General features: G+C 60.1%; 100 protein-coding genes and 1 riboswitch (2 of these 101 cut by a window edge). Of the genes, 31 read left to right on the top strand and 69 right to left on the bottom strand.

What is annotated here, in order from left to right; all coding sequences use genetic code 11:
• From JZX89_RS06400 to JZX89_RS06340, 13 genes are all read right to left on the bottom strand, one after another.
• Positions 1-637 carry the 5' end (the start) of an ABC transporter ATP-binding protein gene (locus JZX89_RS06400; protein ID WP_207133452.1) on the bottom strand. 998 nt of this gene lie to the left of the window's left edge, so the window shows 637 of its 1,635 coding nt (coding positions 1-637); it begins with the start codon at positions 635-637; its stop codon lies beyond the left edge, outside the window.
• Positions 634-1,452 (bottom strand): ABC transporter permease, encoded by an 819-nt coding sequence (locus JZX89_RS06395; RefSeq protein ID WP_153514746.1) that lies wholly within the window; start codon positions 1,450-1,452, stop codon positions 634-636. The genes JZX89_RS06400 and JZX89_RS06395 overlap by 4 nt, the downstream gene beginning before the upstream one ends.
• Positions 1,449-2,393: an ABC transporter permease gene (locus JZX89_RS06390; protein ID WP_153514744.1), complete on the bottom strand. Its 945-nt coding sequence runs from the start codon at positions 2,391-2,393 to the stop codon at positions 1,449-1,451. Before JZX89_RS06390 ends, JZX89_RS06395 begins: the two co-directional genes overlap by 4 nt.
• A gap of 180 nt (positions 2,394-2,573) precedes the next feature.
• Positions 2,574-3,479 (bottom strand): LysR family transcriptional regulator, encoded by a 906-nt coding sequence (locus tag JZX89_RS06385; RefSeq protein WP_153514743.1) that lies wholly within the window; start codon positions 3,477-3,479, stop codon positions 2,574-2,576.
• A 103-nt stretch (positions 3,480-3,582) separates the two neighbouring features.
• Positions 3,583-4,527 (bottom strand): isoaspartyl peptidase/L-asparaginase family protein, encoded by a 945-nt coding sequence (locus JZX89_RS06380; RefSeq protein ID WP_207133451.1) that lies wholly within the window; start codon positions 4,525-4,527, stop codon positions 3,583-3,585.
• Positions 4,528-4,571: 44 nt separating this feature from the next.
• On the bottom strand, positions 4,572-6,110 hold the full coding sequence (locus tag JZX89_RS06375) for a hydantoinase/oxoprolinase N-terminal domain-containing protein (protein ID WP_207133450.1): 1,539 nt from the start codon (positions 6,108-6,110) through the stop codon (positions 4,572-4,574).
• Positions 6,107-7,183, bottom strand: coding sequence for an S-methyl thiohydantoin desulfurase family protein (locus JZX89_RS06370; RefSeq protein WP_207133449.1), 1,077 nt, complete (start codon positions 7,181-7,183; stop codon positions 6,107-6,109). The genes JZX89_RS06375 and JZX89_RS06370 overlap by 4 nt, the downstream gene beginning before the upstream one ends.
• 117 nt (positions 7,184-7,300) lie before the next feature.
• Positions 7,301-8,896: an ABC transporter substrate-binding protein gene (locus tag JZX89_RS06365; RefSeq protein WP_207133448.1), complete on the bottom strand. Its 1,596-nt coding sequence runs from the start codon at positions 8,894-8,896 to the stop codon at positions 7,301-7,303.
• Positions 8,897-8,938: 42 nt separating this feature from the next.
• Positions 8,939-10,072: an S-methyl thiohydantoin desulfurase family protein gene (locus tag JZX89_RS06360; protein WP_153514735.1), complete on the bottom strand. Its 1,134-nt coding sequence runs from the start codon at positions 10,070-10,072 to the stop codon at positions 8,939-8,941.
• Positions 10,065-11,621 carry a hydantoinase/oxoprolinase N-terminal domain-containing protein gene (locus JZX89_RS06355; protein WP_207133447.1) on the bottom strand — a complete coding sequence of 519 codons (1,557 nt, stop codon included), beginning with the start codon at positions 11,619-11,621 and terminating at the stop codon, positions 10,065-10,067. The genes JZX89_RS06360 and JZX89_RS06355 overlap by 8 nt, the downstream gene beginning before the upstream one ends.
• Positions 11,622-11,638: 17 nt before the next feature.
• On the bottom strand, positions 11,639-13,285 hold the full coding sequence (nikE, locus tag JZX89_RS06350; protein WP_207133446.1) for a nickel ABC transporter ATP-binding protein NikE: 1,647 nt from the start codon (positions 13,283-13,285) through the stop codon (positions 11,639-11,641).
• A 4-nt stretch (positions 13,286-13,289) separates the two neighbouring features.
• On the bottom strand, positions 13,290-14,171 hold the full coding sequence (locus JZX89_RS06345) for an ABC transporter permease (protein WP_207133445.1): 882 nt from the start codon (positions 14,169-14,171) through the stop codon (positions 13,290-13,292).
• Entirely contained in the window at positions 14,171-15,199 is a 1,029-nt protein-coding gene (locus JZX89_RS06340; protein ID WP_006311992.1) for an ABC transporter permease, read from the bottom strand. Before JZX89_RS06340 ends, JZX89_RS06345 begins: the two co-directional genes overlap by 1 nt.
• Positions 15,200-15,335: 136 nt before the next feature.
• On the opposite strand from JZX89_RS06340, the gene JZX89_RS06335 reads away from it, so the two are divergent.
• Positions 15,336-17,687 (top strand): helix-turn-helix transcriptional regulator, encoded by a 2,352-nt coding sequence (locus tag JZX89_RS06335; protein ID WP_207133444.1) that lies wholly within the window; start codon positions 15,336-15,338, stop codon positions 17,685-17,687.
• Between the two features lie 3 nt (positions 17,688-17,690).
• Here JZX89_RS06335 and JZX89_RS06330 read toward each other — a convergent pair whose 3' ends face one another.
• From JZX89_RS06330 to JZX89_RS06285, 10 genes are read right to left on the bottom strand one after another with little or no spacing between them, the layout of a single operon-like run.
• Complete coding sequence (locus tag JZX89_RS06330) at positions 17,691-18,401, bottom strand: ribonuclease activity regulator RraA (RefSeq protein WP_207133443.1); 711 nt, start codon at positions 18,399-18,401, stop codon at positions 17,691-17,693.
• Positions 18,402-18,435: 34 nt separating this feature from the next.
• Entirely contained in the window at positions 18,436-19,233 is a 798-nt protein-coding gene (locus tag JZX89_RS06325) for an NAD-dependent epimerase/dehydratase family protein (RefSeq protein ID WP_207133442.1), read from the bottom strand.
• An 11-nt stretch (positions 19,234-19,244) separates the two neighbouring features.
• A complete protein-coding gene (gene araD, locus JZX89_RS06320; protein WP_153514726.1) occupies positions 19,245-20,969 on the bottom strand; it encodes an L-arabinonate dehydratase in 1,725 nt (574 codons plus the stop codon).
• Positions 20,970-21,006: 37 nt separating this feature from the next.
• Positions 21,007-22,086 (bottom strand): ABC transporter ATP-binding protein, encoded by a 1,080-nt coding sequence (locus JZX89_RS06315; protein ID WP_149899246.1) that lies wholly within the window; start codon positions 22,084-22,086, stop codon positions 21,007-21,009.
• 22 nt (positions 22,087-22,108) lie between these two features.
• Complete coding sequence (locus tag JZX89_RS06310; RefSeq protein ID WP_149899247.1) at positions 22,109-23,152, bottom strand: carbohydrate ABC transporter permease; 1,044 nt, start codon at positions 23,150-23,152, stop codon at positions 22,109-22,111.
• Positions 23,145-24,113 (bottom strand): carbohydrate ABC transporter permease, encoded by a 969-nt coding sequence (locus JZX89_RS06305; protein WP_004438359.1) that lies wholly within the window; start codon positions 24,111-24,113, stop codon positions 23,145-23,147. Before JZX89_RS06305 ends, JZX89_RS06310 begins: the two co-directional genes overlap by 8 nt.
• Before the next feature lie 58 nt (positions 24,114-24,171).
• A complete protein-coding gene (locus JZX89_RS06300; protein ID WP_149899248.1) occupies positions 24,172-25,443 on the bottom strand; it encodes an ABC transporter substrate-binding protein in 1,272 nt (423 codons plus the stop codon).
• A gap of 22 nt (positions 25,444-25,465) precedes the next feature.
• Positions 25,466-26,539: a Gfo/Idh/MocA family protein gene (locus JZX89_RS06295; RefSeq protein WP_153514720.1), complete on the bottom strand. Its 1,074-nt coding sequence runs from the start codon at positions 26,537-26,539 to the stop codon at positions 25,466-25,468.
• Positions 26,536-27,552 carry a Gfo/Idh/MocA family protein gene (locus tag JZX89_RS06290; protein WP_207133441.1) on the bottom strand — a complete coding sequence of 339 codons (1,017 nt, stop codon included), beginning with the start codon at positions 27,550-27,552 and terminating at the stop codon, positions 26,536-26,538. The genes JZX89_RS06295 and JZX89_RS06290 overlap by 4 nt, the downstream gene beginning before the upstream one ends.
• A complete protein-coding gene (locus JZX89_RS06285; RefSeq protein WP_207133440.1) occupies positions 27,545-28,597 on the bottom strand; it encodes a Gfo/Idh/MocA family protein in 1,053 nt (350 codons plus the stop codon). The genes JZX89_RS06290 and JZX89_RS06285 overlap by 8 nt, the downstream gene beginning before the upstream one ends.
• 103 nt (positions 28,598-28,700) lie before the next feature.
• Between JZX89_RS06285 and JZX89_RS06280 the strand changes: the two genes are divergently transcribed.
• Positions 28,701-29,408 (top strand): GntR family transcriptional regulator, encoded by a 708-nt coding sequence (locus JZX89_RS06280; RefSeq protein ID WP_174373667.1) that lies wholly within the window; start codon positions 28,701-28,703, stop codon positions 29,406-29,408.
• 33 nt (positions 29,409-29,441) lie between these two features.
• Complete coding sequence (locus tag JZX89_RS06275; protein WP_207133439.1) at positions 29,442-30,362, top strand: SMP-30/gluconolactonase/LRE family protein; 921 nt, start codon at positions 29,442-29,444, stop codon at positions 30,360-30,362.
• Positions 30,363-30,386: 24 nt separating this feature from the next.
• Here JZX89_RS06275 and JZX89_RS06270 read toward each other — a convergent pair whose 3' ends face one another.
• The 10 genes from JZX89_RS06270 to JZX89_RS06225 all read right to left on the bottom strand — a co-directional run bounded on the left by JZX89_RS06270 (position 30,387) and on the right by JZX89_RS06225 (position 43,356).
• Complete coding sequence (locus JZX89_RS06270; RefSeq protein WP_207133438.1) at positions 30,387-31,700, bottom strand: HlyD family type I secretion periplasmic adaptor subunit; 1,314 nt, start codon at positions 31,698-31,700, stop codon at positions 30,387-30,389.
• Positions 31,687-33,534, bottom strand: coding sequence for a type I secretion system permease/ATPase (locus tag JZX89_RS06265; protein ID WP_207133437.1), 1,848 nt, complete (start codon positions 33,532-33,534; stop codon positions 31,687-31,689). The genes JZX89_RS06270 and JZX89_RS06265 overlap by 14 nt, the downstream gene beginning before the upstream one ends.
• Positions 33,535-33,548: 14 nt before the next feature.
• Positions 33,549-34,304: a calcium-binding protein gene (locus tag JZX89_RS06260; RefSeq protein WP_153514709.1), complete on the bottom strand. Its 756-nt coding sequence runs from the start codon at positions 34,302-34,304 to the stop codon at positions 33,549-33,551.
• A 104-nt stretch (positions 34,305-34,408) separates the two neighbouring features.
• Positions 34,409-37,243, bottom strand: a complete 2,835-nt coding sequence (locus JZX89_RS06255; protein WP_207133436.1) for a TonB-dependent receptor — start codon at positions 37,241-37,243, stop codon at positions 34,409-34,411.
• Between the two features lie 148 nt (positions 37,244-37,391).
• A complete protein-coding gene (locus tag JZX89_RS06250) occupies positions 37,392-38,387 on the bottom strand; it encodes a FecR family protein (RefSeq protein ID WP_207133435.1) in 996 nt (331 codons plus the stop codon).
• A 112-nt stretch (positions 38,388-38,499) separates the two neighbouring features.
• Complete coding sequence (locus JZX89_RS06245; RefSeq protein WP_046801413.1) at positions 38,500-39,000, bottom strand: RNA polymerase sigma factor; 501 nt, start codon at positions 38,998-39,000, stop codon at positions 38,500-38,502.
• Positions 39,001-39,173: 173 nt separating this feature from the next.
• A complete protein-coding gene (locus JZX89_RS06240) occupies positions 39,174-39,929 on the bottom strand; it encodes an ABC transporter ATP-binding protein (protein WP_052818952.1) in 756 nt (251 codons plus the stop codon).
• Complete coding sequence (locus JZX89_RS06235) at positions 39,923-40,990, bottom strand: FecCD family ABC transporter permease (protein ID WP_149899261.1); 1,068 nt, start codon at positions 40,988-40,990, stop codon at positions 39,923-39,925. Before JZX89_RS06235 ends, JZX89_RS06240 begins: the two co-directional genes overlap by 7 nt.
• A complete protein-coding gene (locus JZX89_RS06230; RefSeq protein ID WP_207133434.1) occupies positions 40,987-42,126 on the bottom strand; it encodes an ABC transporter substrate-binding protein in 1,140 nt (379 codons plus the stop codon). Before JZX89_RS06230 ends, JZX89_RS06235 begins: the two co-directional genes overlap by 4 nt.
• 96 nt (positions 42,127-42,222) lie before the next feature.
• Complete coding sequence (locus JZX89_RS06225) at positions 42,223-43,356, bottom strand: ABC transporter substrate-binding protein (protein WP_207133433.1); 1,134 nt, start codon at positions 43,354-43,356, stop codon at positions 42,223-42,225.
• Between the two features lie 112 nt (positions 43,357-43,468).
• Between JZX89_RS06225 and JZX89_RS06220 the strand changes: the two genes are divergently transcribed.
• Complete coding sequence (locus tag JZX89_RS06220; protein ID WP_207133432.1) at positions 43,469-44,293, top strand: class I SAM-dependent methyltransferase; 825 nt, start codon at positions 43,469-43,471, stop codon at positions 44,291-44,293.
• Between the two features lie 17 nt (positions 44,294-44,310).
• Here the strand turns inward: JZX89_RS06220 and JZX89_RS06215 are convergent, their stop codons facing one another.
• From JZX89_RS06215 to JZX89_RS06195, 5 genes are all read right to left on the bottom strand, one after another.
• Positions 44,311-44,688 carry a pseudoazurin gene (locus JZX89_RS06215; RefSeq protein ID WP_369809535.1) on the bottom strand — a complete coding sequence of 126 codons (378 nt, stop codon included), beginning with the start codon at positions 44,686-44,688 and terminating at the stop codon, positions 44,311-44,313.
• Positions 44,689-44,780: 92 nt separating this feature from the next.
• A complete protein-coding gene (locus tag JZX89_RS06210; RefSeq protein WP_207133430.1) occupies positions 44,781-45,581 on the bottom strand; it encodes an ABC transporter ATP-binding protein in 801 nt (266 codons plus the stop codon).
• Positions 45,578-46,606, bottom strand: a complete 1,029-nt coding sequence (locus tag JZX89_RS06205; RefSeq protein ID WP_207133429.1) for a FecCD family ABC transporter permease — start codon at positions 46,604-46,606, stop codon at positions 45,578-45,580. The genes JZX89_RS06210 and JZX89_RS06205 overlap by 4 nt, the downstream gene beginning before the upstream one ends.
• Positions 46,603-47,634 carry an ABC transporter substrate-binding protein gene (locus tag JZX89_RS06200; RefSeq protein WP_207133428.1) on the bottom strand — a complete coding sequence of 344 codons (1,032 nt, stop codon included), beginning with the start codon at positions 47,632-47,634 and terminating at the stop codon, positions 46,603-46,605. The genes JZX89_RS06205 and JZX89_RS06200 overlap by 4 nt, the downstream gene beginning before the upstream one ends.
• A 160-nt stretch (positions 47,635-47,794) precedes the next feature.
• Positions 47,795-48,030: riboswitch (cobalamin riboswitch) on the bottom strand.
• A 39-nt stretch (positions 48,031-48,069) separates the two neighbouring features.
• Entirely contained in the window at positions 48,070-48,948 is an 879-nt protein-coding gene (locus JZX89_RS06195) for a GNAT family N-acetyltransferase (RefSeq protein WP_207133427.1), read from the bottom strand.
• Positions 48,949-49,176: 228 nt separating this feature from the next.
• Here JZX89_RS06195 and argE point away from each other — a divergent pair, with 228 nt between their 5' ends.
• The 6 genes from argE to JZX89_RS06165 all read left to right on the top strand — a co-directional run bounded on the left by argE (position 49,177) and on the right by JZX89_RS06165 (position 55,821).
• Entirely contained in the window at positions 49,177-50,301 is a 1,125-nt protein-coding gene (gene argE, locus JZX89_RS06190) for an acetylornithine deacetylase (protein WP_207133426.1), read from the top strand.
• Between the two features lie 24 nt (positions 50,302-50,325).
• Positions 50,326-51,249: a 2-hydroxyacid dehydrogenase gene (locus tag JZX89_RS06185; RefSeq protein WP_207133425.1), complete on the top strand. Its 924-nt coding sequence runs from the start codon at positions 50,326-50,328 to the stop codon at positions 51,247-51,249.
• 29 nt (positions 51,250-51,278) lie between these two features.
• Positions 51,279-51,635, top strand: coding sequence for a cupin domain-containing protein (locus tag JZX89_RS06180; protein WP_004438300.1), 357 nt, complete (start codon positions 51,279-51,281; stop codon positions 51,633-51,635).
• Between the two features lie 192 nt (positions 51,636-51,827).
• The gene (locus JZX89_RS06175) at positions 51,828-53,291 is read left to right on the top strand and encodes an aldehyde dehydrogenase family protein (protein ID WP_207133424.1); all 1,464 of its coding nucleotides are present in this window, start codon (positions 51,828-51,830) and stop codon (positions 53,289-53,291) included.
• 13 nt (positions 53,292-53,304) lie between these two features.
• Positions 53,305-54,348, top strand: coding sequence for a tartrate dehydrogenase (locus tag JZX89_RS06170; protein ID WP_207133423.1), 1,044 nt, complete (start codon positions 53,305-53,307; stop codon positions 54,346-54,348).
• 15 nt (positions 54,349-54,363) lie between these two features.
• Positions 54,364-55,821: an NAD-dependent succinate-semialdehyde dehydrogenase gene (locus JZX89_RS06165; RefSeq protein WP_207133422.1), complete on the top strand. Its 1,458-nt coding sequence runs from the start codon at positions 54,364-54,366 to the stop codon at positions 55,819-55,821.
• 94 nt (positions 55,822-55,915) lie between these two features.
• On the opposite strand, the gene JZX89_RS06160 is transcribed toward JZX89_RS06165, so the two are convergent.
• Positions 55,916-57,190: an NAD(P)/FAD-dependent oxidoreductase gene (locus JZX89_RS06160; protein ID WP_207133421.1), complete on the bottom strand. Its 1,275-nt coding sequence runs from the start codon at positions 57,188-57,190 to the stop codon at positions 55,916-55,918.
• A 14-nt stretch (positions 57,191-57,204) separates the two neighbouring features.
• On the bottom strand, positions 57,205-57,873 hold the full coding sequence (locus tag JZX89_RS06155; RefSeq protein WP_207133420.1) for a haloacid dehalogenase type II: 669 nt from the start codon (positions 57,871-57,873) through the stop codon (positions 57,205-57,207).
• 323 nt (positions 57,874-58,196) lie between these two features.
• Here JZX89_RS06155 and JZX89_RS06150 point away from each other — a divergent pair, with 323 nt between their 5' ends.
• From JZX89_RS06150 to JZX89_RS06120, 7 genes are all read left to right on the top strand, one after another.
• Positions 58,197-59,033: a GNAT family N-acetyltransferase gene (locus JZX89_RS06150; RefSeq protein WP_207133419.1), complete on the top strand. Its 837-nt coding sequence runs from the start codon at positions 58,197-58,199 to the stop codon at positions 59,031-59,033.
• Between the two features lie 14 nt (positions 59,034-59,047).
• Positions 59,048-60,421 (top strand): aspartate aminotransferase family protein, encoded by a 1,374-nt coding sequence (locus JZX89_RS06145; protein WP_207133418.1) that lies wholly within the window; start codon positions 59,048-59,050, stop codon positions 60,419-60,421.
• Positions 60,422-60,708: 287 nt separating this feature from the next.
• On the top strand, positions 60,709-61,392 hold the full coding sequence (locus tag JZX89_RS06140; protein WP_369809534.1) for an HAD-IA family hydrolase: 684 nt from the start codon (positions 60,709-60,711) through the stop codon (positions 61,390-61,392).
• A 95-nt stretch (positions 61,393-61,487) separates the two neighbouring features.
• Positions 61,488-63,098, top strand: a complete 1,611-nt coding sequence (locus JZX89_RS06135) for an ABC transporter substrate-binding protein (RefSeq protein WP_153514674.1) — start codon at positions 61,488-61,490, stop codon at positions 63,096-63,098.
• Positions 63,099-63,183: 85 nt separating this feature from the next.
• Positions 63,184-64,134, top strand: a complete 951-nt coding sequence (locus JZX89_RS06130) for an ABC transporter permease (protein ID WP_153514672.1) — start codon at positions 63,184-63,186, stop codon at positions 64,132-64,134.
• Positions 64,134-64,985 carry an ABC transporter permease gene (locus tag JZX89_RS06125; RefSeq protein ID WP_153514670.1) on the top strand — a complete coding sequence of 284 codons (852 nt, stop codon included), beginning with the start codon at positions 64,134-64,136 and terminating at the stop codon, positions 64,983-64,985. The genes JZX89_RS06130 and JZX89_RS06125 overlap by 1 nt, the downstream gene beginning before the upstream one ends.
• Positions 64,985-66,640, top strand: a complete 1,656-nt coding sequence (locus JZX89_RS06120) for an ABC transporter ATP-binding protein (protein ID WP_207133416.1) — start codon at positions 64,985-64,987, stop codon at positions 66,638-66,640. The genes JZX89_RS06125 and JZX89_RS06120 overlap by 1 nt, the downstream gene beginning before the upstream one ends.
• A 189-nt stretch (positions 66,641-66,829) precedes the next feature.
• On the opposite strand, the gene JZX89_RS06115 is transcribed toward JZX89_RS06120, so the two are convergent.
• Positions 66,830-67,306 (bottom strand): Lrp/AsnC family transcriptional regulator, encoded by a 477-nt coding sequence (locus JZX89_RS06115; RefSeq protein ID WP_046801438.1) that lies wholly within the window; start codon positions 67,304-67,306, stop codon positions 66,830-66,832.
• A gap of 230 nt (positions 67,307-67,536) precedes the next feature.
• Here JZX89_RS06115 and JZX89_RS06110 point away from each other — a divergent pair, with 230 nt between their 5' ends.
• A complete protein-coding gene (locus JZX89_RS06110) occupies positions 67,537-68,862 on the top strand; it encodes an NAD(P)/FAD-dependent oxidoreductase (protein WP_153514666.1) in 1,326 nt (441 codons plus the stop codon).
• A 71-nt stretch (positions 68,863-68,933) separates the two neighbouring features.
• On the opposite strand, the gene JZX89_RS06105 is transcribed toward JZX89_RS06110, so the two are convergent.
• The 7 genes from JZX89_RS06105 to JZX89_RS06075 all read right to left on the bottom strand — a co-directional run bounded on the left by JZX89_RS06105 (position 68,934) and on the right by JZX89_RS06075 (position 76,983).
• Positions 68,934-69,869: an ABC transporter substrate-binding protein gene (locus JZX89_RS06105; RefSeq protein WP_153514664.1), complete on the bottom strand. Its 936-nt coding sequence runs from the start codon at positions 69,867-69,869 to the stop codon at positions 68,934-68,936.
• 118 nt (positions 69,870-69,987) lie between these two features.
• Positions 69,988-70,926, bottom strand: a complete 939-nt coding sequence (locus JZX89_RS06100) for an ABC transporter substrate-binding protein (RefSeq protein WP_207133415.1) — start codon at positions 70,924-70,926, stop codon at positions 69,988-69,990.
• Between the two features lie 21 nt (positions 70,927-70,947).
• The gene (locus JZX89_RS28825) at positions 70,948-72,750 is read right to left on the bottom strand and encodes an amino acid ABC transporter permease/ATP-binding protein (protein WP_149899287.1); all 1,803 of its coding nucleotides are present in this window, start codon (positions 72,748-72,750) and stop codon (positions 70,948-70,950) included.
• Positions 72,751-72,763: 13 nt separating this feature from the next.
• Positions 72,764-73,321 (bottom strand): GNAT family N-acetyltransferase, encoded by a 558-nt coding sequence (locus JZX89_RS06090; RefSeq protein ID WP_207133414.1) that lies wholly within the window; start codon positions 73,319-73,321, stop codon positions 72,764-72,766.
• A gap of 26 nt (positions 73,322-73,347) precedes the next feature.
• On the bottom strand, positions 73,348-74,535 hold the full coding sequence (locus JZX89_RS06085; protein ID WP_207133413.1) for a M20 aminoacylase family protein: 1,188 nt from the start codon (positions 74,533-74,535) through the stop codon (positions 73,348-73,350).
• 80 nt (positions 74,536-74,615) lie between these two features.
• Positions 74,616-75,956 (bottom strand): LLM class flavin-dependent oxidoreductase, encoded by a 1,341-nt coding sequence (locus JZX89_RS06080; RefSeq protein ID WP_207133412.1) that lies wholly within the window; start codon positions 75,954-75,956, stop codon positions 74,616-74,618.
• A gap of 22 nt (positions 75,957-75,978) precedes the next feature.
• Positions 75,979-76,983: an LLM class flavin-dependent oxidoreductase gene (locus JZX89_RS06075; RefSeq protein ID WP_207133411.1), complete on the bottom strand. Its 1,005-nt coding sequence runs from the start codon at positions 76,981-76,983 to the stop codon at positions 75,979-75,981.
• Between the two features lie 304 nt (positions 76,984-77,287).
• On the opposite strand from JZX89_RS06075, the gene JZX89_RS06070 reads away from it, so the two are divergent.
• Positions 77,288-77,737, top strand: a complete 450-nt coding sequence (locus tag JZX89_RS06070; RefSeq protein WP_046801485.1) for an RrF2 family transcriptional regulator — start codon at positions 77,288-77,290, stop codon at positions 77,735-77,737.
• Positions 77,738-77,744: 7 nt separating this feature from the next.
• Here the strand turns inward: JZX89_RS06070 and JZX89_RS06065 are convergent, their stop codons facing one another.
• From JZX89_RS06065 to JZX89_RS06040, 6 genes are all read right to left on the bottom strand, one after another.
• The gene (locus JZX89_RS06065) at positions 77,745-78,689 is read right to left on the bottom strand and encodes an acyl-CoA dehydrogenase family protein (RefSeq protein WP_207133410.1); all 945 of its coding nucleotides are present in this window, start codon (positions 78,687-78,689) and stop codon (positions 77,745-77,747) included.
• Positions 78,690-78,729: 40 nt separating this feature from the next.
• Positions 78,730-79,275, bottom strand: coding sequence for a flavin reductase family protein (locus JZX89_RS06060; RefSeq protein ID WP_142843630.1), 546 nt, complete (start codon positions 79,273-79,275; stop codon positions 78,730-78,732).
• Positions 79,276-79,542: 267 nt separating this feature from the next.
• On the bottom strand, positions 79,543-79,740 hold the full coding sequence (locus JZX89_RS06055) for a hypothetical protein (RefSeq protein ID WP_153514649.1): 198 nt from the start codon (positions 79,738-79,740) through the stop codon (positions 79,543-79,545).
• A gap of 178 nt (positions 79,741-79,918) precedes the next feature.
• The gene (locus tag JZX89_RS06050) at positions 79,919-81,097 is read right to left on the bottom strand and encodes a YeeE/YedE family protein (protein ID WP_207133409.1); all 1,179 of its coding nucleotides are present in this window, start codon (positions 81,095-81,097) and stop codon (positions 79,919-79,921) included.
• A gap of 74 nt (positions 81,098-81,171) precedes the next feature.
• Positions 81,172-82,101, bottom strand: coding sequence for a sulfurtransferase (locus tag JZX89_RS06045; protein ID WP_207133408.1), 930 nt, complete (start codon positions 82,099-82,101; stop codon positions 81,172-81,174).
• A 233-nt stretch (positions 82,102-82,334) separates the two neighbouring features.
• Entirely contained in the window at positions 82,335-82,958 is a 624-nt protein-coding gene (locus JZX89_RS06040; protein ID WP_207133407.1) for an alpha/beta hydrolase, read from the bottom strand.
• 398 nt (positions 82,959-83,356) lie between these two features.
• On the opposite strand from JZX89_RS06040, the gene JZX89_RS06035 reads away from it, so the two are divergent.
• Positions 83,357-84,427 (top strand): LLM class flavin-dependent oxidoreductase, encoded by a 1,071-nt coding sequence (locus tag JZX89_RS06035; RefSeq protein ID WP_207133406.1) that lies wholly within the window; start codon positions 83,357-83,359, stop codon positions 84,425-84,427.
• Between the two features lie 46 nt (positions 84,428-84,473).
• Here the strand turns inward: JZX89_RS06035 and JZX89_RS06030 are convergent, their stop codons facing one another.
• The 3 genes from JZX89_RS06030 to JZX89_RS06020 all read right to left on the bottom strand — a co-directional run bounded on the left by JZX89_RS06030 (position 84,474) and on the right by JZX89_RS06020 (position 88,350).
• Positions 84,474-85,646, bottom strand: a complete 1,173-nt coding sequence (locus tag JZX89_RS06030; RefSeq protein WP_207133405.1) for an acyl-CoA dehydrogenase family protein — start codon at positions 85,644-85,646, stop codon at positions 84,474-84,476.
• On the bottom strand, positions 85,643-86,674 hold the full coding sequence (locus tag JZX89_RS06025; protein ID WP_207133404.1) for an ABC transporter substrate-binding protein: 1,032 nt from the start codon (positions 86,672-86,674) through the stop codon (positions 85,643-85,645). The genes JZX89_RS06030 and JZX89_RS06025 overlap by 4 nt, the downstream gene beginning before the upstream one ends.
• Before the next feature lie 68 nt (positions 86,675-86,742).
• Entirely contained in the window at positions 86,743-88,350 is a 1,608-nt protein-coding gene (locus JZX89_RS06020; RefSeq protein ID WP_153514640.1) for an ABC transporter substrate-binding protein, read from the bottom strand.
• Between the two features lie 270 nt (positions 88,351-88,620).
• On the opposite strand from JZX89_RS06020, the gene JZX89_RS06015 reads away from it, so the two are divergent.
• From JZX89_RS06015 to JZX89_RS05985, 7 genes are all read left to right on the top strand, one after another.
• Entirely contained in the window at positions 88,621-89,610 is a 990-nt protein-coding gene (locus JZX89_RS06015) for an ABC transporter permease (RefSeq protein WP_207133403.1), read from the top strand.
• Positions 89,607-90,602, top strand: a complete 996-nt coding sequence (locus JZX89_RS06010) for an ABC transporter permease (protein WP_149899303.1) — start codon at positions 89,607-89,609, stop codon at positions 90,600-90,602. Before JZX89_RS06015 ends, JZX89_RS06010 begins: the two co-directional genes overlap by 4 nt.
• Entirely contained in the window at positions 90,599-91,597 is a 999-nt protein-coding gene (locus tag JZX89_RS06005; protein ID WP_207133402.1) for an ABC transporter ATP-binding protein, read from the top strand. Before JZX89_RS06010 ends, JZX89_RS06005 begins: the two co-directional genes overlap by 4 nt.
• On the top strand, positions 91,575-92,510 hold the full coding sequence (locus JZX89_RS06000; protein WP_207133401.1) for an ABC transporter ATP-binding protein: 936 nt from the start codon (positions 91,575-91,577) through the stop codon (positions 92,508-92,510). Before JZX89_RS06005 ends, JZX89_RS06000 begins: the two co-directional genes overlap by 23 nt.
• Positions 92,511-92,529: 19 nt before the next feature.
• On the top strand, positions 92,530-93,585 hold the full coding sequence (locus tag JZX89_RS05995) for an aldo/keto reductase (protein ID WP_207133400.1): 1,056 nt from the start codon (positions 92,530-92,532) through the stop codon (positions 93,583-93,585).
• A gap of 70 nt (positions 93,586-93,655) precedes the next feature.
• The gene (locus JZX89_RS05990) at positions 93,656-94,894 is read left to right on the top strand and encodes an acyl-CoA dehydrogenase family protein (protein ID WP_174373707.1); all 1,239 of its coding nucleotides are present in this window, start codon (positions 93,656-93,658) and stop codon (positions 94,892-94,894) included.
• Positions 94,895-94,932: 38 nt separating this feature from the next.
• Entirely contained in the window at positions 94,933-95,904 is a 972-nt protein-coding gene (locus tag JZX89_RS05985) for a LysR substrate-binding domain-containing protein (protein ID WP_174373708.1), read from the top strand.
• Between the two features lie 16 nt (positions 95,905-95,920).
• Here the strand turns inward: JZX89_RS05985 and JZX89_RS05980 are convergent, their stop codons facing one another.
• The 8 genes from JZX89_RS05980 to JZX89_RS05945 all read right to left on the bottom strand — a co-directional run bounded on the left by JZX89_RS05980 (position 95,921) and on the right by JZX89_RS05945 (position 105,790).
• A complete protein-coding gene (locus JZX89_RS05980; RefSeq protein ID WP_207133399.1) occupies positions 95,921-97,273 on the bottom strand; it encodes an LLM class flavin-dependent oxidoreductase in 1,353 nt (450 codons plus the stop codon).
• A gap of 48 nt (positions 97,274-97,321) precedes the next feature.
• Positions 97,322-98,917, bottom strand: a complete 1,596-nt coding sequence (locus JZX89_RS05975; RefSeq protein ID WP_207133398.1) for an ABC transporter substrate-binding protein — start codon at positions 98,915-98,917, stop codon at positions 97,322-97,324.
• A 39-nt stretch (positions 98,918-98,956) separates the two neighbouring features.
• Complete coding sequence (locus tag JZX89_RS05970; protein ID WP_207133397.1) at positions 98,957-99,307, bottom strand: DUF3088 domain-containing protein; 351 nt, start codon at positions 99,305-99,307, stop codon at positions 98,957-98,959.
• A gap of 438 nt (positions 99,308-99,745) precedes the next feature.
• Positions 99,746-101,335 (bottom strand): ABC transporter substrate-binding protein, encoded by a 1,590-nt coding sequence (locus tag JZX89_RS05965; RefSeq protein WP_207133396.1) that lies wholly within the window; start codon positions 101,333-101,335, stop codon positions 99,746-99,748.
• Between the two features lie 34 nt (positions 101,336-101,369).
• Entirely contained in the window at positions 101,370-102,569 is a 1,200-nt protein-coding gene (locus JZX89_RS05960; protein WP_207133395.1) for a M20 aminoacylase family protein, read from the bottom strand.
• 92 nt (positions 102,570-102,661) lie between these two features.
• Positions 102,662-103,831 (bottom strand): LLM class flavin-dependent oxidoreductase, encoded by a 1,170-nt coding sequence (locus tag JZX89_RS05955; protein ID WP_207133394.1) that lies wholly within the window; start codon positions 103,829-103,831, stop codon positions 102,662-102,664.
• Positions 103,822-104,715 (bottom strand): NmrA family NAD(P)-binding protein, encoded by an 894-nt coding sequence (locus JZX89_RS05950; RefSeq protein ID WP_207133393.1) that lies wholly within the window; start codon positions 104,713-104,715, stop codon positions 103,822-103,824. The genes JZX89_RS05955 and JZX89_RS05950 overlap by 10 nt, the downstream gene beginning before the upstream one ends.
• Before the next feature lie 7 nt (positions 104,716-104,722).
• A complete protein-coding gene (locus JZX89_RS05945) occupies positions 104,723-105,790 on the bottom strand; it encodes an ABC transporter substrate-binding protein (protein ID WP_207133392.1) in 1,068 nt (355 codons plus the stop codon).
• 359 nt (positions 105,791-106,149) lie between these two features.
• Here JZX89_RS05945 and JZX89_RS05940 point away from each other — a divergent pair, with 359 nt between their 5' ends.
• Positions 106,150-107,457, top strand: a complete 1,308-nt coding sequence (locus JZX89_RS05940; protein ID WP_207133391.1) for an NtaA/DmoA family FMN-dependent monooxygenase — start codon at positions 106,150-106,152, stop codon at positions 107,455-107,457.
• 87 nt (positions 107,458-107,544) lie between these two features.
• On the opposite strand, the gene JZX89_RS05935 is transcribed toward JZX89_RS05940, so the two are convergent.
• Complete coding sequence (locus JZX89_RS05935; RefSeq protein ID WP_207133390.1) at positions 107,545-108,573, bottom strand: LLM class flavin-dependent oxidoreductase; 1,029 nt, start codon at positions 108,571-108,573, stop codon at positions 107,545-107,547.
• A gap of 408 nt (positions 108,574-108,981) precedes the next feature.
• Between JZX89_RS05935 and JZX89_RS05930 the strand changes: the two genes are divergently transcribed.
• From JZX89_RS05930 to JZX89_RS05920, 3 genes are all read left to right on the top strand, one after another.
• On the top strand, positions 108,982-110,130 hold the full coding sequence (locus tag JZX89_RS05930; RefSeq protein ID WP_207133389.1) for a mandelate racemase family protein: 1,149 nt from the start codon (positions 108,982-108,984) through the stop codon (positions 110,128-110,130).
• A gap of 6 nt (positions 110,131-110,136) precedes the next feature.
• Positions 110,137-110,766: an SGNH/GDSL hydrolase family protein gene (locus JZX89_RS05925; RefSeq protein ID WP_207133388.1), complete on the top strand. Its 630-nt coding sequence runs from the start codon at positions 110,137-110,139 to the stop codon at positions 110,764-110,766.
• Between the two features lie 82 nt (positions 110,767-110,848).
• Positions 110,849-112,447, top strand: a complete 1,599-nt coding sequence (locus JZX89_RS05920; protein ID WP_207133387.1) for an ABC transporter substrate-binding protein — start codon at positions 110,849-110,851, stop codon at positions 112,445-112,447.
• A gap of 426 nt (positions 112,448-112,873) precedes the next feature.
• Here the strand turns inward: JZX89_RS05920 and JZX89_RS05915 are convergent, their stop codons facing one another.
• The 3 genes in view from JZX89_RS05915 to JZX89_RS05905 are tightly spaced (at most 4 nt apart) and all read right to left on the bottom strand, a layout consistent with a single transcriptional unit that may run on beyond the window.
• On the bottom strand, positions 112,874-113,632 hold the full coding sequence (locus JZX89_RS05915; RefSeq protein ID WP_207133386.1) for an ABC transporter ATP-binding protein: 759 nt from the start codon (positions 113,630-113,632) through the stop codon (positions 112,874-112,876).
• Positions 113,632-114,468: an ABC transporter ATP-binding protein gene (locus JZX89_RS05910; protein WP_207133385.1), complete on the bottom strand. Its 837-nt coding sequence runs from the start codon at positions 114,466-114,468 to the stop codon at positions 113,632-113,634. The genes JZX89_RS05915 and JZX89_RS05910 overlap by 1 nt, the downstream gene beginning before the upstream one ends.
• A 4-nt stretch (positions 114,469-114,472) precedes the next feature.
• Positions 114,473-115,343 carry the 3' portion of an ABC transporter permease gene (locus tag JZX89_RS05905; RefSeq protein ID WP_207133384.1) on the bottom strand. 17 nt of this gene lie beyond the right edge of the window, so only the last 871 of its 888 coding nucleotides appear in the window; its start codon lies beyond the right edge, outside the window; the stop codon is at positions 114,473-114,475.

The raw sequence follows: 115,343 nt of genomic DNA, 5'->3' as shown, positions 1-115,343 counted from the left end.
GGCTGATGAGCAGCACGGCGGTGCCTTCAGCCCGCGTCAGTTCCACCATCAGTTCCATGACGTCGCGCTGGATGACCGCATCGAGCGCCGTCGTCGGCTCATCCGCAATCAGCAAGGCCGGTTTCAGGAGCATGACCGAGGCCAGCATGATGCGCTGGCGCATGCCGCCTGAAAACTCATGCGGATAGGCTGCCAGTGCGCCTTCGGGGTCGCGGATGCCGACCCGCCGCAACATGCCGAGAATTTTCTCGCGGCGCTCTTCCGGCGACAGCTTCGTGTGAAGGACCAACCCCTCTTCCAGCTGTCGGCCGATCGTCATCGACGGATTGAGGGAGGTCATCGGCTCCTGAAACACGACGCCGATCTCTGCGCCGCGCAGGCGGCGAAGCGCGCTCGCCGGCAGGGACATCACGTCCTGCCCCTTGTAGATGACCGATCCGCCGGTAACGGCAATCGCAGGCGGCAGAAGCGAAATGAGCGAGCGTGTGGCAAGCGTTTTTCCCGATCCGCTTTCGCCGACGATGCCGAAGATTTCGCCAGCGGCAATATCGAAGGAGACATCCTTCACCACCCGGTGGCCACTTCCTTTGACCTCCAGCGAAAGGCCGCGCACGGTAAGAAGAGTATTGTCCGTCATTTGAGACCTCTCATGCGCGGGTCAAGCCTGTCGCGCAGGGCATCGCCCAGAAGATTGATGCCGAGCAGCGTCAGCGCGATGCAGAGACCGGGGAACAGCCCGAGCCAGACGGCCTGCTGGATGAAGGGCCGGCCGGCGGCCAGCATGTTGCCCCAAGTAGGGGCCGGCGGCGGCACACCGAGACCGAGGAAGGAGAGCGCGCTTTCCGACAGGATGGCCCAGCCGAACATGGAGGTGGCAAGAACCGTGATCGGCGCGATGCAATTGGGCAGGATATGGCGGAACATGGTGTAGATCTCGCCATTGCCCATCACCAGCGACGCCTCGATGAATTCCCGCTCACGCAGAGAAAGCACCGCACCGCGCACCACGCGGGCCATGGATGGCGTATAGGCGATGCCGAGCGCGAAGATGATGCCATACTGGTTTGCGCCGAACACCGCGAGCAAACCGAGTGCCAGAAGAATACCCGGAAAGGCCAAGAGTGCATTGTTGATGGCCATGATGACGCCATCCACCCAGCCGCGCGCATAACCGCTGACAAGGCCGATCAGGGTACCGAAGATCGTCGCGAAGCTGACCGTCAGGAAGCCGATCCAGACGCTCGCGCGCGCGCCGACCATCAGGCGGCTCAAAACATCGCGCCCGAATTCGTCGGTGCCGAGCAGATGACTGGCGCTTGGGCCGGCCAGACGCGAGGCGAAACCGAGCTTCATCGGATCATACGGCGTCCAGAGCAGGCCTGTCATGGCTGTGATGAGCAGGATGGCGATGAGAAAGCCGCCGATAAGCCCGTTGAGTGTGAACTTTTTCATTCGGCAACCACCCGCGGATCGAAGAGGGGATAAAGAAGGTCGACGAAGAGGTTGACCAGCACATAGGACAGCGAGACGAACAGCAGGCAGCCCTGGATCACGGGGTAGTCGCGGGCGAAGATACTATCGACCATCAGCCGTCCGAGACCCGGAATGGTGAACACCGTCTCGATGACGGCGATGCCGCCGAGAAGATTGCCGAGGATAAGGCCGATCATCGTCCAGGTCGGGCCAAACGCATTCTTGAAGGCGTGCCGCCAGAGTACAGCGCTTTCCGAAAGCCCCTTGGCGCGGGCATGGGTGATGTAATCCAGCCGCAGCACTTCCAGCGTGGAGGCGCGCGCCATGCGGATCAGAACACCCATTTCGTGGATGACAAGCGTCATGACAGGCAGGACGAGATAAAGCATGCCGCCGACGAGATTGTCGCCGATCGACACATATCCCAGCACCGGCAACCAGCCGAGCTTGAGACCGAAGAACAGCAGAAGCAGAAGGCCCAGCCAGAATGTCGGGATGGACAAGAGCAGGGTTGCTGTGCCCACCAGCGCCAAATCGGTCAGGCTGTTCTGTTTCCAGGCGGCGATAACACCCGCCGGAACCGCAATCAGGCTGGCGAGCAGCACGGCGACCACGACGATCTCTGCACTGACAAGAAAGCGCGACACGACCAGCGGCAACACCGCCTCGTCATTGACGATGGAGCGGCCGAAATCGCCCTGCACCACATTGCCGGCCCAGATGACGAATTGTTGCGGCATGGACTTGTCGAGGCCGAGTTCGGTCCTCATCGCCTCGATCTGCTCGGGTTGCGCCATATCGCCCAGCATCAGGGCGGCCGGATCGCCCGGAATGAAGCGGATGAGCGCAAAAACCGTGATCGACACAAATGCGATCGTCGGCAGCGCCATCAAAAGACGGCTCAGTATAAATCTTATCATCGGTTCCCCACGATTGATGGCCGGGAATGAAATCCCGCCTCTATCGGTTTCGTTGCCGATGACTATGACGGAATGATAAATAAGGCGCAATATTATGCGTAAACGTCATACGTCTATGCAGAATGGCCGCATGTTCTGCCCTGACAGAGACAATGAGATTTCTTGCGTAAAACCCCGTTCTCAGTCGATTTTTTGCGATAGCTGGATTTCCCGCTTCAGGGCGTCGCTGAGCGCCTGCGCGGCGATGGAGAGCGGCGCGCCGGAGGCGCGGGCAAGGCCGAACTCCTGCGTCGACTGGGGAATAAACGGCCGGGCGACGACGGGAAGGTGCCGGTAAAGATTCGCGTAAAAACTGCTGATGATCGTCACCCCCAGCCCGTGCGCGACATAGGCGCAGGCGGAACTGTTGGTATGGGTCTCGATCTTCACCATCGGTTTGACGCCCGCCTTCTTGAAGACCTGATCGAGCGCCATGCGGTTCGGCCGCTGCCGGCCGATCAGGATCAGCGGAATGTTGCGCAGGTCCTTGACGGTGATTTCGGCAAGCCCGGCAAGCGGATGGTCCTGCCGGACCACGCAGACGCTTTTACCAGTCGCAACACGCTCGACATCGATGCCCGGCCCGATCTCGCCTTCCATTCGCAGGAAACCGAGATCAATTACCCGCTCGCCGACCAGCTTGTTGATGGCGGTGGTCGTTTCGAAAAAAGTCTCGATACGCACCCCCGGAAAATCCCTGACATAGTCGATCAGCATCGCGGGCGCAAAATTTTCCCACATGCTGCTCGGCAGGCCGATGCGGACGATTTCCGGACCGGCCGCACCATTACGCAGATCTTCAGCGTGGCCGGACATACGATCAACGGCAAGCAGCACATTTTCCGCATCGCTGGCAAGAAGTGCGGCCTCCGGCGTCGGTATCAGCCGCCCCTTGTCACGGGCAAACAGCGTCAGCGACAGGTCCGCCTCCAGCTGCGCCAGAAGCCGGCTGACACCGGACTGGCTGAGGCCCATGGCCTTGGCTGTAGCGATGGTGGAGCCGGTGGAGAGAAGCGTGCGCAGGACTTCGAGTTGCTTGATGTTCATGAGGCCAGCACCATGGATGAAAAACGCGCCTGTATCGGTTCAAACCTTTTGCCGCCGATAGTGCTTCATGTCACCGGTTTTTTATTCCGAACGAGATAGCGGCCTACAATTTCACCTCATAGACCGTGTCATGGGTGGCAACGCGTGCCTCGCCCGATGGCGTCACCCAGCCACGAAACATGCCGGGCGTGTTATAGGGTGCGGCAATGCCGCCTTCGGCGTCGATCGCCACAAGTCCGGCACCGATATCATAGGGGGCCAGATCCTTGTGGACCAGATTGCCGGCAGCGGTTTCCAGATCCTGTCCGAGGTAGGCGACGCGGGACGCGATCTCATGGCCGACGACATAACGGATGAAAAACTCGCCCTTGCCGGTGCCTGATACAGCGCAGGCGCCATCACGCGCATAGGTGCCGGCACCGATTACCGGGCTGTCGCCCACCCGGCCGTCCGGTTTGTTGGTGTAACCACCCGTCGAAGTGGCCGCGGCAAGGTGCCCCGCCGCATCGAGCGCCACCGCACCAACGGTTCCGTGTTTTTCGTTTTCGGTCGCTTCCGTGCCTGTGGCGGCATGGTGCTTCATCGCCGCCAGCGCCTCCACGCGCTTTTGCGTGGTGAAATAGGATTGAGGCTCGGTGGCAAGCCCTTTTTCCTTTGCGAAGCGGTCGGCCGCCTCACCCGTCAGATAGACGGCACGTTCATCCACCATCAGCGCGCGAGCCGCCTTCACCGGATTGCGAATGGCACGGGATGCGCTGATCGCACCTGCCGCCAGCGTTTCACCATCCATGATCGAGGCGTCGAGTTCGTGAATGCCGTTTTCGTTGAGTGCGGCACCATGCCCGGCATTAAAATGCGGGCTATCCTCCATGACGACGACAGCCGCCTCGACGGCTTCGAGCGCGGTTCCGCCAGCCTTCAGCACACCGTAACCGGCACGCAGCGCTGCCGCCAGATCATCACGCGCGGCAGCCCACTCCTCGGCCGTCATGCTGTCTTCCGGCATCACGCCACAACCACCATGAATGGCCAGTGCGATCTTCGTCATGTGCTCACTCCCTCGTAGCCCTGTCCCGGCAGGGCCTCTTACCATCAATGAAAGGAGATATCGCCGATGACCCGCACGCGGACACGGCGCGCGCCCCCAGGCAGATAGGCGATCGGGATATCCTCGACTTCAAGCGTCTTGAGACTTTCGCGCTCCGCACCTGAAGCAACCGCCGCGTTCTGTGCTTCGGTCTCGGCTTTCGCAAGGGCTTCGTCGCGGCTCAGGCCGGAAAAGACCTGATCCACCTCGCCGGAAACCTGCGCCATGGCCGCGCCGAGCGCATTGGCAACGCCGGCATTTTCCACACGCAGCACTTCCGATGCGCCCGGAACCGTTTCGGGAATGAGGAAAGCTCCGCCGCCGACTGCAACCAGCGGCACGTCTTCCGCAGAAGTCTTCATCTGGTCGAAACTGTCGGCCACCATGTCACGGATGCGTTGAAGCGAGGCCTGCACGAAAGCCGGGTCCAGACCCTTCACGCGATCTCTGTCACCCATCTCGATCAGGCCTGCGGCCACGGCAATATCCGATGTCGTCAGCGTTTCGCCGCCGAAAACGCGGGCTTCCGTGAGAATGCGATACCCCACCGAGCGCGGACCGATCTTGCCTGTCTGCGGATCGACGATGGTGCCACCGCCGAGCGCAATCGGTAGAAGATCGGGCATGCGGAAAAGCGTGCGCACCCCGCCAATATGGACGATATTGTTCGCCTCCCGCGGAAAACCGCCGACAAGGCAACCAATATCGGAGGTGGTGCCGCCGACATCCACCACCATGGCATCGGAAAGTCCGGTGAGGAACGCCGCACCGCGCATCGAATTGGTCGGGCCGGAGGCGAAGCTGTGCACGGGGTTTGCGGCAGCCACATCCGCCAGCGCCACCGTGCCATCGTTCTGAGTCAGATAGAACGGTGCTTTCACACCGGCTTCGCGCAGCGCATCCGAAAATGCCTGAACGGTGGTCTTGCCAAGCGTCTGCAAGGCAGCATTCAGGAGGGCGACATTCTCACGCTCCAGAAGCCCGATGCGGCCAAGCGTATGGGAAAGCGTGATGCGCGCATCAGGGATCACCGAACGCACAATCTCCGCCGCCCTCACCTCGCACTCCGTCGTCAGCGGCGAGAAGGTCGCCGAAATGGCGATGGAGGTAATGCCCGCATCGCGAATTTTCATCGCCGCCTCGCGGATTTCGTCGGGGATCATCGGCACCAGCGGGCTGCCGTCATACTCATGGCCGCCATGCACCATGAAGATCAGCGGATCGACGGCCTCACGGAGATCCTTCGGCCAATCACACATCGGCGGCAGCGAAGAACCTGTCGGCAGCGCGATGCGGATGGCGGCGACCCGCTCCAGCCTGGCGCGCTCCACCACTGCGTTGGTGAAATGGGTGGTGCCGATCATCACGGCATCGATCGGCCGGTCCGCCGCGCCGACATGGCCTGCCACATGAGCGAGCGCCGCCTTTACGCCGGAGAGGACATCCTGCGTGGTCGGGACCTTGATGGAGGCGACGATAGTGTCTCCATCGATCAGAACGGCATCCGTATTGGTGCCGCCAACGTCAATACCGATGCGTTTCATGGGAATACCGATCTGAAATCAATGTCATAACCGAAGGCGCGCGGGCCGACGGCAGCGATGCCGGCAGGTGTCGTCAAAAGCTCCGGCGCGGGTAAGGCGACAACCGTGACGCGCTGGCCGTAACGCACCGATTCCGTGCCGATGGCGCCGCCGGAAACAGTGTCGAGAAGGCAAAGCAGGTCCGGCGTCATGGCAACCGGCTGGCCATCGCGGAAGGCGACCGCCCATTCGTTCTGGAAGGCCAGTTCCATGCGCGAACCGCGGTCGGCATCGATGCCTTCGATGGTCGTGCTGCCGCGCAGGAAACCACCGGTGGTCTCGCGGGCCACATCCACCACCTTGCCGCGGAACAGCTGCTTGCCGCCCTCATGATCGAGAACCGCCTGAACCGGATCGTCATGGCGCGCACGCGCCTCCATCACCGCGCGCCCGAGTTCGGTCGCCTTGGTGACGGTGTAGTGAATGCCCCATTCCTTCACTTCCCTGCCGGTGCGCGGTGCCTTGCAGGTGGCGGCGGTGGAGCCGACTTCGGTGCAGACCTTGCGCGAGATGCGCTCCATCCACTTCCAGGAGGCCGCCCGCGTGACGATCACCTCATTGTCGCGCACATCGACCAGCGACAGCGGAAACATCGGCAGGTTGCCGATGGCGAAGGATGTCATCTGCGCTTCCGGATAGGCGCGTCCCATGGCGTCGGCATTCACGACCGGTCGGTCAAGCATGGCGGCGGCGAGGAAGGACGACAGTGCGTTCGAACCGCCGATTTCGACGCTCATGATCGCCCGGAACGGCTTGCCGAGATAATCCTCCATCACCTCGACAGCGCGAGCGAGATGGGCAGGGTCTCCCAACCGCTCCTGACCAACAAGCGGCGCACCCATCTTGGAGACGACCGCAACCATGTCGTCATCGGCGAGCGCCATGGGATCCATGACCTTCACCCGTTTGCCTTCGTCATAAAGACGGCGCAGATTGAGCGTCGAGATATAGGGGTTGCCGCCGCCGCCCGTTCCCAGAATCCAGGCGCCGGTGGCCAGAGGTTCGATATCGTCTTCGGAAAATTCCTGGATCATGCGTCATCCTCGGGCATGCCACAGCCTTTCCGGCTGCAAGCGATGCTCCTTCCCTTTGAAGTTCCAAGTCTGGCCAACCCCGCCTTTGTGGCGGGGCCGGTTTTCATGAAGCGAAGATCACTCCGCTTTGCAGTCCCAATGGAAATTGGAGAAGTTCAGGTCCCAGCTCTGCATGGGAATGAACTCGTAACCCTGAAGGCACTTGTTCGCGGCATAACGGCGGTTCGGCGCAACGGCCCAGACATCCGGCTGAAGATCGGCGATCTTCGTCTGCAGCTCCTTGTAGGTGGTGTTCTGCTCGCTGACATCGGTGGTGGCGCGGACCTTGTCGATCAACCCGTCGATCTCGGCATTCTGCAACCATTCCATCGACATCCAGGTGCCGGAGGCCTTGGAGTGATATTGGTTGTAGAACATCGCATCCGGCGACGGATAGGTCGGCGAGATGTTCACCTGCGTCGATGCCGGCGTCGTTTCCGGCTTGGAAGACAGCTCGACGATGCGGTTCCACGGCTCAGGCTTGATATCAAGCGTGATGCCGATCTGCTCGAGGCTGGATTGCAGCAGCAACGCCACTTCCGCCTCGAAGGCGAGCGAAGCGACATAGCTGTTGACGAGCGTGATCTTCTGCCCGGCATATTTCGACTTGGCCAGTTCTTCCTTGGCTTTTTCCAGATCATAAACGCCGGGCTGGATGTCACCGTTATGCGCATCCTTGAAGGCATCGGAAAGCGGCCCCTGCATATCGAAACCGGGATAGATCACTTCCTGGATCGTCTTGTAGTCCGTCGCATAGGCGATGGCGCGGCGAACGTGAACGTCGTCGGTTGGGTAAACCTTGGTGTTCAGCTTGATGACAAAACCGCCGGCGGTGCGGGTCTGGATCAGCTTGTAGCCCTTCATCCGGCCGATGGATTCATAGGTGTCGTTGCCAAGACCGTGCGATGAAAGGCCAAGTTCGCCCTTTTCAGCGAGCGCCTTGACGGTGGCGTCGTCGCTCGTCTGCACGAAGCGCACTTCGTCAATCGGCTTGCCTTTGCTCCAGCCAAGGAAATAATCGGCGTTGCGGGCAATGACCATATCGGCGGAACGATTGTAGCTGACGAGCTTGTAGGGGCCGGAACCGGCGGAATTTTCGCCCACATAAGCCTCGCCCCATTTGTCTTCGGGCTTGGCATTGGCTTCGATCAGCGTCTTGTTCAGAGCCATCATCAGCGGTGTGGCGGCCATAAAGGGCGAAAACTGGCGCTCGATCTTCATGACCAGCGTCGCATCGTCAGGCGCGGTGACGTTTTCGGGCTTGAGCACGCCGATGATGAGGTTCGACGGACCCTTGTTGATGCCGAGCAGGCGCTGGATCGACCAGGCAAGATCGGCAGCCTTTACCGCCGTGCCATCCTGAAACTTCGCATCGCCGCGCAGGTGGAAGGTGTAGGTCAGGCCATCTTGCGAAATATCCCAGGATTTCGCCAGATGCGGCACGATTTCGCCCTTGGCGTTCACCGTGGTCAGGCCGTCATACATGTTCACGATTGCCATGTAGCCGGTGTAATCCGTCACCTTCGCGGGGTCGAGCGAGCTGAATATCTGCATGGTGTTGACCGCGACCGATACCTTGTCTTCCGCAAAGGCAGCGGAAGAAACAAACGGCAGCACGAGCGCCGTGCCTAGCGCCAGCGCGGCGAGACGGGAAGAAAGTACAGGCATTTTCATTATCGTTCTCCTCTTTATTGGGGGCATTGGCCCCACTTATGGTTAGGCAGCCTTGCTGACCGGTACGGGCAGCGGTGAGAAAGGAATTTCCGGGTAACCGAATGCCGCCGGTCCAACGACCTCAAGCGCGCGGGCGCTGCGCAGAAGGTCGTGGCAGGGAATGGCGATGACGGCCACACGCTGGCCGTAGCGCAGCACTTCGGTGGTGATCGGATACCCCGTGTCGACATCGAGCAGGACGATCAGGTCGGGCACGGTCACTTCCACCTTGCCGTCACGGCGGAACAGCAGGAATTCGTTCTGGATCGCCACGCTTGCCGTTTGGCCCGAGCAATCGTCAAAGCCGGAAAGCTCGACATCGCCCACGGCGAAACCGCCGCGCAGATGGCGCTTCAGATCAGTGATCTTGCCGTTGAAGATGCGTCGTCCGCCTTCCAGCGCGCAGACAGCCGCAATCGGGTCTTCCTGCTGCTTGCGGGCGCGGATCACCGCCTCACCGATGGCGATCGCCTTGGTATAGGTTTTCGGAATGCCATACTGGTGCACGTAATGCGCCTGCATCGGCGCGGTCGCCAGCATCGCGCCGCCGCCCTGCGAAACGACGCAGGCGCGGGCCATACGCTCGTGCCAGACTTCGGAAACGGCGTGGCTGAAGATGACCGCATTGCCATGCAGGTCACACATCACCGATGGGGTGGAACTGTGACCATAGATGGAGAAGGTGGTCATCTGCATTTCCGGGAAAGCCCGGCCCATGCCGTCGCAATCGAGGATCGGCAGGCCGCCCAGCGCCGCTGTGACCAGCGGGTTCATGGAGTTGGAACCGCCGATTTCCTCGCAGACGATGGCGTCCACGGGCGTGCGGATCAGCTCTTCCATCGCGCGCAGGCACCGCAGGCCTTCGCGGCCCTCGCGGATGCGCTCCACGCCAACGACAGGCGCGCCGATGCCGCCGATGGACATGCAAAGCGCATCAGGCTCGATGGCGTCGGTTGCAAGGATCTTCAACTCGTAACCGGCCTTCATGGCCTCCAGCGCCAGCAGCTTGCCAAGATAAGGATTGCCGCCGCCACCAGTGCCGAGAATGCCGGCACCGATTTCCAGCGCGTCGAGATCTTCCCGCGTCAGCGTGCGCAATGCCGCTTCGTCATATTTCAGCTTGCGCGTGTCAGCCATGATTGGCCCCCATTTCTCCAACAACTTTCACATGAATGCGGGTGGCATTGCCCGGCAGGTATGCGAGCGGCATATCCTCGCGCTCGATGACTTCCAACGTCTCTGCGAGTGCGCCTGCCGCAATCGCCTTCTCGCGTGCCTCAGCCTCGGCCTCGGCCAGCGCGCTCTCGCGCGTTCGCCCCTCGACCAGCGAGAAGACGCGATCGGTCTCGCCGCTGATCTGCGCGATCGCCGCGCCGACGGCATTGGCCACCGCGAAATTCTCGGGCCGGATGACCTCCAGGTCGCCGATACGATCCGGCATGAGGATCGAACCGCCGCCAACGGCAATCACCGGCACCGGCGATGACGAGATGCGGCTGCGTTCCACACAGGCCTCGAGCATGTCGTTGATCTTTTGGACCGCAGCATCCACCAGCCTTTTATCGAGAATGGACACCAGCGCCTTCTCACCCACATCCGCCTTGCCGGATGCAACGGCAATATCGGTTGCCGTCAGGGTCGAGCCGCCGAAGCAGAGCGCATCGCGGCGAACGCGGTAACCGACAGATTTCGGTCCGACGGTCAGGCCATGATCGCCATTGACCACCAGTGAGCCGCCGCCAAGGCCGATGGAGAAGACGTCCGGCATGCGGAAATTGGTACGCACGCCGCCAATATCCACCGTCGTAGACGCCTGCCGCGGAAAGCCGTGCGACAGCGAGCCGACGTCGGAGGTAGTGCCGCCGACATCCACCACCACGGCATCCTTAAGGCCGGTGAGGAAAGCCGCACCGCGCATGGAATTTGTCGGGCCGGACGCGAAGGTGAGCACGGGGAAGCCGCGCACCACATCCGCCGCCATCAGCGTGCCGTCGTTCTGGGTGATATAAAACGGGCAGGTAATGCCCGCCGCCTTCAACGCCTCGCCGAAAGCCGCAACGGTGCGGTCGGCAAGCGACAGGAGGCTGGCATTCATGATCGCCGCACTTTCACGCGCAAGCAGACCGTGACGGCCAATATCCTTGGACATCACCACCGGCAGCCCGGGGCAGCGCTCCTGCAGAATTTCCTTCGCCCGCAGTTCCATTGCATCATTGATGCCGCTGAAAACGCAGGTGACGGCGGCGGCCTTCAGGCCCTTGGCGCGGATATCGGCGGCGATACGGACGATCTCGTCCTCATCGAGCGGCGAAATTTCGCGACCATCGAACTCATAGCCGCCCCGGACCTGATAACCGTGGTTGCCAACGATTTCCTTGAGATCATCCGGCCAGTCCACCATTGGCGGCAGGCCGGCGCCGGATGGCAGGCCGAGCCGGATGGCGGCGACCTCATCCATATGCCGGCGCTCGATCACCGCATTGGTGAAATGCGTGGTGCCGATCATCACGGCGCCGATGCGCGCCCGGTCGATGCCCGACGCCTCGATGACCTTTTCAAGGGCTTCGATGACACCGGCCGTCACATCCTCAGTGGTAGAGGCCTTAACCCCCGCCAGAACGGTTTTATCCTGTAACACAACGGCATCGGTATTCGTGCCGCCGACGTCAATTCCAACGCGATACACGTCAGGCTCCTCTTTCATCAATCGGTCGTTTTTACGAGGAAGCGCATGCGCTCTTCCTCGGTCACGGTGGGTTTCAGACGCTCTTCCTCGTCGGTGACGACGGGGATCGCCGCGATCAGGGCGCGGGTATAGGGATGCGACGGCTGGGCGAAGACCGCAGACGTCACGCCCTCCTCAACGATCTCGCCGCGCAGCATGATGGCGATGCGCGAGCAAAAATTGCGCATCAGCGACAGGTCGTGCGAGATCATCAGATAGGTCAGGCCAAGCTCCTCGCGCAGCTGCAGGAGAAGGTCGATCACCGTCTTCTGCACCGAAACATCGAGTGCCGCCGTCGGCTCATCGAGGATGAGGATTTTCGGCTCTGCCGCGAGCGCGCGGGCAATCGCCACGCGCTGCTTCTGTCCGCCGGAAAGCTCATGCGGATATTTGCCGAGATAGGATTGCGGCAACCGCACCAACCCCAACAGTTCCTGCATCCGGTTTTCCCGCGCCTGCCCGTCCATGCCGATGGATTTCAACGGCAGGGCAAGCGTCTGTTTGACAGTACGCTTCGGATTGAGCGAGGTGCCGGGATTTTGATAGACGATCTGCGTCAACCGCTTGCCGCGCTCAGGCGCCGGGGCGTCGATGACAAGATTGCCAGACGTGGGACGCGAAAGGCCCATGATCATGCGGGCAACCGAGGTCTTGCCGGAGCCGGATTCACCCGCAAGGCCAAAAACCTCGCCTTGCTTCAGCGTCAGGTTCACGTCACGCACGGCATGGTAGCCATTGCGTCTGCCGTAAATCTTGTTCAGGCCTTCGATGGTGATGATCGGCTGCCGCGTGCTTTGCGCGAGATCCGTGACACGTGAGCCATAGAGCGGCGGCACCGCATCCAGCAGCGAACGCGTATAATCCGCAGCGGGGGCATGCAGGATTTGCGTGCAGGGACCGGTCTCGACGATATCGCCATGATGCATGACCACGACCCGGTCCGCCACCTTGCGCACGACGCCGAGATTGTGGGTGATCATCAGCAGCGCCATGTTTTCTTCGGCCACCAGCTGGTTGATGAGGTTGAGGATTTCATCCTGCGTCGTCACGTCAAGCGCCGTGCCCGGCTCATCGGCGATCAGGAGCTTTGGCTGATGCAGCAGCGCAAGCCCAATCAGCACACGCTGGCGCATGCCGCCCGAAAGCTCGGACGGATAGGCATTCATCACCCGCTCGGTATCGGCAAGCTGCACCCGGCGCAGAACCGCCGCAATGCGGGTGCGGCGCTCGGTCTTGGACGAGTTGATGCCATCGCGTTTGTCGGCAAAGCGCATGACATCATCGAGATGCGTTCCGATCTTGAAGACCGGATTGAAGGAAGACAGCGGGTCCTGCATGATCAGCGAAAACGCCGTTCCCTTCAGGGCCTCCCGTTCCCTGCGCGGCAGGGCAAGCACATCCCGGCCATCGATGATGATGGCGCCGGACGTGATCGCGGCATTCTTCGGCAGGGTGCCGATGATCGTCTTGGCGGTGACCGATTTTCCAGATCCGGTTTCGCCGATCAGCGCCACGCGTTCGCCCGCGGCAACCGTGAAGGCGACATCGCGCAGCACGTGGCGCGTGCGGCCGTAATTGGTGAAGGTGACGTTGAGGTTTTCGACCTTGAGAAGCGGTTCAGTCATGACTTTAGCTTTCCACGTCGAACATGTCACGCAGGCCGTCGCCCAGCAGGTTGAAACCCAGCGTCACGTAAAGCACGGCTGCACCGGGGCAGAGCACTTCCCACCAGAAATCCGGCATGAACTGGCGCCCGTCGGCAACCATCGATCCAAGGTCGGGGGTCGGCGGCTTGACGCCGAAACCGAGGAAGCTCAGCGTCGCACCGAAGAGAATGACAAAGGCGGCATCCAGCGTCGTCTTGACGGATATGACCGAGACGCAATTAGGCAGGATTTCGCGAAAGAGAATGTGCAGCGGACCGGCACCGGCAAGGCGCGCCGCCTCGATGTAATCCTCGGACGCGATGGACTTCGATACCGAATAGATCAGCCGCGCATGCCAGGTCCACCACAGAAGGGTGATCGCGATCATGGCGTTCGTCAGCGTCGGTTCCAGAAGGTTGGAGACCGCCAGCGCCATCACGAGCGGCGGCATGGCCAGCATCACATTCGTCAGGCCGCTGATGAGTTTCTCGGTCCAGCCGCCGAAATAACCGGCGATCAGGCCGAGCACCGTGCCGACGGGAACCGAGATTCCGAGCACGCCGATGACGAGAAGGAGGGAAACACGCAGCCCGAAAATGGTACGGGAAAAGATATCGCGTCCGGCCTTGTCGGTGCCGAACCAGTGCTCCAGATCCGGCGGCATATGGCGGGCGCGGAAATCGACGACCGCGCCGATATGTTTGGGGTAAGGGGTGAGCCAGGGCGCGCAGATCGCCAGCACCAGCACCGATAACAGGATCAGTGAGCCGATGACCGCCGCCGGATTGCGGCTGAAACGATACCACATCATGTAACCGGCGCTTAGGCCCCGGTCGGTGGGTTCGAGCATTTTCATATCAGCCATCAGCGAGCCTCCTTGCGGCGCAGGCGCGGGTCGATGATCGAGATCAGGACATCCACAATCAGGTTCGCAACGATGAAGAACAGGCCGGCCACCAGCACCACGGCGGTCACGGCATTGAGGTCTTTCTGAAGGATGGCGTTCAGCCCGTAGGAGGCAAAACCACCCCAGGCGAAGACCATCTCGATCACGAAGGCATTGCCGATCAAGGACGCGAATTCGAGACCCATGATCGTCAGCGGCGCAATGGAAGAGAGCTTCAAGAGATAACGGAAGATGATGACCCGCTCCGGCACGCCGAAGCTTTGCAGGGTCAGCACATGGTCCTTGCGCTGGTTCTCGATCATCGAGGAGCGCGTGATGCGGGTGATCTGGCCGATGCCTGCCATGGAAAGCGCAAAGGCCGGCAACGCGAGATGCTTCAGCGCATCCAGCACCACATCGAAACGTCCGGCCAACGTGCCGTCGATCAGGATGAAGCCGGTCGGACCACCCTGCCAGCCGAGCCCGTGATCGAGCCTGCCGATGATCGGCCAGCCGGAGAGAAACCTGGCGGCCAGCAATTGCAGCGTGATGGCGAAGAGAAAGCTCGGGATCGTCACCCCGGTGAGCGACAGGATGCGGCCGATGTGATCAAGCGGCCGGTCGCGGTAATGCGCGGTGATGACGCCGAGCGGGATGGCGACGGCGAACATGAAGATCACGGAGACCAACACCAGCTCGACGGTGGCGGGAACAGTCTGCGCCAGATCGGTGGTGACGGGACGCTGGGACACCAGCGAGAAGCCGAGATCGCCATGCAGCGCATTGCCGATGTAGTCGAGATATTGGACAGCCAGCGGCTTATCGAGACCCATCTCGCCGCGCAGCGCATCTACCTGTTCCTGCGTTGCCGCCGGGCCGAGCGCCATGCGGGCGGGATCTCCCGGTACCACGCGGGCCAACGCGAAAATCATGATGGACAGGGCGATCATGACCAGCACGAAAGCGCCGAGCCTGTTCAAAATCGCGACCAGCGGATGTTGCTGCATCGGTGGAACGTTCCTTGTGCATCAGTTGCCTGCGCACAATTTTTCACCGCATGTCGGTTTGAACAATTGCCGAAAGGTATAGTTTTTTGAAGAATGAGTATAGGTTTTTGAAATAAAAACCCCTATCCCTTTTCGAATGACGCTTCTGCCTCGGACGGAACTCTGCCACCGCATTGCCAGCGAAACCGCAGGCGTGATTTTTCTGCGCGCGCCTGCGGGTGCTGGGAAAAGCGTGCTGCTGGACATGCTGGCACAGGAACTGGGAACAGAGGTGTGCCGGACGCACCAGCCACGAAGCGACGATGCGGCAAAGGGCTGGCTGCTGTGGGATGTGCCGGTCTTCGCGCGTGCGGTGCGCATGCCCGCCCCTGTTCTTGAAGCCGTGCGTTTCGTCGTCATCGCCTGCCGGCCGGATCAACGCATCAGCGGGCTGGCGCGGCAGATCCTGCATCGCGGTTCGCTCACCATCGGTTCGAACGACCTGACCTTGGGTGAGGATGAGGCGGACCACCTTCCACCGGAACAGAAGCGTCTGGTGCTTGACGACTATGCGGGGTGGCCGGCCTTCCTGTCCCTCGCCCGCCAGGCCGACGAGAAACTTTGCGCCGACTATCTGCGGGAAAACTATCTGCCGCATCTCTCCCCCGCCCAGACGGTGGAACTTTCATTCTGGCTCGAAAATCCGTCGGCAGAACCCAAAGCGGACTGGACGGAGCTTTTGCCACCCTTCCTGAGCGCGAACCCGGAAAAACACGGCACGCTGATACGACTTCTGACGCTGGCGGCGAAAGAACGCCTCACGACATTGCAAGCCGGCAGCGCCGTGGTGGAGGTTGCCTCGGCTTTCGAAAAGGCCGGGCGTTCGCTGGCCGCCATGGCCATGTTGCTCGACCGTGGTTATGAGACCCATGCCGCCCAAATCCTCGAGCGCGCTGATGGCCGTGAACTGATCTACAGGAGCAGCGTCGACCGGTTCCGCGAGATAATCATGCGGTTTTCGCAGGATATGATCGCAGCGAATGAAACCGTGCTCTTCGCCGTCACCCGCGCGCTGCTGAAGCAGGGTGAATTGCAGCGCGTGCGCCATCTGCTCGGCAAGAGCCTGGGATCGGATTATCTCGATCCGCTCAAGGTGCTGGCCCGCGGCTCGCGTTTCTCCTTCGCAGCCCGCACCTTCCGCCTGAACCTGATGATTGCCGAGGACCTGACCCCGAATGACGCTGTCATAACGCGTCTGGGGGAATTCATGGCCGATTATCCCATGGACGATCACGGCAAATGGGCAGCTTATTACAACGCGCTGCTCGAATTCGAAATCCGCCGCCGCAATTTTCGCGAAGCCGAAGCGGCTGCCGCCCGCGCGCTCATCTATCTGCGCAAGATGGGCGGTCAGCCGCTGCTCGAATTCTTCATCCATCTGCACCAGATTGTGCTGCGGCTAATGAGCGGCGATGTGCTTCTGGCCCGCCGGGCGGCGCAGGACACCCGCGCACGGCTGGAGCAGGTGGCGCATGATGCAGAGCAGGAGTTCCGGATGCTGCGGCTGGCGGAAGCCTGCCTTGCCTATGAGGCGGGAAAGCCCCGCGATCTGCTGCATTTCGTCGAGCATGAATTCGATCACTTCGCCGCTGCCGAAATTTGGCCGAGCCTGATGCAGTTTGCCCTGTTTTACGCCTCGCAGGTGTTGATCGACCATTTTCCGATGACCGTTCGTCCGGGCTTTCTCGATGGCCTGTGGATCCATCTTTCGGAGGGGCTGCAATTCCATGCGATGATGGAGATCAGGACGGCCATCGCCTATCAGAACGCCAACCGCTGGGCCGACGCCGCAGCCACCCTATCCGCAATCCGCATGCCCATGGGCCGCAACTGGGTAGAGAGCGCCCATGAAGACCTGTCCCGCCTGACACGCCGGGACGAAATCGCCTATGTGATGGCGTGGCTGCGCGATGCGGTGCATCTTTTCACGCCCCGCGCTTATCTTTCGCGGCAGATAGACGCGATGATCGCCAACCCCAAGGTAACCAACCGCGAGAAGGTCGCACTGAGAATCTGGCAGAGCTATACTGCGCACCAGCGCCGCGACAACGCCGCCGCCCGCGCCCATATCCTCATCGCTCTCGAATCTGCGACGCGTCTAGGCTGCAACGGCGTGCTGTCGGAAGAGCGCGTGTTCCTGTCACCGCTTCTGAACAATCGCCGCATCCGTAGTTTCATCGAAACCTCTTCCGATGTCCGTACCGCGCTGTCGATTTTCGCCGCCTCGGTAAACTCCCCGCAGGCGCGCGCCCTGCATGGCGGGCTTTCGCAGCGGGAGGCGCAGATGCTGCAACTGCTGGCGAGCGGCATGTCAAACAAGAAGATCGCCCAGACGCTCAACATCTCGGAAGTGACGGTGAAATTTCACCTCGGCAACCTGTTCCGCAAGCTGGATTGCAAACGCCGCGCGGAGGCGATCCGCGCGGCGAAAGCACTGGGCTGGCTATAAAGCTCAGCGGTTATTCTTCTTGCGCCATTCGGAAAATGCGGTCTGGTGCTCTTCCTTGGTGCAGGGGTAAAGCCCGATGATCGTCTGGCCGGCCTTCACCTGCTCCACCACGAAATCCTCATAAGCCGTCATTTCCACGGCCTCGGTCGCCACTTCATCGGCAATGCCCGCCGGGATGACAATGACGCAATCCGCATCACCGACGATGATGTCACCGGGGAAAACCGGTGCATCGCCGCAGCCGATCGGGCCGTTGATCTCGATCGCCTCGTGTTTGGTGAGGTTCGTGGGGCTGGAGGGGCGGGTGTGATAGGCCGGGATATCCAGCTCGGCGATCGTGGCCGCATCACGGAAACCGCCATCGGAAACGATGCCCGCACCGCCGCGAACCATCAGGCGGGTAACGAGAATATCACCGGCCGACGCAGCGCTGGCATCCTTGCGGCTGTCCATGACAAGTACGTGGCCCGTCGGGCAGGTTTCAATGGCGACGCGCTGCGGATGAGCGGGATTGCGGAATTCCACAAGCTGGTTGCGGTCTTCGCGGGCCGGCATGTAGCGCAGCGTGAAAGCTGGGCCCACCATATTCGTGCCCTTGTAGCCGAGCGGGCGAACGCCCTGAATGACCTGGTTTCGCAGGCCACGCTTGTAAAGCGCCGTCGCCAGTGTGGCGACGGAAATCGTCAGCAGTTTTTCGCGCGTTTCATTATTCATGGCAGTCTCCTCGCAATGGGCCGATGGATGTGTTTCAAGTCTTGTGAATGGGCTCGTCTATGAAGATGCCGCCCTGATATTTTGCAATCGCAGCCTCGGAATCGGGGCGCGGCACGTCGCGCTCGATTTCGGCCCGGTAGCGCGCAGCGTTGTCGCGCCGCTGCCAGCCGAGAAAATCGATATGGGAATTATCCCACCAGCTGTCGTCATTGGCGGAAACGCCCCAGATGACGGGGCATCCGAGTTTCGGTGCGCGGAACGTGGCTTCGATCAGCGAAACAAAGTCGCCATAGCTCAGCCAGGTCGACAACATCCGCCAGTTCGTGGGTTTCTCGTCACAGGAGCCGATGCGCACGATGGCCGTCTCCTGACCAAATTTGGAGTGGTAAAGGCTTGCAATGGCCTCCCCGAAAATCTTCGAAACACCATAGAGGCCATCAGGCAGAAAGGGCGTATCCGGACCAAGCTGCTGACCCTGCGGATAATAACCGATCGTGTGGTTGCTGGAGGCGAAAAGGATGCGGGGGCTGCCGTGTGCCCTCGCCGCCTCGTAGAGATTGTAGACACCACGCAGATTGGCGGCCTCTATGGGGTCAAAAGCCCTCTCGACGGAAACACCGCCGAGATGAACGATACCGTCGCAATCCTTGACCAGATCACGAACGGCCTGCTCGTCCTCCAGCGCGCAGCGGACCAGCTCTTCGTGAGGCGCTGGCGAACCGAGATCAACGACGTCGGACAGGCGAATGGTTTCGGCAACATGGCCAAGCCGCCCGCGCAACATGCTGCCCAGCTTTCCGCCGGCACCGGTGATGAGCAATCGCTTCAACATGACGGTGCCCCTTAGAAAATATCCGGCTCACCAGCGGAGCGACCGAAATCCGTCTGCAGGAAGTCGAAGTCGCAACCCTGATCGGCCTGCGTCACGTGCTTGGAGAAGAGATATCCGTAACCGCGTTCATAACGCGGCACAGGCGTCTGCCATGCCGCCCGACGCTGAGCGATCTCTTCTTCGCTGACCAGCATATCGAGGCGACGCTGCGGCAGGTCGAGGCGGACGATATCGCCGGTTTTCAGCAGTGCCAGCGGGCCGCCGACGAAGCTTTCCGGCGCGACATGCAACACGCAGGCGCCATAGGAGGTGCCGGACATGCGTGCATCGGAAATGCGCAGCATGTCGCGGTGGCCCTTTTTGATCAGCGCCTTGGGAATGGGCAACATGCCCCATTCCGGAAAGCCGGGACCGCCGAGCGGACCGGCGTTGCGCAGCACCAGCACATGGTCAGGCGTCACATCGAGATTCTCATCGTCGATGGCGGCCTTCATTTCGGGGTAGCTGTCAAACACCAGCGCCGGGCCCTGATGCACATGGAGTTTGGGATCACAGGCAGCAGGCTTGATGACGGCGCCGTCGGGGCAGAGATTGCCACGCAAGACGGCAAGCGATCCTTCTGCATAGACCGGATTATCGAGCGAGCGGATGACGTCGTCATTATAGACTTTCGCGCCCTCGAGGTTTTCGCCCATGCTGCGGCCGGTGACGGTCAGCACCGAACAGTCGAGACGGCTTTCCAGCTGCTTCATCAGCGCCCGCAGACCACCGGCATAATAGAAGTCCTCCATCAGATAGTCTTTGCCGGAAGGACGGACATTGGCGATGAGTGGCGTGACGCGGCCAAGCTCGTCCAGCTCATCCAGCGTCATTGGCACACCGGCGCGGCGCGCCATGGCGATGAGGTGCACGACGGCATTGGTGGAACAACCCGTCGCCATTGCGACGATGGCGGCATTACGGAACGCTGCCGCTGTCAGGATATGGTTCGGCGTCAGGTCTTCCGAAACCATCTCGACGATGCGGCGGCCACAGGCAGCGGACATACGCTGATGCTCGGCATCGACAGCCGGAATAGAGGAGGCACCCGGCAGCGTGATGCCAAGCGCATCAGCAATGGCCGTCATGGTCGAGGCCGTACCCATGGTCATGCACACGCCGGCAGAGCGGGCGATGCCACCTTGCACGCCGCGCCACTCCTCATCGGTGACGTTACCGGCGCGGCGTTCGTCCCAATATTTCCAGGCATCCGAGCCAGAGCCCAGAACCTTGCCTGCATAGTTGCCCCGCAACATCGGGCCGGCCGGCAGATAGATCATCGGCACACCGGCCGAGATTGCCCCCATGACGAGACCGGGCGTGGTCTTGTCGCATCCGCCCATCAGCACCACGCCATCAAGCGGATGCGAGCGGATCATTTCTTCCGTCTCCATCGCCAGCATGTTGCGGTAAAGCATCGATGTCGGCTTGGTGAAGCTTTCATCGACCGATAGCGATGGCATTTCGACGGGGAAGCCTCCCGCCTGCAACACGCCGCGCTTTACATCCTTCACCCTTTCAGGGAAATGCGAGTGACAGGTGTTCAGCTCCGACCAGGTATTGAGAATACCAATGACAGGCTTGCCAACAAAATCCTCCTCCGCATAACCAAGCTGCATCATGCGAGAGCGGTGGCCGAAGCTGCGCAGGTCGTCGGGTGCGAACCAGCGGTCGGAGCGGAGTTTTTTATCGGTCATGTCAATGGTCCTGCGTTGCGGGTTGCGCCAAAGGCTGTCAGTCCTGCCGGAGCGTCAGCCCGCTCGTCGTATCGAAAAGATGGGCGTGTTGAAGCGGCGCCGACAGGCGGATGACTTCGCCCGCCGATGTCGAGGTCTGGCCGGAAAGATGCAGCGTCACCGGGGTGCCGTCACCGAGATTACCGTAGAGGTATGACTCTCCGCCCAGCTGCTCGGCGGTGCGCACCGACATGGTTAGCGGGCCGCCCTCGCCCGGCTCTACATGGTTCGGGCGGATGCCAAGCGTCACCTTCTGGCCTGGCTTGTAAGAAAAGCCCGTCTGCGGCAGCGGGATAATCTCGCCCGTTGCGATTTTGAGAGCAGGCGTTGCGTCCGAGGTCACTTCCCCTGCAAAGAAATTCATCTTCGGCGAGCCGATGAAGCCTGCCACGAAAATATTGGCCGGGCGGTTATAGAGATCAAGCGGCACGCCGAACTGTTCAAGCTTGCCGGCGCGCAGAACAGCAATCTTGTCGGCCATGGTCATGGCCTCCACCTGATCATGCGTCACATAAATCATGGTGTTGCCGAGACGCCGGTGCAGACTGGAAATTTCACCACGCATATCGACGCGCAGCTCTGCGTCGAGGTTGGAAAGCGGCTCATCGAAGAGGAACACGCGGGGTTCACGCACAACGGCGCGGCCGATGGCGACGCGCTGGCGCTGACCGCCCGACAGGTCCTTGGGGCGACGCTCCAGAAGCTGGTCGATCTGCAGCATCTTCGCCACCTGACCGATCTTCTCGGCAACTTCCTTTTTGGGGGTGCCGATATTCTCAAGCCCGAAAGACAGGTTTTCGCGCACCGTCATATGCGGATAAAGCGCGTATGACTGGAACACCATGGCGAGGCCACGGTCCGCCGCCGGCACCGTGTTGACCACATCACCGCCGATGACGATATCGCCGCCAGTCAATTCCTCGAGGCCCGAGATCATGCGCAGCAGGGTCGACTTGCCGCAGCCGGATGGACCGACGAAAACGCAGAACTCGCCATGTTTGATATCGAGATCGATACCCTTGATCACATCGAGTGCGCCATATGTCTTTTTGACCTGACGAAGCTGAATACTTGCCATTGTCGTATTTCCTCCCTGAGGATTATTTGCCGCCCGTGGACGCAATGCCGGTGGCGATATATTTTTGCAGGAACATGAAGACCAGCGCGATAGGAGCGAGTGTCAGCACCGTCATCGCCAGAAGGTTGCTCCATTCCGTCGTCATCTCTCCCTGGAAGGAGTTGAGCGCCAGCTGCAGGGTGAAGTTGTCGTTGCGGGTCAGCACGATCAGCGGCCAGAGGAAGTCATTCCAGCGCCACATGATCGCAAGGATCGCGAGAACCGCAAGCGCCGGTGCGGAAAGCGGCAGGATGATGCGCCAGTAGATTTTCCACTCACTGGCCTTGTCCATACGCGCCGCATCGAGAATTTCATCCGGGATCGTCAGCATATATTGCCGCAGCAGGAAGACACCTGTCGGTGTTGCCGCACCGGGAATGATGACGCCCCAGAGACTGTTGATCAAACCGAGTTGGCTGGTGATAAGAAACAGCGGCACAAGCACGACGGTCTGCGGGATCATCAGCGTGCCGACCACGAGCGCCAGCACGACACCCCTGCCCTTGAACTGATATTTCGACAGCGCAAAGGCCGCCATGGAATTGACGATCAGCATGATGATGGTCGATGTCACCGTGATGAAGGTCGAGTTCCAGAAATAGAGCGGGAAATTGAAGCGCTGGAACAGCTCGGTATAGTTCTCCGTGGCCAGCGCCACCTTTTCAGCCGGCTTCAGCTCGTTGAACTGCATCTTCAAGACTTCAGTCGGTTTGGCCGGATCAACCACCTGGGCCACGAGGCCGATGCGTCTGATCATGCCAAACTTGCGGCCATCCTTGTCCACATAGGCCGGAAGTGGCGCCGCCTGCCCGTCGACGGCAACGGTTTCCTGGCTATAGGGCAGAAGCCGTGGCGGGAAACGCTGAAGATCGGCTTCCGTCTTGAACGATGAGAGCACCAGCCAGACGACGGGACCGAACATCATCAGCACAGCAACGCCGAGATAAGCGTAAGACAGCCAATCGGTCCAGTGCAGCTTGCCGTTGCGGCCGCGGGTACGGGTCAGAAATGCGCCAATCCTAGCCATCGACCTTGCTCCTGTTTGCCCGGAATTGCAGGGCGGTCAGCACCACGAGGACCACGGCGAGCAGCAGCGAAGCGGCAGCAGCAAGGCCAAAATTCCGGGGCGTCCCGGCAAAGCCGGTCTGATAGATGAATTGAATGATGAAGGTCGTCGCCGAACCGGGACCACCGCCGGTAAAGGCAAAGACTTCATCGAAAGTCTGCACGCCCTTGATGACCGACAGGACGAGAACAACGAGCATGGTGGGTGCAAGCAGCGGCAGGGTAATGCGCCGGAAGATGCGCCACGGGCTTGCCTTGTCGAGCTGCGCCGCCTCATAGACATCGCGCGGGATTGCCTGAAGGCCGGCGAGAAGAATAAGCGTGTAAAAGCCCATATGCGCCCAGACCGACAGGAAGACCGACCAGCCGAAGGCGAGATTGGCCTCGAGCAACCAGTCTACCGAGCCGAGTCCGAGGCCTTCCATCGCCGCATTGAGCACACCGAAACGCTGGAGAATCCACTTCCAGATCAGCGCCACGACGACGGGCGACAACAGAACCGGGAAGAAGAATACTGCACGAAAGAAGCCGCGCGCCCTTATATCGCGATTGAGCACGATAGCCGTGATCAGCGAAAAGCCGACCATGAAACCCACCTGCAGCACAACGAAGAACAACGTGTTCCAGACGGAGCGCCAGAACAGATCGCGGGCACAGGAATTGGGATCAAGGTAATTCTGACAGGAAAGAAGGACCGAAAAGTTTTCGCCGCCCACCGAAGGGCGCTCGGAAAGCAATATGTGTTCGCTGCCGGTCACGGAATAGGCCATGTTCAGCAGGATCGGCAGGAAAGCGAAGACCGCGAACAGGATCAGGTTGGGTGTCAGAAACACCCAAGCAATCCGCCTGTGGCCAAGAACCTTCTGCAGGAAGGAAAAAGGCAATTCGACGATGCCCATCACGGGCGCAAGAAATTTATACATGAGGGGTCCTCCTTCGATCCGGCGCGGCGCGGCATGCGCCGCGCCGGAAGGCGATGGATCACTTCGCCTGTTTCAACGCTTCCTCAAGGTCCGTCTTTGCACGGGCCATGGCCTCATCAACGGTGCTTTCACCAACGATGGCCTGCGTAATGCGCTGGACGGAGATGTTGAACATGGCACGATTATTCTTGTAACCCTGGTAGGCATAGGCAATCGGGCTAAGGCTCGGGATCTGGTCGAGCCAGGCGTTCATGGCCTTCTGCGTCGCAGGCGTTGCACCGGTATAGGTCACGCCCTTGTCAGCCACGGACTTGTTGGCCGGAACGTTACGGGTGCGAACGGTGAAGTCGAGATAGTTCTCGTCCTGAGCCATGAAGTTCAGGATATCAGCAACGATCTTCGGGTTTTTGGTCTGCTTGAAACCGACGATGCCGGTTCCTCCGGGCATGCCGGTGCAGGCTGCGCCACCGCAGGGCTGCGGCACGACTTCCCAGTCAAACGCATCGCCCACCTGGCTGTCGAAACGCGCGGTCTGCCAGCTGCCGGAGTAATAGTAGACCAGCTGGCCGTTGATGAATTCCTGCGCGGCGTCGCGGTAGGTATTGCCGCCCTGACCGGCCCAGACGTCGCGCGCCATGGTGCCGTCCTTGTTCCACTCCACGAACTTCTTCACGAACGTCGTGAACCCTTCGTCGACGAGGATCGGCTTGCCGTCAGCATCGAAAATCTTCGCGCCATAGGAAATGGCCGGGCCAGCGATGCGGTGGCCGGAACGGTCGATCGCCATCGGGTAAGGCGTACCGGTTGCCTTGGCAACAGCATTTGCCGCCTTCGCCCAGTCATCCATCGTCGCATCCTTGCCGGGAACGGCAACATTTGCCTGGTCGAACAGGGTGCGGTTGATGAAGGCGCCGGTGATGGTGAGCTGCGTGTGCATACCGTAGATGCCCTTGTCGTCGGGGCCGCTGCGGTACCATTTCAGCACGTTGGAGAAGTTGTCTTCCCAATATTTCGCGTCCACATAGGGCGTCAGATCGAGATAATAGCGATTGAGGCCACCAAGATCGGTCACCGTTGCGAAATCCGGGCCGCTGCCGCCGGCGAGCTGCACGGGCAGGCCTTCCAGCAGTGCCTTGTAGGGCACGACATCGGTGACGATCTTCACATCAGGATGCTGCTTTTCGTAACGCGCGAGAATATCTTTGAGGATTTCGCAGCCGTTACCGTCATAAGCGCAGGTGAAGCGCACTTCCTCGGCTGCCTGAGCGGCACCGGCAAAAGACGCCGCACCCAAGGCGAGCGCCAATGCCATGCTGTATTTTCTGGTCATCTGGTTTCCTCCCGTTAGATGATTATGCGTTGGCAGATGCGCGCGGCGCCCAGCCCTTGATCCATTCGCCTTCGGCCGCGTCGGACAGACGCACCGGCTTTCCTTCCCGAACCGACCGGTAGATGGCCGTCACGAGTTCGATGGACTGCAAGCCGTCATGGACCGTCACTTCCTTGCCGCCGCGTCCTTCCATCGCGTCGGCAATGGCTTCGACAAAACCGGCAAAGCCGTTTTCGCCATCAGCCACCGTTGCCAGAACGGCGTCGATCTGGTCCTGCGTCGTCGGCGCGCGGGCGATGAAACGCCAGGTGTCTTCCGCCGGACGATACGGCAAGGTACCGCTTTCCGCAGTGAAGCCTTCGAAGCAGAAGCGCAGACGCGACGTGTCTTCGGCCGCACCGAGCGTGACCGAGCTGGTGGCCAGCGCACCGCTTTTCATGCGGAAGCTGAGTGCTGCGCAATCTTCGGTTTCGATGGTGTTAACCCGCGTATCGGCCATCGCGAAAACTTCATCGACCGGGCCGAGAACGTGGCAGAGAAGATCATGCGCATGGATGGCATGGCCAAGGATCGCTCCGCCGCATTCACCCTTCCAGGTGCCGCGCCAGGGAATGTCATAATAGCTGGCGCCACGGTTCCAATGAACTTCCGAGCTTGCGACAAAGGCCTTGCCGGCAAGACCGGCATCGATCAGCGCGCGCATCTGGCGCATTGCCTGCCCGAAACGGTACTGGAAGACCGGAAACACACCGCGACCGGTCTTCTTGACGGAATCGATCAACGCATTGGCCTCCTCGAGAGAGCGGACCAGCGGCTTTTCGCAGACAACATCCTTGCCCGCCGCATGCGCCTTCAGCGTCACCGGAAAATGCAGGTGCGGCGGCAGGCAGACGTCGATGAGCTGGATGCTCTCATCGGCCAGAACCTCATCGAGGTCGGTGGTCAGACGAATGGAGGTATCATCGCCGGCGACAGAACGGGCGCGCTCCAGATCGAGATCGCAGATTGCCTTGACGACGAAGCGCTTGGGCAGCGCCCGATAACCGCTCAGATGCTGGGCGCCGATGCCGGCGCCGATAATGGCAACACCGATCATTTCGAGGCTCCCTCAGCCTTGGCCTGTGCCTGAAGCGAGAGGTCGCAGACCTTGAAGACGTGTTCCTGCGTCATTGCCGTTTCCGTGCGGTTGCGGATATCGTCGCAGATGCGGGCGAAATAGGGCAGACCGGCACCGGAAGCATCAATATACTCGCAGCGGTCGCCGTTGACGAGAACGAGGCGGTCAGTACCTTCGGTGTTGCCGACATCCACATATTTACGCAGTTCGATGTAACCTTCCGTGCCGAGGATGGTCAGGCGACCGTCACCCCAGGTCGGCAGCGCATCCGGCGTGTACCAGTCGACGCGAATGTAACCGTGGCCCTTGTCACCGCGCAGCACAACTTCGCCGAAATCCTGCAGGCCCGGATCGCCCGGATTGGCGTAATTGGCAACGGTCGCGGACACGATCTCAACCTCGGTCGAGCCGGTGAAGAACATGAACTGGTCGATCTGGTGGCTGGCAATATCGGTGAGAATGCCGCCGTAAGCCTCGCGCTCGAAGAACCACGTCGGACGGATCTGGCGGTTCAGACGATGCGGGCCAAGGCCGACGGTCTGGATGACGCGGCCGATCGCGCCCTGTGCAACGAGTTCGGCAGCCTTGGTCACGCTCGGCACTTCGAAGCGCTCGGAGAAATCAACGGTCCAGATACGCTTGGTTTTTGCGACTGTCTGACGGAGGCGATCAAGCTGCTCGAATGTGGTGCAGCCCGGCTTGTCCGACATGACATCCTTGCCGGCTTCCATGGCGGCAATCGCGAGATCAGCACGCTTGGACGGAATGTCGGCGATGACGACGAGATCGATGCTGCCATCTGCCAGCAGTGCCTCTTTCGATGCTGCGCGCGGCACATCCGGGAAGCGCTTGACGAAGCCTTCCACGACATCCGGCTCGCCTTCTGTCCACCAGCCGCCAAATTCTGCGCCGGCGTCCAGCAGATTCTGGGCCATGCCGAAAATATGCCGATGCTCTATACCGAGAGCGACGAACTTGATTGCTTTAGTCATCCTGCAGTTCCACTTCCTTGCCGGTGTCGGCCGAGTTGATGATCGCGTCGATCAATCTGTGAGACAAAAGAGCCGCTTCGCCGGTGACGACCGGCGGGCGTCCTGAAGAGATGGCGTCTACGAAATCTTCGAAGACGCCCTGATGCCATTCATGCGTGAAAGCCATGGGGTCGGCGCCGCCACCCGTGCCGGAGGCCGCACCACCAAAGGTCTCCTGCCGGCCATCGCGCCAGTCGACATGCAACAGACCCGAGGCGATCCGCAGGCTGGAATTTTCGAAATGCAGGAGGATCGATTCCGCAGCGCCGGGAAAACTCGCGGTGCTTGCGACGAGCGAGCCGACGGCGCCATTCCTAAAGCGCAGACCAGCAGAAACGTAATCTTCGGTTTCCATGCGATGGAACCGCGTCGTCGCAGCCATGGCCTGAACACGGGCGACCGGCCCCGTCAGGCTCAACGCCAGATCGATCGTATGGATTGCCTGGGAGATCAGAACGCCGCCGCCATCGCGCGCCAGCGTGCCACGGCCCGGTTCGTCATAATAGGATTGCGCGCGCCACCACGGCACGGAAATTTCGCAAAGACCCAGCGCCCCAAGCGCCCCACCATCAACAAGCTCACGGGCTTTTTGCGACGCAGCCCGCATGCGGTGCTGGAAGATGATGCCGAGTGTAACACCTGCCTCGCGACACAGGGCGACGAGACCGTCGGCCTCCTGCGTATTCCGAGCGACGGGCTTCTCCATCAGGATGTGCTTGCCCGCCTTCGCCAGTTTTCCGACGATATCGATGCGGGCATTGGGCGGCGTTGCGATGATGGCGAAATCGACATCCGCATCGCGCGCTGCTTCCTCGACCGAGGAATAAACGGCGACATCATATCCGGTGTGCTTCGACGCTTCGGCGGCCAGCGCCTTGGCGCGGCCGGAGCCACCATCGACTATGCCTTTCAGGTGAATTTTTTCAGGGCTTGCTGCACAGGCAAGCACATGCGTCTTCGCCACCATTCCGGCACCAACAATGACGCAGGTCTTGATATTTTGCATTTCGGGAGCCTCCTTCCCACGCCCCAACCATTTGCATACCGGTATGCCGGTTGTCAACACACTTGTGTTCCGGTATACCGGTTATGAAAACACTGGAGGGTATATGCCGAAAATTCCCGTAACAGGCGTGCCGACAATGGAACGGCTGGACCTTAACCGCCCGGTCGTAGACCAGATATATTCCGCTCTGAAATCGGCTATCCTTTCCCGTGAGCTTTATCCCGGCCAGGCGGTTTCGGAAAACGAGATCGGGCAATCCTTCAGTTCCAGCCGGACGCCGGTGCGCGAGGCGCTCAGCCGCCTGCGGGATGATGGCCTGATCGTCACCCTGCCAAGCCGCGGGACCTATGTTTCGCGGTTATCGGACAAAAACATTCGCAGCGCGCAGTTCATTCGCGAAGCGCTTGAGGTTGCAGCGGTTTGCCGACTTTGCCAAATCGGCCTGACGGCGGAAGCCGAACAGGAGATCGAACATGCCCTGAATGGCCAGCGGGCAGCCATGCGCCATGGAGACAGAAAAGCTTTCCGCATCCATGACGACCAGTTCCACAGCGCGCTTGCCGCCGCAACGGGGCTGGAAAGGCTGGAATCACTACTGATCCGCGAAAAAGCTGGACTGGATCGCCTGCGCGCACTCGCTATCACCGACGAGGCGCATATGGCAGGCCTGCTTTCCGAACATGAGGCGGTGTATGACGCGATCAGGGCGGGAGACGAAGCCCGCGCGACGGATAATTTGCGCAAGCATCTGAGACGAGTCCTCGGCATTCTCTCGCAGGTTTTCGAGAACCATCAGGACTATTTCGAATAATTCTGCGGCATCTCTTTCAACGGTTCGAGCATCATGAATACAGCAAACCCCGGACAGGCGCTTGCCATCTCGCAGGCGAAACTTCTGTGCGACACGATGAGCACACTGGCGGAATCCCCTGTCTGGGACGAGCGGCGACAGGTGCTTTTCTGGTGCGATATTCTCGGCAAGACGGTGCGGTCGGCAGCGCTTGAGCCCGGCATCTATCGCGAATGGTCGTTTCCCCATACGGTCTCAAGCCTCGGGCTTTGCCAAAACGGCGACCTTATCATAGCCTGCGGCATGGATATCATCATCCTCGATCCCGACAGCGGCAAAACGCGTATCCTCCATTCCATTCCCGCACCCGAAGGCATCCCCTGCCGGCTGAACGACGGGCGGATTGGCCCCGACGGCGCGTTCTGGGTGGGAACCATGCACAATGTGCCGCTTTCGGAGATGGAGCCACGTGGCGAACTCTGGCGGATCACTGAAACGAACGCCGAGCGTATGCAGGCGGGGTTGACATGCCCGAACGGCCTCGCCTTTTCCTCGGACGGTTCCATCATGTGGCAGAGCGATTCCATCCAGAAATGGATACGCCGGCGAACATTCGACCGCGCCAACGGCAGGTTCGATGAGGGCGTGCTGGTAGCCGAGATGACGCAAGAAACGGGAAGACCAGATGGCGGCTGTCTCGATAGTAGAGGCAACTATTACAGCGCGGGCGTTTCTGCCGGCCTGCTCAACGTTTTCACGCCCGATGGCAAGCTGGCGGATGTGATCACAGCCCCTGTGCCGCATCCCACCATGCCCTGCTTCGGGGGATCTGATTTCAGCATTCTTTTCCTGACATCCCACCGCCACAACATGTCCGAGGACCGACTGAACGAAGCGCCGTTCTCGGGCGGCGTCTGGGCAATCCCGACGCAGACGAAAGGCTTCCCCGGCTTCCGTTTTGGCGACATCGATTAAAGCCTGGAGGCCCGGCTCGTGGTTCTATTCCTCCCGGAAGGCGCGGCTGATCTGATCCGTCAGCGGCTTGGCGATGTAGGATAGCGCGGTTCTTTCGCTGGTCTGGATAAAAGCCTCTGCCGGCATGCCCGGCAGCAGCGGCGCATTGTTCAGCTTTTCCCGCTCTGTGACCGGCACGGAAATCCGCGCCAGATAATAGGAAAGGCCGGTGCGCTGATCGGTGGTGATATCCGCTGCGATGCGACTGATATGGCCTTCCAGCTCAGGCGTGACGCGCTGGTTGAAGGCGGTCATGCGCAGCATGGCCTTTTGCCCCACCTGCAACTGGTCGATATCTTTCGGCACGATCTGCACCTCCAGCGCCAGCTCGTCTCCGTCGGGCACGATCAGCATGATGGGGTCTGCCGGCGTTACCACCCCGCCGACGGTATGCACGGCCATTTCATGCACCATGCCGGATTGCGGCGCGATGATATCGATGCGTTTCAACTCATCTTCGGCGGCGACCTTGCGCTCGACAAATTCGCCCATCTGGGCCTGTATCTCGCGCAGCTCCCGCCCGACTTCGGTGCGCAATTCCTGATCGATCTGCAGGATTTGCAGCTTCGTTTCGGTAATCCGGCCCGCCGTCTGCGCCTGATAGGCGATTTTTTCGCCGCGCTCGCCGCCAAATGTCGCGGCCTGCGTCTGCAGGCTGTTCAGCCGCTGCACGGACACGACGCCCTGTTCCCGCAGGGATTTTTGCGAGGTGATTTCAGCCTGTAAAACCGCAAGACCGTTATCATAGGCGACTTCTTGCGCCTTCAGGCCTTCGATTTCATGCTCGAACTGGGTGATCCGTTCGGAAAGCTGCGCTTTTCGACCCTCGCGATAGGACTTGCGGAACTCGAACAGCTTGGTTTCGCTGCGCATGGAGGAAGCGACATCAGGATCGTCCCTGCGTGCCACCAGAGCCTGCGGGAAGACGAGTTCCGGCATATCGTCCCGCTCGGCTTCCAGCCTCGCCATGCGCGCATTCAGCTCATCCAGTCGTTTGGTGACGATGGCGAGATTGGCGCGGGTCTGGGTCGCATCGAGACGCATGACGACATCGCCAGCCTTCACCCTGTCGCCCTCATTCACCAGAATTTCTCCGACGACGCCGCCGCTCGGGTGCTGCACTTTCTTGCTGTAAGAATCCACCACGAGATGACCGGCGGCGACCACAGCACCGGCAAGATTGGTCGTCGCAGCCCAGCCGCCGACACCGGCCAGCAGCGCGACGCTCGCAGCAAGGCCGGCGAGCAGATGTGTGCGGATGGAGCGCGACACATGGGTGCGCTGATCAATGTTTGACATCCGCATCGCCTTCTTGGTTGTTCTCTTCCCGGGCATTTTCCAACGCAACTGGCTGAGATTGGGTATTGGCCACGACACGCAACGGCGAGACCGTCTGGGCGGATGCGGTGTATCCCTTGGGAGCCTGCCCTTGGGGAATGCGCAGTACCTTGGAGAGCACCTCATCGCGCGGGCCGAAAGCCTTCATCCGCCCCTCTTCCATCATCAGAATAAAATCGACGACGCCGATGGCGCTCGGTCGGTGGGCGACAACGACGGCGATGCCCTTGCGCGCCTTGACCGACGCAATCGCCTTGACCACGGCAGCTTCGCCTTCCGCGTCGAGATTGGCGTTCGGCTCGTCCAGCACCACGATGAAGGGATCGCCGTAAAGCGCGCGGGCAAGGCCGATACGCTGGCGCTGACCGGCCGAAAGGGCAGAGCCCTCCTCACCGATATCGCTGTCATAGCCCTTTTCGAAACGCAGGATCAGCTCATGCGCTCCGGCAGCTTTTGCCGCGGCAATGATGACTTCGGGATCGGGATTATCCTCGAAACGGGAGATATTTTCACCGATCGTGCCGTCGAACAGTTCCACACCCTGCGGCAGATAACCGATGTGGCGGCCGAGTGCGGCGCGATCCCATTGGTCGAAGCTCGCTCCATCCAGCCGCACCTTGCCGGCCGCCGGCATCCAGGCGCCGGTGAGAATACGCGACAGGGTGGATTTGCCGGAGCCGGAGGGGCCGATTACCCCAAGCGCGTTTCCGGCGGTGACGACAAAGCCAAGTCCCGTAACGGTCGGCTTTCTCTCGCCCGGCGGAACAACGGTGGCATTCTCGACCCGCAGTTCTTTTTCAGGTTTCGGAAGGGCCATGGCCGTGGCACTGGCCGGCATCTGCGCGAAGAGTTCCCTCAGCCGCGCCCAGCTCTGCCGGGCGGCCACGAAGGACTTCCAGTTGGAAATGGCAAGATCGACGGGCGCCAATGCCCGGCCCATCATGATCGAACTGGCGATCATCACGCCGCCCGACGCCTCCTGGTTGATGACGAGCCACGCGCCAACCGCAAGAATGGCCGATTGCAGCACGACCCGCAGGGATTTCGCGATATTTCCAAGACCGCCGGCCACATCGCCCGCCTTGCGGTTTGCGGCAAGATAGGCATCGTTCGAGACTTGCCAGCGTTTGCCGAGCCGGCCGGAAAGCCCCATGGCCTGCACGACCTCGGCATTGCGGCGCGAGGCCTCCAGCTGCCGATTGCGGGCCATGTTTTCCACCATCGTGTCGCGGATCGGTTTCTGCGAAAAGATGTTGGTCAGGATCGTCAGCGATATAAGCAAAATAGCGCCGGCAAGAGCCGTTACGCCGATCCAGAAATGAAACAGAAAACATATGCCAAGATAAAGCGGCATCCACGGCAGATCGAAAAAGGCTGTTGGCCCTGTGCCGGAGAGGAAACCGCGCACATTGTCGAGATCGCGCAGCGGCTGCAACCCGTCGCCCGGCATGCGGTTGACGAGCGGCAGGCGCACGACGGCATCATGCACCCTGCCGGAATGGCGCATGTCAAAATCTTCACCGATGCGGATCAGAACGCGGGCGCGGATGATATCGAGCAGGCACTGGAAACCGTAAAGGCCAAGCGCCAGAAGCGCCAGCCCGACCAGTGTCGGCAGGCTGCCGCTGGCCAGCACCCGGTCATAGACCTGCAGCATGAAGAGCGGCGAGGTGAGCGCCAGTATATTGACCACGCCGCTGACGAGCGCGACACCGAGAAATGTGCTTTTAAGGGGCGAAACAACCGCCGCAGTGAGGGACTGCGGCGGTGTCTGCTGGTGGTTTTGAAAGCCCACAGCCTGTTTTTCCTTTACGCGGCAAGCGCCGATGCGCTGGCGAAAATGAAGTCCGATGCGTCGAGTACGCTGGAATCTACACCAACGAGTGTGATAGTGTCGCCACCAAAGAGATTTTCAATGACAGCGTGTCCATTTGCATTGTTGCTGATGATGACGTCGTCAATGCTGCCAGCACCCCAGGCGGAGACGTCCAGTTTGTCCGCACCATCCTGATAACCGTAGGTTCCAGTGGGACCTGCCTGCACCACATCATTGCCGCCAGAGAATACGAAAGTATCCGCGCCCGCAAAACCGGTCAGGGTGTTGGAGGATGCTGTGTCCTCAATCACTGTGCCGGTGGCCGCGAAATAATCATAGAAACCGGCCAGCGAGCCGAAGCGGGCGAGCTGGTAAACGGCGAGATCGAGCAGATCGCGCGCGCCGGCAAGCGAGTAGGCGCTATCGGGATCGATCAGCAGTTCCTGCTGGCTGACGGCGATGCCGCTGGTGGACTGGCTGTAGCCGGTGCCGAGAACGATGCTGTCGACCGAACCCGTCAGGTTGCCCTGGGAGTACTGCAGAGCGCCGCTCATGACGATGCCCTTGCCGCCGTTGCTGCCGTCGCCCCATGCCTCATAGGTGGTGTTCGGGTCGATGGTGGTGGTGGCGAGAGAGCTGGTCTGAGCGTCGTAGAACGCACCATAGGTCGAACCGAAACCGCTCGTCCAACCGTTGAGATAGCCGATCAGGTCGGAGGAAGACTGCGTCAGTTGAATTGTGGTAGCCATAGGTGTACTCCTTTACTGGCCAATATAGATACCTTCGTCCTGTGACGAAGGCGTTTCATCTCCGGGACGGGCTGCAACCCAGCCCGGAGAATTGCTTTCGCGCCTCAGAACTTCACGTTCATCGTCGCGATAAAGGTACGGCCAGGCGCGGTGTAGGCGCTTGTTGCCGGAATATATTTGCGGTCCGTCAGGTTGTTGACGGCGAAACGAAGCGTCGCCTTGTCATTGAAAGCGTAGGACCCATAGATATCTACCGTCGTGTAGGGATCGGTCAGCTCACGCAGATTGCCCTCCGTATCGAGCGTGCGCGACTGTGTCGGTGTGACGTGGTTCAACCGTGCGCCGAGAGAGAATTTTTCTTCAAAGAAACGCATACCGCCATCGAGCGTGAGCTTAACTTTTGGGGCCACATCGCCGGGCCAGGCAACGATCTCGCCGCTCGTTGTTGTGGTGCCGTTGGAAAAAACCTGTGTTTTGTCGGGCCAGTCTGTTTTCAGCAACGTTGCAGAACCGCCGAGCCAGAAGCTTCGCGCATCATAATTGCCCTCAAATTCAAGCCCGCGCATATAGGTCGTGCCGTCGAGATTGACGAAGCTGGTATAGGTGCGGTCCGCAACCTGATCGGTGACGAGATAACCGAGCGCGATGTAATCTTTCACCTCGCGGCGAAAGGCGGCCATTTTGATGCGCACGGAATCATGGTCCAGCAACACACCATCCAAACTGATATTCGCGCCAATTTCATAGGTCGTTGCCTTTTCCGCCCGCAAGGATTGATTGGGGGCATATTCATAACCCACCGAATCCCCCGGTCGCGCACCGGCGAAGAAGGCTTCGAGAATAGTGGGCGGACGGAAACTCTGTGAATAGCTGAGATAAGGCCGGAACCAGTCGGTCGGCTTGAATTCTACCGTCGCCGAAGGCAGCCAAGCGCTATCTGTGCGGTCTATTTCGACATCGTAAGAGGGGTACTCGGTATCATAGGTCGTACCAAAATAGGTGGTGCCGGCATCGTGCCACCGACCATTGATGATTTCGCCTCTGGTATTGGGCCAGACATTGTTCAAAGTGTTACAGAAATTTGCCTGCTGGGTCGGCGTGAAGACGCGACCGGCATATGCACCTGTGGTGCAGCTCGTATAAATTCGGTCATAGGTCGTCTGTACATATTGCGAAGCGTAGGCGAGATAATTGTCCCCCGTCCCCACTATACGGTTTACCCCCTTTTCAATCACGGTCTGGTTATAATAGGTGGTCGTTCCTTTCAGGCGCGACCAGTCATACCGAACACCCCCGCGTATCGTGACCCAATCGGCAGGCTGGAGTTCTCCGTTGAAGAACAGGCTGGCCACGTCGCGTCGTCCAGCGGGGCTGAACGCCGTATAGCTGCTCTCCCATGTCGGATTGAGCGCGATTTTGGAACTGGTGGCAACTGATGTCGCTATATCCCGGAAGGCTTCAGCCCCGTAAGTAAGGCTCAGCGCGCCAACTTTCGTATCGAAACGACTGGTATTCTCCACGCTGCCGCCGAAACTGCGCAGGCCCATATCAAGGTTCGTTTCAACTGCATATCCGGGACGCGCCGACCGCAGCTCATGCGTCATGTTATCGTTCAGCCACAGCGACGACTTGAAGTCGATGAGCTCACTTTCGGGGTCCCAGTCCAGCTTGGCCACGATGCTGTCGTTTCGCACGCTTTCCCGGTCAACCTGCTCGGCCGCGCCCTGCACGAAATCATTCTGCTGATGCATCCACGACAATGAAGTCTGCACGTCCCCAAAATCGCCTTCTCCCTTGAAGAAGGTCGACCAGCCATCCCGGCCGAGCAGGTCTTTCATTGTCAGTGCGGTGCTTCGGGCCTCGCCTTTTGTCCCGATCTTGTATTCGTCCATGATCGTGCGGCTGTAACCTGCGACGAAAGAAAGCGGGCCATCCGGCTCTCGAACGGCGGCCAGAACCGAGCCCTGAAAGTCGTAGCCATTGGTGCCGCGGGAAATATTGACCTCACCACCCTTGTTTGCACCTTCGGGGATCAGATCGGCGGCGCGGATGGTGCGGAACTCGACCTTGCCACCCAGAGAACCGGCATTGCCGGAGGTGGCGTTGGTCATTTTCTCGACCTCGACCGCGCGGATAAAGGCCGTGTCCACATAGGCCTGGCCATTATTGGCGGAATAAATCGAGGCGCCGCCGGTGCTGAAACCACGCTGTGCATTCTGCCGCGCACCATCGATGGAGACGACCACGCGGCCGCTTTCCTGCAAACCGCGCACATTGGGCGAAACTGTCGGGAAACTGCCATTGCCTTCCCCGGCATAAACACCGGAAACCCGGTTGAAAACATCGCGGGTGTTGCGCACGCCGGCCGATTGGATCGCCTCACGGCTGACAACGCTGATACTGGCAGGGGTTTCATAAACCCAGTCCGGCGTTCCCTGATAACCGGTGCCGGCAATGGAATTGCGCCCTGTTTTACCAGTGACGGTGATTGCTTCCAGAACAGTCGTGCCTTCGGCCCCAGAAAGATCGGCGGCCGCCTGCCCCGTGCCGATGACGACCGTTCTGCCGTTTCCAGCAATGCGGAAATTGACGCCCGTGCCGGCCAGAAGACGCGAGAGTGCCTCCCGCACCGTGAAACTGCCGGCGACGGCATTGGTGCGCACATTGCCGGCAGATGGCGTGGCAAGCGTGACCTGAAGACCGGATTGCCGCCCGAAAGCGCCGACGACGGACGATAGCGACTGGGCGGGAATATTGAATGGCCGCGTTGCGCCCTGCTCACCACCGGCGCGCTGGCTGTTTGCGGCATTCGGTCCGGTCTGTGCAAAAACCACCGTCGAGACTGAAACGACAAGCGCCGTTGTCGCCAGCAGCACGGCCCTGCGCGTCTGCCCTCCCGCTTTTTTCCCGTGGCCCGTCATACGTATCTGGAGGCGCATACTAGTTTTGTCTTCCTGTCTTTCACTCCGGACATATCTTGACCGGATTACTCAACAAAAAGACGATTGCCTCGGCAATTTTTTTCAGGCTTTCGGAAGAAATTTTATAAATTACTGAAAATAAACATGATTTTTGTTTCAGAAGATTTCAGAAGCGAGTGATGATGCGGGCGCTGTCGCCAATCGCGTGAACTTTGCCCCTATAGGGCTCCACCAATGCTTCCAGCGCGCGGTCCGGGTCGCGTAGATCATAAAAACCCGTCACCCGCTGCCCGGCAAGCGTCTTGTCGGCCATTGTCAGCCATGCCGGATGGTAACGCTGGATCTGCTCCACCACAGAACCGATCGTCGCATCCACCACGTAAAGCTCGCCGTTGCGCCAACCGCCAATATCCTCGACGGAAACATTTTCTTTCCGGATCGCACCGGAGGCGTCGACAATCAGCATCTCGCCCGGCACGAGCCGCGTTGGCGGTGCGTTGCGGAAGGAGGCTTCCACGGAACCATGGGCAAGCGCGACTTGCGTTACGCCATCCGTCAGGTCGACGTCGAAAGCCGTGCCCAGCACCTGAACGGTGACGTTTTTCGCCTCCACGATGAAGGGGCGTGTGGTGTCCGGCGCGACATCGAAGAAAGCTTCGCCCTTCAGCACCTTCACAGTGCGGCGACCATTGGTGAAATCCGTGGAAAGCGCGCTCGCCGCCGCAAGCTGTACCCTGCTGCCATCATCGAGAATTATCGTGCGGCTTTCAGCGGTGCTGGTCTGATAATCAGCCTTGATACGGACGAGAGACGCCGGGACGAACAGCACGGCAAGACAGAGAGCCGCCGCCGCCATCGCCGCACCGGCATAATGCCGCCCGGACCAACGTCGCCTCGATACCGGTTTCGCAGCCTTTTCCGGCAGATGCGGCGCATCTTCCCAGAGGTTCTTGAATTCCGGCTCTACCAGACCGAGGTTACGCCACGTCTTGCAGGTCCGCTCCCAGGCAAGACGGTTTGCCGGAGACAAAGTCAGCCATCGGTCGAATTCAGCCTTCAGCCGCGGTTCCACTGCGCCTGCCTGGAGGCGGAGCAGCCATTCAGCCGCTTCTTCCGCCTTCCCGTTCGATAGTTCTATTTTATTATCTGGATCAATGGTCATTGAACCCGGCCAGTTCCTGTGGGCAGGCGGAGGAGCCGCCTCGTCTTCCGCGTTGTTATAAAGACGTTTGAGAGAGAGATTTTTTTCACGGGATGCGGCAAGCGGGGCAATTTTACTTCATTTCTTTGGTAATCGCGGCAATGCTGCCTTTGATCAGACGGTGAGCACTGGCCACGGACACACCGAGGTGACGCGCGATCTCCTCCATATTGTAACCACCGAATCTGTGCATTTCCAATGCCACGCGTGCCTGAACCGGCAGGGAGGCCAAAATAGTCTGCATCTGCCGGACTTCATCGCAGAACAGCGCATGTTCCTCCGGCGTACCGTGATCCTGAGGCACACCCCAGAACGGGGTGTCATCCGGCCGTTCCCGCAGGTCCTGCCGGCTGCGTCGGCGATTATCAAGGGCAAGGTTGCGAACGATGCGAAAGAGATAGGATTTAAGGTTGGAGGGGTTGCCTGAGGCTTCCGGAACGAATTTCAGGAAGGCCTCCTGAACAACGTCTTCCGCGTCCGCCCGGGACCCCAAAATGAGGGTGGCGTATTTGATCAGGTCGACCCTATGCGCGACGTAAGCGTTATAACGCTTGTCATCTTCCCGTATGCCCATGTCTCAACCGAGAGAAATTTCAAGGATCAACGAAACTGCAAGCTGCTGATTGGCAGCGCAGATTTCCGGTAAAAATCTCTAGCATCCAAACCGTCAGCCGAACAGATATTTCATGACTATTGTCATCAAGAATTTGTGCGGCCCCCGGTAGATGCGGCCTGTTTCTGCAGCCGTTAGATAGCTCCGTCGACGATAACCATCGGCCGACCCTGGGAACAGGGCTCGATGCGGGCATCGATGCGATAGATATCGCGCAGCATATCCGAGGTTATCACCGCTTCGGTACTGCCGCTCACCACCATCTCACCACGCGCGATCACCATCGTATTTTCGCAATAACGCAGCGCATGGTTGAGGTCGTGCAGGGCGATCAACACGATCATGCCGGTTTTCTGGGCAAGCTCGGTCACGAAGCCCAGAACTTCGATCTGCCGGTGAAGATCGAGCGCCGATGTCGGCTCGTCCATCAGCAAGACTTCCGGCTTGCGCGCCAGCGCCTGCGCCAGCGACACCAGCTGCCGCTGGCCGCCGGACAATTCGCCGAGGCCGCGGAAGGCAAGATCGTGGATTTTCAGCGCCTTGAGAATGGCATCGATCTCAAACAGCTCATCATCCTGAACCCGCCAGCTATGGCCGCCCTGCTTGGCGGAAAGAAGCACGGATTCGTAGACCGTCAGCACGGCATTGGCACCGGTATCCTGCGGCATGTAGCAGATGGCGCGGTTGCCGCGCGCCGTATCGGAGAGTTCCACCAGACCGGGACCGGAGATCAGGCTGGCAATGCGCTTGAACAGCGTGGATTTGCCTGCGGCATTGGGTCCGATCACCGCCGTCACGCTGCCGCTTTCCAGCGTATCGATGCCGACCTTGGACAGAACAGTGGTGCGGCCATAGGCGGCACCGACATCCTTCAGTGCGAGCGCTACCATGCACGCCTCCTGTTACCGAAAATAAGCACGAAAAAGAACGGTACGCCGACCAGCGCCGTGATGACCCCGATCGGCAGAATGGCGCCGGGGATGAGGACCTTGCTGATGACCGAGGTCGTCGACAGAAGCAGCGCGCCGCAGATGACCGAGCCGGGCAGGAAGAAGCGCTGATCTTCACCGACCAGCATGCGGGCGATATGCGGACCGACAAGCCCGACAAAACCGATGGTGCCGACAAAAGAAACCGGAATGGCCGCCAGCAGGCTGACTGTCAGCATGGTTTGCAACCGCAGCCGGCGGACATTGATGCCCATGCTGGCCGCCTTGTCATCGCCGAGCCGCAGCGCCGTCAGCGCCCAGGCGTTGCGCATGAACATCGGCACGGTGATGATGAGAATGGCGGCGGTCACATAGACCTTTTCCCATGTTGCCTTCGTCAGGCTGCCCATGGTCCAGAAAACGACGGCGGCGAGCGCCTGTTCGGAGGCCAGATATTCCAGCAGCGACAGGGCCGCATTGAAGGTGAAGACCAGCGCGATGCCGAGAAGCACGATGGTTTCGACCGTCACACCGCGCAGCGTCGAGGCGAAATGGATGAAGAGCGCCGCCACCATGGCCATGATGAAGGCATTGATCGGCACCATGTAATGCACGGCAGCCGGAAAGATCGCCACGCCGCCGACAAGTGCCAGCGCCGCGCCAAAACTTGCGGCGGCCGAAATGCCGAGCGTGAAGGGGCTGGCGAGCGGGTTGGACAGAATGGTCTGCATCTGCGCACCGGCAACCGACAGCGATGCACCGACGGTGACGGCCATCAGCGCAATCGGCATACGGATATCCCAGATCACCACCCGCAGCTGGTTTGCAGCAGCGGCCGGATCGGCAATGGTCGCCAGAACCTGGGAGATGGTATAGCGCGCCGGACCGAGCGCCATATCGGCGGCCATGCTGAAACACAGGGCAATGAAAAGCCCGACAAGAATAATGATCCTGCGCGCGGCAAGGGCGCGATATTGATCGCGCCCACTGACGCCAACGGCGCTTTCATTCAGCGAACTCATTGGTTCAAACCTTTTTCGAGCGAGGCGAAATAGCCTGGCTTGTAGGTAACGGGGAGGAACTTCCGGTAAAATTCCTCAGCATTTTTTTCCGGATCGAGATCGGCGAAGAGGTCCGGATGGAACCACCTGGCAAATTGCTGGATCGGCAAAAACTCGTAAGGCGCGCCATAAAACTGGTGCCAGACGGCATGGACATTGCCTTGGCTGACCGCTTTCAGTTCCGGAAACGGCGTACGCGTCATCAGATTGGCCAGCCGCTCGCGCGAAAGCGCCGTGTCTGCGCCAAGTCCAAGGGGAACGAACTGGTTGATGTCGGATTCCGCCGCCCAGTTCGAGCCGGTGACGATGACATGGTCAGGATCGGCGACGACCAGTTGCTCGGGATTGAGATCGCCGAAGGTCGTCTTGATGATGCCGTCGGCAATATTGTGACCACCGGCCAGATCGACCATCGCGCCGAAATTTGCAGGCCCAAAGGTGCGGCAGCAGTTGTTCTCGCCGGAAATGCCGGGCGAACGCTCGATAAAGACATTCGGGCGCTTCAGGTCCTTGACGCTGGCGAGCCGGTCGGTCACGCGGGCGATTTCAGCACGGCGATAGGCGATGAATTCCTTGGCGCGCTCTTCCGCACCGAACAGTTTTCCGAGGATTTCGATCGAGGCTTCGCTATTCCTGTCGGGATCGATGCGGAAATCGAGATAGACAATCTTGATGCCGGCAGCAGCAGCCTTCTCTTCGAAACCACTTTCCTTGGCGGTTTTTTCTGTTTCCAGATTGAGGGTGATGACATCAGGGGAAAGGGTGATCGCCGTTTCCAGGCTGAAGTCGCCCTGCGGCAGATAACCGAAGCGCGGCAGTTTTTCGATCTGCGGAAAACGCCCGACATAGGCCGTGTAGCTGTCAGGGTCTTTCTTGAGCAGATCGTCACGCCAGCCGACGATGTTTTCGAATGTCTTGTCGCCCTTCAGCGCCGCAATGACGTGGATCTGGCGGGCTTCGCCAACGATGACACGCTTGGCCGGCAGGTCCAGCTCGACCTTGCGGCCGGTAACATCGGTGATCTCGCCTGCATGGGCTGTCATGGCGAGAAGAGAGAAGGCCAGCACCGCAAGATGCCTCAGAGCATTGAGCCGCATGAGAAGTCCTCATTGAGTTCCAAAACAAAATGATGAAGCCGCATGGCTGCGGCTTCATCCATCGAACGGACGGCGCTCCTCTTCACCGTCCCTGTCTTATTTCGCATCCTTCAGCGACACGAAGTAGCCGGGCTTGTAGTCAAGCGGCAGGAAGCGGGCATGCAATTCCTTGAAGGTCGCCTCGGGATCGAGATCCTTAAAGAGATCAGGATGCAGCCACTTGGCGATTTCCTGAATGGCCACGAACTGGTACGGGTTGTTGTAGAACTGGTGCCAGATGGCGTGGACATTGCCGTCCTTCACAGCCTGCACGCCGGTGAAAGCCGGGCGCTTGGTGAGGTTTTCCAGCTTACGATGCGCTTCCTTGACATCAGCACCATAACCAACGCCGACCCAGTTGCCGCCGGGAACATAACCGTTCCAGTTGCCGCCGGTGATGATGATCTGCTCCGGGTTGGAGGCGATGATCTGTTCCGGATTGACGGTGCCGAAGGTGCCGGGAATGATGTCTTTCGCCATGTTGATGCCGCCGGCAAGTTCGACCATCTTGCCGAAATTCTCGTTGCCGAAGGACATGCAGCAATCGTCGGAGTAACCACCGGCGCGCTCTACGAAGACGACCGGCTTCCTCGGATTGGCCTTTTCGAGCGTATCGGTGACCTTGGCGATGGAGTCGGCGCGGAGCTTGATGAAGTCCTCGGCGATCTTTTCCTTGCCCGTCAGCTTGCCCATCAGGCGCATGCTCGGCTCGGTATTTTCCATCGGCTTTTCGCGGAAGTCGACATAAACAAGGGGAATGCCAACCTTGGCAAGCTTTTCGATGTAGCCGGCCTCTTCGGTCGCCGTCTTGGCGTCGATATTCATCAGGATCACGTCCGGCTTCAGCGCAACGGCCTGCTCGACGTCGAAAGTGCCGTCCTTCATGCCGCCGAAGGTCGGCAGCTTGGCAATCTCAGGATATTTGGCAAGATAGGCGTCATAGGTTTCCGGATCGGCCTTCGCCAGGTCATCGCGCCAGCCGACGACGTGCTGGAAAGGGTTCTCCTTGTCGAGCGCCGCCAGGAAATAAATCTGCCGGCCTTCGCCGAGAATGACGTGCGAAACGGGAACATTGACTTCGACATCCCGGCCGGTCACATCCTTGACGGTGACCTTTTCGGCCAATGCCGGCCAGGCGGCGGATACGAGAAGGCCAAGGGCAAGTGCCGTGGATTTGGCTGAGATGCGCATCGGATATTGCTCTCCAGTGTTGACTGGCGCGGCTGTATTATTTTCTGACTATACTAGTCAAGATTTATGTTTTAGAGCCATTCTTAACTAACCGGCACATGAGTTGAACCCGATGATCGACACAATCCAGTATGGCAAGAACGACAGCCTGCGAGATGAAATCAAAGCCTATTGGTCCGGCCGCGCCGCGACCTTCGATCTTTCCCCCGGACACGAGATTTTTTCCGAAGATGAGCGTAAAGCCTGGCATGCGCTGCTTTTGAAGCATCTGGGACAGGGAGAGGGCCGCAAGGCGCTCGATCTCGCCAGCGGAACCGGCGTCATCTCGCATCTGATGGACGATCTCGGTTTTCAGGTCACCGGCATGGACTGGTCGGAAACCATGCTGGCGCTTGCCCGCGAAAAAGCCAAAACCCGCGGGCGCAACATTCGCTTTTTTGTCGGCGATGCCGAAAATACCATGGAGCCGGATGAAAGCGCCGATGTCATCATCACGCGTCATCTCGTCTGGACACTGGTGGACCCACAGGCAAGCTTCGCCGAATGGTTCCGCGTGCTAAAACCGGGCGGGCGGCTGCTGATTGTCGACGGCGATTTCGTCAATACCGGCTGGCGCGAAAAACTCGTCAAGAAACTGGCCGCAGGTCTGGAAGGCATCGGCCTCTTGAAACCGGACCAGCCGCACAAGCCAGCGGATCCGGGCAATGCTTTCAACAGCATTCTTTCACGGGTCTATTTTTCCAGCGGCGCGCGGGCCGGTGATGTCGCGGCGCTGTTGCGCGCTACGGGTTTCGAACCCGTTGCGGTCGATCAGGATCTTCAGGCCATCCATCGCGCCCAGTCGAAAAACTTCAGCCTGCTGAAGGGCATTCTGCGTGGCCTGCAGCACCGTTATGCGGTCTGCGCCGTGAAGCCGGATATGTCCGCGAAAGACTGAGGACGGCCAGAGCCGTCTCATTTTTCGGCCTGCTCAAAGAGATCGTCCAGCCGGGGCTTGGCGCGTCCGGGCACGTCGACCGTCCTGTAGCTCTGCGGCAAGGTCGCCTCCCCCATCTTGATCAGCATGACCATACCCATGCCGTAATGCGGCGAGCATTTGATGCCGTAAAAGCCCGGCCTGTCGAAAGCAGTCTCGAATTCGTCGTTGATCCGGCTCTTGAAACCCTCGGCACCATCAGGAATCATGCCGTCGATGGTCGCTGCATTGTGGCTCTTATGGGTGGGTACGAAGCGCACGCGATCGCCGGGGGCAATCTCCAGAAAATCGGGCTCGAACACCATCGGGCCTTTTTCGCCCCGGTTCAGCATTTTCACCTCGAAGGTTTCGGCCATGGCCTGCAAGGGAAGACCCGTGGCCAGCACCAAGATAATTCCAGCCAGAGCGCTACGCGGCTGCAAGCCAAGGCGAAGTTTTTTCGATCTCGTCATCGTACCAGTGCTTTCTTTGTCTGATCGGCCGCTCCATGCGCCGGCAGAAAACGAATATGGGAAAAGCCGCCCTCATCCGTGGAGACGACGGACTGCACCCCGAAAACATCGGCGATCGTCGCCGATGTGAGAACCTCGCGCGGTGGACCGGCCGCGATCATCTGGCCGCAATGCATGATGGCGACGCGGTCGCAGAACATCGCGGCGTGATTGAGATCATGCAACGCCGCCACAACCGTCAGCCCCTGCCGCCGCACCAGATCGAGCAGGCCGATCTGGTGGCCGATATCGAGATGGTTGGTCGGCTCATCCAGCAGCAGGATATGCGGCTGTTGTGCCAAGGCGCGGGCGATATGCAGGCGCTGTCGTTCGCCGCCGGAAAGATGGTGCCAGTATCGTTGCGCCTTGTCCGCCATATCGACATTGTCGAGCGCGGCATCAACGATGGCATCGTCACTGGCCGACCAGGCGGAAAGCGGGCCGAGATAGGGCGTGCGCCCCAGTTCCACGGCTTGTCGGGCGGTGATGCGCTCGGTGGTTTCGGCCTGCTGTTCCACAAAGGCCAGCCGGCGCGCCAGTTCACGCCGCCCGAAGGAGGCAAGCGGCTCCTCACCAAGCGTGACATGGCCTCGGCGCGGCTTGCGGATGCCGGCCAGCATGGAAAGCAGCGTGCTTTTGCCGGAACCGTTCGGGCCGATAATGCCCAGAAACTCCCCGGACCCGACATCGAGCGAAACACCGCTGACAATATCGACATTGCCGGCGTGGAAATGCAGGTCGTGGGCGGATAATTTCATGAACGCCCCCTTTTCTGCCCGAGGATGAAGGCGAAAGCCGGCGCGCCGACGAGCGCGGTAATCACGCCGATCGGCAGCACCTGACCGGGAATGGCGATGCGCGAGAGAATATCGGCGACGATCATGAACACCGCGCCGGTCAGCGCCGTTACCGGCAGCAGCAACCCGTGGCGAACGCCGACGAAAATGCGCGCCGCATGGGGAATGACGAGACCGACGAAGCCGATGGAACCGACCAGCGACACCATGACCGCCGTCATGATCGCCGAAACCGAAATGAGCACCGCATAGGTCCGGCGCACCGGAATGCCAAGCGAGGCGGCTGCCTGACCGCCGAAGGCAAAGGCATCCAGCGCGCGGGAATACCAGAGGCACACCGCAAGACCGGCAATACAGACCGGCAGAGCCAGCCAGACATCCGGCCAGCGCACACCGGAAAGATTGCCCAGAAGCCAGAACATGATACCGCGCGCCTGCTCGGCATTGGCGGATTTGGTGACGATGAACGAGGTCATGGCATTGAATAACTGTGAACCGGCCACCCCCGCCAGAATGATGGCGCTGTTGCCGTGTCCCGCCCGCACCGCCAGCAGGCTGACCAGCGAGAACGCCACGAAAGCTCCGATCAGCGCGCCAGCCGGCATGGTCAGGAACCCTGCGCCAAAACCCAAGAGCGCCACGGCCACCGCGCCGGTGGAAGCGCCTGCGGAAATGCCGAGAATATAGGGATCGGCAAGCGGGTTGCGCAGAAGCGATTGCAGCACTGCACCGGCAAGCGCCAGCGAAGCACCGCAACAGGCGGCAACAACGGCGCGGCTGAGACGGTAACTCCAGACGATGCCTTCATCCAGCGGCTCCAGCGGGTAACCCGCATGGAAGACGCGGTTGGCAATGGTTTTCGCCACCACATCGAACGGAATGGCGGTCTCGCCGATCGCCGCTCCGGCCATCAGCGCGACGAGCAGCAGGGCGAGTGCGGCAAAAGCCAGCCCCGCCCTGCCGAGATTGACGGAAAGACCGTTCACTTGGCGAGGCCGGCAGCCGAGATCGCTTCGGCCAGCGTTTCAATGCCTTCGATCGTGCGGATGGTCGGGTTCATCGCCTGCGCATCCATGTCAAAGACATGACCTTGCGTGACGGCGGGCATGATGCTGGCCACGGGATCGGTTGCGAGGAACTTGTGCTTGACCGCCACGTCATCGGCGGGGAAACGACGACGGTCCATCTTGCCGGCGACGATGACAGACGGGTTGGCCTTGGCGATGGTTTCCCAGCCGACGGTCGGCCATTCCTCATCGCTTTCGATGATATTGGTCAGCCCGAGTGCCGACATGATGTAACCAGGCGCGCCATGGCGGCCCGCTACATAAGGGTCGATATCCAGTTCGGCGCTGGAGAACCAGAAGACGGCCGAAAGCTTGCCATTCGCCGAGGCGATCTTGGCGCGGGCGGCTTCCTCGCGCTTCTTCAGGTCGGCAACGACCTCTTCACCGCGATCCTGCACGTTGAAGATCTTGGCGAGATCGCGGACTTCCTGATAGATCAGATCCATGGTGAAACCGGTCTTGCGCACGCCGTCACCGCCGCCGGAATTGTCCTTGCCGACGCAATCGGCAGGCGAGGTATAGACGGGAATACCCAGCTCGGCAAATTGCGCCGGCGTACCGACAACACCTTCCGGGCCGATCTGCCACTGGAACTGCGTCGTCACCAGATCCGGCCTCTTGCCGACGACGGCCTCGAAACTCGGATCATTGTCGGCCAGCCGCTCCACCCTGGCATTGGCTTCCTCGTAACCCTTCAGAACCGGGCCGATCCACAGCGCGGTGCCTACCACCCTGTCGGCAACGCCGAGAAGATAGAGCACTTCGGTCGTGCTCTGGCCGACGGATACGGTGCGGGCGGGCGCCTGTTTGAAGGTGATGTCCTGACCGCAGCTGTTGATCGTCAGGGGATAGACCGTTTGCGCAGCATGGGCGGAAGCGACAGGCAAAGCCGCAAGCGCAGCGGCCAGAAAGCCGGCATAGGCCGGCAGGCGTCCAGAAATAAACATGTGTTCTCCAGTCGAAATTAAATCGCTTGTTCCAGAGCAGCAGGCGTTAGAACGCGCAGCAACAGCGGAACGTCTTGTACGGAGAACAACGACGGGACGCAAACCAAATGTTATGAAATAACATTACAATTTCCTCCTCCGGGCTTCCCCGCCCGTAACGATGGTTCATATTTTGACGGCAGGTCTCCTGGCTCACGAATTTACGCCGCTCATCTGCCTTCCCGCATTCCACAGAATGCAGTGGCATGACGCCTTTGAAGCGTCACGAGGATGAACGGCAATCCGCTTACAGTTGCGGGGGCAGCCACGGCATTGGGCGATCATCATCACCCGCACCATGTTCCCTATTAATCCCTTCGCCTTTCGGCTGCAGGAACCGTCGCTTTCTCACATACGGCGCAAGAAGCGGGGCGTCAATTGCGATAGTGCCGCAGCTCAGCACAAAGACGGGCCTGCCAACGCGAAAATTTGTCCCGCACCAAAACCGGCCGGTTGCGGCGCGTTTTTCGACATGGTGGTGAGTGTTTCGATCTCCACCAGCCCGGATTGCGCCAGAAAATCGGTGAGAAGACCGCTGTCGCGCACGGCGTCGAGCCGGACAAGTTGCCCCTCCAGATCGGCAAAATGCCGCCTGACCAGCGCGATCGCATCCGCCTCGTCACCCGCAACGACCGGGCCGACAATATGGCCCCGCCCCGCCGCCCGGCGCAGTGCAAAGGCGACAAGACGGTCCGCCTCGAACAGGCCGTAACCGGCATTCTCCCGCAGCAGACGTTGCAGGACGCCCCGGCGCGAAACGCCGAAAGCTGCCTGATCCAGATCCTCCACGGCAGAAAGTTGATCTTCCGAAAGCGGCTCGATCCGCTGTTTTCTGCCGAGCTGCGGCGTCTCGATAGCGCAATGCGCCTTGCCCCGCAGGAGATGCACCTTTTCCGTATCTCCGGCAAAACCCAGCGAGGAAAAAAGTCGCCGCGACACCTCCGTTGCATTCAACCGCAAGGCGGCGGCAGGATATTTTGCCGAAAGCTGCCGCACAAGCCAGGGTGCGACGCCCCGACCCTGCAGGCGGGGAGAAACGATGACCATGCCAAGCGTCGCGAAATTCGGATCATAGGGAAAAAGCATGGCGGTTGCGACGACGCGGTCGATCTCATCCAGTGCGGCAAGGCCGACGCCGCATTGCCTCAGGAAACACCATTCATTGGCGTGATAACGCCATCCGACAGCCATGGACAAGGCATGCAGATGATCGGCCTCCACATCGGCGATATCCACGGTCCGCAATTCGAAACTATCGACTTTGAGCAGCTCCATAGCAAACGGCTCTCATTCCCTCCGGCGCGGAACCTTGGGGTCCCGGCAGCCCAGCCCATGACATCCGAAGATAACCAGCCTCGCCAGCACGAATTTTCTGAAAGCACTGGAAGGACACAACAATCTACCGAAATCGTCGGCATTTCAGCAGATAAACGCCGTCGGCCACTCTAAGCTTCTGCGATGAATAATCCGGCCAGCATAAACGGCCGGCCAGTGGGGAAGACCATGAACGCAATCGAAATCCTTGAGCGTCTCGTCGCCTTCCCGTCCATCGTCGGAACCGCCAATGGCGATATTGCCGGATGGATTGCGGATTATCTGGAAAGCCACGGCGCGAAAGTCTCGCTATTGCCGGGACCGGAGGGCGACCGCGCCAATCTCTTCGCCACTTTTGGTCCAGCCGATCGCGCCGGTTATATCCTCTCCGGCCACATGGATGTGGTGCCGGCCGGTGAACCGGAATGGACCTCCGATCCGTTTACGCTCAGAACCGAAGGCGACCGGCTATACGGACGCGGCACCACAGACATGAAAGGTTTTCTCGCCACGGTTCTCGCCGCAGCACCGGCATTTTCGCGCATGTCGCTGAAACGACCGATACATATCGCCTTTTCCTATGACGAAGAAGCGGGCTGTCGCGGCGTTCCCCATCTCATCGCCAGATTGCCGGAGTTGTGCGCCCCGCCGGCAGGCGCGATCATCGGCGAGCCAAGCAATATGCGCGCCGTTCGCGCCCACAAGGGCAAGGCCGCAGCGCGCATCACGCTGCGTGGTCGGTCAGGCCACTCGTCGCGTCCAGATCAGGGGGTGAACGCCATTCACCTGATGACAGGCATCATGGCGAAAGCAGTCGACACCGCCGATGTGCTGACGCGGGGACCGTTCGAAGCGACCTTCGAACCGCCCTACTCCTCCTTGCAGATTGGCACGGTCAAAGGCGGGCAGGCAATCAACATCATCCCCGATCATTGCGCCATAGAACTGGAAGCGCGGGCAATTTCGAGCGTCTCCCCGCTCGCCCTGCTGGAGCCGGTACAAAGCGCCGTCGAAGCGCTTGCCGCAAAGGGCGTCGATATCGAATGGACACCGATGAGCGCTTACCCCGCGCTGTCGCTTCCAGCCGATGCACCGCTCGCCGTGCTTCTGGAGGAACTGACCGGCACCCCCAACCTCGCAGCCGTCAGCTACGGCACGGAAGCCGGGCTTTTTCAGGCGGCGGGCATCGATGCCATCATCTGCGGGCCGGGCGATATCGGCCGCGCCCACAAACCGGACGAGTTCATTACGGCGGCTGAGCTTTCAGCCTGCCAATCGATGCTGGAAACGCTCGGCCACCGCTGCGCGGTTTAAAACTTCGGGACATATGGATTTCAGATGACCTTTCTCTTCAATTCCGACGCAAAACGCGGTGAAATCTTCCGGCAGGCCCTGGCCGCAGAGTTTCCCAATCTGCCGTTTTCGATGGATGTTTCGAGCGTCGATCCCGATGCGGTGCGTTATCTCATCACCTGGACGGTGCCTGACGATATCGCCCGATATCGCAATCTCGAAGTGCTCTTTTCGATCGGCGCGGGTGTCGATCAGTTTCACATCGAGGCCATCCCGGACACGGTAAAGGTCGTGCGCATGGTGGATGAAGGCATCATTCGCATGATGCAGGAATATGTCTGCCTCGGCGTGCTTGCCCTTCACCGCAACCTGCCGGTCTATTTGCAACAGCAGCGCCAGCAATTGTGGAAAGCCCTGCCCCAGCGTCAGGCGGAAGAGTGCCGGGTAGGCATTCTCGGCCTCGGCATGCTGGGTGTTGCAGCACTGGAGCGGCTGAAACCTTTCGGTTTTCCACTGTCCGGCTGGAGCCGCTCGCCGCGCAATATCGATGGCGTCACCTGTCATCATGGCGATGAGGGATTGGGCACCATCCTCTCCACCAGCGATATTCTGGTCTGCCTGCTGCCGCTGACCGACGAGACGACCGGACTTCTGAATGCCGAACGTCTGAATTCGCTCCCCGAAGGCGCGGCTCTGGTTCACGCCGGGCGCGGCAGGCAGCTCGACCATGACGCCCTCATCGACACGCTGGATAGCGGCAGGCTTTCAGGCGCCGTGATCGACGTCACCGATCCCGAACCCCTGCCGGAAGGCCACCGTTTCTGGACGCATCCGAAAATTCTGCTGACGCCGCATATTGCCAGCGTCACCCAACCCCATTCCGCCGCCCGCACCGTCGTTGATAACATCAGACGATACGAAGCCGGTCTCGAACCGCTCGGCCTCGTCGACCGCAGCCGCGGATATTGATCAGCCACCCATCTCTGAAAGGAAAATCCATGCCGCTTCTCAAGCCCATCGACACCAATCCCGATTTCGAGCCGAAGGCCTCCAAGGCCTTGCCGGAACGCCTCATCGCCGGCGATCCCTCGTTCAAGACCTGGGCGTTGGACGAAGCCCGCGACGGCACCGTAAAAACCGGCATCTGGGAAGCGACCCCAGGCGAAAGCCGCTCGATCAAGGGCGAAACCTTCGAGTTCTGCCATATTCTGGCCGGCGTCATCGAAATCACCCCTGATGGCGGCGAACCGCAGCGTTATACGGCAGGCGACAGCTTCGTCATGAAGCCGGGTTTCGTTGGCGTCTGGAAGACCATCGAGACGGTGCGCAAGATTTACGTAACAGTGAACGGATGAGGTGAAACCCGGCATTTTCGAAATCAGTCGCGGTCGCGGAAACCGGAAAAACACCACAGGCAGCGCATCGCCGAAGATTGCGCTGTCTGCCGGTGACAAAACGGGATTTTCGTTCACCGTCCCCGCCGCAGTCGGTCGATCTCGCTTGCCGGCAGGAAGTAGTTTGAAGGGCATATCCACAGAGGATTTCCCATGACGCTCAGCTTCGATCCAGACAGCCTATCCCTGCCGATCGGCCACTTCATCGGCGACCGGCTGATCACGGCTAAAAACGGCATCGACATGCATCGCCCGTCTGACGGCATCGAATATGCCGGCTGCCCGAAGGCGGATGCGGCGTTGGTGGACGAGGCGGTGCAAACCGCCAAGGCGGCGCTGAAAAGCAGCAACTGGGGCGGCGTGCGTCCGCGTGAACGCACCAAGGTTTTGCAACGCTGGGCCGACCTGATCGAAGCGGAAGCCGAGACGCTGGCGAAAATCGAGGCGCTGTCCTCGACGCGGCCCGTGGGCCACCTGATTGCCGGCGATATTGCCGTTACCGCCGAACAAATCCGCTTCTTTGCCGAGTTTGCGGACAAGGAAGGCGGAGATCTGGTGCCGACCGACGACACAAGCCTCGGCATGATCATGACGGAGCCCTATGGCGTCGTCGGCGCCATCACGCCGTGGAATTATCCTGTCTCCATGGCCGGCTGGAAGCTTGGCCCGGCCTTGGCCGCCGGCAATGCCGTGGTGCTCAAACCATCGGAAATGACGCCATTCTCCTGCGTTTTCATGGCGCAACTGGCCATCAAGGCCGGATTGCCGGCAGGTCTCATCAACATCGTTTTGGGTGATGGCGCGGTGACGGGCAACGCGATTACCGGACACCCCGACATTTCGAAAGTGAGCTTCACCGGCTCCACCGCCGCAGGCAGCGCCATCATGGCCAATGTCGCCCGCACCGGCATCAAGCCGATGACGCTGGAACTTGGCGGCAAAAGCCCACAGCTGGTGTTTGCCGATGCGGATATCGAAAAGGCGGCGGCAGCGATTGCCGGCAATATTCTCTCCAATGCCGGGCAGGCCTGTGTGGCCGGTTCACGCATCATCGTTGAGGAAAGTGCGGCCGACGCCCTTTCGGCGGCGATCATCGCCCGCATGAAGGCGGTAAAGCCCGGCCCGACATGGGACGAGGCGACACAATATTCGCCGATCATTTCCGACGTCCAGCGCAAGCGCATCGACAGCATCGTGCAGGCCGCCGTCGCCGATGGCGGCGAATGCCTGACGGGTGGTGCAAACATGGACGGCCCCGGCTATTTCTACCAGCCGACGCTGATCGCCAATGTCGACCAGACCTCGCCTGCCGTGACAGAAGAAATCTTCGGGCCGGTGCTGACGCTGCAAACCTTCCGCACGGAAGAAGAGGCACTGGCGCTTGCCGATCATCCGACCTACGGTCTGGCGGCGGGTCTTTTCAGCCGGGATATTTCGCGTGTCATGCGCCTGTCGCGCGCCATTCAGGCGGGAACGATCTGGGTTAATCGCTATGGCCGCTCGCGCGACCATATTTTGCCGACCGGCGGTTACAAACGCTCCGGCATCGGCAAGGATCTCGGACGGGAGGCCTATCTCGCCAACCGCAAGAGCAAAAGTGTCCTCATCGGACTGTAACAGGGGAAACGACTTGAAAACGCATCGCATCGCACTCATTCCCGGAGACGGCATCGGCAAAAGCGTGACGGACGCCGCGTGGCAGGTGCTCAACGCCGCCGCCAAAACTGCCGGTTTTGCGCTTGAAGGCACCGAGTTCCCCTGGTCCTGCGCCTTCTACAAGGAAACCGGCGCGATGATGCCCAAGGACGGCATCGAGACCCTGCGCGGTTTCGACGCCATTCTGCTCGGCGCTGTCGGCTGGCCGGCGCAGGTGCCGGATTCGGTATCGCTGCACGGCCTGCTGCTGCCGATCCGCAAGGCTTTCGTGCAATATGCCAATATCCGCCCGCACCGACTTCTGCCCGGCGTGCAGGGGCCGCTGAAAGCCGATGGCTTCGACATTCTCTGCATTCGTGAAAATACCGAGGGTGAATATTCCGGTGCCGGCGGGCGCGTGCATCAGGGCACGGACGACGAAGTAGCCGTCGAAACCTCGATCTTCACCCGCAAGGGCGTGGAGCGCATTTTGCGCTTCGGCTTCGAGCAGGCACAGAAACGTCGCGGCAAGCTCGCTTCCGTCACCAAGTCCAATGCCCAGAAATATTCGATGGTGTTCTGGGACGAGGTGACGCAAAAGCTCGCCGCGGAATATCCTGACGTCGAGGTTTCGAGCTACCATATCGACGCCATGGCAGCGCGCATGGTGATGGCCCCGGAAAGCCTCGATGTCGTGGTCGCCTCTAACCTGTTCGGCGATATTCTGACCGATCTGGGTGCCGCCATTCAGGGCGGTCTCGGTTTTGCCGCCTCCGCCAATATCAATCCCGACCGCAGCGCTCCGTCGATGTTCGAGCCGGTGCACGGTTCGGCCCCCGATATCGCCCATCTCGGCATCGCCAACCCGATTGCCGCCATCTGGTCCGGCGCGATGATGCTCGATCATCTCGGCGAACATGATGCGGCCGCGAAGATCATGGCGGCGCTCGAAAAGGCAACTGGCCAGGGCATCGGCACCGTGCCGGGCAAGGACAAGACGGACGCCATTACTGCCGCAGTTCTCGCGGCGCTCGACTGATTTCGGAGACAGATGATGCAGGGTTTGAAGGACAAGGACCTCTTTCGCCAGACAGGCTTGATCGGCGGCGTATGGAAAGCGGCGGCATCGGGCAAGGTGGTCGATGTGATCGACCCGGCGACACAGGCGGTGATCGGCACCGTGCCGGATATGGGCGGCGCGGAAACCCGCGCGGCGATCGAAGCCGCCAATGCCGCCTTTGCGCCATGGAAAAAGAAAACCCACGCGGAGCGCGCAGCGCTTCTCGAAAAGTGGTTTGCGCTGATGATCGAGCATATCGACGATCTCGGCCTGATCCTGACCATCGAACAGGGCAAGCCGCTGGACGAGGCGAAAGGTGAAATCCGCTACGGCGCGTCCTTCGTCAAATGGTTTGCGGAAGAGGCCCGGCGCATCAGCGGCGGCACCATTCCCTCGCCGACGCCGGATCGCCGTATCGTTGTCCTCAAAGAGCCGGTCGGCGTCTGCGGCATCATCACGCCGTGGAACTTCCCAAATGCGATGATCACCCGCAAGGTTGCACCTGCCCTTGCCGCCGGCTGCACCGTCGTCATCAAGCCTTCGGAATTCACGCCCTATTCGGCCTTGGCGCTTGGCGTGCTTGCCGAACGGGCCGGCATTCCCACAGGTGTCATCAACATCGTTACCGGCATGCCGACGGAAATCGGCAACGAGATCATGGCCAACGAGACGGTGCGGAAAATTTCCTTTACCGGCTCCACCCGCGTCGGATCGCTTTTGATGCGCGGTGCGGCCGACAGCGTCAAGCGACTGTCGCTGGAGCTTGGTGGCAACGCGCCCTTCATCGTGTTCGACGATGCCGATCTGGATTTGGCCATCGAAGGCGCGTTGGTTTCGAAATTCCGCAATGGCGGCCAGACCTGCGTCTGCGCCAACCGGATTCTCGTTCAATCGGGCGTTTACGATGCCTTTGCGAAGAAACTGGCTGACCGTGTCGATGCCATGCGGGTCGGCCCCGGAACGGAGCCGGGCGTTGCCATCGGTCCGATGATCAACGAACCGGCGATTACCAAGATCCGCGCCCATATCGACGACGCGATCTCCAAGGGCGCGAAGATCATCACCAAGCCGCATGATCTGCCTGATGGTCCGCAATATACCGCACCCGTGGTGCTGACCGGAGCGACCACTCAGATGCGGCTGGCAAGCGAAGAGACCTTCGGCCCCGTCGCGCCGCTCTTCCGTTTCGAGACCGAAGAGGAAGCCCTCGCCATCGCCAACGGCACGCCCTTTGGCCTTGCCGCCTATTTCTACACGGAGAGCCTCAAACGCGCCTGGCGTGTGGGCGAAGCGCTGGAATTCGGCATGGTCGGCCTCAACACCGGCGCGATCTCCACCGAAGTCGCCCCCTTCGGCGGCGTCAAGCAATCCGGCCTCGGCCGCGAAGGCGCGCAGGCCGGCATCGAAGAATATCTGGAAATCAAGACGTTCCACATTGGCGGGCTTGCCTGAGCCCTCATTCTTTCTCCCCGCCTAAAGGGCCGCTCTGCGGCCCTTCTTTTTGCGCCAATGCCAATAAAAAAAGCGGCCCGGAGACCGCTTTGAGCTACTGAAACTTGTCCAGCATCTTGTAATAAAGCCCCACCACCGGAAGGAACCACGGCTTGCCGAAATGGCCGGGCACCGCCGGCCAGTCCAGCCCCTTCAACGGATTGTTGTCCGGCCGCCCCATGATGGCATCGGCCATGATCATGCCGAGATGGGTGGAGAGTTGCGCGCCGTGGCCGGAATAGCCCATGGCGTACCATACCCCGTCATGAAAACCGGCGCGTGGATAACGGTCCTTGGTCATATCGACCAGACCGCCCCAGCAATAATCGATCGGCACATGTGACAGCTGCGGGAAGATGCGGTGCAGACTTTCCGTCAGGATCGCGCCGCTCTTGGCATCCGAGCGCTGATCCGATGTCGCGGAAAAGCGGGCGCGGCCGCCGAAGATCAGCCGGTTATCCGGCGCCAGCCGGAAATAATTGCCGATATTCATGGAGTTGACATAGGTGCGGTTGCCCGGAACCGATGCCTTGACCTCGGCATCCGTGAGCGGCCGCGTGGCGATGATGAAGCTGCCGACCGCGATGATGCGGCGGCGGAAATAGCTGAAGCCGGAGGGTGTGTAGGCCCCGGTCGCCACCAGAACATTGTCGGCCGTCACTTTGCCGCGTGTCGTTTCCAGCGTGTGGGTCTTGCCGTTCTGAATGTGCTTCGTCACCGCCGCATTTTCGAAAATCACCGCGCCGTGGCGGCTGGCGGCTTCTGCAAGGCCGGCGACATAACGGCCCATATGCATCATGGCGCTTTTCTTCGACAGCATGCCGCCATAAAAGGGCGAGCCGATTTCCGCCTTGAGATCGGCGGCGGACAGAAGTGCGGTATCGGGATCGACCTCGGCATGCAGCGCCTCGAAATTCTTGGCCAGACCTTCGAAATGCTGCGGCTTGGAGGCAAGTTTCAGTTTGCCCGAACGGCGAAAGTTGCAATCGATGCCTTCCTCGGCAATCAGGGCTTCCAGCGTATCGACTGAATCATCCAGCGCCTTGTAGAGAGCGATGGCGCGCTCCTTGCCCAGTTCCGCCTTGGCGGAAAGATAGGAATGGGCAAGGCCATTGTTGAGATGCCCGCCATTGCGGCCGGAAGCGCCCCAGCCGACGCGCTGCCCTTCCAGAACGACGACGCGCGCACCGGCCTTGGCCAGTTGGCGCGCAGCACCCAGACCCGTGAAGCCGCCACCGATGACGGCCACATCATAGTGGCCCTCGACAGGACCCTGCGCCGCCCCCGCAAACAGGGGCGCGGTATCGTGCCAATAGGAGACGAGCTTCATGATCCAGTCCTTCCTTACAGTCCGACGACGCCCGCGAGACCGGAGATGTCGGCGATCTCGACATAACCGTAATAGGGGTTGGCCGGCTCGTGGCCGCGATTGACCCAGACCTTGTTCTTGATGCCGAGATCATGGGCCGACATCAGATCGTAACGGAACGAGGAAGAAACGTGCAGCATATCTTCCGGGCCGCAGCCGAGCATGTCGAACATATATTCGAAAGGCTTGAAGCGCGGCTTGTAGGCCTGCGCCTGCTCGGCCGTGTAGACCGCATGGAAGGGCGCGCCGAGCTTTTCGACATTCGACATGATCTGCGAATTCATGGCGTTGGACAGGATGACCAGCGGAATTTCCTTCGCCACCTTGGCGAGACCCGCCGGCACATCCGCATGCGGACCCCAGGTCGGAACGCGCTCGTAAACGAAGGTCGCGTCCTCATCCTTGAACGCAACGCCATTGCGCTTGCAGCTGCGCGACAGGGAATTGTGGACGACCTGCGCATAGGGCTTCCAGTCGCCCATGATCTCATCCAGACGGTAGGCCGAAAAATTCTTGATGAACTGCTGCATCTGCGCTTCGTCGAGGCGATCACTGTAAAGATCTCGGGCGGCCTCGGCCATCTGGAAATTGATCAGCGTGCCGTAGCAATCGAAGGAAATGTATTTCGGGCGGAAGATGGTCATGTCGTCGTCATCCTTGCTTGGAGATCGGCCGTGCCGGAATGAATTGATCATAGAAAGCCTTTGCCCGGTCGGCGCACCGCAATTGCCATCAGCGGAAGCAGATTGTTGCGTATGCAGCCGCCAGTTTGGCAGAGAGTTGCGTTGGCATATCTCCTGACCTCCCGTGCGCCCCTGCCCCGGCATCGAAAGCGAATAACACGCGGCATAAGATGCGGCGGCGGGTAAAAGCAACAGTGAAACATATCGAACCTTGCCATTCGTCGGGACAATGTTCTTTTACCCCCGGTCTATCAATGAATGAGCAGAATAAACGGAGTTGGGCCATGCAAGCCAGCCTGATCGCTATCCAGAATTTCGAGCCTGAACACCTCGACGCGGCAGTTGAACTTTCCCGGCAGGCCGGCTGGCCACACAGGAAAGAAGACTGGGCGCTGGTCCTTTCCTTGAGCAAGGGCTTCGTTGCGGTGGAAAATGGGCGTGTCGTCGGAACCGCGATGGCAACGCTTCTGGGAGAAACCTGCGCCTCCGTCAATATGGTGATCGTGGATGAGACCATGCGCGGCCGTGGCCTCGGACGCCAGTTGATGAACGCAGCCCTCGATGCCGCCGAAAATCGCGAATGCCGCCTGACCGCCACCGCCGATGGTCTGCCACTTTATGAGAAGCTGGGATTTGCCGCCTGCGGCGAGGTGCTCCAGCATCAGGGAATTCCGGTTGCGACCGATAAGCCAGCCGGTGTGGCGTGGGCGGAGACCATTGTTCCGGCCGAACTCGCCACCCTTGATGCGCAGGCTTTCGGCGCAGACCGCACGGCACTCTTTACGCAACTTACCGACAGGGCACGGTTCGCGGTCGTGAAAGAACAAGGCGTCATCACGGGTTTCGTGGGCCTGCGCACCTTCGGTCGCGGCGAGGTCATCGGCCCGGTTGTGGCGGAAAATGCTGAAATCGCCCGCGATCTGATCGCTTTCGTGCTTTCCGAGCGCCCCGGCGCATTCCTGCGTGTGGACACCACAGCGGATACCGGTCTCGGCCCCTGGCTTGCCAAACAGGGTCTTGGCCATGTCGGCGGCGGCATCGCCATGCGCCGGGCCAAAGCCGAAATCCCTGCCGACAAAAAACTGAAAACATTCGCATTGACCAGCCAGGCACTGGGCTAAATCTGGAGAGACCCATGTTAAGCAATTCACTGATCGAACTAGACCGAGCCCATCTGGTGCACCCCGTCTCTTCCTTCCGCGGCCATGAAAAGCTCGGTGTGCGCGTGCTGAAATCAGCGAAAGGCGCCACCATCACCGATATGACCGGCCATCAGCTGATCGATGGTTTTGCCGGTCTCTGGTGCGTTAATGCCGGTTACGGGCATGACAGCATCGTCGAAGCGGCGGCAAAACAGATGCGGGAATTGCCCTATGCCACCGCCTATTTCGACATTGGCAGCGAACCGGCCATCCGGCTCGCCTCCGAGCTTGCCGACCGTGCACCCGGCGATCTCAACCACGTCTATTTCACGCTTGGCGGTTCGGACGCGGTGGACAGCACCATCCGCTTCATCCGTTATTACTGGCATGCAAAGGGTGAGCCACAGCGTGACCAGTTCATTTCCATCGAACAGGGTTATCACGGCTCCACCACCGCCGGTTCGGGCCTCACCGCCCTGCCCGCTTTCCATGCCGGCTTCGGCGTGCCTTACGACTGGCAGCACAAAATCCCGTCGCATTATGCCTATCGCAATCCGGTCGGCAGCGACCCGGCCGCCATCATCGCCTCTTCGTTGCAAATCCTGAAGGACAAGATCGAGGCCATCGGCCCGGACCGGGTCGCCGCTTTTTATGCCGAACCTATCCAGGGCTCGGGCGGCGTGCTGGTGCCGCCGCCGGGCTGGATCAAGGCGATGCGCGAACTCTGCCGCTCCTATGGCATCCTGTTCGTCGCTGACGAAGTCATCACCGCCTTTGGCCGCACCGGACCGCTGTTTGCCTGCACCGACGAAGATATCGTGCCGGACTTCATCACTGCCGCAAAGGGTCTGACATCGGGTTATGTTCCGATGGGCGCGCTCTTCATGGCCGACCATGTTTATGATACAATTGCCGACTTCGCAGGCGATGCGGCCGTCGGGCACGGTTACACTTACTCAGCCCATCCCGTCAGCGCCGCCGTTGGTCTGGAAGTGCTGAAACTTTACGAAGGCGGCTTGCTGGAGAACGGCCGTCGCGCCGGTGCACGGCTGATGGCCGGGCTGGAGAGCCTTCGAGCCCACCCGCTGGTTGGCGATGTGCGCGGACGCGGCATGCTCGCTGCCGTTGAGCTTGTGACCGACAAGGACAAGAAAACCCCGCTGCCGGCAGCGGCGGCCCCCGCACGCAAGGTTTTCGACCGCGCCTGGGAAAACGGACTTGTCGTGCGCGCCTTCGCAAACGGCATTCTGGGCTATGCGCCGCCGCTTTGCTGCACCGATAGCGAGATCGATGCGATTGTCGAGCGGACACTTAAAACCCTCGACCAGACGCTCGAAGACCCTGCCGTGCGGGCAGCGATGGCCTGAAGCGGCAACCCGGCTGTGTCGCGACACCTTCTCTAAATGTCGCGACGCACCGCATATTCGCAATATTCTGCCGAAGAGCCGATCCATTTCGGCGAATACGGCGTGCGGGAAGTGCCAAACTATCCTTAGAAAAAGCACGAAACGCCATGAAAACCGGCGTTTTCAAAAATGGGAACGGGACAAGGATCTCGTCCGGGAACAAAATAAAATGCCGCAGTCTCCCCCAAGAGGACGAGGCGGCAGAGCGGAGACCGACATTGCCCAAAAACCTGAACGACTTCAAATATATGAGCTTCGACGTGGTGGGAACTCTCATCGATTTCGAAGGCGGACTGAAATCGACCCTGATCCAGATCGGCGCTGAAAACGGTGTCGAGGTCGACGGTGAAAAGGCGCTCGGCCTTTACCGCGCGGCGCGTTATTCCGATGCGACCGACCTGTTTCCGGATGACCTTGTCCGAGTGTATCTCATCATCGCTCCGGAACTGGGCTTGCCGGCCGAACGCGCCCTTGGCGAGCGGCTGCGCGATGCTGCCAAGAACTGGAAAGGTTTTGAAGACAGCCGTGCTGCGATGGCGCAGCTTGCAAAGACCCACCGTCTCATTGCCATGACCAATGCCCAGCGCTGGGCCTTCGAATATTTCTCAAAGGAACTCGGCAACCCATTTCATGCCGCTTTCACCGCCGATGATACCGGCACGGAGAAGCCGGACCCGGCATTTTTCGAGAAGGTTTTCGCCTTCGTCGAGAGTGAAGGGGCATCGAAGGACGACATTCTGCATGTCGCGCAAAGCCAGTACCACGATATCGGCGTTTCCCGGAAACTCGGGATGACCAATTGCTGGATCGAGCGGCGTCACGCCCAGAAGGGATATGGCGGCACGATCGAGCCGGAAAACTTTACCCAACCGGACTATCACTTCACCTCCATGGCCGGCCTTGCCGAGGCCGTCAAACAAACCGGCGGCTGAACCGCACTCGACCAAGGGCGTGGCGCGAACTGGGACGCGACATGCCGGACATTTCTGCAGACGCATTTTAACAAATCATACAAAAGGGGAAGACCATGAGTGACAGGATTACAAACTGGACCCGCTCCGACGATGCCGCCGTTGAACAGGCCATCCGTCGCGGCGCGACGCGGCGAGAACTGCTTCACATGATGCTGGCGGGCGGCGTCGCCCTTTCCGCCGGTTCGGCCATTCTCGGCCGCGCCTCGCAGGCCGTGGCGGCCACCCCCGTTTCAGGCGGTACGCTGAAAGCCGCCGGCTGGTCCTCCTCCACGGCCGATACGCTCGACCCTGCAAAAGCCTCGCTTTCCACGGACTATGTCCGCTGCTGCGCCCTATATAACCGGCTGAGCTTCCTCGATGCTTCCGGCACGCCGCAGATGGAACTGGCCGAATCCATCGAAACGAAGGACGCCAAGACCTGGACCGTGAAGCTGCGTTCCGGCGTCACCTTCCATGACGGCAAGGCGCTGACCGCAGACGATGTGGTTTACTCGCTGAAGCGCCACCTCGATCCGGCCGTTGGCTCCAAGGTCGCCAAGATCGCCGCCCAGATGACCGGCTTCAAGGCTCTCGACAAAAGCACCGTCGAGATCACACTGGCAAATGCGAATGCCGACCTGCCGGCCATTCTGGCCCTGCACCATTTCATGATCGTTGCCGACGGCACCACGGATTTCTCCAAGGGCAACGGCACCGGCGCCTTCAAGCTCGAGACGTTCGAGCCGGGTGTGCGCTCGATCATGGCCAAGAACGCCAATTACTGGAAGTCCGGCGGGCCGCACATCGACAGTTTCGAATTCATGGCGATTTCCGACGACAATGCCCGCGTCAACGCCCTTATTTCCGGCGATATCCAGCTTGCAGCAGCCATCAACCCACGTGCGCTGCGCCTGCTCGACAAGCAGGAAGGCGTCGTGCTGTCCAAGACGACCTCCGGCAACTATACCAACCTCAACATGCGGCTGGATCAGTCGCCGGGCAACAATGCCGATTTCGTCGCCGGCATGAAGTCGATCGTCAATCGTGAGCAGATCGTCAAGGCGGCGCTGCGCGGCCTTGGCGAAGTCGGCAACGACCAGCCGGTGCCGCCGATGAACCCCTATCACAATCCGGACCTGAAGCCGAAAGCCTTCGACCCGGATAAGGCGAAATTCCACTTCGAAAAGGCAGGTCTCATCGGCCAGTCCATTCCGGTCATCGCATCGGATGCGGCAGCCTCTTCTGTCGATATGGCGATGATTATCCAGGCCTCCGCCGCCGAAATCGGCGTCAAGCTGGATGTGCAGCGCGTTCCCTCGGATGGTTACTGGAGCAATTACTGGCTGAAGGCGCCGGTTCACTTCGGCAACATCAATCCGCGCCCGACGCCGGACATCCTGTTCTCGCTGCTTTACGCCTCCGACGCGCCGTGGAACGAAAGCCAGTACAAGTCGCCGAAGTTCGACAAGATGATGCTCGAAGCACGCGGCATGCTCGACCTCGAAAAGCGCAAGCAGATCTACTTCGAACTGGAAACGATGATCGCCGACGAAGCCGGCACCATCATTCCCGCCTATATTTCGAATGTCGATGCCATCTCCTCAAAGCTCAAGGGCCTGGAAGCCAATCCGCTCGGCGGCATGATGGGTTACGCCTTTGCGGAATACGTATGGCTCGAAGCCTGATAGACCATGGGCCGGGCGCGCAAATGCGTCCGGCAACCTTTCCGCCAGCGCGGAAAGCCTCTTTGTCGGTCGCAGGAGCATGTCAATGAACAGCCGGATATTGTCCCTTATCGCCAGGCGGCTGGTCGTCATGCTGACGACCCTGCTTATCGTGTCATTTCTCGTCTTTTCCGCCACCAGCCTGCTGCCCGGTGATACGGCGACGATCCTGCTTGGCCAGGCGGCGACGCCGGAGGCCGTGGCCGGCCTGCGCACCGCCATGCATCTCGACGACCCGGCGCTTTTGCGGTTCGTTCGCTGGCTCTTCGGCCTTCTGCACGGCGAACTCGGCACATCCTATGCCAACAACATGGCGATCGCTGATCTAATCGGCCCGCGTTTCGTCAACTCCATGAAGCTTGCCGGCATCACCACCGTCATCGCCGTGCCGCTGGCGCTGACGCTAGGCATCAGCTCCGCCATGCTGCGCGGAACGCTTTACGACCGCGTCGTCACGGTGCTGACCATCGGCGTCATCTCCGTGCCGGAATTCATGATCGCGACGCTCGCCGTCTTGGTTTTCGCCGTTTATCTGAAGTGGTTGCCAGCCCTGTCGCTGGTTAGCGAGGTTCATACCCTGTTCGATGTGCTGCGCGTTTACGCGATGCCGGTCATCACCCTCACCTTTGTCGTGTCGGCACAGATGATCCGCATGAGCCGCGCCGCAGTGATCGAGACGCTCGATACGCCCTATGTCGAAATGGCGCTGTTAAAGGGCGCGCCGCGCATGCGCATCGTGTTGCGCCACGCGCTTCCCAATGCGCTCGGCCCCATCGTCAATGCCGTGGCCCTGTCGCTCTCCTATCTCGTCGGCGGTGTTATCATCGTTGAAACCATCTTCAACTATCCCGGCATCGCCAAGCTGATGGTCGATGGCGTCGCGACCCGCGACCTGCCGCTGATCCAGAGCTGCGCGATGATTTTCTGCGTGGGTTATCTCCTCCTCATCACCACGGCTGACATCATCGCCATCATGTCCAATCCGAGGCTGCGCTGATGACCGATCATATCAAAACAACGTCGGGGACCTCGCGTTTGGGTTACAAGATCAACGCAGTCGGCGTTTTCGGCTTTCTCGTTATTTTTCTCTGGGCGATGGTGGCGATCTTCGCGCCCTATCTCATTCCCCATCCGGTTGGTGAAATCGTCGACTTCGATTATTTCGGCCCCATGACCTCCGATCTCTGGCTCGGTTCCGATTATCTCGGCCGCGACGTGTTTTCCCGCATTCTCATGGGCGCACGTTTCACCGTCGGCATCTCGCTTGCCGCAGTCACGATCGCCTGCGTGTCCGGTGTCGTTCTCGGCATGTGTGCCGCCGTGGTCGGCGGCTGGTTTGATGCGGCCCTCAGCCGCTTTCTCGATGCCGTAAACTCCATTCCGAGCAAGCTTTTCGGGCTTGTGGTCGTCGCCGCCGTCGGTTCCTCCATCCCCGTACTCATTGCCACCCTGTCGGTCATCTATACGCCGGGGGCCTATCGTTTCGCCCGGGCGCTCGCCGTCAACGTCAACACCATGGATTTCGTCACCGTCGCCCGCGTGCGCGGCGAAAGCCTGTTCTACCTCGTCGGCTCGGAAATCCTGCCGAACATCATCCGCCCCGTACTCGCCGATCTCGGCGTGCGTTTCGTATTCATCGTGTTGCTTCTGTCGGGCCTCTCCTTCCTCGGCCTCGGCTTGCAGCCGCCGAATGCCGACTGGGGTGCGCTGGTGCGTGAAAACATCGGCGGCCTGCCCTTTGCCGCGCCGGCCGTGATCTTCCCGTCGCTGGCGATTGCCAGCCTGACGATCAGCGTCAATCTGCTGATCGACAATCTGCCGCAGAAAATCCGCGACAGGAGCGAATAATGACCAATCTCGTTGAAATCCGCGGACTGAAAGTCGAGGCCACCACCGATTCTGGCCGCCGCATCGACATCATCAAGGGCGTCGATATCGATATCGCCCAGGGCGAAATCGTTGCACTGATCGGCGAAAGCGGCTCCGGCAAGACCACCATCGCGCTAACCCTGATGGGATATGCCCGGCCGGGCTGCCGCATTTCCGGCGGCAGCGTCACCGTGGCAGGCCGCGACATGGTGCAGCTTTCCGAAGCCGAGCGCGCCAAAGTGCGCGGCACGAAAATATCCTATGTGCCGCAGAGTGCGGCCGCCGCATTCAACCCGGCGCAGAAAATCATTGATCAGGTCATCGAAGTCACCCGCATCCACCACCTTATGCCGCCTAAGGAGGCGCGTAAAAAAGCGGTTGAGCTTTTCAAGGCATTGTCACTGCCCAATCCGGAAACCATCGGCGAGCGATACCCGCATCAGGTTTCCGGCGGCCAGCTGCAGCGCCTCTCCGCCGCCATGGCGCTGATCGGCAATCCTCAACTGGTAATCTTCGACGAACCGACGACCGCACTTGACGTGACGACACAGATCGAGGTTCTGCGTGCCTTCAAATCGGCGATGCGCAAGGGCGGCATCGGCGGCGTCTATGTTTCGCACGACCTTGCCGTCGTTGCCCAGATCGCCGACCGGATCGTCGTGCTGAAAGGCGGCGAGGTTCAGGAAACCGGCACGACCAAGGATATTCTGGAGAACGCCCAACATCCCTATACCCGCGAATTGTTGACCGCTTTTAACGACAAGGTGCGCGTCGTGACACCGCTCAGGCAAAGTGAGGCGACACCGCTCCTTAATATTGATCAGCTGATCGCCGGTTATGGCACGAAAGGCGACGACCGGATGCCGCTGGTGCGTGCGGTGGATTCCGTCAGCCTTGCGGTCTATCCCGGCCGCAATCTCGGCATCATCGGCGAATCCGGCTGCGGAAAATCGACGCTGGCGCGCGCCATTGCCGGCATTCTGCCCGCCGCGAGCGGTCACGTCGTCTTCGAGGGGCATGAACTCAACGTCGATGCCCGGCGTCGGACCAGCGACCAGCTGCGCCGCATGCAGATCGTGTTCCAATATGCCGATACCGCGCTCAATCCGGCAAAACCCATCGAAGATATTCTCGGCCGGCCGCTGACCTTTTATCACGGCATGAAAGGCAAGGCCCGCGATGCGCGGATCGACCAGCTGCTCGATATGGTGAAGCTACCGCGCTCGGTCCGCCACCGCCATCCCTCCGGCCTTTCCGGAGGGCAGAAGCAGCGCGTCAATTTCGCCCGCGCGCTTGCGGCCGAACCATCACTCATCATCTGCGATGAAATCACCTCGGCGCTCGATACGGTCGTCGCAGCCGCGATCATAGATCTGCTCGGAGAATTGCAGCGGGAGCTTGGCCTTTCTTACATCTTCATCAGCCACGATCTTTCGGTGGTTGAAACAATCTGCGACGAAATCGTCGTGATGTATGGCGGCCAGAAAGTGGAGCATCTGGAAACCGAAGCAATCAAATCGCCCACCCATCCCTATTCGAAGCTGCTGTTCTCCTCAGTGCCGAAACTTGACCCGACATGGCTCGACAATCTTCAGCAGGATGCGGAGTTGGTACGGGCGTTCTCCAAGAGGTGAGCCATTGCATCGAAGTTCAGGGCGAAGAGTATAAATATTCCTGCGTCATCCTTGGGCTTGTCCCAAGGATCTAAACACGTCAATAAAATCAATTGGTTGCAGATCCTCTGGACAAGCCCGAGGATGATGTCGAGTGTGAGGCGACCTGCCTCAGCACCTTGGCAACCTTGCCAAAAATGTTCCCGTCCCTCAAAGCGGAAACAGGCTGGTCAGCGGCATATGCGATTTGGTGATCGGCGATTTCAGCACCACGAAGCTGAAATATTTATCGATGCCGACATCCATATCCGTCAGCCGCTCCATGATCGACTGATATTCAACGATGCCTGACGTGACGAATTTCAGCAGGTAATCGTAACCACCGGAAACGAGGTGGCATTCCACCACCTGATCGATCTTTTCGACAACGCCGAGAAAGCGGGCAAAATCGATCTGACGATGGTTCTTGAGGGTGATTTCGGTGAAGACGGTCAGTGTCTGGCCAAGCTTGTTGATGTTGATTTGCGCCGAATAACCTTCAATATAACCTTCGGACTGGAGCTTCTTCACCCGCATCAGACAGGGGCTTGGCGAAAGATTGACAAGCTCCGCCAGTTCCACATTGGTGATGCGACCGTTTTTCTGCAGTTCGTAGAGAATCTTGATATCGATCCGGTCAAGTTTCATCACGTGCGGAACCCCTTTTTTGTTTTTGAGCGAGCGGCATAAAATTCTGACGCTGCAGTGGAAATCTTATCACATGCGCGAGCCCTGTCGATGTAAGCATGTTTTTTTGATGCAGCATAAAGAGTTGCAGACACAGCCCCGAACAGCAGGAGATTCCGGCAAACTGCTCAGTCTGGCAGCGCTTGCACGCCAGCCAAGGTAAATTAGGATGAATATAAGGAGTCCGCCCCATGCCCGCCCCGCTGCAACAGATCACGACATCGCCGGAGCTGCCGAAAGCCGCGGACGCCGTCATTATCGGCGGTGGCGTCGTTGGGGTGTTCGCAGCCTACTACCTTGCCCGTCGCGGCCTGAAAGTGGCCCTGGTGGAAAAAGGCCTTGTTGGCGCGGAGCAATCCAGCCGCAACTGGGGCTGGTGCCGGCAGCAGAACCGCGATGCGCGCGAATTGCCGATTTCGACCCAGAGCCTTGCTCTCTGGGAACAATTTGCCACGGAAAGCGGCGAAGACACCGGCTTTCGCCGCTGCGGATTGTTTTACCTGAGCGACAACGAGGCGGAACTTTCCGGCTGGGCGCGCTGGCGCGACTTTGCCCTCACCGCCGGCGTGACGACGCATATGCTGAGCGCCGATGAGGCAAGTGAGCGGGGGCGCGCCACGGGCAAACGCTGGAAGGGCGGCGTCTTCTCACCCACCGATGGCACGGCCGATCCGTCCATGGCAGCACCCGCCGTGGCGCGCGCCATCATCAAGCTGGGCGGCACGGTGCATCAGAATTGCGCCGCGCGCGGGCTTGAGACGGAAGGCGGCAGGGTCAGCGCCGTCGTCACCGAAAAAGGCACGATCCGCACCAAAACCGCCATCATGTCCGGCGGGGCCTGGGCGTCTTCCTTTTGCCGTCAGCTGGGCATTCGTTTCCCGCAGGCTTCCGTCCGTTCCTCCATCCTCTCGGTCACGCCGGGTGCGGAAGGCCTGCCGGACGCGTTGCATACGAAGGCCGTTTCCCTGACACGCCGGAACAACGGCGGTTACACCCTCGCCATCAGCGGCCTTGGCCGCGTCGATCCGACGGCGCAGCAGATGCGGTTCGCGCGTGAATTCGTGCCGATGTTCCTCAAGCGCTGGCGCAGCCTGCGGCCGGGTGGGCTGGAAGGCGTTCGCGGCGGCCACGAAACGTTGAAGCGCTGGCGGCTCGATGCGCCGACGCCGATGGAGCGGGTTCGCATTCTCGATCCGAAACCCAATGCCGCGGCCATCCGGGAGACCCACAAAAGGGCGATCGAACTCCTGCCCGCACTTGGTAAAACCCAAATTTCCGCCGCCTGGGCCGGGTTCATCGACAGCACGCCGGATGGTGTGCCGGCGATTGGCGAAACCAGCGAGTTGCCCGGTTTCATTCTCGCCGCAGGTTTCAGCGGTCATGGTTTCGGCATCGGGCCGGGCGCCGGTCATCTGATCGCCGATATCGTCACGGGTTCAAGCCCGATCGTCGATCCCGCCCCTTATCACCCCAGCCGGTTCCTTGGTTCGTCATGGGGCAAGGTTGCGGATTTCTGAAGCCATAACAGCAAAACAATATCCGCAGGCGAACCTGCGGATATTGCCGTCCGCCGCTTTTTTTTGACCAGTCAGCTCTTTGGCAGTCCGGGGGGATTGGTGCGCGATTCCGGCAGGGCTTCTTCCGCAAGCTGCCAGCGATCGAGAATTTTCGCGTAAGCTCCACTTTTGATCAGATCATTGGTGGCAAGCGTCAGTGCATCCGCCAGTCCAGAACCCTTGCGGGTGGTAATGGCGACATCGGAGCGCTCCGGCCAGCCGGCCGAGAGGGTTCCCACCCGCTTGATGGTCTTGTCGCGCGCGGCAATGAAAACCAGCTGCGCATGCGGCTGGACGATCACATCCGCCCGGCCGGCGGAAAGCGCGACAAGCCGCGTCGCCTCGTCATCGTAATATTGCAATTCAAGCGGCTTCAAACCGGCGGCGACATTCTCGTCGCTCCATTTCAGCAGAATACGCTCCTGATTGGTGCCGGCACCGACGATGATCCTCAGACCGGCGGCATCCTTCGGCTCGGCGATGGAGGTTATGCCGCTGTCGGACTTGACGAAGAAGCCGTGCAGGCCCTGACGGTAGGTGGAGAAATCGAACTTTTCCTTGCGCTGTTCGGTAACGCCGACATTAGAAATGACGGCGTCATATTTGCCTGAGGCAAGGCCGAGCGGCCAGTCGGCCCAGGCCACGGCCACCAGTTCCAGTTCAAGGCCGAGACTATCGGCAACGGCAAGCGCGTATTCCGGGTCTGCGCCCACGACGGTCTTCGCATCGGTCGCATAGGTCGCCAATGGTGGCCCGCCGGGAGAAACGGCAACGGTGAGTTTGCCCGGCGTGACGAATTTGAAATCTTTCGGTACGGCGGCGATGGCACCGGGGTCTTTTTCAGCCCTGATACGGCCGGGCTGATCCGGTGACAGATCGAAGACATCGGTTGCGAAGGCCGGGGCGAAACCGGAGATAGAGAGAAAGACGCCGAGCATGGCTGTGGCGAAACGAGAGGTGAAACTCATCATGATTTCCCGAGAAAGGATTGCGGGACGGAGGTAGCGCGGGCGGGAGGATGCCCGCGCCACCGGCTGAGTGATGTCCCACCTTCGACTCAGCTTTTAGGAACTCAGTTTTTCACGCTCAGCTCTTGGGCAGGCCGGGCGGATTGGTGCGGGATTCGGTGATGGCTTCCGAGCCGAGATTCCAGCGAGCGAGAACCTTGCCGTAATTGCCGTTCTTGATCTGGGCATTCAGCGCAGCGGTGACGGCCTCGGCAATGCCGGCATCCTTTTTGGAAGCGAAGGCAATTTCCGCCGCTTCCGGCCAGCCGCCCGAGAAGGTGCCGACGAGCTTGGTCTTTTTCTGGCTTGCCGCCTGAAAGGCCGAGGTGGCATTGGGGCCGAGATAGGCATCCGCACGACCGGATTGCAGGGCGACGTCAAGCACGGCCTGATCGTCGTAATATTGCACTTCGGTGTCGGCCAGTCCCTTCGCCTTGTTATCCTTGATCCATTTCAACAGAATCTGTTCCTGATTGGTGGCTGCGCCGACGATCACCTTCAGCCCGGCGACATCTTCAGGCTTGCCGATTGATGTGACCTTGCTGTTGCTGCCCACATAAAAGCCGAGCAGATCGTTGCGATAGCTGGAGAAATCGAATTTTTCCTTGCGCGCTTCCGTCACCGTGATGTTGGATGCGACGGCATCGTATTTGCCGGAAGCAAGGCCGAGCGGCCAGTCGGCCCAGGCAATCGGAACAAGCTGCAGTTCAAGTCCAAGGCTGTCGGCAATCAGCTGGGCGATATCCGGCTCCACGCCGATCGGCGTTTTCGTATCGCTCGCATAATCGACCAGCGGCAGCCGGAACGGCACGGTCGCAACCGTCAGCTTCCCGTCGGCAATGAATTTAGGACCCGCCGGCAGGAGCTTGATTGCCTCCTCAACCTTTTCGGCGCGCACCCGGCCCTTCTGTTCGGGCGACAGATCGACCTCCTGCGCATGCGCGGCCGGAATGAGCGCGGTGGTGGCGGTGAAAAGACCACCGGCGAGCAGGGACAATAATTTCGATGAAAAAGCCATGTGAGTGTTTCCTTGTTATGATTAGAGAACTTTTGCGAGGAATTCGGCCGTGCGCGGATGTTCAGGGTTGTTGAACACCTTTTCCGGTGTGCCCGTTTCCACGATGCGGCCCTGTTCCATGAAGACGACCCTGTCGGAGACTTCGCGGGCAAAACCGATTTCATGGGTGACGATGATGAGGGTGACGCCGGAGCGGGAAAGCTCCTTGATGACGTCAAGCACTTCATTGACCAGTTCAGGGTCGAGCGCTGATGTCGGCTCATCGAACAGCAACACCTTGGGCCGCAGGGCGAGTGCCCGGGCAATCGCCACACGTTGCTGCTGGCCGCCGGAAAGCTGGCGCGGGTAGGCATTGGCCTTTTCGGCAAGGCCGACGCGGGCCAGAAGATCGCGCGCCTCGGCCTGCGCCTGCTCTTTCGAGATGCCGCGAACCGCGACCGGCGCTTCGATGATGTTTTCAAGCGCAGTGAGATGCGGAAACAGGTTGAAGCTCTGGAACACCATGCCCACTTCGACGCGGCGCTTGAGGATTTCCCGCTCCTTCAGCTCATAAAGCGTATCGCCGTGCTGGCGATAACCGACCAGTTCGCCGTCTATGGCGATAAAGCCGTCATCGACGCGCTCCAGATGGTTGATGGAGCGCAGCAGGGTGGACTTGCCCGAACCGGATTGGCCAAGAATGGTGGTGACGCTGCCTGCCGGAATGGAAAGGGAGACATCATCCAGCACCTTGAGTGTGCCGAAAGACTTGGAAACACCGTGGATATTCACCGAACCGCCACGATTTCCGATCCGGAAGCCTCCCGCACGCGCAGATACCGAAGCTTCCCGCTTTGCAGGCACTGTCGCCACGGCCGCCGGTTCCGACGCTGCCCGGCGTGGCAGGAAGGTGCGGTAGACAGTAGCGAAAAGCGAAGGGGGCGGATTGCGGAGCGCACCACGGGAAAAATGCCGTTCGATATGATGCTGAACGATCGATAGCGCCGTCAGGATCACCAGATACCAGACGGTTGCGACCATCAGCAGCGGGATCACTTCCAGATTGCGGCGATAGATGATCTGAATGGTGTAGAACAATTCCGGCAGCGCCAGGATATAGACCTGCGACGTTCCCTTTGCGAGGCCGATGATGTCGTTGAAGGCCGTCGGCAGGATAGAGCGCATGGCCTGCGGCAGAACGATACGGGAGGCCTGCCGCCGGCGTGGAAGGCCGAGCGCGGCGGCAGCTTCCAGCTGCCCCTGATCGACCGAGAGGATGCCGCCACGCACGATTTCCGATGCAAAGGCTGCCTGATTGAGAGTGAGGCCCAGCACAGCGGCCGCAAATGGCGTCATCAGCTGCGTCGTATTCCAGCTGAAAAAGTTGATGCCGGTATAGGGCACGCCGATCGTCACCGTTTCATAGAGATAACCGAGATTGTTGAGGATCAGCAGAAGCACGATCAGCGGGATCGACCGGAAAATCCAGATATAGGTCCAGGAAACGGCAACCAGCAGCGGCGAGCGCGACACACGGGCAAGTGCCAGCAGCGTTCCGAGAACAAAACCAAACAGCGCGCCCAGCGCCGTCAACAGCAATGTCCGGCCAAGGCCAACGAGCACCGGTTCGGCGAAAAACCATTCGGCAAAGACGTCCCAACCCCAGCGCGGATTGCCGAAAACGGAATGCAGCACGGCGGCGATGATGAGAACGGAGAAAACCGTGCCCACCGTTCGCAAGGGATAACGGGCCGGAACGATGCGAAAATGCGAATAACCGCCCTTCACCGCTTCACCCTTCTGCTCGCTGACCGCAACATGCGGAAAATCAGAGGCTATCGTCATAGGAAAAAGCCTTTCACGGATGGGCTGAGGAGGGTTGAGGGCTGGTGTGCGCTATCGCCGCGCGTTCCCCGGCCGGAGGGAGAACGGTGTTGGAGAGCCATTTTTCGAATGGCAGCGACCGGATCGTCTCCGGATCGGCCGCCGTGTCGAAGAGGGCGCGATAACCGTTGGTGAGGTAAAGACCGACGGCTTCCGGCTGGCGGAACCCCGTCGTCAGATAGACGCGGGCATAACCCTGCCGGATCGCCTGCTGCTCAAGCTCCCGAAGCACGATTTTCGCCAGCCCCTGCCGACGATGGGTCGAATGGGTCCAGACCCGCTTGAACTCGGCGGTCTCCTCGTCGTAGCGCATGAAGGCGCCACCGGCGATTGCCTTGCCGTCGCGCAGCAGCAGCAGGAAATTGCCCAAAGGGGGGCTGAAGGCTTCCGGCGGATATTTGTTCAGTTCCGCTCTGGCCCCTTCCGCATTGAAAAAAGTGCCGTAACGGCTGTCATATTCAAACAGCAACTCCTCCAGAAGCGGCGTTGCCAGCGGATCATTGACGGATGTGTAGAGAAAACTATCGCTCATGTCGTTGTTCCTCAGGTTACGGGCAATCAGGAGAGGTATGCTTCAGCCAGGCGCACCCAGAAGCGTGCCGCGGGCGCGATGATCGCATCGTTGAAATCATAGTGAGGGCTGTGCAGCGGCGCGCTGTCGCCATTGCCGACGAAGAGGTAAGAGCCGGGCCGCTCCAGCAGCATGAAGGCGAAATCCTCGCTCGCCGTGCGTGGCTGAAAGCCTTCCACTACCTGTCCGGCGGGAAAATGCTGTCTGGCGATATCGCGGGCAAAAATCGTCTGCGCGGCATGATTGATGACAGGCGGAAAACCGCGGGAATAGGCGACTTCCGCCTTGGCGCCAAAACTTTCCGCCTGCGCTTTGGCGAGCGCCGGAAGCCGTTCCTCCAGCCTGTCGCGCACGGCGGGTGAAAAAGCCCGGGCGGTAATCTGCAATTCCACACTCTCGGGAATGACGTTGGAGGCGGTTCCGCCATGGATGGAACCGACGGTCAGCACCGCCATTTCGCGCGGATCGACGTTGCGGGAAACGATGCTCTGCAGGGCGGTGATGAAGCTTGCCGACGCCAGAACCGGATCGACCGTTTCATGCGGCGCCGCCCCGTGGCCGCCCTTGCCGACGATCCGCACCTGCGCCTTGTCGACGGAGGCCATGGCAGGGCCTTCGACGAAACCGAACTGTCCGGTTTCCACACCCGGCCAATTGTGCAGGCCGAAGACCGCATCGACGGGAAACCGCTCGAACAGCCGGTCCTTTATCATCGCTCTCGCACCCGCGCCGATTTCCTCGGCGGGCTGGAAAATCAGCGTCAGGGTGCCGGAAAAATTCGAGGTTTCAGCAAGATAACGGGCAGCAGTGAGCAGGATCGTCGTGTGACCATCATGACCGCAGGCATGCATGACGCCCGGCGTTTCGCTGACATAGGCAAGGCCGGTCTCTTCATGAATTGGCAGCGCATCAATATCGGCGCGGATGCCGAGACGTTTTTCACCATGACCCCGTTTCAGGGTGGCAACGACACCGTGACCGCCGACACCCTCTGTCACCTCATATCCAAACGACAGCAGATAACGGGCGATGAGCGCCGCCGTGCGGTGTTCCTTGAGCGACAGCTCCGGATGCCGGTGGAGATCATGCCGGATGGCGATGCTCTCCTCGATAAAGGCAAGGATTCCCCGTTCGGCGTCGTCCTGTGGACGCGCGCCGTCAATGCGGATATTCATGGTTCTGTCTCCTGCACGGCTTTTTGCGCGCCGCGTCTTCTAACCTGCGCGGGCGGCGGCCTCGCCGCCCGGCCGCAGCTTTATGCTATGGCCTTGTCCGAGCCGCTTTCGCCGCTGGAATAGACGCTTTCCCGGAAAGGCAGGCCGAGATGATGGCGAAGCGTTGCCCCTTCCAGATGCGGATCGAAATAACCGCGCCGCTGCAGCACCGGAATGACGAGGCGGATGAAATCATCCAGCCCTTCGGCAATTACGGGGAAGCCCAGAATGAAGCCGTCGGCCGCATCATTTTCCACCCAGCGGATGATTTCATCCGCCACCTTGTCCGGTGTACCGATGAAGCCTTCGCGTGGGGTTGCAGCCTCCAGGGCCGCTTCCCGCAGCGTCTGGTTCTTTTCCTTTGCCCGGCGCTTGATACGGTCGGTCGTTGAACGGAAGCTGTTCTTGCCGATATCACCGAGTTCGGGGAATGGTTCATCCAGCGGATAGGCGCTGAAATCATGGTGGTCGAAAAAGCGGCCGAGATAGGCAAGCGCGTCCTCGATGGTGATGAGGTTGCGGATGACGTCATATTTCGCCTCCGCCTCTTCCTGCGTCTCGCCGACGATCGGGCCGATACCGGGGAAAATCTTCACGTCGCTGGCGGATCTGCCCTGTGCAACCGCGCTCTGCTTTACACGCTTGAGGAAGGTCTGGTTTTCTTCCAGCGAAGCGGAATTGGTGAAGACAGCATCGGCATGTTTGCCCGCAAGGCCGATGCCCGCATCGGAGGAGCCGGCCTGAAAGACCACCGGCTGCCCCTGTGGCGAACGCTGGATGTTCAGCGGGCCTTCCACCTGGAAGAACCGTCCCTTGTGACCGAGCGTATGGAGTTTGTCGCGCTCGAAGAACTGTCCGCTCTCCCGGTTGCGCACGAAGGCGTCGTCGTCCCAGCTATCCCACAGGCCCTTGATGACTTCGAGATATTCATCGGCGATCTCGTAGCGCAGCGCATGTTCCGGATGATTGCGGCTGTAATTCCTGGCCGTGCCTTCAAGCGGCGTCGTCACGGCATTCCATCCCGCACGGCCGCCGCTCAACAGATCGAGCGAGGCGAACTGGCGGGCGATCGTGAAAGGGTCGCTATAAGACGTCGAAACAGTACCCGCGAGACCGATCTTCGAGGTGACGGAGGCAAGCGCCGAAAGAATGGTCAGCGGCTCGAAACGGTTGAGGAAATGCGGGATCGACTTGTCGTTGATGTAGAGCCCGTCCGCCACGAAGGCGAAGGCAATGCCGGCGGCTTCCGCCTTCAGCGCCGTCTTCCTGAAGAAGTCGAAATTGACGCTGGCATCGACCGGGCTTTTGGGATGCCGCCAGGCATTCATATGCCCACCCGGACCCTGAAGCATGATGCCGAAACGGATTTTCTTTCTCGTCATGTCATTTCTCCTGAGGACAAGATCACGCCGCCCGGGAAAGGCGATGCGTGGCCAAGAGTTCAATCGAGGCAAGCCGCTGATCGGCCCCCACATGCGGCGGTTCGATGATGAATTCCTCAATGCCGTGCTCTTCGGAAAGAGCACGCAACGCCCGGTGAATATCTTCCGGCGCGCCATGGAGGACGTTGGGTTTGCGCTCTTCGATGCGATAATCGCTGTCACCGGACTGGCGAGCGAACTCTTCCGCCTGCTCGCGCCGGCCGAGATTGAACGCCCTGCCATCGCTCAGAAATACCCGGTAGATGCGCTGTCCCTCCACCTGCCTTGCGGCATGGTCGGGGTCACTGGCGGCAAAAGCCGACAGGGCAAGGACCGGAGCTTTGCCGCCGCTTTCCTCTCGGAAAGCCGAAACGCTGCTGCGAAGAACCTCCGGATCACCATTGAGGTGGCCGGCAAAGACGAAGTTCCATCCCTTTGAGGCCGCGAGCCTTGCGCTTTCCGGGCTGGCGCCGAGCAGAAACCTCTCCGCGGCGACCGGCGGCGCCGGCGTTGCCTGCAATCCGGCCTGCGCGTGGTCCTGCGGAGCGACACCGGACAAGAATGTGGTGAGTTCTCCGAATGCCGTTTCGAAATCCGGCTTTCGCGCCGGGTCATAAGCCTGTTGCAGGGCTGAGGTGGCCAGCGGCAACCCGCCCGGCGTCTTGCCAACACCAAGATCGACCCGGCCAGGCGCAAGCGCCGATAGCACGTTGAAGACTTCGGCAACCTTATAGGGGCTGTAATGCTGCAGCATGACGCCGCCTGAACCGACGCGGATGCGGGATGTCTTCGCCAGAATCCACGCCACCAGCGCCTCGGGTGCTGAACCGGCAAGCTCCGGCGAATTGTGATGCTCGGCCACCCAGAACCGGCGGTAACCCAGATCTTCGGCGCGTCTGGCGAGATTGATCGTGTCGCGAAATGCGCCTGCCGCATCCTCACCCGCCGAAACGGGGCTCTTATCCAGCAAACTGAGAGTATACATCATCACCTCGCATGTCTTTTGATGCATACTTTGTCTACTGATTTTATATTCTAATAAAGAACGTTCGTTCCACGTTGCGGCGCGATCAGAGAAAATATTGTTTTCCGTCACGATTCTGAAAACCGGTTCTGGCAAAAAATATCCGCAGCGCCGGAGATGTGACGTCGAAAAGGCGGAAAACAGGCGGTTTTCAAGGCCATATCCAGAGGAAACGGCTTGCGCGGGAATTCGCTAAAAACTACTTAGTAAGTTAGGAATAATATGGCTGGCGTTGCGGAATGTGCCGGCCCTCTTTGCGGATCAGGCGATGTTGACCAAAAAAGGCAAATACGGATTAAAGGCTCTGGTCGATCTGGCGCGATTGCCCCAGGGAGAGACCGCCTTCGTGACCGAGATTGCCACGCGCAACAATATTCCGAAGAAATTTCTGGACACCATTCTTCTGGAGCTGCGCAACAGCGGTATCCTGCGCTCAAAGAAGGGACCGAATGGCGGTTATTCGCTGTCGAAAATGCCATCCGAAATCATGATCGGCCAGGTTATCCGCACGCTGGACGGGCCTTTGGCCCCCATCCGCTGTGCCAGCCGCACCGCCTTTGAAGCCTGCGACGACTGTGACGATCCCGAGACCTGTCAGGTCAGGGTTTCGATGACGGACGTGCGCGACGCCATCGCAACCATTCTGGACAATATGACGCTCGCACAATTCGTCGCGAAGGACGGACAGGACGCGCTTTCCATTCCTGCCGGCAAATAGGCTTCGCTTATTGCCGGCGCAGATCATCCTCCAGAGATGCAATCAGCCCGGATTCACTTAGGCCATCGATAAGGCCGAGACGCGCCATCAGGATTTCAAGCGTGATGGCGTTGTTCCTGACCGAACGAAAGGTAACGTTTTCCGAGCCCACCTGCGCCGCATCGATATTTGCCGCCAGGCTGGAGATTTGTGCTTTCAAGAGTTCAGTGGCGAGAAAAACCTCGCCGATGACGGGACGCGCCGCGCCCTCGTCTGCCAATCGGTCAATCAGCAGCGTCGAAAGTTCACGCTGTTTTTCACCCAGCGCCACCGCGGCTTTCAACAGGGTGGCGACGGAGGCGGCGAGATTTCCTGCGCCCTGCGCAAGAAATGTAACCTGATCGGCGCGCAACAGGCCATCCCATGATGTGTCAGGCCGATTGCGCAAAACCACGAGCAGGTTTTTTCCCGCCGCGTTAACAGCCGGAACGACAATCCAGTCCGCATCGGTCGAGACAGAGCGCACCACATCATCGGGAAGCCGCAGGGCGAAATCGTCGTCATTCGTTAAGACCGCGTGCTCCGCGCTGAGATCGGAGGAAGCAAGAGCGAAGGTTTCACCAAGATCGAGGCGGGCGAAGAGGGCCTTGCGTTGCTCTTCACCGCCGGCATTCCGGATAAATTCAAGCGCAGTGAAATGTTCGACCAGATCACGCGCCGCCTCCGCATCCGCGGCAGCAATAATCGAAAGCGTCTGGGCGAGAATATCGTTGGTTATATCCGCTCCACCCAGTTCGTTCGGAACAGAGAGGGCAAGAAGGCCGGAGCGGGCGATCCGCGCGTGGATCTGCCCGCTATTTTCGAAGGGACATTTCCCTGCAATTGCCCGGGCGACGGTCAGCACATCGCCATCCGCGCCGAGACGTGGAGGAATGAAACGAATTCTTTCGCCGAGCGGCGTGACAGATCCCATGCTCAACTCCCTCAAAAAATAACCCGTTGAATGCGCTCACTCAGTCCAGCGAATGATAACGCCCGTTCTGATAGACCAGCGAATGTCCGGAGCCGATGCGGATCGCCTCCACCTTGCCGATGATGATGACGTGGCTATGCCGCTCGATTGCCTCTTCAATGGTGCAATCGATAGCGGCAACGGCGTCCTCAAGGATGGGTGCGCCGCTTGCAAGCCGGGTCCATTCCGCACCGCGATAACGATCCGCACCCTTCAGGCCGCCGATGCCGGCAAACTGGTTGGCGATGAACTGGTGGTTCGCGCCGATGATGTTGACGGCGAGGTGACCGAAACGCTGCACCACCGGCCATGTGGACGACGAACGGTTGAGCGCCACCAGAATTCTCGGCGGATCGACAGACAAAGCGGTAGCCGAAGTGACGGTCGCACCGGTGCGCGCCTCGCCTTCTCCGGCGGTGATGACGCTGACGCCGCCGCCGAGCGTTCTCAACGCCGCCTTGAGGCTATCGGCATCCGCAGCCTTACCCGAAACCGGATCGCGAAGATTGATGAATTGTTGATCCTTGGCCGCATATTGCAGTGTCATCGATCGCTCCTGAAAACAGCTGAATTGTCCAATAGCTAGCAGCGGCGGCAGGGGATTAAATAGACATCGTTTTCCATAATATTTATATTCTATGGAAATAATGTTCTATCTGCCCGACCCTTTCTTACTCAACCCGGCCGACAAGAAACCGGACAAAAAGAGGGTAGCCAATTCCCCCGGCTATATAAGAAATTTCGTTCCAATTTTTCCGAAGAGGAGAGTGTTTGTCTCCCTCCGCGAGACTTGCCACACCGGCAGCCTGTAACCTTAGAAAACCGGGTACAGACTGAGCATGGCGAAGTTCATTTCGCAGATTTCTTCCCGCTCAAGCTCGAGATCGCTTTTTCCCTGCCTGATACGCCCGGAATGATCCAGCGGATGAAGAGTAACCTGCTCATCTGCGTGAGGCCGACGCCGGGTCAGACCGAACAGATCGAAAGTAAACGCATGAAATCCCTGCGGCATGTGCGCCTCCTTTGCTCAACGTCCACTATCCTCCGGCGACGACCCAAAATCGTCAATATTTTCCATCAAATTACTATTCTATAATTACCCGGCGGCCTGCAAAGGCGGACTACGGTTGCCCGAATGCGGAAAATTCCATTTCGCAGGCCAGAATCGGCAGGATTTCAGCGCATGACCGTCACGGCCAGGCAAACCGGCGTTTGAGGATGAGACCTGCAAAAGCGCCAAGACAACAAAATAGGAAAAATATCCAGCCCGACACCGCACCCGCATGAATGCCCGACAGCAGCACGCCGATGGTGCAGCCAAGCGCTGTCATGCCACCCCAGCCCATCAGCACACCTCCGGCAAAACGGGTCATCAGCCCACCAGTAGACGGCCAGGATGGCTGGAATTTTCCCGCCGAAAGCGCGGCTGCTAAGCTCGCAAAGATCAGCCCCAGCACAAAGACGCCGTTAGGCGACAGGATCGTGGTTTTTACCGCGCTGATGCAGCCCCGTACCGTATCGAGGCCCGCAAGCGTTTCCGGCACCCATGCCGCGGATGCGCCAGCCGTTCTGACGATGCTGCCGAGTTCGGCGGTTACCCCAAGCGGCGCAACACGGAAATAGGAAAAGGCGCTGATGGCTGCAACCAGAACCCCGGTGACGACGGGCGGCCAGCGTTCAACAAAAACGCTTCGCAGGGCCTGATGCAGCCAGTTTTCCGATGCACACAATGAAACAGGCGCTGTCTTGTCGAAGAAGAGAACAATGAAGATCAGCCCGGCCAAAACAAAGCCGGCAAGCAGCAGCGCCGAGCCATATCCAAGATGGTGCGGCAGCCAGATCGGCGGATCGTTGAAAACGCTGAGTGTATAAAGAAAACTCCAGCTGAGGAATGCCAGCAGAAAACCGAGCGCTGCACCGACAATGGCAAGAACGGAACCAAAGGCTCCCTCCCCCAGCCGGTAAAAGTGTCCCGACAGGCAAGAGCCGGAAAGTGCAGCGCCTACACCGAAAACCGCCGATGCAAACGCCAGGACCCAGCCGACCGGGCCGATATGCGCATTTGGCGGTAGGCGGCCGGGCTGCGGAACCGGCATCCACGCGATGGTGATGATCTGATAAAACGCCACGCCCGCAAGAAGTGCGACAAGGATTGCAAGAACGCCATCCGAGCGCCTGTTGTCGATGAAATCCCGGAAATTGCAGAGAAAACAGAACCGTCCGCGCTGCATCACAATGCCGAAAGCGCCGCCGGCCAGAAGTGAAAATGCAAGCTGCCTGCCATTTTCAAGCGCCCCCAGCTGATGAGCCGCAACAGCCAACGTGCATAAAATGGCAAAGGCCGTGAGGCGGAGAAGGGTAAAACGCATGTGGGACCGGACATGTCAGGAGAAACGCCAGTACGCCGCTGGCGCACTGGCTTCAAAGAGGAAGAAGCGGCAGCTTATTTGCCTGTCCAGACCGTGCCGGTTGGATTGCTGATGGGAACGCCGACCGCATTTCCATATTCGGTCCAGGAGCCGTCATAGTTGCGGACGTCGTAGCCGAGAATCTTCTTCAATGCGAACCAGGTGTGGCTGGAGCGCTCGCCAATACGGCAATAGGTGATGACCGGGGCGGAGCCGTCGATGCCCTTTTCCGCATAGATCGCCTTGATCTCGTCTGCGGATTTGAAGGTTCCGTCCTTGTTGACGATGGTGCCCCACGGCACGTTGACAGCGCCGGGAATATGCCCCGCGCGAACCGAAAGCTCCTTGACGCCATCAGGCGCGAAAATTTTGCCCGAATATTCATCCGCCGAGCGGATATCGACGAGCTTGATATTGTGTTTGCCTTCGGCAACCGCGACGACATCAATGAACCGCGCCCGCACCGACGTGTCGGGTTCGCCGAGCTTCAGCTTCGTTTCGGCCGTTGCCGGTGCCGACGTGTCGAAAGGCAGGCCCTGCGCTTCCCAGAGCTTGCGACCGCCGTCCAGCAGCTTCACCCGGTCGCCGAGACCATAGGTTTCGAAAATCCATGCGCCCCAGGCGGCGAACCAGTTGTTGTTGTCGCCATATAAAACAATGGTCGTGTCGTCGCCCACACCGGCCTTCTGCAGCAGCGACTGGAAATTCTCACGCGCGGCAATGTCGCGCTTTTCCTTGTCAACGAGATCGGTGTGCCAGTTGAGGTTCACTGCACCGGGAATATGCCCGCGCTCATAAACACCGGTATCGACGCTGACCTCAAACACCCGGACATTCGGATTATCGAGATTTTCCTTCAGCCAGTCGGCCGTTACCAGCGCTTCCGAAGTCCCCGCCGCAGACAGCGATACCGCCGACAACAACAATCCGCCGAGAGCCGACGTTACAAGCTTTATTCTGGACATTTCCTTACCCCTTCCTGATTTGATGACCGATGAAAGGTGACAACAAAACCATTCGGAGCGAAGAAACACTTTTCTATATTTTCTGTAGAAAATAAATACAGTCTCTCAAAAACAATCAAAAGATGAAATTCAAAATTTAATGCGAATAATTCAGCATTAAATCTCTCAAAGGTTGTAGTATACCGCAAATGGGGACCGACCGCCGGAGGCGAATACATTGACGAATGAAAACGCTACAAACCGCCGGCATCACCCTGAACCAGCGCACCGTGCAGGGCCGACAATCCGCGTTTCCTCGATCGAGTAGCCGTCCATTCAGAACCGGCTGCCGACTTCAAGCGTGCGAAAAGAGCATATCCTTCCGGCCAACGCCCAAACCCGGCGGCGATGTTGATATGCCCCGCGGAGCCGAGATTGACAAGATCGCTTCCCCAATCGGCGGCAGTGCGGGCCAGTTCTTCCGGGTTCATATAGGGGTCGTTCGTGCTGCCCACGACGAGGCTGGGGAAAGCAAGTGGCGCCTGCGGAAAGGCGCCGAAGCGAACGATGCAGGGATGCATCGCCTCGACTTTGTCGAGATGGGCGGGCGCCACCAGAAGCGCGCCCTTGATTTTGGCAGCCACTGGTCGCGACGCCATATTCGCCACCAGCAGGCAACCAAGGCTGTGGGCGACGATATAGGCGCTTTCCGTTGAAGCGAGCGCCACTTCCAGACGATCGAGCCAATCTTCAAGAATCGGGCAGTCCCAATTTTCCTGATCGACCAGTTGCGCCTGCGGATCATCGAACAGCCAATGCCGCTGCCAATGCCCCTCATCCGAACCGTTGAGACCGGGGACAATCAAGGTGGTACACATGCCTACTCCATTTTTTGCGGGCGGTGTGTGCCAAGCATGCTGAATTTTTCGATTTTAATCGACTATTGCCTTGCTCACCTTCGCTTGCCTCGAGAAAAATTGATCTAGGCAGTGCTGAAAGAGCAGAAAATGCTTTTATAACGGGGGTTCTGGAACCGATCCTATAGAAACATTGTCTAAAATTTTTTCGATAGAAAATATGTGCAATATGAGGGATCGATGCAGAAAGCTTTTCCTCTGCCACACCCCAAAAGAAACGCCGCTGCTTGGCCGGGCCGCCGCCGGTTTGCCATTCTCGCAGGATCGGAGGCTTTCGCCTCCTGAACCTAAAAATGGCAAAGGCCGCACCTCGGCCAGCCCATTTCACCGCGACATAAACGAAAATTCAGGCGGATAATGTGAGCAGCAAGAGCGAATTCCTCTGGTACATCCCCAATGACGTCAAAGCCGGCCACCGGGGCGATGCCGTCAGCGACAACCACAATAGTCTCGACACCTTGACCAGCCACGCGAAGGCGCTGGAAAACCATGGCTGGAAAGGCGCACTGCTCGGCACCGGCTGGGGCCGGCCCGATACGTTCACTGTGGCGGCAGCACTTGCGGCGCGCACCACCACATTCGAGCCGCTGATCGCCATCCGCCCCGGTTACTGGAAGCCTGCCAACCTCGCCTCGGCCGCTGCCACGCTCGATCAGCTTTCCGGTGGCCGGGTGCGGATCAATGTCGTCTCCGGTCGCGACGAGCTGGCAGCCTATGGCGACGAAGAGGGCGATCAGGCGCACCGTTATGCGCGCACGAAAGAATTCATGCGGCTGGTGCGGCGGCTCTGGACCGAAGAAAACGTCACCTTTGACGGCGAGCATTTCCGGGTCAAGAATTCCACCGTGTCGCCACGCATCACCGAGCGCGCTGACCGGCCACATCCGAGGCTCTATTTCGGCGGTGCCTCCGAGGCCGCCGAACAGGTGGCTGCAACCGAGGCCGATGTGCAGCTGTTCTGGGGCGAACCGCTTGCCGGCGTGCGCGAACGGATCGAACGGCTGAGGCACTTGAGTGATAAGCTTGGCCGCGACCTGCCGCCGTTGCAATTCGGCCTGCGGATCACCACGCTGGTGCGCGAAACGACAGCCGAGGCTTGGCGCGATGCGGAAGCGAAGGTTGCCGAGATGGCCGCCAACAATGGCGTGCGCTGGAACGACCACCTGCAAGGGGTGGCAGTCGGCCAGCGCCGTCTGCTGGATTTGCATCAGCAGGGTGATGTGCTTGATGATAATCTCTACACCGCACCCGGCAAATTCGGCGGCGGCGGGGCCGCGACCACATGGCTGGTGGGTTCGGCGGAAGATGTGGCCGCGTCGTTGCGCAAATATCGCGCGCTGGGCATCACCCATTTCGTGCTGTCCGACACGCCCTATCTTCAGGAGATCGAACGGCAGGGCGACAGGCTGTTGCCGCTACTCCGGGAATGACAAAATGGGCGGCCTCGTCCGGCAAGGCCGCCCATCTCCTCGCCGATCAAACACTCGCGGATTTGATAATCTGTCGGCCGAGAATGGTGCGGATCATATGGCTTTGCGGCGCATGCGCTCTGGCCGTGATGGCATCGCGATGATGACGCTCGAGATTATAGTCCCGGCGCAGACCGCGATTGCCGCCGAGTTCCAGTGCCAGATCCGTCACCGCCACCGCATTGTCGATCACCACATGCCGAACGGCCAGCGCATCCGTTCCCACCTTTTCACCCGCATCGATATCGCGCGCGACGGAAAGAAGCAGACGCCTGTTTGCCGCCAGCAGAACCTCGATCTGGCCGATACCTTCCTGAATGCGGGGAATGGAGGACAACGGCGCGCCGAGGCTGGCGGGAACATGGCCCGTCAGATGGCGCAACAGAGCGTCACGAGCCGAAAGCGCGACACCATGATAGACGGAGGCCAGAAGCACGAAGAAGTTGTAGCCATCCGCCTCGTCGCGTCGCAACGGTTCGTCGGCCGGCTGTTCGGCGACCAAATCGGCAAGCGGCACCTTCACCTCCTCCAGCACCAGATCGTCGCTTGCGGTGGCATACATGCCGGTCGCTTCCCATGCCTTTTCCTGGGTGATGCCGGCCGCATCGATGGGAACCAGAAGCTGGATCAGGCGCGGCACCTCCTCTGTCGTCACGGCCAGCACGATTGCCCATTTAAGGCCCGGCAGGCCAGTGACGAAGCTCTTGCGGCCGTTCACCACCCAGAACTCGCCCTCGATCCGCGCCGTCGTTTCCGGCAGGCCGCCATGGGCTGGCGAACCGATACCCGGCTCGGCCTGCGCATTGTTCAAGAGCGCCGGCTCCCTGCTATTGGCGGCCAGCACCTTCGCGGCCAGAGCCGCCGGCCACTTGCCATGCCGGACTGCGGCGTGAACGCTGTAATGCATGGCGAGAATGAGGGCGGTGGAGGGATCACCCTTGGCAATGGCCGCGATCACGGCATGCGCCGTTTCCATGCCCTCACCCCAGCCGCCGTCCTTTTCAGCGGTGACGAGGCCGAGCAGGCCCGATTTGAACAGCGCCTCGAAATTTCCGGCGGCGAATTCGCCGCTTTTGTCATGCTCTGCGGCCGTCAGGCTGAAATCCTGAGCGAGCGTAGCTGCAATTGCGACAGGACTGGAAGGCTGCACCGGTGGAACGGCGGATAGGGCAGCACTCATGCAACCGCCCTTTCATTTGCCGTTACGAAACGGTCGTCGATCCAGGCATCAAGATCGAAGTCGTTTTCAAGAAAGCCCCACTGATGCAGGAAATCCTTGTAGTGGCCGACAGCACCAACAAGGTCAGCATCGAGACCGAGGCCAAGATGGCGATGAACATCAGACCCATTGGCGGCCAGAACCTGTTCTTCCGTCGCGCCCGCCTCACGCGCGATGAACCGGCGGGTTTCTTCCGGATGCTGCTCCGCCCAGAGCGAGGCTCTGGCAATGGCACCAACCAGCCGCTCCACCAGATCGGGGCGCTCATCGGCAAGCCGTCCGTCAACCGTCAGCACACGGGGTGAACCGGAATTGATGCGTATCTTCGGATCAGCGTGGAAACCGAACTCCGCCACCTGCACCGCACCCACAAGATTCGCAGCGGCGATGCCGGCGGTTCCCTTGACGAAGATCGCATCGACCTCGCCACGCAACAGCGCGATGATCTCCTCGCCGAAGGATTGCCTACGCTTCAGGCCGAAAAGCGATGGCCCCTCCTGCGAGGCCAGCACCGAATCCTTGATGACGATATCCGTCAGTTGGATATCCTCGACCGTCAGCCCCTCCAGCGACAGCGCCGAGGTGATGCCCTTCAATGCCGTCGCGCGCATGAAATCGACGATACCATCAGGCCGGCGCGGCACGCCGAAACGGCGACCGACGAGATCGGCAAGCGAGCGGATGCCGGTTTCCGGCAGGGTGATGATCGCCTGAAACTCATCCGTCCAGGTAATGCCTATGAGGTGCGTATTGCGCCCTTCGGAACGGGCGCGGATGGGCGGCACATTGCCGCCGTGGCGGAAGGACCATTCCAGCGTGTGGTTGAAATGGCTTTGCCGCACGGAACGATCCGGCGAATCGATGATGGATTTCAGCGCGATGCCGACCTCCTCGAAGGTCTGCCCGAGATAACCGAGCTGCGCTGCCAGCCCGACTGGCGTGGGCACCGGGCAGCGTGTGTACCAGATTTCAGAAAGTGTCGTGCTCATGGCTTTGGCCTCGATGAAAGGGAAAAGTCCCGGCCCGCCGCAATCGCGGGCCGGGTCTGGTGAGACGATCAGGATGCGGCGATATGCGCGAAGGCGAGGCTGCCCGCCACCCCTTCGGCACCGATGGTGTGATCGGCGATGCGCTTGTTGAAGATGGTGATTTCAGGTGCTGCGACGATGTCGATCGCCGGCACATCCTCGACGAGGATCTGCTGGATTTCCTTCCACTGCGCGATGCGCTTGTCCGGATCGATCTCGATGGCGGCGGCTTCGAGAAGCGCATCGACCTTCGGGTTGCTGTAGGCCGCACCATTGGAGAAAGGCACGCCCTTCTTGAAGTTCTTAGACCAATAAAGCCGCTGCACGCCGACGGTCGGGTCGAAGAGATTGCTCATGCCCTCATAGGCAAAATCGAAATCGCGATCCGTGTAGATGCGCTTGGTGTAGGTGGCGAAATCCTGGGTGCGCACCGTCACGTCAACACCAACCTTGGCCAGTGCCTGACGAATATAGTCAGCACCGCGCGGATAGGCCTCGGTACTCGGCACATAATCGAGATTGAGCTTGAAACGGATGCCATCCGCACCGCGCTTGTATCCCGCCTCATCCAGCAGCGCTTCGGCGGCCTTCAGGTCGATCGGATAGGTCTTCAGATCGTTGACATACCACTTCGCAAGCTTCGGATTGATCGGCCCTGTTATCGTCGCGCCATAACCGAAATTGACCGTGTTGAAGATGATATTGCGGTCAATCACATGCGCGAAGGCGCGGCGCACCCGCACGTCCTTGAAGACGTCCTTTTCAAGGTTGAATTCCACGCGGCTGATGGAGTTGGTATATTGATAACCGTTCGTCTCGAAGCCGAGGCTCGGCAGCTCCTTCAGGCGGTCGAGATCGCTATAGGCGACCGGCGTGCTGGGGGCGAGATCGATCTCTCCGGTTTCGATGGCAATCGCCCGGGCAGAAGCATCCGGAATGAAGCGAACAATCAGCTTGTCGAGATAGGGGCGCGGCGCATCCCAATAATCGGCATTGCGCTCAAAAACGATATGGCTGCCGCGCACCCACTCTTTGAACTTGAACGGGCCGGTGCCGATGGGGGCCAGATTGACCGGGTTTTCGGTGACTTTCGTACCCTCGTAGAGATGTTTGGGCACGATGGGCGTTTCAGCTGCGGCAAGCGCAGTTATCAGGTAAGGTGCCGGCTTGGAAAGAACCAGAACCGCCGTCAACTCATCCGGCGTCTCGACGCTGGTGAGGTTCAGGAATGTGTTGCGCCCGCGCGGATGCACTTCCTTGATGGTGGAGATGGAAAACGCCACATCGGCGGATGTGAACGGCTTACCGTCATGCCACGTCACACCGGGCCGCAGATTGAAGGTGTACCGCAGGCCATCCGCGCTCACGTCCCAGGATTTGGCCAGAAGCGGCCTGGGGTTGAGATCGAAATCATAGGTCAGCAGCCCTTCGGTGACCTTGGGCGATATATAGACGGAATTATAGGCCGTGTGCGCAATGGTCGTCAGCACCGGCGGTTCCGACGAGATCAGCAGGGTGGCCGTGCCGCCGCTTGTCGGCTCCGCCGCGCGGAGCTGCAGCCCCGGCAACGACACGACGCCGAGCGCCACGGACGCCAGCAGAAATCCACGCCGCGTCGTCTGGTTGAAAACAGTCATGCGATACCCTCTCCTTGATATTGCCGGCAAAACCCGGCGAAACTGAATGGCCACGTTTTGAAAGAAGTTTGTTTCATGACTAAGAGCGATATTGGCATGAAACACCAATATTGCCTTTAATTAGGAATTTTCTTTTTTATAACGTGTTATTTTCCGTAAAATTCAGAAAATAATTCTATTACTCTTTGACAAATTCCATAAAATTAGTCAACTAATACTCCTGCCTTCGAGAGGCTGATTTATGTTTTGCAAGTTTACGGACTGGAGCCGATGTCGAATTCGAAGAGGATTTTATCGCAGGCAAAGCGGGTGGCAATTCAGGCCATTCCGACGGTGCTGGGTATTGTCATCCTGAACTTCTTCCTGCTGCAACTGGCGCCGGGTGATGCGGCGGATGTGCTGGCGGCGGAAGCGGGTTCGGCAACCGTCGAGACCATGGCCGAAATGCGCTCCCGTTTCGGGCTGGATCTGCCGATCGTGCATCAGCTCATGAACTATCTCGGCAATCTCGCCCAGTTCAGCCTCGGCTTTTCGCCGCGCTACGGCATGCCGGTGGCAGAACTCATCGGTCAGCGCCTGCCGGGCACCCTTGCCCTGATGGGAGCAGCGCTTGGCATTGCGATTTTCGTCGGTGTGTTCCTCGGCTCGATCATGGCGCTTTTTTCCGGCAAGCTGCCCGACCGGATCATTTCGATCGGTTCGCTGATCTTTTATTCCGTGCCGGGGTTCTGGATCGGCCTGATGCTCATCCTCACCTTTTCGGTCAAGCTCGGCTGGCTTCCCTCTGGCGGCGATAGCACCATCGGCAGCAGCCTCACCGGTTTCCCCGCCTTTCTCGACAGGCTGCGCTACATCGTTCTGCCCGCCCTTTCGCTCGCCCTTTATTTTCTGGCGATCTATGCCCGCCTCACCCGTGCGGCGATGCTGGAGGTAAAATCCCAGGACTATGTCCGCACGGCGCGCGCCAAGGGCGTTTCGCCGCTCCGGCTCACCACACGCCATATTCTGCGCAATGCGCTCATCCCGATCACCACCATGGCCGGCATGCATATTGGCGGCCTGCTGGGCGGCGCAGTCGTGGTCGAGACCGTCTTCAGCTGGCCGGGTCTTGGCCGCCTCGCCTTCGAAGCCGTGATGGCGCGTGATTTCAGCGTGCTGCTCGGCATCCTGCTTCTCTCTTCCCTCGTCGTCATCATCGTCAATGCGGCCGTGGACCTGTTGCAGGCATGGCTTGACCCCCGCATCGGAGAAAGCCGATGAATTCCTCCCCCATCACTGCGGTTCTCGACACGGCCGAACTCGACACTGAAGAGACCAATCCAAAGCCGAAAAAGCCCGAAGAAAAAGTCTGGCCCTATATCCATGCGCCGGATGCGCTTTCGGCCCGCTCCGTCTCGGTGCCGAGGCGCGGATTGCGGCGGGAACTGAAAATCTTCCTGACCAACCCCAACGCCATCGTCGGGCTGCTGTTTCTCGCCACCGTCCTCATCGCCGCTCTCACAGCCCCGCTGATCTATCCCGGCGACCCGCTGGAAATGGTGGCCCGTCCCTTCCTCTGGCCCGGCCAGAACCCGGCCTATCCGCTCGGCACCGATTCCATGGGCCGGGATGTTCTGGCCGGCATCGTGCACGGCGCACGTATCTCGCTGACCGTCGGTGTCGTGGCGACGCTGATCGGCCTGACCATCGGCATCGCCGTTGGTGCTTTCGCCGGTTATTTCGGTGGCGTCATCGACGATATTCTCGTCAAGCTGATCGAAATCTTCCAGACCTTGCCGAATTTCGTGCTGCTGGTCGTGCTCGTCGCTATCGCCCAGCCCTCGGTCACCACGGTCACATCGGCCATCGGCATCATCACCTGGCCGCTCGTCGCCCGCCTCACCCGCGCCGAATTCCGCGCCATCCGCGAGAAGGACTATGTGCTGGCGGCTCGAAGCCTCGGTTATGGCCATGCGCGGATCGTCTTTCAGGAAATTCTGCCCAATGCGCTGCCGCCGATCATCGTCACCTCCTCCGTCATGGTGGCAGGCGCGATCCTCATGGAAGCAGCACTGTCCTTCATGGGGTTGGGCGACCCCAACCGTGTTTCCTGGGGGTCGATGATCGGTTCGGGCCGCGATGTCATCCGCACCGCCTGGTATCTGACCGCCCTTCCCGGCCTTGCCATCGTCTTCACCGTCATTTCGCTGAACCTCATCAGCGATGGCCTCAACGATGCGCTCAACCCGCGTTTTTCGGAGGAACGCCGATGAGCAAACTGATCGAAGTCCACGATCTCTCCGTCAGCTTCGGCGCGGCCCAGCCGGTCAAGGGCGTCAGCTTTGACGTACAATCCGGTGAAATGCTGGCCATCGTCGGCGAAAGCGGTTCGGGAAAATCGCTGACCGCACTCGGCCTTATCGGCCTGCTTCCCTCCCACGCCAAGATCGGCGGCCGGGTTCTGCTTGAAGGGCGCGATCTCCTGCCGCTGTCCGAACGGCAATGGCGCGGCATTCGCGGCCGGGATATCGGCATGATCTTTCAGGAACCGATGACCTCGCTGAACCCCGTCCTGACCATTGGCGAACAGATCATCGAAGTGCTGCGCATCCATGAAAAAATCGACCGGCGTCAGGCCCGCAAACGCGCCATCGAGCTTTTGGACCTCGTCAATATTCCCGATGCCGGCCGCCGTGTGGATGACTATCCGCACCAGCTTTCCGGCGGCATGCGCCAGCGCGTCATGATCGCTATCGGCGTCGCCTGCAATCCGAAACTCCTGATCGCCGACGAAGCGACGACTGCGCTCGACGTGACGATACAGGCGCAAATCCTGCAACTGCTCGACAATCTGCGCCGCGATCTCAACATGGCCGTCATTCTCATCACCCACGATCTCGGCATCGTGGCGCAATGGGCGGACCGGGTGATGGTCATGTATGCCGGCCGCAAGGTAGAGGAAGGATTGCCGGAACCGGTGTTCTCCAACCCGTATCATCCCTATACGCGCGGCCTGCTCGCCGCCTCGCCGCGCGCCGAAGACGGCCAGCATTATCGCGATGGGCCGCTCATCGAAATACCCGGCTCCATCGTCTCCGCCACGGGCGAGCGCGGCTGCGCCTTCCGTCCGCGCTGTCCGAGCGCCCGTGGTTTCTGCGGGCAATTCGTGCCGCCGCTGCGGCCGATTTCGGAAGGCCGCTACGCCGCCTGTCCCTTCGTATCCCCTACATCACAGGAGGTATCCGATGACGCTCTTGTCAGTGCATAGTCTCTCCACCCATTACACGGGCGGACGCGGCACCGTGCGCGCCGTCGATGATGTGTCGCTCGACATCGAGGCGGGCGAGACCGTGGCACTGGTGGGTGAATCCGGTTGCGGCAAATCCTCGCTCGGCAAATCGCTGATGCGGCTGGTCGAGCCGTCGTCCGGCAGGATCACCTTCAAGGGCGCGGATGTGACGGCAATGTCGTCATCGCAGCTGCGCGGCATCCGCCGCCGCATCCAGATGATTTTTCAAGATCCCTTCGCCTCGCTCAACCCGCGCCACACGGTCCGCACCATCCTCACCGCGCCGCTGAAAGTGCACGGCATCGGCGACAGGGCGCAGCAGCGGGATATCGTCGAGGCCATCGTCGCGCAGGTGGGCCTGCCGCCGGATGCCCTCGACCGTTATCCGCATGAATTTTCCGGCGGCCAGCGCCAGCGCATCGGCATTGCCCGCGCGCTGGTTCTGGAACCGGAACTGGTGGTCTGTGACGAGCCGGTCTCGGCGCTCGACCTGTCGATACAGGCGCAGATCCTCAACCTTCTGGTGGAGATGAAGAAGCGGTTGTCGCTCTCCTATCTCTTCGTGTCCCACGATCTGTCGGTCGTGCGCTATTTTTCCGACCGGGTGCTGGTCATGTATCTCGGCAAGATCGTCGAAAGCGCGCCGACCGCCGAACTCTGGGCTTCGCCAAAACATCCCTATACCCGTGCGCTGCTCGCCGCCGTCCCGGATCCCTCCCGCCGCAAGCAGGCGGCGCCGATTTCCGGCGATCTGCCAAGCCCACACGACCCGCCATCCGGCTGCCGGTTTCACACCCGCTGCCCGCTCGCCACCGATCTCTGTCGCGAAAAAGCGCCGGAATACACCCTTTTCGGCAAGAACCACGCCGTGGCCTGCCACCATGCCCAATAAACTTAAAGGAGCAACCATAATGGTCGACTATCGCTATCTCGGACGCAGCGCGCTGAAAGTTTCACCGCTGAGCCTCGGCACGATGATGTTCGGAGGCCCGACACCGGATGACGTGGCCTTCCGCATCATCGACAAGGCGCGCGAACAGGGCATCAACTTCATCGATACCGCCGATGTCTATCACGACGGCAAGTCGGAAGAAGTCGTCGGTCGCGGCATCAAGGCCAGTCGCGACCATTGGGTTCTGGCGACGAAATTTGTCAACTCCCATACCAAGGGCCCCAATCTCGGTGGCCATTCGCGCAAATGGGTGATCGAGACCGTCGAGAATTCGCTGCGCCGGCTCAACACCGACTATATCGATATCCTCTATTTCCACCGCGCCGTCTTCGACGCGCCGCTGGAGGAACCGTTGCGCGCCATCGCCGATCTTATCCGCGCCGGCAAGCTGCGTTATTTCGGCGTTTCGAATTTCCGTGGCTGGCGCATTGCCGAAATCTCGCATCTGGCCGATCAGCTCGGCATCGACCGGCCGGTTGCCAGCCAGCCGCTCTACAACATCGTCAACCGCACGGCGGAAGCCGAGCAGCTGCCGGCGGCCAATCACTATGGCCTTGGCGTCGTGTCCTATTCGCCGCTGGCGCGCGGTGTGCTGACCGGCAAATACCAGCCGGGCGAACAGCCGGGTGCCGACACGCGCGTCGGGCGTGGCGACAAGCGCGTTCTGGAAACGGAATGGCGTCCGGAATCTATTGAAATTGCCCAGAAGGTTGCGGCGCACGCCGCATCGAAGGGCGTTTCGGCAGCAGATTTCGCGCTCGCCTGGGTGTTGAACAACAAGTTCGTCACCGCCGCCATCACCGGCCCGCGCACTGAAGAGCACTGGAACGGCTATATCCGCGCCCTCGATGTGAAAATCGATGCCGAAGATGAAGCACTGGTCGACAGCCTTGTGACGACAGGCCATCCCTCGACACCCGGCTTCAACGATCCGAGCCATCCCGTCGAAGGCCGCGTGCCGCGTAATCTCGAGGCCGCACACCGCCCGGCGCTCAAGCCCCGCGCGGTCGCCTGATCGTCCAGACGAATATGCTTGCGGCGCAATTGTGCCGCAGGCCCTCACATCCGCTCACGGGAAAACCGCAATGTCCAATCTGAAACCACAGACAACCACCACCGACAATTCCGGCGTGCCGAGCCGTGACGAGATTCTGGCCCGGGCTAAGGACATTGCGGCTATCGCGGCCAGGGATGCCGCCCGCCGCGAGCGCCAGCGTGACCTGCCCTTCGACATCTTCGCCCTTGTTAAAGAGGCGAAGATCGGCACGCTGCGTGTCCCCGAAGCCAAGGGCGGACCGGGCGGCTCAATTGCCGATTATATTGAAGTGCTGATGATCCTCGGGGAAGCCGACAGCAATATTCCGCACGCACTTCGCAGCCATTTCAACTTCACCGAAAATCTCGCGCTGGCACCCATCGAGCTGGAGGACCGGCGGCATCTCGAACAGGTCCTCGCCGGCAAACTTTTCGCGGGCGCCAGCACCGAACAAGGCACCAAACGCCCCGGCGAAATCACCACGCGGCTGAGTGCGGATGGCGACCGCTACCGGCTGAACGGCCGCAAATGGTATGCGACCGGCACCGCCTTTGCCGATTTCGGCACCTTCAGCGCCATTGGCGATGACGAGCAGCCGATCGGCGTGCTCATTCCGCTTGATCGTGCCGGCATCACCATTCTCGATGACTGGGACAGCATGGGCCAGCGCATGACCGCAAGCGGCGGCGTGCTGCTTGAGAATGTCGAGGTGCTGCCGCATGAGCTGACGACCCGCAAGCTCGGCACCCAGATCGGCCGCCACAGCTCGGCCATGCGGCAACTGCATCTCGCCGCATCTGCCGCCGGCGCGGTTCAGGGGGCGCTCAACGACGGTGTGGAGTATGTTCTGCGCCAAGCGCGCACCACGCTTCACAGCGCTGCGGAAACCGCCAATCAAGACCCCTTCGTGCAGAAGACGCTCGGCGAAATCAGCGCCGGCGCTTTCGCCGTCAAGACACTCATCCGCGAAGCGGCCAGAACGCTGGACCGAACGGCTGTCGCCTTTGCGAATGGTGATGAAGAGGCGATAGAAGCGGCCTTGCTGGAAGGTTCGCTCGCCACCGCCCGCACCCAGATCATTGCCTCGCAGCTTTCTTTGACGGTCGCCACCAATCTCTACGAACTTGGCGGCGGCTCGGCGACATCGAGCGATCGGAATTTCGACCGCCACTGGCGCAACATCCGCACCGTCTACAATCACAATCCGCTGGCCCATAAGGCGCGGGTGATCGGCGACTATTACCTCAACGGCACCACGACCCACCTCAGGGAAGGCCGGGTGTTCTGACCATGCGGAAGATGGCAGGCGGCACAGGAGGAGCAGTAATGAGAACGGAGTTTATCGCTCCCGCCGGGAGCCGGGCGGCTTTTCGCCTGCCGACACTTTCCCGGCTGCCGCCGCTGACGGCGCTGCGCGCCTTCGTTGTTGCCGCCCGCCATGCCAGCTTTTCGCGGGCAGCGGAGGAACTGCATGTCTCGACCGCCGCCATCGGCCAGCAGGTCCGAATTCTCGAAACCCATCTCGGTCAGCCGCTTTTCAGCCGCCAGCGCGGCGAATTGCTGCTGACCGATGCCGGCAGCGCGCTTTATCCCGGCCTTGCCGATGCTTTCGAGACGATGATCGGCAGTCTTTCCGACCTGATGGTTTCGAACGCCCGGCCGCAGCTGAAGATTCTGGCGGAAGGTTGTTTTGCCGCCCGCTGGCTGGCGCCACGGCTGGGCAACATCGCATCTGCGCTTGCTGATATGGACCTTTCGATCTTATCCCTTGAGGGCGACACCATCGACCTCACTCATTTCGACGCCGATTGCGCCATTATCGCCACCCATGCGCACATCCCCGGTTTCATTCACGAGCCGCTTTTCAGCGACACCGTCAGCGCCGTCTGTACGCCTGATTTCGCCAGCCGCCACCGGCTTTGCGGCGAGCCTGACCGGCTGCGCGATCTCTCCTTTGCGATGTTGCGCGGCAATGGCGCGGACGCCGCTTTCGAATGGGCAAACTGGCTTCGCGCCTGCCGCATTCCGTTCAGGCTTTCAGCCACCGGCCCCCGTTTTTCACGCCAGACCGCGCTGATCGAAGCGATCTTATCTGGCCACGGCATCGGCCTTGCGCGCCACTCCCTGATTTCGGAAGAGCTGAAAAGCGGCCGCGTGATTGCACCTTTCGGCGCACCGCAGCCGACGGCCAGCCGTTATCACCTGCTGACCAGCCCCGACAGGCGGCGGCTGCCGGAGGTCGCATCTCTACTCGCTTTGTTGCGCGAGGATATACTCTCCCTAGAGACCGCCGCCTGAACACGCCCGTCCCACCTCAGGCGCGTTCCCTTTGCAACTCTTTGGCCGCGTATATATTTTCGGGCCGTGGCAGACCATAATGGTCGCGCAGCGTATCGCCCTCATAATCCTCGCGGAACAGGCCTCGCTGTTTCAAGATCGGCACCACCTCATCCACGAAAATATCGAACCCGCCAGTCAGCCATGGCGGCATGATGTTGAAGCCGTCGGCAGCACCCTGCCGGAACCAGGTCTCGATCCAGTCCGCCACCTGTTGCGGCGTTCCGGAAATCACCTTGTGGCCGCGCCCGCCGGCAAGCCGGTGCAGCAATTGCCGGATCGTAGGGTTTTCCCGGTCGATGACATCGAGAACCAGTTGATGACGGCTGCTATCCGCCTGCGCCCGCGTGGCTTCCACAGCCTCCTGCGGCAAGGGCTGATCGAGATCGGCCGATGAGAGGTCTATGCCGGTGATGCGCTGCAATTGCCCGAGCGAAAAGGCAGGCTGGATGAGATCGTTAAAGGAGGCCTCGAGTTTTCGTGCCTCCTCTTCGGTGGAGGCGATGAAGGGGCTGATACCCGGCAGGATTTTCACATGGGCGGGATTGCGCCCCGTGGCCGCGACGCGACGCTTGATATCGGAATAAAAAGACCGCGCACTCTCCAGAGTCTGATGCGCGGTAAAGATCGCCTCGGCATATTGGGCAGCAAAACCACGCCCCTCCTCCGAGGAGCCGGCCTGCACATAGACAGGCCTGCCCTGCGGTGAGCGCGGCAGGTTGAGAGCTCCCCGCACCCGGTAAAACTCACCTTCGTGATTGGCAGGATGAATGCGGTCGGTATCGGCGAAAAGCCCGCTCTCCTTGTCGGCGACGATGGCGTCGTCTTCCCAGCTGTCCCAGAGCTTCGTCACCACATCGACGAACTCGATGGCCTGCCGGTAACGGTCGGCATGGGGCGGATGTTTTTGCAGATTGAAATTGCCGGCCGCCGCATCGGCCGAGGTCGTGACGATGTTCCAGCCCACTCGGCCACCGCTGATATGATCGACCGAGGCGAACAGCCGGGCGAGATTGTAAGGCTCGTAATAGGTGGTGGATGCCGTGGCGATGAAGCCGATTTTTTCCGTGACGGCGGCAAGCGCCGCCAGCATGGTGATCGGCTCCAGCCGGTGGCGGGCGGCATAGCGGATATTGGCGTCCAGCACCGGCGCATCGGCAAAGAAGATCGCATCCAGCTTCGCGGCCTCGGCCTTGCGGGCAATATCCTGATAGAGCCTTATATCGGTGACGCGATGCGGCTCCGACTGCGGATGCCGCCAGGCGGCCTCATGATGTCCGCCCGGATAGATGAAGGCATTGAGGACCAGCTTTTCGGATTTTCTGCTCATGGAAATGACCTCTTATTCGCTCTGATGCGGCTTGAAACCGAAGGAGGCTCACGCCTCCTTCGTCACCCAGGCTTTGGCGAGATTGCCGCTGAGCCCCTCTGCGCCGGTCGCATAATCCTTGATGCGGACGCTGCCGACGACCGGCTGGATGGGCGAAACGAGATTGATGACGGGAAGATCTTTTGCGACGACGGCCTGAAACTCCTTGAAGAAGGCGGCGCGTTTTTCGATATCCGGCTCCACTGCCGCCGCTTCCAGCAGCCGGTCCACGTCCGGATTGGAATAATGGCTGGCATTCGAGAACGGCAGACCGATCTTGAAGTTCTTGCTCCAGTAGACGCGCTGCACACCGGCCGTCGGATCGAAGGTGTTGGAGAGGGATTCGACTGAAAGATCCCAGGCACGGTCCGTATAGACCACCTTCACATAGGTGCCGAAATCGAATTTCTGGATATCCGCTTCGATGCCGATCTTCGAAAGCGCCTGCGCGATGAAATCCGAATAGGTCTGCGGATTGAACGGGTTGGTGGTGACCCTGAGCTTAAAGCGCTTACCGCCATCCTTGCGCGGAAAACCCGCCTCATCCAGCAGCTTTTCCGAAAGCGCTATATCGAACTTGGCAAAACCGATGTCGGGATTGTGGAATTTCGCAAGGCCGGGGCTGATCGGCGTGGGCGACGGCACGGCGTAACCGTAGAGCACGGTATCGATCAGCGCCGGAACATCGATGGCGTGGGCGATGGCCTGCCTGACCTTCAAGTTCTTGAGATAGTCGTTCTCCAGATTGATCACCAGCTGGTTCTGCTGGCCGGCATAGGCATAGATGCGGTCATCCACCTTCAGCGTCGGGATGGATTTCAGCCGTTCCAGATCGGCAAGCGCCACCGGGTTGGGGCCGATATCGCCTTCCCCGGTTTCCAGTGCGGCTGCGCGTGCACCCGCATCGTTGATAAGGCGGATGATGACGCGGTCGAGATGGGGGCGCGGCGCATCCCAGTAATCGGCGTTCTTTTCCAGAAGAACATGGCTGCCCGGCACCCATTCCTTCAGCACGAAAGGACCGCTGCCGATGATCTGGGCGGTTTTCGGATTTTCGGTCGGCTTGAAGGTTTCGAAAATATGCTTCGGCACGATTGGCGATTCCGACGAGGCGAGCGCGGTGATCAGGCCCGGTGCCGGTTTGGACAGCTTCACCTTTGCGACCAGCGGGTCGGAGGTATCGACGCTTTCGACATGCGAGAACGTCGCCCGGCCGCGCGGATGGGCTTCCTTCAGCCGCAGGATCGAAAATTCCACATCCGCCGATGTCACCGGTTTGCCGTCATGGAATTTCGCTTTCGGCTGCAGATGGAAGACATATTCCAGCCCGTCGGCCGAAACGCTCCATTCCTTCGCAAGGCTGGGCTGCGGCGAAAGCTCATAATCATAGGTCAAAAGCCCGTCGTAAATCTTCGAGCCGATGAACTGCGGGCCACCCGCGCTGGTGTTGATCGCCACCAACTGGGTCGGCTCAGGGAAATATACGATCTTCAGCGTGCCGCCTGAAACGGGCTCTTCGGCAGCGGCAAAAGAACCGCCCGGCAGCGCCACGAAAGCGCCGGCGGCGAGGGCTATTTTATGAAACTGGCGTCTGGAAAAGGTCATGTCTGTCTCCGAAAAAATCCGATGTGCGGGTGCGGCAACTCAATGCAGCTGCGGGAACCCGTGACGCTCGGCGAGAATTTGCAAAATGCGTTTGGTGTCCTGAATGAAATGCGTGTCGCCCTTGGCAGTCGAGTCGCTGGGCACATCGCCGGCAAAGACGAACAGCGGCAGTGACTGGTTTTCTTCACCCACGACAGCAATGACCGCCTCACGCGGACGCTGAAAACCGACCCGGCGGATATCGATCTGCGCCGCAAGCTCTGGAAAGGCGGCAAGCAGGCCTTCGATCTGGTTACAATGCGGGCAGACGAACCGGACACCGGGGAGTTTCGGGTCCTCAAATCCGGGGGCGATCAAAAAAAGCGTATCCTTGGCCATGGCGTCCATCATTTGCGGGTGAGATTTCCAGCTCACAGTGCAGGTCGCCAAAGCGCGGGTCCAGAAAGCAATTCTTGCTTTAAAACGAAGAATTACTTTTCGCTAAATTACTGATGAAACTGATTTTTTCGAAATTTCCGTTAGTAACATCGCTGTTTCGGCCGACATGTTTCATGCGCAAAGTTTTTCTCGAAAACGGGCGTGCGGCGCGAAGGTGCAAAAAGGATGGAGGGCAGATTTCGGCAATAAAAAACCCGGCAGAATTGCCGGGTTCTGGTGAGAGGTCGTTGGCGCAAAACCTCTCCTTGGTCACGCTCGGGCCTATCCCGGGCATCTGCAATCTACAAGGCCAGGATGACTTGGCACATCCTCGGTACAAGACCGAGGAAGACGTCGAATGTGGAGGAAGGTCGTCATTACTCTCGCTCCACAGGATCGCCGGATTTGCCCTCAATCGCTCTTCCAGGCCGTCGCCAGATCGCCATAGGCAATGTCGATGGTCGTCACGAGAGACTTCAGGCTGGTGTTGCGCAGAATGACGGTCGGCAAAGCGACGATCGAGAAATTCGGCAGGTCGTCACCGGTGATTTTCTGAATGTCGTGGAATTGCGCCGCCCGTTTTGTCTCATCCACCTCGGTTGCGGCAGCGCGGAAAAGATCGTCCACCTTGGGATTGTTATAGTGGGCGGCGTTGACATAAGGCGCCGGGTTCTTGATGCCGTCCGACCAGTAGAGACGCTGCACGCCCGCCGTCGGGTCAAAAAGCCGGCTGATGCCGTTCACCGTCAGGTCGAAACCGCGTTCGGTATAGACACGCTTGATGAAGGTGGCGAGATCGCCTTCAACGATGTCCACCTTCACACCGAGCTTGCCGAAGGAGGAACGCAGATATTCAGCTGTTTTGCGGAAGACGTCGGATGGCAGGAAGGCCAGCCGCAACGAAAAACGGGTGCCATCCGCGCCTTTCGGATATCCCGCCTTGTCCAGCAACTCGTTTGCCCTGGCCAGATCGAAGGGATAGGTGAAGGGCTTTTCATCATTATAGGCGGTGAAGACGGCCGGAATGTTTGAACCAGCTGGTTTGGCTGTTCCGAAGAAGATTGCATCGTTGATGAAATCGCGGTCGATGGCATGGGCCAGCGCCTGCCGGACCTCTTTTTTCGCAAGGATAGGGTTCTCCAGATTGAACTCGAAGATGGCGGCATTGTTGAGATAGGCGTCGGTATAGACCTCCACCGCAAGTTTCGGATTTTGCCGCAGGCGCTCCAGATCGCTGTAGGAAACATCGGCTGTGTAATCCGCCTCGCCGGTTTCCACCGAGATGGTGGTGGAGGCGGCATCGGCGACAAAGCGCGCCACGAAACCGTCGAGATAGGGCAGATCGGCCTGCCAGTAATTCGGGTTCTTCTTGAGCTTCACATAGCTGCCGCGTTTCCATTCCTCGAAAACGAAGGGGCCGGTGCCGATGGGCGCATTGCCGTTCGGGCTTTCATTGTAGTTTTCCGAAGCATAGGCATGGGCCGGCAGGATGGGCGTTTCGCCGCCCGTCAGCGCCCGCAGAAGGTAGGGTGCGGGTTTGGAAAGCACCACCACAGCCGTCAGCGGATCGGGTGTTTCGATATCGGCAATATTGGCAAAGGTGATGCGCCCGCGCGGGCCGACCTTCTTGAAGGCCAGCAGCGAGAATTTCACATCCTGCGACGTGAAATCCTTGCCGTCATGCCATTTGACGCCCTTGCGCAGCCTGAAAGTGTGGCGCAGTCCGTCGGCCGATGTTTCCCAGTTTTCGGCCAGAACCGGATGCGGCTTGAACTCGCTGTCGAACCGCACCAGCCCTTCGAGGATTTTCGTGGAAATGGCGCGGGTGCGTGTGTTGGAATCGGAAAGCGGCACCAGCGTCGTCGGCTCGCCAAGACCCGCAAGAGTGACGATCCCGCCCTTTTTCGGCGCCTCCGCCGCCACTGCCGGCAATGATGGCAACAGGACAGCCCCGCTCAGCGCAGCGGCCAGAAGCAATGTCTTACGTCTTGTAATATCCATGGATGTTTCCTCTTGCAGACTCGTTTTCAAATTTTCAGACAGCCTTCAGCCGGGTTTCCACCAGCCGGGCAAACAGGGTGGCCCCAACCGGAAGAATGGCGTCGTCAACGATGAAACCGGGATTGTGGGCCGGCAGGGTGCCGGAATGGCCAAGGGTGAAAAACGCGCCGGGCGCGTGTTTCAGGAGATCGGCGAAATCCTCGCTGCCCATGAAGCGGCCCGGTTCGGTGGAAACGCGCTCATCCCCGAGCACCTCGCGCGCCACGCCGGCAACGATGTCCACCGAAGCGTTGTCATTGGTCAAAACCGAGAATATGTCGCGAATATCCACCTCGGCAGTCAGGCCGTAAGCCGCGGCGATGTGATCCGAGATGGTGCGGATGCGGCCCCGAATGGTTTCGCGCACGCTGTCGGAGAAGGCCCGCACGGTTCCGGCAATCGAGGCCGTTTCGGGAATGACGTTATAGGCCGATCCCGCCTCGATGCGGGTGATCGACAGCACGGCAGGATCAGTCGGCGGTACGTTGCGGCTGACGATGGTCTGCAAGGCCTGAATGAGTTCCCCCGTGGCCGGCACCGGATCGCGCGCGACATCCGGATGGGCCGCATGCGCGCCCCTGCCCTTCAGCCGGATATCGAAGAAATCCGCACCCGCCAGAATGGTGCCGGGCGAAACCTTGAGATGATTGGGGGCTGCATGGGAGGAATTGTGCAGCCCGTAAATCTCGTCAACGGGAAAATCTCTAAACAGCCCATCGGCGATCATGGCGCGCGCGCCGCCAAGACCTTCCTCGGCCGGCTGGAAAATGAAGACGACCGTGCCGGCGAAATCGCGGGTTTCCGCCAGATAACGGGCGGTGCCGAGCAAAATCGTGGTGTGCACATCATGCCCGCAGCCGTGGAACTTGCCGGGATAGACCGACGCATAGGGCAGCCCGGTTTCCTCCGGCATCGGCAGGGCGTCCATATCGGCCCTGAGCCCGATGGAGCGATTGCCCGCGTGGCGGCCGCGCAGCACACCGACCACGCCGGTCTTGCCATAACCACGATGCACCTCGATGCCCCAGGAAGCGAGCTTTTCAGCGACGATGCCTGATGTGCGCACCTCCTCGAAACCGATTTCCGGGTGCTGGTGCAGATCGTGGCGGATGGAGACGAGTTCGGGAACATAGGTCCCGATCCGGTCCAGAATTTTCGGTGCTGGTGTTTTGACGGGATCGACGGCAATATTCACGGTATCTCCTCAGGGCAAAAAATATCGTTGTCGCAATCTCGGCGATTGCGAGGTGCAAGCTTGGGAACTGGAAAATCGGGGCGGAAGAGGCGTTAGAGCCTCAGACCCGCCTCTTTCATCAACGGCAGAATGCGCTCGCCGAAATAATCGAGGTCTTCGCGGAAATCGTAGAAATTCAGCTGCACGCCATCGATGCCAGCCTTTTTCAGGCTGACAAGCTGCTCGACCACCTGTTCCGGCGAACCGATGATTTCGATATTGCCACCGAGATTGCGCCCCTGTTTATGGCGCGCATCGCCGCGGCCACGCCAGGCATGGGCGTCGCTGTCGTAATTATTGGTGGCGAAGGCGCGGGTGCCGGACTGCGGTTTTCCCGCCTCGATGGCATCGGCATAGGCGAAAGCCTCCCTCTCCGTATCGCGGCTGACGATGATCGGATTGATAAGCGTCTTCACCTGCCGGCCATAGGCCCTGGCGCGGTTCTTGATGGTGGCGACATGATCGGGAAGCGTTTCCAGCGCGCTGTCGATATGCGCGCCGCCGGGCGAAGTGACGAAGACCAGATCGGAATGGCGGGCGGCGAAATCGATGCCGGCCGGCGAACCCGTCGCGGTTACCAGCGGCGGGCGGCCAAAGGCGGGTTTCGGCGTTATCCAGCCATTATTGATCGCCCACGGATTGAGCTTACCCTCATAGGAGAAGTTTTCGGTTTCGCCCCACAGCCGGTGAAGCACATCGAACAATTCACCCGCCATATCGTAGCGCTTGTCGTGGTCGATGCGCTGCCAGCCGAACATTTCATGTTCGATGGCGCGGTGGCCGGTGACGATGTTGATGCCCCAGCGTCCTTTGGCGATATGATCCAGCGTCGCACCGTATTTGGCGAGATGCAGCGGATGCAGAGGCCCGTAAAGCACATGGATGGTGGAGATCAGCAGAATGCTCTTGGTCACCGCCGCCATGGCGCCAAGCGCGATGAAACTGTCGAGCGAGGATTCGCCGTCATAACCGCCCTTGGGCAGCCATTGCGTGCGGCTGAAGGCGATTTCGAAACCAAGCTCTTCCGCCCGCTTCACCAGTTCAACGTTGTAATCGAACGTCCAGCTGTTGCTGGTCGGCAGGCTGGAGAAATTGATGTCCTGAAGATTGAGGAACAAGCCCAGCATCAGCGGCTGTTTTACCGCCCGGCTGAGCGGGCTGTCTTCGAAATCGGCCGGACCTTTCAGTTCGTGGCCATCTCGCAATGGGACAGTCAGCGCCATGTCTTTTCTCCCTCGGAATGATCGCCCTGCGGGGTGAGCGCAGCCAGCCGTGCGCGCAGATAACCTTCCACCCCACGGGGCAACCGACCGGTAATCTGGTGAATATTATCGTTGATGGAAGCGGCGAGACCTTCGCGGATGAGCTGGCCGAATTCGCCTATCGCTTTCTGTTCGAACGCGCCGATATGGGGCGGAAAGGCCGGGACGTTGTGCGATACTCCGACCGGACGATGCAGGATACGAGCAGCGATGCGCGCAATTTCCAGCGCCGTCAGGGCTTCGCCACCGGTCAGCACCAAAGGGCCGGCAAGCGGCGCGCTAGCGGTCAGCGCTTCAACAGCCACATCGGCAATATCGTCGGCATCGATGAAGGAGACAGCCGCATTGCCGAAACGGGCGGGCACATCCTCTCCCCTGCGCAGCGCGACAACAACGGGCTCCAGCGCCACCTGCATCCAGGCATTCGGCCGCAGCACCGTGTGCGCGATGCCGCTCCCGGCCAGATGCGTTTCCACCTGCGCATGGGCCGCACCCGAGATGGAGCGCGCGGGGTGCTCAATGGTCCAGTCGGAGCCGGATATTTTCACGATCCGCAACACGCCGGCAAAGAGAGCCGCATCGATGACTGCATTCTGGTCTGTCGCCAGCGTTTCACCGATGGGCGAAAGCAGGAAGACCGTTTCTACGCCACGCGAGGCATTGTTCAGGCTGGCCGGATCAGAGAAGTTTCCTTCGGCAATATCCACCCTGTCGCCCCAGAGCTGGAGCGCTTCCTCACGCCGGCGGGTCAGCGCCCGTACCTTCACCTGCTTTTGCAAAAGACGGCTGACGACACGTTGGCCTAGCTTGCCGGTTGCGCCGGTGACAAGAATGGTGGCTGTCATGACGCCCTCACTTTCCCGCACGGCGTTGCGCAGCATCCTGCAATAAAGAAAGGGCGCGTGGATCGGCCCACTCCCGCACATCGAAATCATCGGGGATGAATTTCCATTCCAGCAGGAAATCCTTGAAGTGGCTCAGCGCCTCAAGCTCGGCCGGATCGAGATCGAGCCGCAAATTGCGATACACATCCGCACCATTGGCGGCCAGAACCGCCTCCTCGCTGACGCCGATCTCGCGGGCGATGAAACGCACGGCTTCCGCCGGATTATCATTCGCCCATTGGGCCACTCGCTGCACAGTGGCCACCAATTCCGCCACCAGATCGGGCCGCTCGTCGGCAAAGGTGGCATCCACGGTCAAGGGACGCGGCGTGCCGTTGTTGATGCGGATTTTCGGATCGGCATGAAACCCCGTCGATACGACGACCTGCGCGCCGATGAGATTGGCGACGGTGACGCCTTCTGCACCCTTCACGAAAAACGCATCGATATGGCCGCGGTGCAGTGCTGCGATTTCCTCGCCATAGGGAAGCCGTCGGCGCAGACCATGGAACCGCTCATCCGTCGGCCCAAGCAGCACCGGTTCCCTTGCCGTCAGATCGATCAGCTCGACATCCGCAACAGAGAGGCCGGAAACGGTCAATGCCGAGACGATACCCTTCAGGGACGTCGCGCGCTGAAAATCGATGGTTTCGTTCGGTCGTTTCGGCAGGCCGACGCGCCGCCCCTTCAAATCGCCGCCCTTGCTAATTCCACTTGCCGGCAAGGCGATGACGGCCTGAAATTCGTCGGTTCTCGTCAGCCCTACCAGCCGCGTCTGGCGGCCGCCGGCCTTCGCCCAGATAGGGGGAATATTGCCGCCCTGGCGGAAGGACCAGTCCAGACGGTGATCGAAATGGCTTTGCCTGATAGCCGGATCAGCCGCATCGCGAATGGAGGAAACAGAGATGCCATGACCGGCGAAACGTTCCTCGATCCAGCCAAGCTGCACCGCGATGGAAAGCGGCGTTGGCGCCGGGCAGCGTGTGTACCACAGCGTCACGGGTTGGGTTGCTTGGCGAAGGGCGGCATCAGCCATGGCGTTCGTCCTCGAAATTGCGATCTGAACAGCACGCTACACGCCGCAGGATATTTTCTATAGATAAAGTGTACTATTTAGGAGGGCGTTAAGGAAATTCGTTTCCATATCGCGACCGTTCCGGAGGGAAGACAGAATATCCTTTCGATAACAGGAGCATTTTCGGTGAAATAATCGTCCGCGCCTCGACCACCTCCCCCTTCAACTGCTGGCCGGATACGACGGCCCGCGAAAGTTTTTCTTCTCCGAGCGGCAAGGATTTTTAACTCGCGACCGCAACCCCGGCTGTTACGCTTCCCGACAATTGCACCGGCCGCAGGCCGGAAATCCAACACGGGCTGAAAAGAAAAAGTAAAAACATGAGCAATACCAAACGCCGGCTCAATCTCAATGTCGGCATCAACACGACAGGATATCTTCCCAATGCCTGGAAATATCGCAGCGGCGACCGGCACGATATCAACGATATCGGCTATTACCGGCGGCTGACGGAACTGGCGCATAAGGGCCGGTTCGATGCCGTTTTCCTGTCCGATCATCCGGCCTTGCTGACCGACCCGACCAGCCGGCCGTTTCACACCATCGATCCGCTCATCCTCTCCACATCGCTTGCCGCGCAGGTTCCGGATATCGGCTTTGTAGCGACAGTGTCCTCCACCTATAATTCGCCCTATAATTTTGCAAGACGAACGCAATCCATCGACGTCGTCACCGGCGGTCGGTTGATCGTCAACATCGTCTCCAACTTCAACCCCAGTGTCGCGGCCAATTTCGGCAACGACCCGCTGCCGCCGCGCAGCGAACGTTATGCCAAGGCCACCGAATTTCTCGATGTCGCAAAGAAACTCTGGTCAAGCTGGGACCCACGCCGCGAAGGCGAGGTACCGGAAGACCGCTTCTGGGATGCGACGACCGCCGAGACGATCGATCATGAGGGGGCGTTCTTCCATGTCAAAGGCCCGCTCAACGTGCCGCGCGGGCCACAGGGGCATCCCGTCATCGCCCAGGCCGGCGCTTCCGAAGGCGGCATCGATCTGGCGGCGCGCCATGGCGAGATCATTTATTGCAATATCCTGTCCCGACCGGCAGGTCAGGCGTTCGGTAAAAAGGTCCGCGACCGCGCCGTCTCTTTCGGCCGCGATCCCTCCGGCATCCGCATCGTGCCCGGCCTCGTCGTCATTCTCGGCGAGACCCGTGACGAGGCGCTTCGCAAACACGAACTTTACAGCGGAACCGGCTCGGAAGATGGTCTTCTGGCACGCTTCGCCAGGGAAAACGGCATTGATCCGCGCGATTTTGATCCCGACGTAAAACTGGATGGCGAGCGCTTCATTCCAGACCAGAACCGGCAATGGGCAGTTGGTATGGGGCTTGGCCTTTCCGAGTTGCTGACCCATGAAAAGCTGACCGCCCGCGAGGCCGTGCGCCGTTCCGAAGGACACCACCGGTTGCTGCTCGGCACGCCGGAAGAGGTGGCGGACGGCATTATCGACCTGTGGCAGGATGGCACGGTGGATGGCTACACCTTGCAGCCGCCGCGCGCACCGGACGATATTGCCGAATTCGTGGAAAAGGTCGTGCCGGTTCTGCAGGATCGCGGCGTTTACCCGCGCGAATACGAAGGTGCGACGATCCGCGACCGCTATGGTCTGCCCTATCCCGATTGAATGGCAGATGCGGCGCTGTTGAAGCGCCGCAGGTCCATCTCCAACCGTCTCCCGCTGCAAGCGGGAGTGGCTGACGTCAGGGACATATTATTGCCCCGCCGCCACTTTCAAAACGGGCTGTCCGCCGAAAAACTGCGGTACGACGGACGCGAAATCCGTGACGATCTGGCGATAATCTTCCGGCTGGAACTCATAGGGCAATTCCAGACGGAATTCCGTGACATGCGGCAGCACGGGGTCGTGCGACAGCTTTTCCAGAATCTCCTCAGTCGTGCCAACGATATCGGGCAGGAAAAGTGTGCGGCGCGCACCATGCGGTGTGGTCGTGCGCTTGTCGCGCTCGGCAACGAATTCCGCATAACGGCGGCGCGTCGCGGGGCTTGCGCTATCGGTCGGCAGGATCACCCGTCCTAGCGCGACACGCGGCTGGCGCTCATGCGCCCATTCCTGCCGGAAGCGGGCAACGAGAGCCGCCTGCGCGGTCAGAAAATCATCGGTATTTTCACCGCTGACGATGTTGCCGGTCAGGAGATTGAAGCCTGCCTTGCCAGCCCAGCGAGCGGAATTCTGCGATCCGCCGCCATACCACAACCTGTCGGTCAAACCCCTGGCAAAGGGCCGGAGGCGCGGCACCTGCGCGCCGGCCGCATTGCCGGCTTCCGTGTCACTGGACAGGGGTTCCGATCTCAAGGCCTTGGCCAACTTCTCAGCGCGCGCATGGCTGTAATCCGCATCGGCAACGGGATCGACATAATCCGAGATGAGATGGGCAAAGGGCGGCGCGCCCACGGAAACGCCGACATTCAGCCGCCCGCGTGACAAGATATCCACCGTGGCGAGATCTTCGGCCAGCCGGAACGGGTTTTCATAACCCAGTTGGATAACGGCGGTGCCAAGGCCGATCCGCTTGGTGCGCTGTGACGCCGCCGCGAGAAAGGTGGCCGCCGAGGATACGCCGCGTTCCAGATGGCGCTGACGCACCCAGGCGCTGTGATACCCCAGCGCCTCCCCGGCTTCGAAAAGCTGCAGCGTTTCCTCCAGCCCCTGTGCGGGGTCATCATCGTTATAATTGCCGGGAACCAGAAAGGCGAAATGGGAGATATGGGAAAGGGGCATAGTGTGCGTCCGGGAATAGTTGCTGACAAAGATGGGCTCAGGCGGCATTCTTCCGTGCCGCGTATATTCAGCAGAATGCACGATGACGGGCGCGGCTGGCACGGCATGGTCTTTTATAGTCCCGGTCATTGTTGAAAGATCGTTGCGCGATTTAATAGTCTACTAAAATTATAGGTTATTTGCGACGACCCTGCCGCGTCCTGCTCTTTACTTCCCCCGCCGCTTCGCAGTTTCTGCCAGCCACAAAGCCGGTCTGGATCACGATGCCAGATATGAGCTACCCGACAAAAAACTTGATTTCCGCCCCAAACATGTAATACAGATTATCATACATGTTGACAAATAACGCGGACATGTATGACATTGCAGCAACCACGAAAGCTGCGATACCTGCATGAGGGAGGAATTATGATCATCACCGACGTCGAGGTCCGTGTTTTCCGCACGACGACCCGTCGCCACTCGGACAGTGCCGGTCACGCACATCCGGGTCCGGCGCATCAGGTGGAACAGGCCATGCTGACCATCCGCACGGAAGATGGGCAGGAAGGCCACTCCTTCACCGCACCGGAGATCGTTCGCCCGCATCTCATCGAAAAATTTGTCAAGAAGGTCCTGATCGGCGAGGACCACCGGGACCGGGAACGGCTGTGGCAGGACCTCGCCCACTGGCAGCGCGGCTCGGCGGCACAGCTGACGGACCGGACGCTGGCGGTGGTGGACTGCGCGCTCTGGGACCTCGCCGGCCGCTCGCTCAATCAACCTGTATACAAGTTGATCGGCGGTTATCGCGACAAGGTGCTCGCTTATGGCTCCATCATGTGCGGTGACGAGTTGGAAGGTGGGCTGGCAACGCCCGAGGACTATGGTCGTTTTGCCGAAACGCTGGTGAAGCGCGGTTACAAGGGTATCAAGCTGCACACCTGGATGCCGCCGGTCAGTTGGGCGCCGGATGTGAAGATGGACCTCAAGGCTTGTGCGGCCGTTCGCGAAGCTGTTGGACCCGATATTCGCCTGATGATAGACGCCTTCCACTGGTATTCCCGCACCGATGCGCTGGCGCTGGGGCGTGGCCTCGAAAAGCTCGGCTTCGACTGGATCGAAGAGCCGATGGATGAACAGTCGCTGTCCTCCTACAAGTGGCTCTCCGACAATCTCGATATTCCGGTCGTCGGCCCGGAAAGTGCGGCCGGCAAGCACTGGCACCGCGCCGAGTGGATCAAGGCCGGCGCCTGCGATATCCTGCGCACCGGCGTCAACGATGTCGGCGGCATCACCCCGGCGCTGAAGACCATGCATCTGGCCGAGGCTTTCGGCATGGAATGCGAAGTGCATGGCAACACGGCCATGAACCTGCATGTCGTTGCCGCCACCAAGAATTGCCGTTGGTATGAGCGCGGCCTCTTACATCCCTTCCTCGAATATGATGATGGCCATGACTATCTGAAGTCGCTGTCGGACCCGATGGACAGCGACGGTTTCGTGCATGTTCCCGAGCGGCCGGGCCTTGGCGAGGACATCGATTTTACCTTCATCGATAACAACCGGGTGAGGTAACGGGCGATGAAAACGGTGCTCGCCTTTGGAGACAGCCTCACCTGGGGCGCGGACCCGGCAACGGGTCTCCGCCACCCGGTCGAACATCGCTGGCCGGAGGTTCTGGAAACCGGGCTTGCCGGAAGGGCAAAGGTTCATCCGGAAGGTCTTGGCGGGCGCACCACCTGTTATGACGACCATGCTGGCCCCGCCTGCCGTAACGGCGCGCGGGCGCTTGAGGTCGCGCTTTCGTGCCACATGCCGCTTGATCTCGTCATCGTCATGCTCGGCACCAACGACATCAAGCCGGTGCATGGCGGGCGGGCGGAAGCCGCCGTTTCCGGCATGCGACGGCTGGCGCAGATCGTCGAGACCTTCATCTACAAGCCACGAGAGGCGGTGCCGAAACTATTGATAGTCGCGCCGCCGCCCTGCGTTGCAGGCCCCGGCGGAGAACCTGCTGGCGGGCGCGATATCGAACAATCGCTGCGGCTTGCCCCGCTTTACCGCAAACTTGCGACCGAACTCGGACACGCCTTCTTCGATGCCGGATCGGTCGCCAGCGCCTCGCCGGTGGATGGCGTGCATCTGGAAGCGTCCGCAACGGCGGCAATCGGCCGGGCGCTTGTTGCACCCGTCAGAGACATTCTTGGCTGATCACGCAAAGCCTTTGGAGGAACCAGGCGCGCGTGGATCGAAACTTGGAAGGCCGTATGAACCGGCCGCATTGGGAGGAAAGATGAAACATTTTCTTGCAACCGCAGCGCTTGGCGCCTTGTTGATCGGCGCCATGCCGCTCAGTGTTTTCGCCGAAACGCCGAAAGACCAGCTTATCGTCGCCACGACCATGAGCAATATCCTGACCCTCGATCCCGCCGCCATCACCGGCCGCGAAACGGTGCAGGTTCTGAACAACGTCTATGACACGCTGGTCGTGCTTTCGCCTGAAGATCGCAGTGTTCAGCCTCGCCTTGCCGAACGCTGGGAAATTGCCGAGGACCGGAAATCGATCCGTTTCCATCTGCGCGCCGATGCCAAATTCGCTTCCGGTAATGCCGTGACGGCAAAAGACGTGGCCTGGAGCCTGAAGCGCCTGCTCGCCCGCAATCTGGCGCAATCATCCTTCCTGAAAACCCGTGGTTTCAAGCTGGAGGAGGCCGACAAGCTCTTCGTTGCCGAGAACGACCAGACCTTCGTGCTGAATATTCCGAAAGCGGACGACCCCAACCTGCTCTTGATGATCCTCGGACAAAATGGTCCCGGCTCGATCATCGACAGCAAGACGGCGCTTGAGAATGAAAAAGACGGCGATCTGGGTGGCGCATGGCTGACGCTGAATTCCGCCGGCTCCGGCCCTTTCAAGCTGACCCAGTGGAAATCCAACGAATATATCATCCTCACCCGCAACGACGATTATTGGGGTGAGAAAGCCAAGATGAAGCGCATCCTCATGCGCCATCTGCCGGAATCGCAGTCGCAGCGCCTGATGCTGGAAAAGGGCGATATCGACGTCGCCTACTCCTTGCAGGCCCCCGACCTGAAATCGCTTGAGGCCGACAAGGCCGTCACCATCGAATCCACCCCCGGCTCCGGTTTTTATTACCTCAGCGTTTCGATGAAGGATGAGAAATTCGCGAACAAGAAGGTGCGCGAAGCGCTGCGTTACCTGATCGATTACGACGGTCTCGACAAGGCGGTGATGCCCTACTATGGCAAGCTGCATCAGCGCTCGCTCAGCACCGGCGTGATGGGATCGCTACCGGATCAGGGCTACAAGCTCGACATCGCAAAAGCCAAGGCGCTTCTGGCTGAAGCCGGTTATCCCAATGGGTTCAAGACGACGCTGCGCGTGCTTTCGGAAGACCCGTTCATGAAGGCGGCAACGGCGATCCAGAACACGCTGGCGCAGGCCGGCATTCAGGCCGAACTGATCAGCGGCTCCGGCGACCAGATTTACGGCGCGATGCGCGAGCGCAACTTCGAACTGCTGCTCGGTCGCGGCGGCGGCGGCCAGCAGCCGCACCCGGACAACAACCTGCGCTCCATCGCCTATAATCCCAACAATGCCGACGACGCCAAGCTCACCAACTACCAGAGCTGGCGGACGAGCTTCTTCGATGAAAAGCTGAACAAGATGATCGAGACAGCCCTTGTCGAGCGCGACCCGGCCAAACAGGCGAAACTCTACGAAGATTTGCAGGGCTATATGGACGAAATCGTCATGTCCATTCAGCCCTTCTCCGAAGTCATCGACACCGCCGCTTTCCGCAGCGACGTCAAGGGCATGGTCGTCAGCCCCTGGCTCTCGCGTTTCGAAAGCGTCAGCAAGGAGCGGTAATCGGCCGACATATCTACCCATGAAAAAGGTGCGGCTAATCCCCGCGCCTTTTTTGTTTGCGGCAAGGCCGCGCAGAACTGCTCGGACTGCGAAACAATCGCTTCCGTCACTCCGGCTTTGATCCACTTCTGTCCGGCTTACATCAGGCTCATCAAGGAGCGAAAACTTAGCTTCTCCGTCATACCGGCCTTGAGCCGGTATACAGCCGACGTGCGTCTGCACGGCGAGAAGAGTCCTTTCAGCCCAATGACTTGGGCTGGCTGGATACCGGCTCAAGGCCGGTATGACGGAGGGAAGGAACTCGGCAGAACTCGCTCGCTGCCCCCTCGCAAACGCAAAAAAATACCCGGCACAAAGGCCGGGCAGGTAGGGAGGATGTTATTATGCGTGACGCCCCGGAGGAGGACGGTCACGGTTTTGGAGCCGTCATGCGCCTTCATATTCCAGTGAGGCGCCGATCAGTTCGCGCGCATAGGGATGCGTCGCCCTATTGCCGGCGATAGCGTCGCGCGGCAGGATTTCGGTGATGTCGCCACGCAGCATCACGGCGAAACGGTCGCACATGTGATCAACGACGGCGAGATCGTGCGTCACCATGATATAGGTGAAGCCGCGTTCTTCGCGCAGGCGCTGCAACAGGTTGAGGATTTCCGCCTGCACCGAGACATCGAGGGCCGAGGTCGGCTCATCAAGCAGGAGCAGAGACGGTTCGAGGATCAGCGCCCTGGCGATCGCAACACGCTGCCGCTGGCCGCCGGAAAGCTGATGCGGGAAGCGGTCGAGAAAGGAGACGGGCAGGCCGACATCGGTGATGACCTTGCGCATGCGCTCTTCACGGTCGCCGAGCTTGTGGATCGCAAGCGACTCCGAAAGCACGGTGCGCACCGACTGGCGGGGATGTAGCGAGCCGTATGGGTCCTGAAACACCATCTGCAACGTGCGGCAGCGCTCGATCAGCGGCATGTCGCGAACTGACTTGCCATTGATGAGGATTTCGCCGCTCCAGAAATCGTTGAGCATCGACACGCAGCGCAGCACGGTGGATTTACCCGAGCCGCTTTCGCCGACCAGCCCGAAGCACTCGCCGGGTTCGACGCGGAAGGACACCGAAGGCAGCACTTTCAGCGCCGTATGGCCGCTGCCGAAGGTGATGGAAAGATCGCGGGTTTCGACGGAAACGGCCATTATACGTTCTCCTCCAGCCATTCGGGACGGCGATCCAGCACCGCGAGCGGCGCGCGCGAGCCGCCGATGCGCGGCTGCGCCGCCAAAAGGCCGCGCGTATAGGGGTGCTGCGCCTGATCGAGATCGCGCGCGGCAAGTGTTTCCACCACACGGCCGGCATACATGATGAGAACCCGGTCGCAGAAATTGCGCACGAGATTGAGGTCATGGCTGATCATGATGAGGCCGATGCCGCGATCCCGCACCAGGCCATCGAGAATATTCAGCACCTGCAACCGCACCGTCACATCCAGCGCCGAGGTCGGCTCGTCGGCAATGACGAGATCGGGATCGGCAAGCAGCATCATGGCGATCATGACGCGTTGGCCCATGCCGCCGGAAATTTCGTGCGGATATTGCTCGTAGACGCGCGCGGCGTCGCGGATTTTCACCGCGTCGAGCATGGCGAGCGCCTTTTCCCGCGCTTCCGACCTCGACGCCTTGAAGTGGCGAAGATAGGTCTCCGTCACCTGATCGCCGACCCGGCGAATGGGGTTGAGCGAAAATTTCGGATCCTGAAGGATCATCGACATGCGCCGTCCGCGAACCTTCAGCATCTCTTTTTCACTGAGTGCGAGAAGATCGAGACCCTCGAAATCCAGCTTGTCGGCAGTGATCGTCGCCGATGGCAGAAGGCGCAGCAACGCCCGGCCCACGGTGGATTTGCCCGAGCCGCTTTCGCCGACGATGCCAAGCCGTTCCCGGCCAAGCGTGAAGGAGATGCCTCGCACGGCTTCCGTCGGCGAGCCGCCGTAGCGGATGCGGAGATTTTCGACGTCAAGGATTGGTTTTTCCATGGTCTTATCTCCGGTTCATCTGCTTCGGATCGAGCGCATCCCGCAGGCCATCGCCTAAAAGGTTGAAGGCGAGGCTGACGGAGAGGATTGAAATGCCGGGGAATGTCACAAGCCACCAGCTATCCAGCATGTAACGCCGGCCGGTGGCGATCATCGCCCCCCATTCTGGCAGCGGCGGCTGCGCGCCAAGACCGAGGAAGCCGAGGCCAGCGGCAGTCAGAATGACGGTCGCCATGTTCAGCGTCAGGCGGATCAGCACTGAAGGCAGGCACATGGGCATGATCGATTTGACGATGATGCGAAACGGCGAGGCGCCCTGAAGCCTTGCGGCGGCGATATAATCCGCCTTGCGAAACGTCATGGCTTCGGCGCGGGCGAGACGCGCAATCGGCGGCCATGAGGTGAGCGCAATGGCGATGATCGCATTGTTGAGGCTCGGCCCAAGTGCTGCGACAAAAGCGAGCGACAGGATGAGGCTCGGGAACGACAGGAAGATATCCGTGATGCGCATCATCACCGTATCGAACTTGCCGCCCAGATAACCCGAGGCCGTACCGACCAGAAGACCGACCGGACCGACGATGACCGACACCAGCGTTATGATGGTCAGCGTGATGCGCGCACCCCAGAGCAGGCGGCTGTAGATATCACGGCCCAGCTCGTCGGTGCCGAAGAAATGGCCGTTGCCCGGCGGTTGCAGCGTGTTGGCGAGGTTCTGCACGTAAGGATCGTGTGTCGCCAGCCACGGCGCGAAAATCGCCGAAATGACGAGCAGCAGCAATATCACCAGACCGAAAGCCGATGTCGGGCTTTTCAGCAGGAAGAGGACGATGTTCTTCAGCGCGTTCAACGGCACCGGAAGACGTGAGGAAGTT

The sequence above is a fragment of the Agrobacterium burrii genome (genome assembly GCF_017313405.1).
GTDB classification, from domain to species: domain Bacteria; phylum Pseudomonadota; class Alphaproteobacteria; order Rhizobiales; family Rhizobiaceae; genus Agrobacterium; species Agrobacterium burrii.
Note: the sequence above shows the minus strand (reverse complement) of the source record. Positions and strands in the feature narration are given on the sequence as shown.

Excerpts from the sequence above, each read along its gene's own strand:
- JZX89_RS06395 (WP_153514746.1), bottom strand. The coding sequence starts at position 1,452 with ATGAAAAAGTTCACACTCAACGGGCTTATCGGCGGCTTTCTCATCGCC.
- JZX89_RS06390 (WP_153514744.1), bottom strand. The coding sequence starts at position 2,393 with ATGATAAGATTTATACTGAGCCGTCTTTTGATGGCGCTGCCGACGATC.
- JZX89_RS06385 (WP_153514743.1), bottom strand. The coding sequence starts at position 3,479 with ATGAACATCAAGCAACTCGAAGTCCTGCGCACGCTTCTCTCCACCGGC.
- JZX89_RS06380 (WP_207133451.1), bottom strand. The coding sequence starts at position 4,527 with ATGACGAAGATCGCACTGGCCATTCATGGTGGTTGTGGCGTGATGCCG.
- JZX89_RS06375 (WP_207133450.1), bottom strand. The coding sequence starts at position 6,110 with ATGAAACGCATCGGTATTGACGTTGGCGGCACCAATACGGATGCCGTT.
- JZX89_RS06370 (WP_207133449.1), bottom strand. The coding sequence starts at position 7,183 with ATGATCCAGGAATTTTCCGAAGACGATATCGAACCTCTGGCCACCGGC.
- JZX89_RS06365 (WP_207133448.1), bottom strand. The coding sequence starts at position 8,896 with ATGAAAATGCCTGTACTTTCTTCCCGTCTCGCCGCGCTGGCGCTAGGC.
- JZX89_RS06360 (WP_153514735.1), bottom strand. The coding sequence starts at position 10,072 with ATGGCTGACACGCGCAAGCTGAAATATGACGAAGCGGCATTGCGCACG.
- nikE (WP_207133446.1), bottom strand. The coding sequence starts at position 13,285 with ATGACTGAACCGCTTCTCAAGGTCGAAAACCTCAACGTCACCTTCACC.
- JZX89_RS06345 (WP_207133445.1), bottom strand. The coding sequence starts at position 14,171 with ATGGCTGATATGAAAATGCTCGAACCCACCGACCGGGGCCTAAGCGCC.
- JZX89_RS06340 (WP_006311992.1), bottom strand. The coding sequence starts at position 15,199 with ATGCAGCAACATCCGCTGGTCGCGATTTTGAACAGGCTCGGCGCTTTC.
- JZX89_RS06335 (WP_207133444.1), top strand. The coding sequence starts at position 15,336 with ATGACGCTTCTGCCTCGGACGGAACTCTGCCACCGCATTGCCAGCGAA.
- JZX89_RS06330 (WP_207133443.1), bottom strand. The coding sequence starts at position 18,401 with ATGAATAATGAAACGCGCGAAAAACTGCTGACGATTTCCGTCGCCACA.
- JZX89_RS06325 (WP_207133442.1), bottom strand. The coding sequence starts at position 19,233 with ATGTTGAAGCGATTGCTCATCACCGGTGCCGGCGGAAAGCTGGGCAGC.
- araD (WP_153514726.1), bottom strand. The coding sequence starts at position 20,969 with ATGACCGATAAAAAACTCCGCTCCGACCGCTGGTTCGCACCCGACGAC.
- JZX89_RS06315 (WP_149899246.1), bottom strand. The coding sequence starts at position 22,086 with ATGGCAAGTATTCAGCTTCGTCAGGTCAAAAAGACATATGGCGCACTC.
- JZX89_RS06310 (WP_149899247.1), bottom strand. The coding sequence starts at position 23,152 with ATGGCTAGGATTGGCGCATTTCTGACCCGTACCCGCGGCCGCAACGGC.
- JZX89_RS06305 (WP_004438359.1), bottom strand. The coding sequence starts at position 24,113 with ATGTATAAATTTCTTGCGCCCGTGATGGGCATCGTCGAATTGCCTTTT.
- JZX89_RS06300 (WP_149899248.1), bottom strand. The coding sequence starts at position 25,443 with ATGACCAGAAAATACAGCATGGCATTGGCGCTCGCCTTGGGTGCGGCG.
- JZX89_RS06295 (WP_153514720.1), bottom strand. The coding sequence starts at position 26,539 with ATGATCGGTGTTGCCATTATCGGCGCCGGCATCGGCGCCCAGCATCTG.
- JZX89_RS06290 (WP_207133441.1), bottom strand. The coding sequence starts at position 27,552 with ATGACTAAAGCAATCAAGTTCGTCGCTCTCGGTATAGAGCATCGGCAT.
- JZX89_RS06285 (WP_207133440.1), bottom strand. The coding sequence starts at position 28,597 with ATGCAAAATATCAAGACCTGCGTCATTGTTGGTGCCGGAATGGTGGCG.
- JZX89_RS06280 (WP_174373667.1), top strand. The coding sequence starts at position 28,701 with ATGCCGAAAATTCCCGTAACAGGCGTGCCGACAATGGAACGGCTGGAC.
- JZX89_RS06275 (WP_207133439.1), top strand. The coding sequence starts at position 29,442 with ATGAATACAGCAAACCCCGGACAGGCGCTTGCCATCTCGCAGGCGAAA.
- JZX89_RS06270 (WP_207133438.1), bottom strand. The coding sequence starts at position 31,700 with ATGTCAAACATTGATCAGCGCACCCATGTGTCGCGCTCCATCCGCACA.
- JZX89_RS06260 (WP_153514709.1), bottom strand. The coding sequence starts at position 34,304 with ATGGCTACCACAATTCAACTGACGCAGTCTTCCTCCGACCTGATCGGC.
- JZX89_RS06255 (WP_207133436.1), bottom strand. The coding sequence starts at position 37,243 with ATGCGCCTCCAGATACGTATGACGGGCCACGGGAAAAAAGCGGGAGGG.
- JZX89_RS06250 (WP_207133435.1), bottom strand. The coding sequence starts at position 38,387 with ATGACCATTGATCCAGATAATAAAATAGAACTATCGAACGGGAAGGCG.
- JZX89_RS06245 (WP_046801413.1), bottom strand. The coding sequence starts at position 39,000 with ATGGGCATACGGGAAGATGACAAGCGTTATAACGCTTACGTCGCGCAT.
- JZX89_RS06240 (WP_052818952.1), bottom strand. The coding sequence starts at position 39,929 with ATGGTAGCGCTCGCACTGAAGGATGTCGGTGCCGCCTATGGCCGCACC.
- JZX89_RS06235 (WP_149899261.1), bottom strand. The coding sequence starts at position 40,990 with ATGAGTTCGCTGAATGAAAGCGCCGTTGGCGTCAGTGGGCGCGATCAA.
- JZX89_RS06230 (WP_207133434.1), bottom strand. The coding sequence starts at position 42,126 with ATGCGGCTCAATGCTCTGAGGCATCTTGCGGTGCTGGCCTTCTCTCTT.
- JZX89_RS06225 (WP_207133433.1), bottom strand. The coding sequence starts at position 43,356 with ATGCGCATCTCAGCCAAATCCACGGCACTTGCCCTTGGCCTTCTCGTA.
- JZX89_RS06220 (WP_207133432.1), top strand. The coding sequence starts at position 43,469 with ATGATCGACACAATCCAGTATGGCAAGAACGACAGCCTGCGAGATGAA.
- JZX89_RS06215 (WP_369809535.1), bottom strand. The coding sequence starts at position 44,688 with ATGGCCGAAACCTTCGAGGTGAAAATGCTGAACCGGGGCGAAAAAGGC.
- JZX89_RS06210 (WP_207133430.1), bottom strand. The coding sequence starts at position 45,581 with ATGAAATTATCCGCCCACGACCTGCATTTCCACGCCGGCAATGTCGAT.
- JZX89_RS06200 (WP_207133428.1), bottom strand. The coding sequence starts at position 47,634 with ATGTTTATTTCTGGACGCCTGCCGGCCTATGCCGGCTTTCTGGCCGCT.
- JZX89_RS06195 (WP_207133427.1), bottom strand. The coding sequence starts at position 48,948 with ATGGAGCTGCTCAAAGTCGATAGTTTCGAATTGCGGACCGTGGATATC.
- argE (WP_207133426.1), top strand. The coding sequence starts at position 49,177 with ATGAACGCAATCGAAATCCTTGAGCGTCTCGTCGCCTTCCCGTCCATC.
- JZX89_RS06185 (WP_207133425.1), top strand. The coding sequence starts at position 50,326 with ATGACCTTTCTCTTCAATTCCGACGCAAAACGCGGTGAAATCTTCCGG.
- JZX89_RS06180 (WP_004438300.1), top strand. The coding sequence starts at position 51,279 with ATGCCGCTTCTCAAGCCCATCGACACCAATCCCGATTTCGAGCCGAAG.
- JZX89_RS06175 (WP_207133424.1), top strand. The coding sequence starts at position 51,828 with ATGACGCTCAGCTTCGATCCAGACAGCCTATCCCTGCCGATCGGCCAC.
- JZX89_RS06165 (WP_207133422.1), top strand. The coding sequence starts at position 54,364 with ATGCAGGGTTTGAAGGACAAGGACCTCTTTCGCCAGACAGGCTTGATC.
- JZX89_RS06160 (WP_207133421.1), bottom strand. The coding sequence starts at position 57,190 with ATGAAGCTCGTCTCCTATTGGCACGATACCGCGCCCCTGTTTGCGGGG.
- JZX89_RS06155 (WP_207133420.1), bottom strand. The coding sequence starts at position 57,873 with ATGACCATCTTCCGCCCGAAATACATTTCCTTCGATTGCTACGGCACG.
- JZX89_RS06150 (WP_207133419.1), top strand. The coding sequence starts at position 58,197 with ATGCAAGCCAGCCTGATCGCTATCCAGAATTTCGAGCCTGAACACCTC.
- JZX89_RS06145 (WP_207133418.1), top strand. The coding sequence starts at position 59,048 with ATGTTAAGCAATTCACTGATCGAACTAGACCGAGCCCATCTGGTGCAC.
- JZX89_RS06140 (WP_369809534.1), top strand. The coding sequence starts at position 60,709 with ATGAGCTTCGACGTGGTGGGAACTCTCATCGATTTCGAAGGCGGACTG.
- JZX89_RS06135 (WP_153514674.1), top strand. The coding sequence starts at position 61,488 with ATGAGTGACAGGATTACAAACTGGACCCGCTCCGACGATGCCGCCGTT.
- JZX89_RS06130 (WP_153514672.1), top strand. The coding sequence starts at position 63,184 with ATGAACAGCCGGATATTGTCCCTTATCGCCAGGCGGCTGGTCGTCATG.
- JZX89_RS06125 (WP_153514670.1), top strand. The coding sequence starts at position 64,134 with ATGACCGATCATATCAAAACAACGTCGGGGACCTCGCGTTTGGGTTAC.
- JZX89_RS06120 (WP_207133416.1), top strand. The coding sequence starts at position 64,985 with ATGACCAATCTCGTTGAAATCCGCGGACTGAAAGTCGAGGCCACCACC.
- JZX89_RS06115 (WP_046801438.1), bottom strand. The coding sequence starts at position 67,306 with ATGAAACTTGACCGGATCGATATCAAGATTCTCTACGAACTGCAGAAA.
- JZX89_RS06110 (WP_153514666.1), top strand. The coding sequence starts at position 67,537 with ATGCCCGCCCCGCTGCAACAGATCACGACATCGCCGGAGCTGCCGAAA.
- JZX89_RS06105 (WP_153514664.1), bottom strand. The coding sequence starts at position 69,869 with ATGAGTTTCACCTCTCGTTTCGCCACAGCCATGCTCGGCGTCTTTCTC.
- JZX89_RS06100 (WP_207133415.1), bottom strand. The coding sequence starts at position 70,926 with ATGGCTTTTTCATCGAAATTATTGTCCCTGCTCGCCGGTGGTCTTTTC.
- JZX89_RS28825 (WP_149899287.1), bottom strand. The coding sequence starts at position 72,750 with ATGACGATAGCCTCTGATTTTCCGCATGTTGCGGTCAGCGAGCAGAAG.
- JZX89_RS06090 (WP_207133414.1), bottom strand. The coding sequence starts at position 73,321 with ATGAGCGATAGTTTTCTCTACACATCCGTCAATGATCCGCTGGCAACG.
- JZX89_RS06085 (WP_207133413.1), bottom strand. The coding sequence starts at position 74,535 with ATGAATATCCGCATTGACGGCGCGCGTCCACAGGACGACGCCGAACGG.
- JZX89_RS06080 (WP_207133412.1), bottom strand. The coding sequence starts at position 75,956 with ATGACGAGAAAGAAAATCCGTTTCGGCATCATGCTTCAGGGTCCGGGT.
- JZX89_RS06075 (WP_207133411.1), bottom strand. The coding sequence starts at position 76,983 with ATGATGTATACTCTCAGTTTGCTGGATAAGAGCCCCGTTTCGGCGGGT.
- JZX89_RS06070 (WP_046801485.1), top strand. The coding sequence starts at position 77,288 with ATGTTGACCAAAAAAGGCAAATACGGATTAAAGGCTCTGGTCGATCTG.
- JZX89_RS06065 (WP_207133410.1), bottom strand. The coding sequence starts at position 78,689 with ATGGGATCTGTCACGCCGCTCGGCGAAAGAATTCGTTTCATTCCTCCA.
- JZX89_RS06060 (WP_142843630.1), bottom strand. The coding sequence starts at position 79,275 with ATGACACTGCAATATGCGGCCAAGGATCAACAATTCATCAATCTTCGC.
- JZX89_RS06055 (WP_153514649.1), bottom strand. The coding sequence starts at position 79,740 with ATGCCGCAGGGATTTCATGCGTTTACTTTCGATCTGTTCGGTCTGACC.
- JZX89_RS06050 (WP_207133409.1), bottom strand. The coding sequence starts at position 81,097 with ATGCGTTTTACCCTTCTCCGCCTCACGGCCTTTGCCATTTTATGCACG.
- JZX89_RS06045 (WP_207133408.1), bottom strand. The coding sequence starts at position 82,101 with ATGTCCAGAATAAAGCTTGTAACGTCGGCTCTCGGCGGATTGTTGTTG.
- JZX89_RS06040 (WP_207133407.1), bottom strand. The coding sequence starts at position 82,958 with ATGTGTACCACCTTGATTGTCCCCGGTCTCAACGGTTCGGATGAGGGG.
- JZX89_RS06030 (WP_207133405.1), bottom strand. The coding sequence starts at position 85,646 with ATGAGTGCTGCCCTATCCGCCGTTCCACCGGTGCAGCCTTCCAGTCCT.
- JZX89_RS06025 (WP_207133404.1), bottom strand. The coding sequence starts at position 86,674 with ATGAGCACGACACTTTCTGAAATCTGGTACACACGCTGCCCGGTGCCC.
- JZX89_RS06020 (WP_153514640.1), bottom strand. The coding sequence starts at position 88,350 with ATGACTGTTTTCAACCAGACGACGCGGCGTGGATTTCTGCTGGCGTCC.
- JZX89_RS06015 (WP_207133403.1), top strand. The coding sequence starts at position 88,621 with ATGTCGAATTCGAAGAGGATTTTATCGCAGGCAAAGCGGGTGGCAATT.
- JZX89_RS06010 (WP_149899303.1), top strand. The coding sequence starts at position 89,607 with ATGAATTCCTCCCCCATCACTGCGGTTCTCGACACGGCCGAACTCGAC.
- JZX89_RS06005 (WP_207133402.1), top strand. The coding sequence starts at position 90,599 with ATGAGCAAACTGATCGAAGTCCACGATCTCTCCGTCAGCTTCGGCGCG.
- JZX89_RS06000 (WP_207133401.1), top strand. The coding sequence starts at position 91,575 with ATGACGCTCTTGTCAGTGCATAGTCTCTCCACCCATTACACGGGCGGA.
- JZX89_RS05995 (WP_207133400.1), top strand. The coding sequence starts at position 92,530 with ATGGTCGACTATCGCTATCTCGGACGCAGCGCGCTGAAAGTTTCACCG.
- JZX89_RS05990 (WP_174373707.1), top strand. The coding sequence starts at position 93,656 with ATGTCCAATCTGAAACCACAGACAACCACCACCGACAATTCCGGCGTG.
- JZX89_RS05985 (WP_174373708.1), top strand. The coding sequence starts at position 94,933 with ATGAGAACGGAGTTTATCGCTCCCGCCGGGAGCCGGGCGGCTTTTCGC.
- JZX89_RS05980 (WP_207133399.1), bottom strand. The coding sequence starts at position 97,273 with ATGAGCAGAAAATCCGAAAAGCTGGTCCTCAATGCCTTCATCTATCCG.
- JZX89_RS05975 (WP_207133398.1), bottom strand. The coding sequence starts at position 98,917 with ATGACCTTTTCCAGACGCCAGTTTCATAAAATAGCCCTCGCCGCCGGC.
- JZX89_RS05970 (WP_207133397.1), bottom strand. The coding sequence starts at position 99,307 with ATGATGGACGCCATGGCCAAGGATACGCTTTTTTTGATCGCCCCCGGA.
- JZX89_RS05965 (WP_207133396.1), bottom strand. The coding sequence starts at position 101,335 with ATGGATATTACAAGACGTAAGACATTGCTTCTGGCCGCTGCGCTGAGC.
- JZX89_RS05955 (WP_207133394.1), bottom strand. The coding sequence starts at position 103,831 with ATGGCGCTGACTGTCCCATTGCGAGATGGCCACGAACTGAAAGGTCCG.
- JZX89_RS05950 (WP_207133393.1), bottom strand. The coding sequence starts at position 104,715 with ATGACAGCCACCATTCTTGTCACCGGCGCAACCGGCAAGCTAGGCCAA.
- JZX89_RS05945 (WP_207133392.1), bottom strand. The coding sequence starts at position 105,790 with ATGGCTGATGCCGCCCTTCGCCAAGCAACCCAACCCGTGACGCTGTGG.
- JZX89_RS05940 (WP_207133391.1), top strand. The coding sequence starts at position 106,150 with ATGAGCAATACCAAACGCCGGCTCAATCTCAATGTCGGCATCAACACG.
- JZX89_RS05935 (WP_207133390.1), bottom strand. The coding sequence starts at position 108,573 with ATGCCCCTTTCCCATATCTCCCATTTCGCCTTTCTGGTTCCCGGCAAT.
- JZX89_RS05930 (WP_207133389.1), top strand. The coding sequence starts at position 108,982 with ATGATCATCACCGACGTCGAGGTCCGTGTTTTCCGCACGACGACCCGT.
- JZX89_RS05925 (WP_207133388.1), top strand. The coding sequence starts at position 110,137 with ATGAAAACGGTGCTCGCCTTTGGAGACAGCCTCACCTGGGGCGCGGAC.
- JZX89_RS05920 (WP_207133387.1), top strand. The coding sequence starts at position 110,849 with ATGAAACATTTTCTTGCAACCGCAGCGCTTGGCGCCTTGTTGATCGGC.
- JZX89_RS05915 (WP_207133386.1), bottom strand. The coding sequence starts at position 113,632 with ATGGCCGTTTCCGTCGAAACCCGCGATCTTTCCATCACCTTCGGCAGC.
- JZX89_RS05910 (WP_207133385.1), bottom strand. The coding sequence starts at position 114,468 with ATGGAAAAACCAATCCTTGACGTCGAAAATCTCCGCATCCGCTACGGC.